The following is a 96,905-nucleotide window of genomic DNA, read 5'->3' as shown; positions in this document are numbered from 1 at the left end:
TCTTCGCATGCGAATACGGCTCGACATACTTGCGTCCAATCCGAAGCGACAGCTTTGCCACTTCCAACAACACATTCGTTCGTGGGGAATCACTCATCACCAGATTTTAGCGCATTCTCATCTCAGATTCCAGAGATGTTTTCAACAATGCAACTTTTCAACAGCTCTGGTTCCGGTTGACTTTTCTTCATCGATGGTCGAATTGATGGCAAACACGGAATACGCGATCCTGCTGACCAGCACAACAGGAACGTCTCCGGACTGGTATCTCTGGACATCAGGGGCAGGGACTGCATATTCAGATGGAACCGGGTTTAGGGGTAATACATCATTCGTGGCGGACTCGGGTTCCGATTCCGGTTTCCGCGTCAACGGGGCCGCAGTCGTCCCGGAGCCAGCTTCGGCTTTTCTGATGCTGTCAGGCGTGTGTGGTGTAGGACTGCTTCGTCGACGCTCACGATCTCGTTGAAGTGGACCGAGGACTTGAAAGCAAAGTCCCGCATTCCGGTGAGCAGTTTCGTGAATCATTGACTCCAGTTGGCGATTGTCTTCCGCCTGCTGGAGTTTTTCGTTTCCTGATGCCTGGACTGCTGCCGTCTTTGGCAGCTGCTATGAGAGAATCTCTTCAATCGCTTCATAAATCTCGATCGCTCCGGCGGCGCGTTTTACGTCGTTGAATTCTCCGTAGTCGCGCTGGCCGTGGCGAATCGCGAACACTTTTTCCTCTTCCTCCATCAACGTGATCATCACGAAGTAGTTCAACGCTCCCATCGCGGATTGACCCGGTGTTCCGGTTTGAACTTCTTCAAGTTCCAGAGACTTAATCGCCCCTGCAGGAATGGTCCATCGCTGCTTCTTCCCTTCGAAAAGAAGTTCTTTGGACTCGCTGTCCACCTGGAAATATCCCATTTCGTGAATCACTTGAATTGTCTTCGCGATCTGGTCAGGTTCCAGAATCTCAACGGGAATTAAGTCATCAGAATCGAGGTCAAGGCGAACGCCTGTTCGTTTCCGTATCTGCTCAAGTGCCATGTGCATGAGATCGAAGGAAGCTGCCGCAGTTGCGATGCGATCGGTGTAGGTGCCAGCGACGTAAAGCCCTCCGATCGACGTCATGATCAGCAAAGCGAATCGCACGACACCGAGGTTGTTCCAGTTCTGGTAACCGTAGTACCCAAGATACCCGGTGAAAATCAGCCATAAGCCCAATGCCCAGCATTGATGAAAAATCGCTTTGAGCATTCCGCCGGCATTCATCAGTCCCGGTGTTCCGTCCGGGAGCTGTTCGAATGTCGCCCGGCTTGAAGAGTCGGAGGATTCACTGTTCCACTGAAAGGCTTTCTTGAACTCTTGATCCTGATCCGGTTCCCAGCCGTCGAGACGAATCGGTTTGCCGCTGTCGTGAATCGCTTGCGCGACGCGGGTGAGTCCAGCTTTGGAGTCGATCCCGATGGCCTGCTCTTCTCCGTCGTAGTGAAAGAAGAGAGCTGGTTCTGGCCATTTGGACTCTTCTGGAAGAACGATCGCAAAACCGGAAACCTCAGACAATTTGTATGTCGTGGGGTGGGAGTATTTTCCCATGTCGCCACCCACGACGAGTGAATCTTCGAACAATACAGCCTGTCGACGAGTTTCCACACCATCGAGCAACCACCAGATGGCAGCTGCAAAACCAATACTCATCCCAATAATTTCAAACCAGTTCTTAGGCTGACCAGCCGGGGCTGCGAAAAAGAACACGAGTCCTACGACTGCGGCAGCTGCACCCAGAATGAGCGCGAGATTAATCCAGGAACTGGTCGCGCGAATCCGTTGCTGAAAAAACCAGGGTTCATTCCAGACGAAACGCTTTCGCTCAAAAAGTGCCATGTCGCTAGCCTGCCGGAGTGTTGACGAATTCAGGTTGAATCTCTGTCCAACGGAGCAGTCAAACTACCGGGGCAAAAGCACACTCGCAACCCATGAGCCGCAGTTGATGTATTGTGATGCGTCAGCTGGAGAGGATGATTAAGAATCCCTGAACGGAATCTTCATCTTTCAATAGACTTCGGCTGGGCTACCTGAGCAGCGTTCTCACTGACGTTCTGACTTTCGCTCGATGGCGTATGGGAAGTCGCTTTCAGACCAATGATCGCAGCGACGAGCAGAAGCAGAAAGAAGAGTCTCGCTGGTGAAGTCGATTCATTGAGAACGACCATGCCGAAGAGGGCTGAGCCAACCGCCCCAATCCCGACCCATACTGGATAGGCAGTTCCGATTGGAAGATCACGAACTGCGACCGACAACAGAACCATGCTCGCAACGAGGGCGATAATGGTCCAGATTGAAGCCCAGAAATGAGTAAAACCGTCGGTGTATTTCAGTCCGACAGCCCAACCGGTTTCAAGAAGACCAGCGACGAAGAGAATGATCCAGGATTTCATGACAACGCTCCTACGGTTTTGAGTCCATAAGTGCGTCGTCTTGTCATAACCGGGTACGGCGCGTCTCGTCCGGGGCCGGAATACTATTCAAGGACTCCCGGAGTTCCAATGCCGAATCTTCTCGAGGCCGATTCCGAAGTGATGGAACAACGAAAGTGGCTGCTCGCTTGGAACGGCCGATGGCATCTTCTAACCTATGGCTCCACTCCAATTGCAGCTGAGCGTCCCGCAGTTGGAAACGTCGTCTATTCAAACAACTGGAGCACTGACAGTGTCAGAACTTGGACTCGCCAATTTTCGCAAGGAGACCGACTTTCTGATCGGAATCGATTCAGATGGCTGCGCTTTTGACTCGATGGAAATTAAGCATAAAGAGTGCTTTATTCCGAATTTTATCAACTACTTCGGGTTGCAGCCCATTTCGAAGTACGCTCGCGAAGCTGCCGAGTTTACGAATCTCTATTCGAAAACACGTGGAGCGAACCGCTTTCCCGCTTATCTTCTCGCACTGGATTTGCTGGAAGAGCGAGATGAGGTCAAACGCCGGAACGTCACACTTCCCAAACTCCAGGGAGTGCGCGACTGGGTGGAGCGCGAGACCAAACTCGGCACAAAAACGATCGGTCCTGAATCGGAAAAGACTGGCGATCCGGATCTGAAACAAGCATACGCCTGGTCGAAAGCGGTCGACGAAACCGTCAAAGAGATCGTTCACGGTGTTCCTCCGTTTCCGGGGGTTCGTGAAGCGCTTCAGAAAATGAAGGAACAGGCCGACCTGATTGTCTGTTCGGCGACTCCGAATGAAGCTTTGCAAAACGAATGGACTGAACACGAGATCGATCAGTTCGTCAAATCGATTTGCGGGCAGGAAGCCGGGAGTAAGAAAGAGTCACTCTCCGCGTGCCAGCAGATGGGATACGAACCTGAGAAAATGCTCATGATTGGGGATGCTCCCGGTGATAAGAACGCCGCATTGGCTGTCGGTGCGTTGTTCTATCCGATCAATCCGGGACACGAAGAAGAGAGCTGGGCACGCTTCCTCGACGAAGCTTGCGACCGATTCTTCGCAGGAACATACGCCGGTGACTATCAGAAGAAGGTCATTGCAGAATTCGACAAGTATCTTCCAGAACAGCCTCCCTGGAAGTAAGCCGAAGAATTGAGCGGACGTTGAGCCACTGGGAGATTTCCTCAGTGGCTCTTTCGTTTTTCGAAGGGAATGAGACGAATGAAAGAGTATCGCGTCGCGATTCCTCAGGAAGACTTGTATCTGATCGACTTTTCTCAAGAAGGTCAGCCGGGAGTCGGTGTCGTCAATGCGGCACTCCACCAGTTCGAACCGAAGGTCGTTTTTAGCTGGCATTTGTCGGTGATGATCGAATTCGCCGATTTGATCGACAACGGAATGCCCTCCAAGTCAGAGCGCGAACTCGTCGATCCATTCTGCGATCGTGTTGATTCCTTGATCAAAGGGACTGATGGAAAGCGCCCAAACGCACTGTTCCTTGCTCGACTGACATGGAATGAAACCCGAGAACTCATCTGGCGGGTTCATGATCCGGAAGCGGCGGACGGGATTCTTCAAGGAATCATTGAAGAACATCAATTCCCGCGACCGTTCAATTACGAGATGGAACACGATCCCGAATGGGAAAAAACAAAGTGGCATCTTAAGGATGCCGAATCAAATCGCTGAACCCATGTGAAGCAGCCGACACCAGTGCCACAACACGCTTGAATCCGGTCGTCGTGCTTCACGTTACACTTGCCATTACTGGACGCATCGACGCGTGGTTGTTATCAAATGCGATTGCAGAACGATCGTCGTTGAATTTGAAATTTTTTAGGAGAAATCTCTCAATGTCATTTCATGTTGGTGAAGCCCTCGTCGGCGAAGGTAACGAAGTCGCTCATATCGACCTGATCGTTGGAGACAAAAGCGGTCCTGCTGGAATCGCTTTTGCAAATGCACTGTCAACTCAATCCGCCGGACACAGCAACCTGCTGGCCGTGCTCGAGCCAAATCTTGCAGTCAAACCAGCAACTGTCATGATCACGAAAGTGACCATCAAGGGTGCTAAGCAAGCCGTTCAGATGTTCGGCCCAGCACAGCGAGCAGTTGCCGATGCCGTCGCAAATTGTGTCGCTGAAGGCACGATTCCCAAAGACCAGGCAGAAAACTTGTGCATCGTCTGTGGCGTCTTCATCCACTGGGAAGCGGAAGACGATCAGAAGATCTACCAATACAATTACGAAGCAACCAAGCTTTCGATTGAACGCGCCATGAAGAACGAGCCATCGGCTGAAGAGATGGTTGCGAAGAAAGATTCTTCATCGCACCCATTCTTCACCAAGAGCTAGTTTCTCTTCGTTTTTGGTTTGCACCGATTCTCTTGAGTCACTCACTCTGAAGTCGCGTCGAGCCAGGCTGGGGATTACAATTTTGAGCACCCCCGACCGTTTGATCAGGGGTGCTCTTTCGATAATTCTGGTCATGAAGCCTCGCTCAACGATTGTGGTGACTTCATTGAATCACCCTGTGCATTCCAGGTTCTTGAGAAAGAGACTGCTTGAGAGTGCATCAATCTCTGGCTTACGGTCATTCGCACAAGTCGTCAGGACGAATGTCATCGCCCGCCGTTCCAGCGAATCGACGGTCGAGAGACACCTGCACTCGTCGAAATGATTTCGTGGCGAACAGTTAGAATCACAACTTGTCGCGAGTGCCTCACTCGCTGCCGACACCGGACTTGGTATGAAAAAAATCCTCATCCAGCTCGACACCGATGCCCTGCCCTCCTCCTTCGACCGCGTTGTCGCCATCGATGCAGGTGTTGACGAAATTCTCAGCTACGGCAACGTGACACCAGAGAATGTGGTCAGCCTTGTCCACGGGGCAATCTTTACTCGAAAACCCGACGACCTCAGCCAGACGGCCCTGTTCATCGGCGGGAGTCATGTCGAGTCCTGCCAGCGGCTCCATCAGAAAATCCTCGAAACGTTTCTCGGCCCGATGCGGGTCTCATTGATGATGGATCCAAACGGATCGAACACAACAGCGGCGGCAGCGGTTCGATGTGCAGCCCGTCATCTCGATCTGAAGCAGTCGGAAGTCCTGATCCTTGGCGGAACCGGACCGGTCGGTCGTGGCTGTGCAGAAATCCTGGCCACCCTTGGAGCAAACGTGCGGGTTGCTTCCCGAAGCCTGGAACGGGCTCAATCTGTTTGTGCAGAAGTCCGACATTCCGCCCCGGAGAGCAAACTCAGCCCGGCAGAGTTTTCAGACGAAGGAATCGCTGCAGCCGTCGATGGCGTCAACCTGATCATTGCCGCTGGAGCAGCTGGCGTTCGTTTTCTGACAGCTGAAGAGCTGGAGGGAATCGACACTCTGAAAGTTGCAATCGACGTGAATGCTGTTCCACCAACCGGACTGGAAGGCATCGATCCCTCAGCAGAAGCCACCGATCTCAACGGGGTGACATGCTACGGGGCATTGACGGTGGGAGCTCTGAAAATGAAAACTCACCGATCCGCCATTCAAACCCTCTTTACATCGAACGATCAGGATCTTGACTCGAAAGGAATCTACGCACTTTCCGGAGACGTCTCCTGATCCGTCAGGACGTCGCTGGGGAACGGATCGCTCGTTAATCCGGAATCGTCTGAATCTCGCTAAGAGAACACGCGAAAGTTCGAATTCGCTGTGTTTGTGGTCGCGCCTGTACTTGTCCCTTCGAGAGAGGTTTGTTTGCAAGTGCGATTCGCGACAGCCTCAAGCGTTGATCCCTCAGCTGACACCCGTGTTCGTCTGAAGACCAATCAGCAACGGGGCGGATTTCAAATTCCTCACGCCGAATCTCCGTCCACTGTTGACGATGTCCTCCGTCAGAACTTAGTCTTTCGATTGTAAGACTCACTAGTCAAGCAATGAATGTGGACGAGTTATGTGGACTGAAGTTTGCTTGGCAGATCGAAATGACGAAATCAACCAATGGCTGGAAGAGAATCCCCTGGTCCTCGGAGGGGGCGCGATTGTCCTCGGTCTCGTGCTGATCGGTTCGGGCGTCTATGAACTGAAGTCCGGCGTGACACGGGACAAAAAAGGCCGAGTCGTCGAAGGCCAAATGGGCAAGCCTCTCTCGATCTTTCGAATCGTAATCGGAGCCGCCGTCAGCGCGTTCGGCGTCTACAAGTTGATCACTTAGGCCAACTGAATTTCGGGAGGGCGGTCATCCCGATGCGTTTAGTCGAATGAGCGCTCGTTCACAGTGTCCATTCCCGCTCGGTTTTGATGTCACAAAAAAGTCCGAGATAAGTTTGCCTCATCTCGGACTCGACAGCTTGTGATCGATTCAGTCATTAACTAAGCGATGATCGGGTGAATCGGTTGGACTTGTTCGACTCCGACGAGTTTCTGGTCGAGGCCGCTGAAGAAGTAGCTGAGGCGGTTGGGGTCGAGTCCCATTTGGTGCAGGATTGTGGCGTGCATGTGCTTCACGTGCAGTCGATCTTCGACAGCTGCGCTTCCGAGTTCGTCTGTTGCTCCGTAGCTGACGCCGCCCTTGATTCCGCCTCCGGCCATCCAGGTTGTGAAGCCGTAAGAGTTGTGGTCTCTTCCGGTGCCTTTGGCGTATTCGGCGGTTGGTTGACGTCCGAATTCGCCTCCCCAGACGATGAGAGTTTTGCCGAGAAGTCCACGTTGTTTCAGGTCTGCGAGCAGACCGGCGATGGGCTTGTCTGTTTCAGCAGCGTGCAGATTGTGGTTCTTTTCCATATCAGTATGGGCGTCCCAGTTCGCGTCGTTGTGGTGGCCTCCAGAATAGATCTGAATGAAACGAACGCCACGTTCAACGAGCCGACGGGCAAGCAAGCATTGTCGGCCGAAGTGAGACGAGACGGGATTGTCGAGCCCGTACATCTTCTGAGTTGATTCGGTCTCGTCCGAGATGTCGACTGCTTCCGGAGCATGAGCTTGCATCTTGTATGCGAGTTCATAGCTTGCGATGCGGGCGGAAAGGTTGGTGTTGTCGAACCGTGATTCGAGGTGCTCCTCGTTGTACTGCCGGAGCGTATCGAGCATCTTACGTTGGGCAGAAACCGAAAGGTCTTGAGGCGGTTTCAAGTCGAGAATTGGTTCTCCGTTTGATCGCATGACAGTGGCCTGGTACGAAGCGGGCATGTATCCCGAATTCCAGTTTTTGGGTCCGGAGATGGGGCCGCCTCGTGGATCAAGCATGACCACGAATCCGGGAAGGTTGCTGTTCTCGGTGCCGAGCCCGTAGTTAAGCCATGATCCGAGGCACGGACTTCCACTCAAGATCTTCCCGGAGTTCATCATCAGCATCGCTGAACCATGAATCGGGCTGTCAGCGGTCATGGAATGAAGAAATGCGATGTCGTCGACGTGTTGGCCAACATTCGGAAACAGGTCGCTGACGGGTTTTCCGCATTCGCCGTATTGTTGGAACTTCCAGCGAGGCTCGATCAGACGTCCCTGGTTGCGGTGCCCTCCCCGCCCGAACGTTTTGACTTCGATGGTCTGATTGTCTCGCCCGTACATTTCGGGCTTGTAGTCGAACGTGTCCATATGGCTTGGTCCGCCATACATGAACAGGAAGATACAGGCCGTTGCATCGGGGTCGTGATGCGGTTCTTTCGGAGCGAGTGGATTCTTGAACTCAGAAACGCCATCGGCGGCGACCGTTTGCGAAGCAAAAAATTCCGGGTCAAGCATTCCGGCCATTGCAGCACCGGTAAATCCTGCACCAGTCTGCCAGAGGAACTCTCGACGGGTACGTCCGCAGAAGTTTTGAGGTTGTGACATAGGATTGCTCTTCAGAATGTCATTCTTCGACACGCGGGATCATCTCATTCAATGAGGAGTTCAAAATCCAGCGAATCGCGGAATGTTTTCAATGAGGCGGGGGAAGGTGAAGGAACTGGTCTCTGACAAGTACAATGCCGTCAGAGGGGTTGTTCACCATTCCAATCAATCGAGGATCTTCGATAGATTATCTGCGACAGACGATTTGCTGTCCAGTTGCGATCGTCAAATCAGCGAATTACAACCTTTGTTTGCAGGGTTTTCTCAGCAGATTTTCACCTGCTTGTCAGTCATTCCTCCTTCGATCAGAAGTCTTTTGCTCATGCCTTTGACGTTTCGGCTGCACACGGAATCACAGATCCCTCTGGAAGTCGATTCTCTGAAACTGGAAACGATGAAGGAACAGAGCCGCTCGGAGATTGAAAAGACAGAAATTTTTCGGGGAAATCAGCAAGTCCCAGCTGCGGAGTTTTTTCAGGTTTCGGGATCGGCAAAAGAGGACCGAACCGTTGTTTGGGAAGGCGACCTCTCCAACGTCAAACTGATTGGGGCGAAGCTGTCGGAGGGAATTGTTCGTGTTGAAGGAAAGGCCGGCATGCACCTTGGTGCTCAAATGACCGGCGGGGAAATTCGTGTCTCCGGCGATGCGGCTGATTGGGTCGGGGCGGAAATGTCGGGGGGGCGAATTCACATTCAGGGAAATGCTGGAAACCTGGTCGGCGCCGTTTATCGTGGCGGGCGGAAAGGGATGAGCGGCGGGGAGATTCTGGTCGAAGGAAATGTCGGAAACGAAGTTGGCCACACCATGCGGCGCGGTTTGATTGCCATCGGTGGGAAATGCGGAGACGCTGCCGGAGTCGGAATGATTGCGGGAACGATTTTTATCTTCGGCGAGCCAGGCATTCGCAACGGAGCGGGAATGAAACGGGGAACGATCGGGCTGTTTGGAGGCGGTCACTCCCCGGAGATTCTTCCGACCTTTCGCAAAGCCAATGTCTACTCACCATCGTTCCTTCAGCTTTATTTTCGGTTCCTGACGGAATGTCAGTTCCCGGTTCCCGAGAGTGTCGTGAGTGGTCTCTTTCAACGGTACTGCGGAGATCTGTTGGAAATGGGGAAAGGAGAAATCCTGACGCTTGCCGAGTGAGGGTTGTTCTTCGGTTCTCAAGTTCGCTCGGTCGATTGTTTTCATCTCCGAGCTGTGCTGAGGAAGCCAAAGCATCACGCGATGCCGCGATGATTCGGACAACCGAGAGAAATTTTGCTAACCTGAATCATCGTCACATTTGGAATGCAGCGATTCGCACGAGCCTCCGCTGTCTCCATCGAAAGAAGCGAGTTCATGAGAGTGCAGAGAAACCAAGAAACTGGTTGAGCACTGGAACTTTTGATCGCAGTTTTTCGAACACGAACAGAGAATGGAATCACGCATGTATTCACTTCGGCCCGCCCGCAATTCCGAACGTGATGTCGTTGCTCAGCTGATTTATGACTCGACGAATCATTGGTATGAGTCTCATGGTTTCGGGAAGATTTTCCAGGGGGACGCGGAAGACTGTCGAGTCTTCTTTGACGTTTACGAACATCTTGATCCGGGGTGTTGCTTGATCGCTGAGGACGATGACACCGGTGAGATTATTGGTTCGTGCTTCTATCGAGAACGTCCGACACACTTCTCGCTGGGGATTATGAATTCGTCACCAAAAGCAGCGGGACGGAAAGTCGCGAAGACACTTCTGCAGAAGATTGTGTCCCTCTCCCGATCTGCGGGAAAGCCGTTGCGGTTGTTCTCCAGCGCGATGAATCTCGATTCGTACTCTCTCTACAACCGTCAGGGATTCGTCCCTTACGCGGTTTATCAGGACGTCCTGTTTACGGTTCCAAAAAGCGGTTTGGCGTCGGAGAGTTTGCATTCCGAGAGTGCGGATAATTCGGAAATTCGAACAGCCACTGAAGATGACTTGGGACGTATCGTCGAGTTCGAACAGCAAGTGTGGGGGATTTCACGAGAGAAAGACTGGCGGTACTTTCTCACAGACGACTCGGGAATCTGGCAAGTGCTGGTCTGTGTGCGAGGAGAAGAACTCGTCGGGGTGATGGCTTCTGTTCGTTCGGCCGGATGTCAAATGGTCGGTCCCGGTGTTTCAACCGATTCCATGGCAGCAGCGCGACTGATTTCCCGTTCGCTGGATCGATATCGTGGAAGCTCGGTCGTTGTTTTGATTCCGTCAAACGATCCGTCGCTCATTCAATCGATGTATCAACTCGGCGGAAAGAATTGCGAATTGCACTTCGGTCAATCTCTGGGTGATGCTCCGACAATTAACGGAGTCGTCGTGCCGTCGTTTCTTCCGGAATCGGGTTGATCGCAATGTCGAAATGCGGACTCAATTGTGCTTCCTTCACAACTCGATCGAACTGCTCTTGAAAGATGAGATCAATGCGAATTTCTTCGTGCTTCCTGGTGGCTTGTCTTTTGTTCTCAGCACTGAATTGTGCGACCGGCCAGTCAGCGGACCGCCCGAATATTCTGTGGATTGTCGGAGAGAACCTCGATCATGATCTGGGCTGCTATGGACAGGAGAACGTCCAAACGCCCAATTTAGACGGGCTTGCTGAACGCGGGGTGATGTTCACCAACGTCATTGCGACTTCGCCCGTTTGTGCCCCGAGTCGTTCTGCATTGATGACCGGGATGTATCAAACAACGACTGACATGCACAACATGCGGTCACATCGCGAAGATGATTTCCGACTGCCTGCTGGTGTGCGGCCGCTCACACATCGGCTGAACGATGCAGGATATGTGACGGCCAATATCACCACGATGGGTGGGAAGACTGTCGGGACAGGAAAGCTCGATCTCAATTTCGTCAACGAAGGTCCTGTTTATGGCACGGATGATTGGGACTCACTGGCGAGTCAACAGCCGTTCTTCGCACAGATCAACATGCCAGAAATCGAATACGATATCTACGACCGAAAGTCGGCAGAGAAAGAACGTGTCGTCTGGGTCGGTGAGGAATGGCATCCGCAAATTGCAACGGCCGACAATGTTCATCCACCCTCATACTATCCCGATCATCCGGTCGTACGCGAAGAGTGGGCTCGCTATCTGAACTCTGTTTCCGGAATGGATGTGCGCATCGGATGGATTCTCGAACAACTCGAGCGAGATGGGTTGAGTGACAATACCGTCATTCTGTTCTTCGGAGACAACGGACGACTCGAAGCCCGCGGGATTCACTGGTGTTTCGATTCCGGGCTGCGTGTTCCACTGATTGTCTACTGGCCTGAGAAAATGAACCCACCTGAGGATGTCGTCCCCGGCACCGTTCAATCACAGCCGATCAGCTTGCTTGATGTCACTGCAACGACATTGGCCATCGCTGGTGTTGAGCGTCCGTGGGGAATGCAGAGCCGCGTGTTTCTCGGACCGCAGGCGGATTCTCCAAGGCAGTATGTCTTCGCAGCCCGGGATCGCATCGACGAAACAGTGATCACTCAGCGTTCCGTTCATGATGGGCGCTTCCATTACATCCGCAATTTTACACCGGGTGCGGGTTTCGCCACTCTCAATCGTTACAAGGAAAAGTGCTTTCTGGTCAAACCGCTGATGCGGGAGCTCCAGCGTGACGGCCAACTGACAGGTCCGCCAGCTGACTTGATGGAGCCCTTCCCTGCCGAAATGCTCTTCGACCTGGAAAACGATCCGGAGGAACTTCAGAACCTCGCCGCAGATCCAGAGTACCGAGAGCCGCTCATCAGAATGCGAGCCGCTTTGGAGACCTGGATTGTGGAAACGAATGATCGAGGAATGCAGCTCGAACCACACACGGTTGTTGAACCGTTTGTCAAAGAAATGCACGACTGGTTTGGAACACCGAATCACTTGGAATCGATTCATCAGTCGCCTGCTTTCGATGTCCCGGAAAACGAATAACCCCGCCATATTCGACAGTGCAATTTGCTCTCTTTATTGACTGACTTGCGTTGACGACACCCAGGAAAGGCAACCCATGAAGACGATCAATATTCTTCTCTACCTGATTCTGATCCTCATCGGGAAAGGAGTCGTCGCTGAAGAAGCTGACGACAAGCTGCGGATTATCTGCTTCGGGGCCCATCCTGATGATGCCGAATACAAAAGCGGCGGCTCGGCGGCTTTGTGGGCTCAACTCGGACATCACGTGAAGTTGGTGTCGGTGACAAACGGAGATATCGGACACTGGCAGATGGCAGGCGGACCGCTTGCAAAGCGACGAGCCAAGGAATCGGCGCTCGTGGCGGAACGTTTGGGAGTGGAGTCAGAAGTTTTAGATATCCACGATGGAGAGCTTCTTCCAACACTCGAAAACCGAAAGAAAATCGTCCGTCTGATTCGGGAATGGAATGCAGATATCGTGATCGCGCATCGTCCATGGGACTATCATCCCGATCATCGGTACACAGGTGTTCTTGTTCAAGATGCAGCGTTCATGGTCACTGTTCCGTTCTTCTGTCCTGACGTTCCGCATCTGAAAAAGAATCCCGTCTTCTTGTATTCGAGCGATCGATTTCAACGTCCCTACCCATTTCGAGCGGACATCGCTGTGTCGATTGATGATGTGTTCGAACAGAAGGTCGACGCATTAATGGCCCTCGAATCACAGACGTTTGAAGGGGGAGCATTGGGGAACGCCGAATTCGTTGAGAGTGTTCCACCGTCATCTCAACCCGAACTTCGACGGGCCTGGCTGAGAGAAAAATGGGACCGTCGGGCAAGCGGTGAAGCCAACCGATTCCGCGATGCCTTGATCAGCTGGTATGGGCAGGAAGCGGGAGAAAACGTGCGATATGCGGAAGCTTTCGAGATTTGTGAATATGGGCGGCAACCGAACCATCGCGAAATCCTCCAGTTGTTTCCATTCCTTCCGCAACCTGAGTAAAACGCCCATTGAACGGATGATTGGGAAACCTGGGAAACGAGTCGTTGGCCGAGACATACCGTGAACGAAGAGTCAGTCTCCTGCAAATTCAATTCACATTTGAATGCTCGATTGCATTTCAAATTGGTGAAGAGGACCGCAGGTGTTGATTGTGGTTCGGTTGTGCCTTCCGTAGCATGTACGCACGATCGATTATTCAATCTGTTCCTCAAGATCGGACATCGCGAAAGACTTTAGATTTCAGAGTCAATCAGTTCATTACAGGTGCACGAAGTCAAACAACGGGCTCCCGCACACCCTTCACGTCAAGCATTCTCGCATAAAGCTTAAGAACGATGAGATTTCGAAAGAGCGAGGGAAAGGCGACCGATATTTCGGGGAACCTTTCTCAACAATATTGGTTCCCACACTGTCTGTGGATGCTTTTCCTGCTCGTGGTTGGCTGCGGAGGGAGCGGGCCATCAAACGAGTACAAAGCACCTCCACCTCCGGAAGTTCACTATGTGACGCCCGTACGAAAAACAGTCACGCTGTACATCGAAGAAAACGGTGAGACTGAGGCTGTGGAGAGAGCAAATGTCCGTGCGAGGGTGAAAGGCTTTCTTGAAGAAATGCATTTCACTCCCGGGAAAGAAGTGAAAAAAGGCGACATCCTGTATGTGATTGAGAAACAGGAATACGCTGCCGCTGTCGCGTCTGCTCAAGCGGCTGTTGACGCAGCCAAAGCGTCTGTTGAAGTCGCGATCGCACAAGTGGGCGTCGCTCAAGTTGAGGTCTCACGAACCGATCAGGACTTCAAGCGAACCCAGGCACTGTTTGATCGTCAGGCGTCCAATCAGCAGGAACTGGACAACGCGATTGCGAATCGTGACGCAGCTATCGCTTCTGAAAAAATGGCCGCGGCAACGGTCGAAAGTCTGAAAGCGGAGCTTCAAAAAGCTGAGGCGAATCTGACTCAGGCTCAACTTGACCTCGACTACACAGAAGTGAAAGCACCGATCGACGGCCATATCACCAAGACCGATGTGAAGATTGGAAACTTGGTGGAAAGCGGTACTGTGCTGGCCACCGTCGTTTCTCGGTCACCACTTTACGCGAATTTCAACATCAGCGATCGTCAGGCACTACGTCTTCAGAAAGCCCGGCTTGAAGAGCAGCCACTCAAAGAAGGCCAGACAGGCTTCGATTATCGAGCGGTTCCCGTTTTTCTCCAACGAGAGATTGACACAGGCTTTCCGTTCGAAGGTCACATCGACTACATCAGCGAAGAGGGAGTCGATCAAGCGACGGGAACTCTCGCGCTCCGTTCGATCTTTGAAAACAAATCCGGAGAGATTTTCCCCGGGCTGTTTGTTCGAGTCAAAGTGCCGGTGACCAAAAAAGAAAACACTTTGCTCGTGCCTCAGTTGACAGTGATGCGAGATAGACGCGGTGCTTATCTCTTGGTCATCGACGGAGAAGATGTCGTTCAACGCCAACCGGCCAATGTCGGAGAGACATTCGATGGTCTGGTTGAGATCCTCAGTGAGTTGAACGATGACGCCAGAATCATCATCGATGGCAGCCAGCGGGGCCGCCCGGGAGTGAAAGTGAGGCCAGAAAAATGGCAAGGGACGGTCGTGGCAACATCCGATGATATGTCCGTCGAGGTGGCGGAGGAATCGGACAACGCGGAAGAGAATGACGACGCTGAGGGATCTCCCGAAACGGAAAGTTCCGACGAGTGAGAGTCCGCGCTGAAGTGGGACCAGTTGCGATGCGAGTTTCGATTGTGGAACCCCTTTCGAAACAGACGCTCTTCACGACTGAAAGCACACTTCATGAGAAGTCGATAAGTTCCGTCTCCGGTCGATTCCATCCTCTTTCAAAATCTTGAGAGCAGTTCGCATGTCGCGATTCTTCATTTTCCGTCCCATCTTCGCGTCGGTCATTTCGATCGTCATCATCATCGCCGGGATTGTTTCATTTGGAGCATTGCCGGTCGCGAAATTTCCGGAAGTCTCTCCGCCCACGGTTCAGGTGAAAGCGACCTATCCCGGAGCGAACGCCGCCACGATCGCAGAAACGGTTGCGACTCCAATTGAACAAGAGGTGAACGGCGTTGAGGGGATGATTTATATGTCCTCGACGAGCGCCAGCGACGGGTCTTACACGCTGACGGTCACCTTCGAATTGGGGACCGACATGGATATTGCTGCGGTTCTGGTACAGAACAGAGTCGCCATTGCCGAACCCAAACTTCCAGAAGATGTTCGAAGACAAGGGATCACCACGAAAAAGCAATCGACCCAGATTCTACAGTTTATTGCCCTCTCCTCACCCGATCAGACATACGACGCCCTGTTCCTCAGTAACTATGGGCTCACGATCAAAGATGAGTTGAGTCGAGTCGCAGGTGTCGGAGATGTGATGGTCTTCGGTGTCGGGGACTACGGGATGCGAGTCTGGCTGAATCCGCATCTTCTCAAACAACGAGGGTTAACGACAGAAGACATCGTCCAGGCGATTCGAGAACAGAATGTTCAGGTTGCTGCCGGTCAGATTGGGGCAGCACCAACCCCGCCGGGTGCGGAAATTGAGTACACGGTCAATACACAGGGACGATTAGTCACCGTTGATCAGTTCAAAGAGATCATCGTTCGGACCGGAGAAGACGGACAGGTCCTCCGCGTGGGAGATGTCGCCCGCGTCGAGTTGGGGGCGAAGTCATACACGTTCGATTCCACATTCAACGGGCAGCCATCTGCATCGATGGCGATCTATCAGTTGCCCGGGGCGAATGCTCTCGACACAGCGAAGGCTGTCGAGACCCGAATGGCAGATCTCGCAGCGGACAGAAACTGGCCGGAAGGGATGGAGTATTCGATCCCGTTTGATACGACGCTCTTCGTGACCGCCTCGATCAACGAGGTCTATGAAACGCTCTTCGTTGCCGCTTTGCTTGTGGTGATTGTGATTTATCTCTTTCTCCAGGACTGGAGAGCCACCATTGTTCCGGTCGTCGCGATTCCCGTTTCGTTGATCGGAACGTTCGCCATCATCGCCGGGCTTGGGTTTTCCATCAACATGCTTTCGCTGTTCGGAGTGGTTCTGGCGATCGGAATTGTGGTGGACGATGCCATTGTGGTGGTCGAGAACTCAACTCGCCACGTCGACAACGGAATGGCTCCCAAACAGGCTGCGGTGAAGGCAATGGAAGAAATCACCGGGCCGGTGATCGCGACGACGCTGGTTCTCCTGGCGGTGTTTGTCCCGACCGCATTCATGGGGGGAATCACTGGACAACTCAACCGACAGTTTGCACTCACAATTTCGGCAGCTGTGTTGATCAGTACGCTCAACGCTCTGACTCTCAGCCCTGCCCTGTGCGGACTGATTCTTCGCCCCGCCAAAGAAAAGAAGAACTTCTTTTTCCGCGGATTCAACAACGTTTTCGATTGGGGAACTCGTGGCTACAAGTCCGTGATCGGCCGTCTGGTGAAAGTCGTCACGCTGGTCATGGTCATCTATTTCGGACTCGTGGGACTGACGGGATATAGCTTCGAACAGTTGCCAACAGGTTTCGTTCCAGTTGAAGATCAAGGCTACATGTTCACCAACATTCAATTGCCTGATGGAGCGACACTGGAACGAACTCGCGACGTGCTCACCGATCTGGAGTCCATTTATGAAGAGACACCAGGAATCGCCAATTACATCAACATCTCAGGGTATTCGCTTCTGAGCGGAAATGCCGGTTCCAATATGGGGTTCTCGGTCTTGATGTTTGAGCCCTGGGATGATCGGAAAACACCGGAGTTGAGCCAGGGTTCGATTCTGGCGAGTCTGCAGCAGAAGTTTTACGGAGTGACCGAAGCAATTGTCTTCGGTTTCATTCCTCCCCCGATTGATGGACTCGGAAACGCTGGCGGTTTTCAGATGGAGATTCAGGATCGAGGGAATGCGGGGTACGCCGAGCTGCAAAACGTTGCCGAATCCGTTGTGCTTGCTGGCACTGACCAATCCGGTCTGGCAGCTTTGAACACGACATTCCGCGCGAACGTTCCTCAATTGTTTGTTGAGATCGACCGGACAAAAGCCAAAACAATGGGTGTCCCGCTCAGCTCCATTTTCGGGACGCTTCAAGCTTATCTTGGTTCGGCATATGTCAATGACTTCACCTACCTCAATCGTTCGTATCAAGTGCGTGTTCAGGCAGAAGCGGAGTATCGTGCCTTTCCTTCTGATATCTCATCGTTGAATGTCCGCGATCTAACAGGGCAAATGGTTCCTCTGGATTCACTGGTGAATGTCGAGGATGATTTCGGACCGACGACCGTCCGGCGATACAATTTGTATCCGAGTGCCTCGGTGAACGGATCAGCCGCTGCGGGATTCAGTTCCGGTCAGGGATTGCAGCTGATGGAACAGCTTGCCGGTAAGGAACTCCCGGATTCCTTCGGTTATGAATGGACTGGGATGTCCTATCAGGAGAAACTTGCTTCGGGCGGGCAACTTGCGATTTTCGGTCTGGCGGTCATCTTCGTCTTTCTCGTTCTCGCTGCTCAGTACGAAAGTTGGACAAGTCCTGCTGCTGTGATCGCGGTGGTTCCGTTAGCGGCGCTCGGTGTGGTTCTGGCTCTGATTGTGAGAGGAGCAGACAACAACACATACACGCAAATCGGAATCGTTCTTCTCGTCGCATTGGCAAGTAAGAATGCGATTCTGATTGTTGAGTTTGCGAGCGAACAGCGACGCTTGGGGCTGTCGATTCAGGAGGCTGCGGTCAAAGCTGCGGAACTACGATTTCGAGCGATCTTGATGACGGCTTTCTCGTCGATTCTCGGATTCCTTCCGCTTCTGGTCGCTTCCGGAGCTGGTGCGGCGAGTCGGCAGGCGGTCGGAAATGCGATCGTCGGGGGGATGTTGGCAGCGACGATCTTTTCGTTCCTCTTCGTTCCAACATTCTTCGTCCTCTTCCGTGGACTCGCTGAGTGGAGAACGCCGAAGAACGATTCAGCCTCTGTCGAAACTGATGGAAACGCAAGCCCCGACTCGGCTTCGCCGCAAAGCTCATAGACAGAGTCAATCGGTTTTTGAAACCGTCGTCGCAAATTCGACCGAGCAGACTGAACGAATCACAGGTCAAACAGCCAGAACGAGTGCACGGCCAAGACCAATTTGCTCAGAAATCAGGGGCTCCGAAATGTTTTTGATTTGTGTTGTCTCCGCGACGCTCGTTTTGACATGCGTCGCGATCCACTACAACACCTTCACTTTTCTCGCCACTCCCAGGGATCAAGTTCATCAGAGGAAACGATGGTGGATCAACGTGACGATTCTCGGTGTCCTGATGGCTCACATCCTTGAGATGTTGCTGTTCTCATTCGTCTACGAAATACTTAGCCACTTTCCCGGAAATGGCTGGATTCAAGATGGAGACGGCGTGCGCTCCGAGGACTACTGGTACTTCTCGTTTCAGGTCTATACGTCATTGGGCTTCGGCGATTTAATCCCCGTCGGAAACCTGCGAATGATGACGGTTCTTGAAACACTGATCGGGCTCGTTCTCATCGCCTGGACGGCATCGTTCCTTTTCGTTGAAATGCAATCGTGGGCTGTGGTTCACCCCCGTCTCGGGGCGATTTCACGAGCAGGTGATCGACGATCGCATGCTCACGAAGCTGATGAAGAGTCCTCAGACACGTGAAACTGGAATCTGCGATCGCAATTCAAACTCGTTGACTTCTCGAACGAAATCAAACAGTTCCGGAATTTGACTCATGACCCTCGGAATTTGAAACAACGACTAGCTGTTCGGGCCAGCGTCCGGCCATCATCTCCGCGATTCCCTGAGTCTGTTCGAATTCATTCAGAGCAATTCGAATTCCCGAGGTGATCGGAACCGCCAGGAACATTCCCACGACTCCCCACAGCATTCCCCAGAACATCAGAGCCACAAGCACGACGATTGGATGCAGGTCGGAAGACTTTCCCATCAAGCGGGGCTCAATGACATTCCCGCTGACGAACTGGATTGTGCTTGTGAGTGCGACGACGAGTACGATCCATAGAATGCCCGCTCCTGGTTGGAGAATAATCAGTGGCAATGGAAGCAGACTGGCAATGATCGGGCCGATGTTGGGAATGAAATTCAGAAAGCACGCCATTACACCAAACGCCAGTGCCATCGGAATTCCGAAAAACCAAAGGGTCAATCCGAAAACGCATCCGGTCAGAACAGAGATCACCGATTTCAGCGACAAATACGAACGAATCTGTCGGTCGATCTCATTCAGAACTTGCGGACGGGCGGACGGATTCGGAACACCCAGCATGAGAAAGAAGACGTAAATCAGCACGATCACGCTGGAGGAGATCATCTGGAGAAAGAGCTGGGACATGTCGAAGAACCCAGCCCGGACTGTGTTCGTCAGCAATCGGCTGAAGGTGTCGTTGTCGCTGGGGACAGTCTTCGGGCGAACTTCCGGCGCAAGGACTTTGGTTTGCGAATCGACCGGAGTAATTCGGTGCAGTGGTCTGGCCACCAGTTCGCCGGTTTCGGCAGATTCTTCACTCGCACCGGAGGACTCCACAGTTGATTCCGAACTGGGATCAGGCGGATTGGTCTCTGAAGAATTGGGATTCTCTTGCTCCGCATTTTCTCCTTCGTCCTGCTCACGTGGCGCGGAATTGTCTTCGCTCTGGCCGACGTTTTCAGAATTGGAATCATCTGTCGGACTGGAACCGTCCGTTGGATCTCCCTCGGGTTGTTCCGGAGGAGAACCGCCATCGCCGCTCTTTTCGTCCGGAGGAGCTTCAACAGGAAGTTCTTCTGCAGTCGAGATGTCGGACGTTCCAGAATCTTCCTTGTCTGATGACTCGGAATCCGCGGTATCGTCGATGTCTGGAGAAGACTGAGAAATGAGCGGAGGATCTCTTTCGCCTAGGCGTTTTTCTCTCGGCTCCTCCGGCACATCAGGTTCCAAAGGCATCGGGAGAACCGTGCGGAGATTCCGCATCATCAGTTGCAATTGAGCCTCATAGGTCGCCCAGTTCTTCGAAAGGTCCACGACTGATGCCCAGAGCGATGCCATCAACATGACCATCACCAGTGAACCGACAAGGAACGCAATCACAGCTGCGGTAAATCGAGACGAAGCGATCGACTTCTCGAGAAACTCCAGAATCGGTGTGACTCCATTCACGATGAAGACAGCCAACACCAGTGGAACAAGAACGGGACGCAGCCAGTAAGCGGCAAACGTCGCCAGGACCGTTGTGATGAATAGAAGACAAACGGTTTGGAGTCGACCCTCGGAAACTTTAATCATCTGCTGATGTACTTCCTATGGGAATGAATTGCTGCCGCTTCAAGATTGGGGACGGGCGCGTCGATTGATGTCAACGGCGGAAGTGCAACGTTTCTCAACGCGATTCGAATCGTTGAGAATCATATTCTTTTCTAATTCGTTGTTCGATTCCAGGACCAGACTCGAACGGGTTGTTGAAGACACGTTTCCACTGAGGGAGCCAAAACTGTTGCACGATTACAGCGTCTTACGCCGTCACAACTGCGTCTTCACAACACGATCGAAGTGATCAGGGGGAACCGCCTCTCAATGTAAAGACCTGATGTCATGAATGCGAGTGGAGGAATTGAGAGCGCCTTCTTCAGGCCGTTCCCCAGCACGATTGCGACGAGTGTACCATCGTCTCAAACTTGCTTCGTTCGAATTTGCTGAACAAGTGCTGGAGAGAGTGCAAAGACGAAGAGTCCGCCCAGATAAACGGCCCGCGTCGTGCGATCGGCATTGAGGAAGTATTCGCTGGGGCGATAACCGCTCACACCGATATCAAGAAGCAGCCCGGAGACGATGAGTAGCCCGGTTGCAAATGCGCCCGCGATGAGCAGTGATCGGGAGGTGAGTTGAGATCCAATGAGCCGCACGAGAACAGCGGCAGTGATGAAGATCAACACAAGCATGATCGGAGCTTCGACCAACCCCGCCGCGCGTCGTCCGACCTGGGGTAGAATCGGGAGCTGACGGATCTGCTGCACAAGAAAGTGCAGCGTGACTGTGATCAAAAAGTAGAGTCCACCAAATTGCATGATTCTCATGCCCTACCCTTGTTCTTGTTGTTGGCCCATCAACAAACGTACATGGGTTATTGTTCTATTACCCTCTTCGAAATGTAAACCTTGAATGAAGCAGACGAAGGCGAAAAGAACAATTTTTTCGAATTTTGGCCGAATGTCTTAGAAACACGAACGGTGAGGAGATTGAGAGAATTTTGGGCGACTTTCGGATTCCGAAAATGGTGTTTCAGGAAACTTGCGAAGTGTGAAGTTTCATTCGGGAAACACCTTGTTGCTGAGAAGCGACGCGAGTTTCCGGGCGATAGGACCTGTCGAGTCACTGAAGAGAATTTTTGGAAATTGTGACAGACGGCCACGACGAAGATGAACAGACCATTTCACGGATTCCAAGCACTTTCCTGAACTCGTTAACTTTCCGTGAAAGGATGGTTTGCTCGCGAATCGCTGCAATTCAAAGATGGAGATGCCATAGAATGTGTCGACAGACCAGAAGTGTTTGTCGCTGATCTCCCACCTCGCAATTGGTTTTGTTGAAAGACAGGCATTGCCCGGAGATCACGTTTCATTCTGGTGAGTTCGAATTCCATTCAGATAAGGAGGACTGTGCTGTGGAACCGGATTTTTCTTCACAAGAACGAGGGCAGCAGTCCCTGTTTCGTCGAGATCCCTTTCAAGCTCTCCAACAAGAGTTTGACAACATGCTGAACCGTTTCACCCGTCAATGGGAAGGAACAGAGCCCTCCTCCAAAGACGTCCGTGTCCCCGAGGTCGATCTCGTTGAGACGCCGATGGAGGTGCGAGTCGTCATGGAACTTCCCGGAGTTGATTCCAACGAAATCAACCTGGAAGTTGTCGGCTTACGTTTGCATGTTCGGGCTGAGCACATTGAAGAAGCGAAAGAAGTCGAAGGGACACAACACCGCCAGGAACGTCGCAAACCCCGCTTCTCTCGAGCAGTGGAGCTGCCATGCCTCGTCCGAGAAGACGCAGCGAGTGCCGTTTTCCAGAACGGAGTGCTAACGGTCACGCTTCCCAAACGGGAAGAAGAAAAGCGTCACACGATTGTTGTTCAAGTGACGGATGAGTGCGCGACAGATGAGTGAGCAGTGAGCAAAGTGTGAACCTCGGAAACGCGTGACATTCTGCCCCTGCGCTTCCGAGGTTGATGACTGTGCATTCTTCAGGAATCAAGCTGAAGAACGTTAACGACGCCCTTTCTTCGACCAACTGTCTTTGAGAGAAACAGTGCGGTTGAAGACGAGGTGACCGGCAGCGGAATCGCGAGCGTCCTGAATGAAATAGCCTTTCCGCTCAAACTGGACCGGCATCGCCCCGTCGTTATCGGCGAGACTCGGTTCCAGACGGCATCCCTTAAGAACACTCAATGAATTCTCATTGAGTGCCTCTTTCCAGTCTTGCCCTTCTGGCATGTCGGCGGGGTTTTCGACTTTCAGAAGGTGATCGTAGAGTCGAACTTCTGCTTCAACAGAGTGTTCGGCACTTACCCAGTGAATGGTCCCTTTCACTTTTCTTCCATCGGGAGCATTGCCCCCTTTTGTCTCCGGGTCGTATGTGCATCTCAATTCGACGATGTTCCCGTCTTCGTCTTTGATCGCTTCCTGACAGGTCAGAAAATACGCCCAGCGAAGGCGAACTTCTCGACCAGGACCGAGGCGGAAGAATTTCTTCGGCGGATCTTCCATGAAGTCATCGCGCTCGATGAAGATTTCGCGACCGAAAGGAATCTTCCGCGTGCCAGCGGACTCATCTTCCGGATTGTTGACAGCGTCGAGTTCTTCAGATTCCCCTTCCGGGTAATTCGTGATGACAACTCGCAGCGGATCAAGCACTGCCATCCGCCGTTCGGCTCGCTTGTTCAAATCGGCGCGAAGCGCATTTTCGAGAACGACCAAATCAGTAAGGCCGTTGTATTTGGTGACTCCAATTTCGGAGCAGAAGTTGCGGATTGCTTCCGGAGTGTATCCCCTTCTCCGCATCCCGCTGAGCGTTGGCATGCGCGGGTCATCCCAGCCGTCGACATAATTTCCATCGACAAGATCAATGAACTTGCGCTTGCTCATCACTGTGTAGGTGAGATTCAAGCGGGCAAATTCGTACTGATGCGACGGAAAGATCCCGAGCTTTTCGATAAACCAGTCGTAAAGCGGTCGATGCGTATCGAATTCGAGTGTGCAGATCGAGTGAGTGATCTCTTCGATCGCATCACTTTGTCCATGGGCATAGTCGTACATCGGGTAGATGCACCACTGATTGCCGGTTCGATGATGTTCGGCATGCCGAATTCGATACATCAACGGATCGCGGAGAATGAGATGCTTGGACGCCATATCGATCCGCGCCCGCAGCACGTGCTCTCCGTCTGCGAATTCTCCGCTTCTCATTCGGGAGAACAGATCGAGGTTCTCGTCGACCGAGCGGTTCCGATACCGGCTCTCCTGACCCGGTTCCGTGGCTGTCCCGCGCTGTTGCCGGATTTCCTCGAGTGTCTGGCTGTCGACATAGGCGAGTTCTTTGCGAATCAGTTCGCAGGACCATTCGTAAAGTTGTTCGAAGTAGTCTGATGCAAAGTGCAGTTCATCCCACTCGAATCCCAGCCATCGAATGTCTTCCTGAATCGATTCGACATACTCCACGTCTTCTTTGGTGGGGTTGGTGTCGTCGAATCGAAGATTGCACTTGCCACCGAACTCTTGAGCGATCCCGAAATTCAGGCAGATCGATTTCGCGTGGCCGATGTGGAGGTATCCATTCGGCTCTGGAGGGAAGCGAGTATGAACTCGTCCCTGATGTGTGTTGGCCTGGACGTCGCGGGCGACAATTTCCCGAATGAAGTCAAGTTTGGCCGATTCCGAGTCGTCGGACTGTGGTGCGGGTGACATGTGGGTCCTTCCAAAGAATTGAACAGTGACTGGGATTCTAAAGAACTCTGAGGTTCTTAAAAACGCTGACTTGTGAGTCACTTGCTGATTCTGGATGATTTCGATTGACGTTGATGCGTTTTACTGACGCAGCGTCTGTCATTCAATTCCCTGAACGGTTTTCGCCTCATGCCCAAAATTCCTGCCCTCCTCCGTCGATTCCTTTCCATTGCTGCGGTCTTGCTTCCTGCCTTGTCTCTTGATGCGGCGGATCGCGCCGACTCGGAGCGACCGAATATCATCTTGATCATGTCTGACGACATGGGCTTTTCTGATATTCAACCCTATGGGGGAGAAATTCAGACGCCGAATCTGCAACAACTCGCTGATGGCGGGCTTCGGTTTACTCAGTTTTACAACACAGCCCGATGTTGTCCGACTCGTGCTTCGCTCCTGACCGGGCTTTATCCTCATCAGGCGGGGATCGGTCACATGATGTCGGATCGGAAAATCGCTGGCTATCGCGGGAACCTCAACCGTCAGTGCGTGACAATCGCCGAAGCCCTGAAACCTGCCGGATATTCAACATATATGTCAGGAAAGTGGCATGTGACTCCACACGTTAAACCGGATGGAGACAAGTCCAACTGGCCGCTGCAGCGGGGATTTGACCGCTTCTACGGCACGATTCATGGAGCGGGAAGTTTCTTCGATCCAAATTCGTTGACCCGCGACAATACTCAGATTTCTCCATACGCTGATTCGGAATATCAGCCCGAGACGTATTACTACACAGATGCAATCAGCGACCATGCGGTCCGCTTCATCGACGAGCATTTCGAAAAACCGGAGTCGAAACCGATTCAACCGTTCTTCATGTACGTTGCGTACACGGCGGCACACTGGCCGATGCACGCTCTTCCCGAAGATATTGCCAAGTATGACGGAGTCTACGATGAAGGATACCGGGCAATCCGTCAGGCCCGCCTCGATCGACTGAAAGAACTTGGGCTCGTTCGTCCCGACACAGAGTTGCCTGCTGACGCGGAAAACTGGAACGAAGTCGAGCATCGGGAATGGGAAATTGCGTGCATGCAAGTTTATGCAGCGATGGTCGACAACATGGATCAAGGAATCGGTCGGATTGTCGAGAAACTCGAAGAACTGGGAGCACTCGACGACACTCTCATCTTCTTTCTGCAGGACAACGGAGGATGTGCGGAAGGACTGGGCCGCAGACCGAGCGGAAATTTGCGCGAGCGCCCCGAAAGTCCCGGTGAAGCAATGGACGTCGCGGAATTGCAGACGGACATGATTCCGAACAAGGCGCGAGATGGATATCCCGTCGTTCAGGGTCCCGGAGTGATGCCCGGCCCTGCCGACACGTACATCGCCTACGGACGAGGCTGGGCGAATGTTTCGAACACTCCGTTTCGCGAATACAAGCACTGGGTGCACGAAGGCGGAATCTCAAGCCCTTTGATCTGCCACTGGCCGAACGGGATTTTCCGAAAAGGCGAACTGGAGTCTCAGCCCGGACACCTCATCGACATCATGGCGACGTGTCTTGATGTTGCCGGAGCGGAGTATCCAAAACGGATCGGCGACAACGAAATCAAACCGTTCGAAGGCAAAAGTCTTCAGCCTGCGTTCTCGGGGCAAGAGATTGAACGAGACGCATTGTTTTGGGAGCACGAAGGAAATCGGGCTGTCCGAGTTGGCGACTGGAAACTCGTGGCCAAGGAAAACAAGCCGTGGGAGCTGTACGATCTTTCCGTCGATCGCATCGAAGCGAACGATCTCTCTGCCGAATATCCGGCTCGAGTTCGTGAACTCGAACAGATCTGGGATGAATGGGCTGCTCGCGCTGATGTCCTTCCACTCGGAGCCTGGAGAGGGTCCCAAAACCACGACCACTCAAAGCAAACAGAGTTTGATCTCAAAGCTGGAGCGGATTTGTCGAAGTCGGAGTCTCCGAATCTCGTTGGAACAGCGTTTACGATTCGCGCTCAATTGGAGTCATTCGCTCCAGACGGAGTGATTGTGGCTCAAGGAGGCGTGACGCATGGAATTTCGTTGTTCGTGCAAGATGGAGTGCTTCGCTTCGCGGTTCGAAGCGGCGGACATCTGGAAGTTGTCAGTTCGGATTCCGTCATTGAGAACGCCCATCAGATTGAAGTCATCGCTCGGAAAAAGGGAAAAGTCGTTCTCAAGGTCGACGGAATGAAAGTGGGAAGCGGGACGATCGAAAAGCTTCTCGAAAAAGTCCCCGCCGAAGGTCTGCAAGTTGGCCTCGATGATGGCGATCCCGTGGCGAAATATCCTCGTCGATTCGCCTATGACGGAGAAATCGAAGCGGTGAACATCGAAATTGGTCCCGCAAAGAAGTGATTGAAATCGTAACAGGAACCGGGTGATGCCTCCCCCGTCTCTCTGGGAGCCGACTCATTTGATGTGGTGAGCGAGTGACATCCTTCTCGCTGAAGCATACGATGAGAGTTGGACGGAGGTCTCACCGGCAGTCGTTGATCTGATTCGAACGGAATGGACAGTGAACGTTTTCTCTGATCGTCAACGACCGCTATTCTTTTGTCATCTGAACCCGATTCATTGGCATCTTTTTCACTGACACATTCAATACCCCGGATGACCTTATGGCAATTTCCTTTAAGTGCTCCTGCGGCCGCGGTTTCAAAGTTCCGGACGAAGCAGCCGGAAAGAAAATGAAATGCAAAGAATGCGGAGAAGTGGTTCAGGTTCCTTCGCCCAAGGTCAAGCAAAAAGTCGCGGCTCCACCTGCCTGTGAAGATGACTACGGGATGAACTTCGGTCTCAAGGAAGATCCGATTCTGCAGGAACTTCCTCCGCGAAAAAGACGAGCGGACGACGAACCCAAACGCAAAAAGGGTTCGAAGTCGAAGAAGCAAAACTCCAACACCGGCATCAAAGTTGCCGTCGGAGTAGGAGCACTCCTCATTGCCGGGATCGGGGGATTCTTCGCCGTTCAGAACATGGGAGGCGGCAGCAGCGGCCCGAAGCAGCCTGAAGTGGTCAATTACTCCACGTTTGAGCACGATCTCGGCCAATTCAACATCAAGTATCCCAGCGACTGGGAAGTCGAAAGTGGGGGTGGTCAGGGAGGTCGGCCTCCATTCGCCACCTTTGAAGACGGAACAGCACGTATTTCCGTCCGTCACAGCCGCTCAGGAGCTCCAATTGCCGACATGGCTTCGCTTCCCGCGGGAGGTCCGATCATCCCCGGCGAAGCTCCTGTTGATGAACTCCCACCTGCTGCGAAGGTGCACGAGTTTCTCACCCAGAAACAGTTCGAACTGGACTACAGTGACTACGAAGAGACCCCGGGTGAAGAATTCGACGTCCCGTATGGCACAGGTTGGCTCGTTGAATTTACCGGCAGTGAAGGCTTCGGGGGAAAGATGCGAGCCTATCGACTGACGCTCGTGGGGTCGCAGTGGCAGTACAACGTCGTTGCGAAATGCCCCAATAACCGTTGGGACAAGTACGAACCGATTTTCAAAGAAGTGATCAGCAGCATTGCCCGATAGTCGCCGATCGCGATTTCCTCTCATTGTCCACGCAATTGAGTCACCGGCGATAGATCGTAACTTGCTTTCATCAAAAGGATTATGTTGATCTGTTTTCCGTCGAGTGCGTTCGTCAAATGCGAGTTCGTGCGTAATTCGATTTTCCCGGTAAGACTTTGAAGCAACATGGCGTCGTAATCCGGGAATCGGATCACTCCAATCCCTCGTCAAAAGCCTTGGTCACGCGCATGTTATGAGAGCATCAGCATTTCTGGCTTACGACGCATTGGCAAAGAGACCGAATTTTCTGCGGAACGAGCAATTCCAGGCGAAGTCGAGATGACCCATTCGCAGAACGCAGCCACGACGAGAACTTCGACTTCTAATAACTGAGTGTCGCATGGACGAAAAACTTTGGTTCCTCAAAGAGTGCCCGTTGTTCGAACGGTTGACCGAAGATCAAATTGAGCGTTTGGAAGCTGCTTCACAGAGTCGCTCTTTCGGCAAAGGGGAGATGATCTATCTTCCGTCAGATGCGAGCGAATCGGTTTTGCTGCTCACCAAGGGGCGCGTCAAGCTGTTCCATGTCACCTCCGATGGAAAACAGGCACTTCTGGCACTGATCGAACCCGGAGAAGTTTTTGGCGAGTTGGCTGTCTTTGATGGGGGGCAACGTGAAGAGTTCGCAGAAGCAATGATGCCCAGCACGTTGATTCGCATTCCGAAGGTGATCATTCAGGACTTAATGGAATCAGAAGCCAACGTGGCGATTGGTATCACAAAGTTGATAGGGTTTCGTCGGCGTCGTGTGGAGCGGCGGTTGAAGTCCCTGCTCTTCCGGTCTAACCGCGAGCGACTGATCCATCTTCTGATTGAACTGGCGGACCAATACGGGGTGAGAACTCCTGACGGCGTTCGGCTGAAAATCAAGCTCTCGCATCAGGAACTGGCCAGCATCATCGGCAGCACTCGTGAGACAGTGACCGTTGTTCTGGGGGATTTGCAGTCCGAGGGCAAACTCAAGATCGAACGACGGCATCTCATCCTGAACGATATCGACCGGTTGGCAGCGACGATCGGAGTCACTTCTCCGGAAGTCCCGGTCGACAGCCCATTCCTTCACAGAACAGCACGTCCCGCACGCTACGGAACGTGACATTTATCAATGAGTAGGACGTGTGAGGCTGAGCGTTCTCCTCGAAATTACGGACGGATTGTTTTCAGTTGTTATCTCGTTGATCGCGAAAGTTGCCGGATTGCATTCTGTTTGTGGGCTGCTTTACAGTCTTGAACGCGTCAGACATCGATAATCTTGAGTGTCGTGGCAGTCTTGTTGTGAAAACGATCAGCGAAAGAATCGTTGCTTTGAAGATCTTTGGTTGAATACATCAACTGTTGAGTGGGGAGGGGCGGCTTGGAAAGCGCATTTCAGGCCGTTCACGCAGGCGGAGAAATCTGATGTCAGAAAATTCGGAGAATCCAGGCAGCAACGAAGGTTGGGGTGACTGCCCCGCTGGCGTGATTCGATCGATGCTGGATCGACAAAGAACGTGTCGTCGGCAAGAGAAACTCAAGCGATTGACCGCAATTGGGGGATCGCTGGCAGTTTTCCTTTTCATCGGATTTCTGGTCCTGCAAACTCAACGACAGGTGGTCGCTGGGCACATGACTTGTGCTGAAGTCATTAATCAGGCAGAGGACTACGTTGCTGGAAAACTGACAGAGGTTGTCGCTGGGAAATTTGAGAACCATCTGGATCGTTGCCCCAAGTGCCGCCACCACATCGAGTCAGTTCGGACCGGGAGCGGAGAGAAATTGAATCCGAAGCAAGACTCCGGAGACAAGTCGCCTCAACAAGGCTGCACAGGTGAGAACGGGCAACAACTCGTCGCAGGTTCCCCCGCGATGAATGATCTCATCGCAGCTCACTGATTTCGAAGCACTCTCCGAACGATCTTTGACGCCTCCGAATTAGCCAACCCACTCTATCTTTGTGGACGTGCGAAATGGATTCCCGAGGCGACTGCTGAAACAGCATCAACTCGATTTAGAGCCACTCGGATTCGTCCACTCGGTCTTCCGTCTCTCGTCGAGGTGCGGTCGAAGCTGACGGCTGCGAAATTGTTTCGGGACTGGCGGTTTCCTGCGGCTTTTTGAATGTATGCGGGGCGGGAATCGGAAGAGTTTCTGCACGGTCGACGCGGAAATTGGATTTCTCTTCGATAATGGATGTTGCATCGAAGCGGCGACCAAAATACTTCTCCTGGGCTTCCTTGTTGTTCAGCACCGTCTCAACATCTCCACTGACAACAACGCGACCATCGCAAATGATATTACTGCGATCGGTGATGGTCAGAGTTTCACGCTCCCGGTGGTCGGTGAGCAGAATGGAGATCCCGGAGTCTCTCAGTTCTCCGATAATGTCTTGAATGTCATTGATCGTGGTCGGATCAATTCCGGTGAAGGGTTCGTCGAGAAGGATGATTTTCGGCTTGCTCGACAAACAGCGTGCGATCTCGAGTCGTCGACGTTCTCCTCCCGAGAGAGTCGATGAGATCTGTTTTCGCTTATCATCGAGACCGAACTGTCCCAGCAGCCGGTCGAGTCGTTCTTTCCGTTCTTTCCTCGAAAGTGGCAGGAACTCCAGAATTGCGATGAGATTCTGTTCAACCGATAGCTTGGTGAAGATGCTCTGGTCTTGTGGCAGGTAGCCCATTCCGTGCCGAGCCCGCTTGTACATCGGCCACCGGCTGACATCGACTCCGTTGAGAAAGACTTTGCCTTTGGTGGGTGATGTGAGGCCACAAGTCATCCGGAATGTGGTCGACTTTCCGGCACCATTCGGGCCCAACAGCCCGACAATCTCACCCGGTTCGACATCAAAAGAAACACCGTCGACAGCCCGTTTTCCGCCGGGATAAACTTTGACCAGATCTTCACATTGCAGGATCGACATCGCTTTCCTTAGACCATTTGCATGGTGTCTCTGCACTCCCCTGAACTCGTCTCTCTCGATGCATGGTGTCTACGCTTTTGAGATTCGCAGCGAGTCACAAGTCGGGATGCATTCAGTGTGATCCCGAAACATTTCATCGAGTCGTTTTCTGAAACATTCATTGAGTCAGAAACAGTGATGCGACGTGTTTTGGCGGAGTTTGGATTCCGTTCTCAGTTTGACGCCAGGGTCAACGGTCGAAGAATACCCGAACTCGCGGAAACATCACAAGATGACACCGCTGCTTCGAGGTTCAGGAAATTTCGCAATTCGAAAGTTTGCGGGCGAAGGGCTTGGAATTCCAACTTCTCAGCAAACTGCCATTTCGGCCGCTTTACAGAGTGGCGGCGACCTGTAAATATTGCAGGTTTTCCCGGTCACACTCTCTCAGGAAGATTTACGTGAGTCAGTCACGGTCAGATGCCTTTGCTATTGCCGTTTCGGTGTTGGTCGTCGATGACGACGAGCCGCACGCGCAGGCGGTTGCTGAAAGTCTCGAACGCATCAACTGTGAGTGTACGATTGCGAATTCGGGTCCGCGTGGAGCGGAATTGATTGAGAGCCAGAACTTCGACGTCATCATCACTGACCTTAAGATGGACGATGTCGATGGACTGGAGATTCTCCGAAAAGCCAAGGAAGAACTCCCCGACTCGGAAGTGATTGTCCTGACGGCACATAGTTCGGTGCCGACGGTAGTCACAGCGATGCAAAGCGGGGCCTACACCTATCTTACGAAACCTCTTGATATTCAGGAGTTACGTCAAGCTGTCGAGAAGGCGTCGAGTCGTATTCGCCTTCTGAGACGGAATGTTGCGCTGTCGCGCGGACTCGACGAGAAGTTCGGGTTCGAAGGAGTCATCGGCAACAGCCCGTCGATGCATCGCGTCATCGAACAGCTCAAAAACCTCGCTCCAACAGACACGACAGTCCTGATTCTCGGGGAAAGTGGAACCGGGAAAGAACTTGTCGCACGTGCTCTTCATCAAAATAGCCCCCGCAAGAGCAAGCCTTTCGTACCTCTGAATATCTCCGCTCTGCCGGAAAGTATTCTCGAGAGCGAATTGTTCGGACATGAACAGGGAGCCTTCACCGGAGCTGCTTCGAAGCGAATTGGAAAATTTGAATACGCCAACGGCGGAACACTGTTCCTCGATGAAGTTGGCGAAATGCCGACAGATACACAGATCAAGCTTCTGAGAGTCTTGGAAGATCGGCGGATCACAAGAATCGGTTCCAACGAAGAGAAATCGATCAATGTGCGGCTCGTCGCTGCAACAAATGCCGACCTGAAACAGGCGATGGAAGAAGGCACATTTCGCAGTGATTTGTACTACCGTTTGAGTGTCGTCACGATTTATCTTCCGCCGCTACGTGATCGCCGGGAGGACATTCCCCTGCTCATCGACCACTTCCTGAAGGAGTTCTGTAAGCGTCAGGGACGCGAAGTGGAGGGAATCAGCCGGGCAGCGAGACAGGCCCTCATGACATTTGACTGGCCGGGAAACATTCGCCAGCTTCGCAATACAATCGAAGGGATGCTCGCGCTCGATGTCGATGGCCTGCTGGATGTTGACGATTTGCCGAGTGAACTTGCTGAACTTTGTGGTCAGTCCAGTGACGGAACGGCCGGAGGAGCCGGAGCCGACGTCCTCATCGGTCGCCCTCTTGAAGAGGTCGAACGATATTACATCGCTCGAACGCTCGAATTGACCGGTGGAAAACGGGAAGAGACAGCCTCCATGCTGGGCATCGGCGAGAGAACACTGTATCGCAAAATCAAAGAATACGACCTCAAGTAGGAACTTTTACCGGTCTCGGAATTTCGCCGATTTTCGTAGTGACTGACCCGTTTCGGGAACGTGTTTGGCCCAGTGATTTTTGTGTCGGGCTGTTGCTGTCGCTGGAAAACAGAAGCTGGGAACTCTCGATACGTTGTCTCAATCGGCACAAAATTATCAACCAGTCGGGCGGCGGAATCGATCGCGACTGGATGAGCACATACACTGAATTTCACTGATTTTTTGAACACTTCAACGTGATGATCGGAGTCACAGATGCAGGGGAGTCAACGCGTCATTGACGCTCTCAACGCGGGACTGACAATCGAATTGACAGCGATTAACCAGTATTTCGTTCAGGCCAAAATGTGCACAAACTGGGGCTTGAACAAGCTGGGAGCTCACCACTATCAGGAATCGATCGAAGAGATGCAGCATGCAGAACTTCTGGTCGACCGGATTCTTTTCTTCGATGGAGTTCCCGAAATCGCTCGCTATGACGTGATTCGCGTCGGTGACAACATCAAAGAACAGCTGGAAAACGATCTCGCCCTCGAACTGAACGCCAGCAAGACATACAACGAAGGCGTTCAGATCTGTCTTGAAGAAAAAGACGCCGCGAGCCGCGAAATCATGGAAAAGATCATCCGTGAAACTGAAGAAAGCGTCGACTGGCTGGAAGCACAGCTGGATCTGATCGACAAGCTCGGCATGGAAAACTACATGCTCTCTCAAATGGGTGAGTCAAAAGACTGATCTCGGATTCCGAACTCAACTTTCAAAGCTGCGATCCGAGCGAATGTTTCGCACTCTAAAAGTTGCAGTTTGAGCAAAGCTGATTGCAGGTTGAAAACAGATTCAGGGCAGGCATTCGAAAGAGTGTCTGCCCTGCTCTGTTTTTGGGCTGATGCTCTTCGGCGGTCCAGCGAGCCTGAAATCGAGATGATCAGGCGTCCGTCACAATTGCTGGCGGGGCGTCTCCAGAAGCTCGATGAAGCCGTTAGCGACGTGCTTCAGAGCGGTTGCTTTGATGCTGGGCAATGAGTTGCTTGATTCTTGAACGACAGCTCATGCAGCCACCGCCAGCGCCACAGAGCCCACGCACTTCCTGATGGCTTTCTGCTCCGTACAGATTCACGCAATCAGAAATGGTGGAGTGCGTGACATTCAGGCATCGACAAACGACGGTGTCTGAAGCAGTTTTGGAATCAGATTCAAAGATTTGACTCATTTCCACTCCTGTGTTATTGAGACTGAGTCTCATGAGCAGGAAATGGTATTTCTGTTTTCAACGCCGGTCAATCCAAAAACGCTCCGTTCACAAAAGTTTCCAAGAAGTGGTGATCCCGGCGAACTCCTCAATATTTCAGAGAAACGATGTGTCCAACAGCAAGTTTGCCAAGCTGATCCGTTGGCTGGAACCACTCGTGGGTGTCAACTATTGTGATAACGCATCAAGATGTTCAAACCGTTTGTCTGCCGCCTGTGAGGAGATTTCTTTGTCGCTGACCGTGAAATGCTGTGCTCTCAATTCTGACGAAGGTCCCCATTTTTCGTTGCTGTCTGAAAAAGGGTTTGAAGTCTTGCCGGGAAACCGAGACAAGAGTTTTTGGGAGGCAACCAATCTCATTGAGGAATTGTCCGGTTGTTGTGCGGTGATCGCCGGTTCCGAACCCTACACGGAGGAGGTCATCAAAAATTGTCCGGATCTCAAAGTCATTGCGCGGACCGGAGTCGGTTTCGATGCTGTCGATCTCGAAGCTTGTGATCGTCAGGGAATCGTGGTGACGACCACTCCAGGAGTGAATCATCATTCGGTGGCTGAGCAGACCATCGCCCTGCTGATGGGAGTCTCTCGCGGGTTTCCGGAGAACGATCAACGTGTTCGCTCCGGGGCCTGGAAACGCGTCGCTCATCCCCGCGTCATGGGGCAGACGCTCGGGCTGGTCGGCCTTGGCCGAATTGGACAGGCTGTTGCAACACGAGCGATCGGTCTGGGCCTGCGTGTCGTCGCTCACGAGCCGTTTCCGAACAAGGAGTTTGTCGAGAAATGGGGGATCGAAACCCTCGAACTCGATGACCTTCTGAGCCAGTCAGATTACGTGTCACTCCACAATCCGATGACTCCGCAGACTTTGAAGATGATGAATCGCGACACATTCGCGAAAATGAAGAAAGGGTCCGTCTTCATCAACACCGCGAGAGGGGCGCTCGTCGACGAATCCGCTTTGATCGAGGCTTTGCAATCCGGGCATCTCCGCGCAGCTGGGTTGGATGTCTTCGATGTGGAACCTCTGCCGACCAGCAGCCCGCTGGTTTCCATGAATAACGTGTTGCTGTCCGGCCATGTTGCCGGGCTGGACATTGAATCACAATTCGACACCCTGACGATGGCAGCCGAAACAATCATCTCTCTGAAAAACGGAGGATGGCCGACGGACTGTATTCAGAATCTGAAGGGAGTGAGCGACTGGAAATGGGATCGCTGATTCGAATGAGTCACAGCGGTCGCAGTTGAGGAGTCACCCGGTTCAACACACGTTCTGGTCCCTCGTGGATTGATTGATCGCTGAGAGAAATTGCTGGAGTCGCAAGATTTCCCAAGCCTCGGCAGCGTATCGATCAGAAGGCAGTTATGCGACAATTTGGACGTTGAACAATCTGCTTGCAGTCGTCCTTCGATTGGAGATGAGTGAATGGTCCGCAGTTTCGTGTTCCGAATTCTTCTGATGTGCAGCTTGCTGAATGCAGTTGTGATCGGCGCTTTCGCTGGTGATCAAGATGTGGCCTTGATGGCTGAAAGAGTCCTGTTTCTCGGCGATTCGATCACGCATTCGGGGTATTACATCTCTTTGATTGAACTGGAATTGCTTCGCCAGTCTCCGGACTCGATTCCAGAAATCATCAATCTTGGCCTGCCGAGCGAAACAGCTTCCGGGTTGTCGGAGCCGGGACATCCTTTTCCTCGCCCGAACGTCCATGAACGGCTGGAACGGGCGCTCGAAAAATTGAAGCCAGATGTTGTCGTCGCCTGCTACGGTATGAATGACGGAGTCTATCATCCCTTCGATGAGGAACGGTTTCAGATTTTTCAAGCTGGGATCAACTCGCTGATTGAGAAAGTGCATCAATCTGGAGCCAAGCTGATCCTGCTCACTCCTCCCCCTTTCGATCCGCTGCCGTTGAAGATGAAAGGCAAGCTGGTTCCCGCAGACGCCGATGAGTTTGCTTATTACTCGATCTACGACAACTACGATGACGTCATCAAACGCTACGCCGACTGGATTCTGGCCCAAAAGGATCGAGTCGAAATGGTCATCGATCTGCACTCACCAGTGACGAATTTTGTGTCGCAGAAAAGAGAAAGCGATCCGGAATTCGTCCTGTCAGGTGATGGCGTGCATTTGAATCATGAAGGGCACCGCATTCTGGCGGAAGCGATCTTAAATGCCTGGGGAGTGACGCCTTCCGGTGAGAACGATCCGTCACTTGAGAAGCTTGTTCATCAACGGCAGATGCTCTGGCACGCAGCTTACCTCTCCGATGTTGGACATGTCCGTCCCGGAATGAATGCCGGTCCGCCGCTGGATGAGGCTGAAGTCAAAGCCAATGCGTTGACTGAGCAAATTGAAGATCAATTGGATTGAATTCAAACCAATGCGAGTCAATGGTCTCTGTAACACTGTTCCCTTGCAGAGTGTCTCAAAGAAAAAGTGAATCGATGAGCGATTGATCCGCTCATCGATTCACAATCAGTTCGGCCACTGCAACATCGCTTGCAAGACTCGTCCCAACGACTTGCCTCGCACGCAGTCGCGTTTGTGCAGCTGAATTCTTTCCCCGCGATCCAACGCACTCGTCTTCGAATGATTCGAATTCAGGCGAGTGCAGTAAACTGATCGGGATGATTTAGAACTGGCGAGGGCGTGCTTTCCCCTGGACTCGCAATGGGACTCCCAGGATTCTGAGGAATCCTTCGGCGTCGTTCTGGTTGTAGTCCGCTTCATCGGCTGCTTCCATGGAAGCGATGGCTTCATCGTAGAGAGAGTTCGGCGATGTGCGTCCAACGACTCGAACGTTGCCCTTGTACAGGCCGAGGGTTACTTCCCCGGTGACAGGCTGTTGAAGTTGTTGGATGAATGCCATCAGGGCATCCATCTTCGCACAGTACCAGAAGCCGTTGTAAACCATCTCGGCGACTTCAGGGCTCAGGCGATCACGGAGATGGATCGCGTCGCGGTCGACGGTCAATTGCTCAAGTGCCTGATGGGCTGCGTACAGACAAGTCATTCCGGGAGCTTCATAGACTCCCCTGCTCTTCATTCCGACAAATCTGTTTTCGACGATGTCGATGCGTCCGACGCCGTTGGCCCCTCCGAGTTTGTTTAGTGCGTCGACAACTTCGAAGGCGTTTTTCTTCTCTCCGTTGATGCTGACAGGGACTCCGGACTCGAAACCGATTTTGACGGTCGTTTCCTGATCGGGAGCATCCTGAGCCGAGACGGTCATTCCGAAGTCGATAATTGGAAATCCGTCGACATTCGGATCTTCGAGATCGCCCGCTTCGTAGCTGATGTGCAAGCAGTTTTCATCCGATGAATACGGCTTCGATGCGGTTGCCTTCACCGGGATGTTCTTTTCCTCGCAGTACTCGAGCATCTCTTTTCGACCGGGGAACAGTGATCGAAACTCGTCCATTCTCCATGGAGCGATGATTTTGACTTTCGGGTCGAGTGCTTCCGCAGCCAGTTGGAACCGGCATTGATCATTGCCTTTTCCGGTTGCCCCGTGCACGTAAGCGACAGCACCGACTTCGCGAGCTCGTTGCAAGGCAATCTTTGAGATCAGAGGGCGTGCGATGGACGTTCCGAGCAGATAGATGTTCTCGTACTTCGCCTGCCACTGCAAAACCGGGAATGCAAAGTCGCAGCACAATTCTTCCTGAACATCAACAGCGATGGATGATTTGGCCCCGATATCAAGAGCTTTCTTGAGGATGGCTTCAATGTCTTCGCATGGCTGGCCCAGATCAACGTACAAACAGTGAACATCGTATCCCCGGTCCATGAGCCAACCGACCAGAACGGAAGTGTCCAATCCGCCGCTGTACGCCAATACCACCGAATCTGCCATGCCGTCCTCAATCTTTCTCAGTCAGTGCCGTTAATGTGATGTTCGTTCAGGTTTTACGCTGATCACCGATGGTTCCGACGCTGCGGCTGCTGATCCCCTCAATATTGAGACGGAAAAACAACCGAGGTTCGTTGAATTCTATTGAATTGCCCGCATCGTCTCATTCCGGAATGAGAACATCAACAGACCGCCCAGACTCCGGACAGATTTTTCGTCACTGAGAACCGTTCCGGCTTTCGATTCCAAGCAAATGTCAGCCCAAATTGGAATCTGTCGATGGTTCAGCGTCCACCGAACCACAAACCGGGCAGTCGGAACGCCTCTCGATGGGGAGCTTTCGATTGTCCATCTCGCGGAGATTCATCCACAACATTTGACCCGTCAACGGAGTCCCGACTCCTGTGACGAGTTTGATGACCTCGACCGCAGCCAGAGAAGCGACCGTCCCCGAAACAGCTCCAAACACAGGGAACTCGCGCTTCCAATTCGCGGGATCATCGGGATAAATACAAGATAAACAGGGAGTGCGGCCGGGAATGATTGTCGTCAGTTGTGCGGAAAAATCGTACATCGCCGATTCGACCAAAGGTTTCCTGGATCGAACACATGCTTCATTCATGGCATATCGTTCGGAAAAGAGCGGAGCAGCATCGACGACCAGATCGACTTGAGAGACCAGACGGTCTGCGTTCTCGCTGGAAATGTTCTCAGCAACCGGGACGATTTCCGTATGGGGATTCAATTCTTTTAATCGGCGGGTAGCGGATTCGATTCGCGGGTTTCCGAGCCAGTTGGTTGTCATCAAGAGCTGACGGTTCAAGTCACTTGGTTTGACGTTTCCCGCATGCGCGAGAACAAGTTTTCCAACCCCGGCGGCAGCGAGATAATACGCCACGGTTCCACCGACTCCTCCTAAACGAGACACCAGAACACTGGCTGCTTTGAGACGACGTTGCCCTTCTTCGCCGATGTCAGGAGTCCACATCTGCCAGGCGTATCGACTTCGTTCCTCATCGCTCAATTCCGGCAGTTCAGACATCAGGGACAACCTTTCCATCACATGAATTCAGGAGACGGGATTTCAGGCAATTGTTCTGCCGATCAACTTACCTGAAAATGCGAACCAGCATTGAACATGGCTGCTTATGCACATTCGAGTGAACCGGTTCAAGAGAGTGTTATCCGCCAGAGATCGGCGGATAGAGAGTCACGACGTCGTCACTGTTCAGTTGGCGGGTTTCGAAATCACTCGCGGTGACGGAAGCATCGTTGACGAAGACGAGCAGGCTGCGCCGTGGCTGTTGTTGGTCGTCGAGGATGCGTCGGCAGAAATCTTGTCCGAATTGTTGTCCCAGAGCGACGAACAGGTCGCGCAGAGAAATAGAATCGGCCTCGACGGTTGTTTCTCGCACTCCCGAACATTCGCGGAGTTGTGCTTCGAATTGAACGCGAATACTCATGATTCGATGGGGAGTCCCTGAAGGTTGAGTTCGGTGAGATTTCCATGTTTGAGGAGAAAGCGACGATCTGCCAGAGCTAGAGCTTCTTCCTCGCTGTGTGTGACGTGGAGCGTGGTGATTCCGAAGTCTCTCGTCAACCTTCTGACGAGAGTGTGCATTTCTGACCGTGTTTCCTGATCGAGTGCACTGAATGGTTCGTCGAGCAATAGCGCTCGAGGTCGAAAAACGAGAGCTCTTCCCAAAGCGACTCGCTGCGACTCTCCTCCGCTCAGTCGTTTGATGGTCCTGTCGATGAGGTGTTCGATCCCCAGAAGTTTGCTGAGTTCATCGACTCGCTGACGAATTTCCCGGCGTGGGACCTTCCTCAATTTGAGTGCGAAAGCAAGATGCTCTGACACATTAAGGTGTGGAAACAGAGCCAGATCCTGCGGGACATATCCGAGTCCGCGATCTCCCGGAAGCCAGGTGGTCACATCAACTCCATCCAGAAGAATCTTTCCTGAGTGGACCTGTCGAAGACCGCAAATTGATTCGAGCAGCGTTGTCTTTCCCCCGCCAGTTGTTCCCATCAGGATCGCGTACTCGCCTGCTTCGATAGTGAAGCTGACATCGCGGACCGAAAACTGGCCTTGCCTGACGTTGAGGTTGCGGACTTCGATCATCCTCTGACTCCCAACCCGACGAGTCGCAGGATCATGAGAATGACCATGGCCATAGCCACCATCAACAATGAAACGGCAACCGCTGCTTCGAGGTTCCCGATACTCAGCTCGAGAAAGACGGTTGTCGAGAGAACTTCCGTTCGAAAACGTGTTGCCCCCGCGAAGACCAGAATGGGCCCAAACTCTCCAAGGGCCCGTGCCCATGCGATCGTAAACGCTGCCGTTTCGCCGCGAATTGCTTGCGGAAGTGCGATCTGCAGAAAGGCCTGAAGCCGGGTGCACCCCAGCGTCCGGGCGACATCTTCGGGACGTCGATCGATTTGATCGAAGGTCACGCGCATGGTCCGTATCGCGAAAGCACAGGCCACTGCAAACTGCGAGAGCACGACAGCTGGCCAACGATAAGTCACCGGAAAACCAAGATCGTCCCGAAACCAGTTTTCCAGTTCCCATCCATTGATCGGAAGATGGAACAGGATCAGCAAACTCAATCCGAGAACTAGCGGCGGAAGCACAATGGGAATGTCGACGATCGTGTCGATCAGCCAGTCCCCGCGAAAACGATGTCTCGCCAACAGATAAGCGAGTGGAGTCCCGATCCAGATTGAGAGAAACGCTGAGACGGTGCAGGTTTTCAACGTGAGCCAGAAGGCATGTTGAATCTCGGGTTTTTGAAGTGCCAGACGAAAGTCCTGCAGAGTTGTGTAGCGGATGTCAGCGATGACCAGAAAAGCGATGAGAAGCACATAGACCGACGAAATCAGCCCGAGGATGAGAAAGAAATCAATGTCAGACCGTTTCCGCATTTGACGAATTGGTCCTGTGGGAGGGGTACGATTGAGTCTGATCACGAACGGTGCCATCGTGCCGAGGGTTCACAATAATCAATCCCGGGCATTCTCAGAGCGTAGCACTTTTTGCAAACTTATCGTAAAGACCGGAACAAGTTGTTCACATCTGTGCAGTCGAACGGAGGGATTCGAGCTTGTTGCGTTTCCGACTCCAGCTTCGTCAGTCTGAATTCGAAGAAGTTTTACTCTGCTTGCCAGACAAATCCATTGGCCCGAAACCGCTCCCGGGAATCCGTGGACTGGATCTCTTTCAGCAGTCGTCCAGCGAGGTGACTGTACGGCGTTGATTGGGAGATTGCAATCGGTTGAGTTGCCTGTGAGCACTCCAGCCCGGTGATTCGAATGGCAGTCAGCACATCTCCTGAACCGGCAGCATTGCTCAAGTATGCGACGGCGGCGTCGAGTGAACCGGTCTTGAGCTGATTGACGAGCATGTCTCCGGTTGGTGTTTGGACGGTGACGTTTTCCATCACTTCGATTTTGATTCCACTTTCGGTGAGTGTCTGCTGAGTCAGCCATCCCATTGCACATTGCTTCTCGTGCCCGATTCCCACACGCAAGCTAGGTCGAGTGAGATCGCGAAGCGATTTGATTCCGTGAGGATTTCCTTTTTCGACAAGGATCACCAATTCATTCCGCGAGACCGGCAGCGGCGCGCCAAACTGGTCGCTGACCTGATTCATGAATTCCGTATCGCATGCAAAGTAAGCGTCGGGATGTTGACCTGCTTTCATCTGGGCCACAAGAATTCCGCATCCGTTGTAAACGCGTGAGATGGAAACCCCTTCCCGCTTTTCAAAGTCGATGAGCGTTTGTTCGATCGCCGGCTGCAACATCGAACCTGCAAACACGCTTAGCTCGGGGACATCTGCCCATTGATCCCCATTCACTGGTTTGAAACCGAGTTCATCGTAATAGCGTTGCCCACGATCTCTTGCACCGAGATAGCGGGCGAAATGCAATGCACGAGATGAGTCGTTTGACGCACTGGTGACCCCGACGGCGATTTTTGCGATGGCGGAATCGAACACAGGAAGCTTCACAGCAGTGAGATCTGGATACGTGGCCAGCACTGCGTCGTAAACGATTCCCGCATCCGCTGCTCCGACGATCAAGTCGTTGGCGACATCAGTCACGGTTGTTCGATAACCGACGGTCGCAGCGTCGAGCTGATTCCACTGCCCTGTCTTTTCGAGCACTTCTTTCGTCTGTTTGCCGACAGCTGCTGCATCAGGATTGGCCTGAACGAGGCGGATGTCTTCACTAAGTAAGTCATCGAATGTGCGAATCCGGGACTCTTCTCCTTTGCGAACAGCGATTACAACCTGCATTTCAGCAAGTGGAATGGCTTCCTCAACGAGTCCGCGTTCGCGGCCAATGTCGAGGTAGCTTTCATCCGCCGGGAGATAGAGATCTCCTGTGCGACTGACTTCGAGTGATGAGAGAAGAGACTGCGACGGCCCGTACTGAATCTCGACGCGGCGACCAGTTTCGTCTTCGTAGTCTGCACGAATCTTCTCGACAACGGCACGGTTGCTGGCGGCGCAATACATTAAAATTGCAGCATCAGAATTTGGCTGCGAAGCGGAATCATTTGCCTCGGTGCCTGTCGCTGGCTGACGAAGTTTGCGCGAAGGGCTTTCGGATGCCAATGAGTAGAGGAGCAGCCCCATGACGATCAGCGAACCGAGCAACGCCAAAGTCATTCGATTCATGAATTGCGTCCTCGGTGAGTCAGTTGAATTCGGCGATTGGGGAGGAACAAAGGAGTGACATCGTGAGACGGGAGCATTTGCGTCTCTTACCGATCTTGCGGAAGTCCGGGCGGAATTTCAATGAACTCGGGTTCTGAGTCCGGAGCTGCCCGCTGAAGTCCGTCGTCAAGAAACTCCGGGGCTTCTTCTCCAAAAAGTTCACTGTGCCAGTCCGTCGAAATGAGAAGATCAAATCCCGGATTGAGATCCTTCACTTGGCACGAACACGCTCCACAAAGAAACACGCAGAGTTGGTCGATCAGACTCGGATTCAAAGCTCTCGCTGGAATCACTTCCAGTGCGCGCCCGCGTCCGAACACCGGCACGATCAAAGGATCTCCCGCAGCGTAATCATCAGGATGAAATTTCGTGAGCCACTCTTTCAAGAAGGCTTCTTTCGGGTCGTTTGGATCGACTTCGAGAACTGTAAATCTCATGTCGAGAGGAATCGCTGCGTAAAGCTCAGACCCAGGAAGCCCGATCCCTTCGGGGAACGGAATTTGTCGAGCGATTTGCGGGAGCGAATCTCTCAGTTGAGTCACAACCTGCGCTGATTTTTTGTCGTCGGCCGATTTCAGAACGAGCCAAACGATCGAGTCTCCGCTCAACAGTCGCTTGCTCAATTCGTTGCGAACAGGAGAGGTGATCATTTCACTGACCGCGAGTTCTTTAACCGGGCCTGTCCAGATAGTGATCGACTTTCCCCGCCCTGCCCTCGATCGAATGACCGCCGTCGGACCGGTGAATGACTTCAGTTCAGCGGATTCGATGTCCAGTTTCTTCAAAGACCCTTCGAGAGTGCCATGACTGACATCGCGGAGAATGACTTTGATATTTGAATGCTCGGAAGCTGAATCGAGTTCGGAAAGCACTCGTTGTTCGGATTCCGAAAACGGAGCATCGTGTAAGACGATGACTTCCATGGCGTCGGGAGTCCATCGTTCCAAAGCAAACCGAAACACTGGAATGTTACAGGCGCATGCGGGGATGGACACAGAAAAGAAGGTGCTCAAAGCGACAAACGTTAACAGGAAACGCATGGAATCACTCTTCCTCACCGACGAAACAGATCACGTCTCCATCGAGTGTCGATAGAAACAGCTTCTCCTGAGCTGCCGCCAGACCATCCCAGGCTGGCAACGTCTTCAGGTCGACGGTTCCGTCGATCTCTCCGGTGTCGGCATTGACGGCCAGTAACTGACAGCCTTCTTTTCCAGCGAGGATTTCATCTTGTCGAGCGAGCAGTGCAACGACTGATTGATCCTGTTCAGTAATCTGTTTGAAGGTCTCTTCTTCGTCGATGATATCGGCGGGGCCGACGATAAAAAGTGTCCGTTCGGCGAGACACATTCCCCGAACATAGATCGGAATATCAGCGGTCCACTTCGGTTGGAGTTGCGATGCCATCGCGTTGCGATTTCCGCCAGATCGGCGAGCTTTCGCCACGAACATCATTGCGTTTCCAAACTTTCCGGGCACGGGCTTGCCGCTCTTGAGGGTCCCTGGATTGCTGTATTCCGATTCGTCTTTTGAGTTCTCGTTGTCGAACGAAACGGAAAGAACAGGATCGTCGGCGAGTTCAACTCCATCCATGTAACGTTCGCGGATTTTTTCTGCGGAAGTCGCTGAGAAGTAGAGCCTCACTTCATCAATGGATCCCGTAAATCCGTTCTGCCCTTTGTAGTCTCCTGCCGCAGTCCCTTCATCGGAACCGATTTCCAACGCTTGTTTCGGGTTGGTGGCGAGAAGCCCTTTCGCTGTCCCTTGAGCGACTTCTTCTCCGTCCACATACAACGTCATTTGTGCATCGTCATTCAGGACACCCACAGCATGGTGCCATCCTCCGATGACGCGTTTACTGTCGGAGATGGAAGCGTGTTCGAAATCGCTTCGAACGTGAAATCCCAAGCGTCCGTTTTTCAATGCGAGCGCGAATCCATCGGTCGGTCCACCCCGCGCGACAATCACGCCATTCGGTTTTGTGGCATTGAACCAGGCTTCGACGGTGATCGGTTTCCCGGTCGGATCGAGATGAGCCGTCGGTTTGAATTGAGCAAACGAACCGTTGTTGTTGTTGGTCGTGGCTTTCGTGATTTTGACTTCCGGAGGCTCCGGAGGAGACGCGAACAGCTGATGTTCAAGAACAGTCGTCCATTTATAGTACTGCGGTTTTCGACCGTACCCGTACACATACCCGCCTCCATTGACGAGAATACGACCTGCCGGAGCGAACTTGCCTGCCTGATAATATCCCGCGTGTCCGCCGGCAAAGCTTCTTCCATTGACCCAGTAAGCGCGATGGAACCAGGTGTCGTCGAGGAATCCCATCGGCGCGAAGAGATGGACGCCCTCCCCCCTCTGAGCGGAGCCTTGTTCCACGAAATCTCCCGAGACAGGGCCAATCTCAAGTCGATTCCCATCCTGGTCGAACTTCTGCGATCGCATGTAAATTCTCTCACCATCACTTGAGAGAATATCCGGAAGCCCGACCGGCATCTGAAGAACTTTGACCAGTTCTTGCAGGTTGTTCCCCGTCGCGGGATTGGTTTCGTCCATGAGCGTTTCAGTGAGTTTCTTGCCGGACTTCAAATCGAGTCGAACCAGTCGAAGTCCTCCGTCGAGGAAGTTCGATCGACCTGCGACAGCGTAGATGCTGTCATTTTCGAACAGAACCGAACCATGAACCGGCCAGAGTGATTCCAATTGCTCAAACGCTATCGTTCGTCGATCGAGCGGAGCGGCACGATATCGCCAGCAGAGCGATCCATCGTCTGAAGCTAAGCAATAGACCCATCCATCATTCCCGCCGAACACGACGCGTCCCCGTTGAACAGTCGGAGGAGAATCGATTCGGGCACCAATCGTGTATTGCCATGCGGTTTCACCTGTCGCGACATCAAGGGCGAATAGCGTATGTGTATCTTTCTGGGCGACGTAAACATGATCTTCCGCAATGACGGGCGGAGTGAGTTCTCCACCGAGAGTGATTTTCCAGCTTTCAGTCAATTCCGACGGAACGCGGGTCGTCAAGAAACCGGATCGTGCGGAATCGCTTCTGTAAGTGGGCCAGTCAACTCCGAAGGAAGCTTCGTCAATCGGGCTGAGCGGCCGATCAAATGACGGTCCGATTTCGAGTCGCCCCTCTTCTGGAACATCGAGTGGGCGAGGACGAGTTGGAGCGGCAGGAGCCAATGCGTTAAATCCGAACAGCTTGGCTTCGGGATAACAGGCGCAATTATGAGCGGGGGCATAAGTCAATCCGTTACATGGCATCACCCCGTAAAGACATCCTCCTCGAACCCAGTGGTGAATGTCCCAGTGCTCATTTTCGTAGTCGACGAATTCGATCCCTGTTCGGGAAGGCATCAAGTAATTGTCAGTGGCTTTGGAGATGTAACAGCGATGGTGAAACCAATATGTGTCGACATCCGGCTCAAATGACTTTTTAACTTCGCCGGTTCGAGGATCGCGGCCGGTGAAGATTCCGGTGTCTTTTCCGGACGTCGTTGGAGCGACCCAAACGAGACCATCGACGACCATCAAATCCTGCGGGGATTGATATCCAGAGTTCGGATGTTCGGAGGTCCAGAGTTCCTTTCCGTCGCTGGCTTCAAGGGCCACCATTTTGTTGTCACCCCCCGCGTAAAGGACAACGCCTTCGTGAATGAGGAGCCTCGGCCCAAAGTTGAACGTGTATTCCTTTCGCCGCGTGACCGAAGATGTTTGCCAGTCGACTTCCCCGGACTTTCCGTCAATCGCAACGATCTGGCTTCCGTCGTGGAGGTAAACTTTCTCCTGATCCGCAGCCATCGTAAGCGGAGAAATGCGAGTCGTCTTTGCCCACAGTTGTTCTCCCGATTCTGCGTCGTAGGCCATCACAACGCGAGGTTCTTCGTTCCAGAAGAAATTCTCCCGCACATGCGCCTGATCTCCGACTCCACCGTTGAGGGGAATGTAAGCGTCGCGAGCGGAGCCCTCTTTGTTGACGACGAGATAGATCGTCCCGTTCGAGACGATGATTTCTTCCGTCCCGTCCGAGTCTTTGAGAGTTCGAAGCGTTTCCCCAGTGGCAGCATCAACGACTGAGACGGGAGCATCGATTCCGAGCGTGACATAGACCTCGTCCTCAGTCGAAACGAGTCGGCGCGACAACTGTGTCGGACCACTCTTGAGCGGCCAGAGATGATCCTGCCACGATTCAATATCCCGCTTCCAGAGAACGGTTCCATTAAATGCATCTCGCCCGATTAACTTCCACTTTGGCGGAAGCTGAATTGAGATCCGGCTTCCTTCATCCTGAATGTAAAACAATCGCCCGCCTGAGGAGACGAGAGCACTCATGCTGGCCATTCGATCATGATGCCGCGACCAGCGCGGGCTACCGACCCATTGCAAGTGCCGAGGCGGACCGACCACATCGTCGTGAGCGACTGCATTTCCCGATGCGTCATGAAAGAAATGAGACCACTCATCGATATCGTCGGGACGAGGTTTGACTGTCGCGGTCCAATTGCCGTCTTCGCCTTTCAGGAAAGCGGTTCCATTCGGAACGAGGACGCGCATCACCTCAGACATCGGAACATCGCCGAGATCCTCAGCGACGAGGAGATTGACCAGGTTGTCGATATACGGCAGCTCAGTCGATGAGCGTTGGTCGACGGAAACAGCACCATAGACGCCCGATTTGTGAAGCTCGTTTCGAATCTTCCGGACAGTTTCGGGATCTCGATCGAGACCGTGAACCTGAAATGCGTCGCTTGCTTTCAGGTCGGATGTCAGGCTTCCGTCGCCCAGTCCAAGCTGAACGATAAAGCCACCACGCACACCGGTTTTTGAGAGGATCTCCTCAGCATCAATCGCATTCGCTTTGGAACCGTTCAGCACCAAGATGCAACATGCCACGAGGCAGGCGGCAAGATGAATGGAGCGAGCGGAATTGAGAAGTGGGGAGAAGAGTGAGGGTATACGCATTCGTGAAGCTCCAGGGGGTGGAGACGCGCAGAGAACGATCAGGAGTCGCAACGACCCCACTCGCTCAGTCTAGCAAATCAGTCAGGGTTGATGTATTCGGTAAGCGGAGTTTTCTCAGCGATTTGAATCAACAGGCTGAACCAAATCCGTCGAAGCCTGCTGGCACGTGCGGAAGCCTTCTCTCGAGACCGAGATGTTGCTTGGCTACTGTCCAGTTTTCTTTCGATAGAGATCGATGTGCTTATCGCGAAGTTCTGTTTCACCCAGTGAATCGTAAACCTGAACCAGCCACTGATGCAGTTGCGCAGCTGAGGGATTCAGTTGGAGTGCCTGTTCCGCAGCTTCTGCTGATTCGGACATCTCACCTTCCTGGGCGAGAATGTGTGAGAGCCGGCCGAAGTATTCGTAGTCGTACGGATTGATCTCGACCAGCTGCCGACCGTATTTCAAGGCGAGATCAAGTTGTCCGGAATCGTGATACAGGACAAAGAGACGACGCAGCAGATACTCGTTGTCGGGATTCGATTCGAGTGCCTTTTCCCACGTTCGGGCGGCCATGCGATTATCTTCGAGAAGCCAATAGGCAACGCCGAGCGACAGTTGAGCTTTGAGATCATCCGGAGCGACTTTCAACCACTCTTCAAGAATCTCAATCCCGTCCCCAGCCAGGACATCATTCCCGGTTTGCTCAGCTGAGCGAATGATGGAAATCGCGGACGCCCGCTCGAGATCAGCTTCGGAGAGAACACCATCCTCCTGTCCGAACACGTAATAGACGTTGTCTTTCTTCTTTGAAGGCACCGTTTTCTGAGGACGGCGAAGGATGCGGTGGTCGGTTTGCGAAGTGTGAGGGACATCATTCGCGGCGAGCGAAGGCATATGACACTCGATGCAGGAATCTTCTTCGGTGACCTTTAATCGTTCGGCGACAGGTTCTGTACACTCGACGTCATCGGGACCGTGACACGCGATGCACTTCGACCGATAGAACTCGATGCGCTCAGCAGGCTTCGGGATTCGGTGAGGGTCGTGGCACGAAGTGCAGCTCATCTGTCCGTCACTTTTCTGATAACAGACACTGCTCAACATCTGCTCTGCCTGATTGACAGCAGCGGTCGATTGATCTGACTCGACTCCGGTTCCCTTGAGGATGATCGCCCAGATTTCGTCGACAGTATTCCCCGGTCGGAAATCGAATTCGCTTCGACCGTACAGCGTCACACGGCTTTCCCCAATGAGATGACACTGAAAGCAAATGTGATCGCGGGCACGGGGAGAGAGTGTGGACAAGTCGAGCATCGGATCAGATTCCGATTCCAGTTTTCCCTCGTGGAAAGCGACATGCTCTTCGCCGGGACCATGGCAACGCTCGCAGCCGATCGATTCTTCCAGAAACGGTTCCGGCTTGTACTGATCGGGAGCTGATTCGATTTCGGCAACGCGTCCAGCGTGACAACTCAGGCAACCATCGACAATGCGACGATCGAAGTGCAGATTCCGGCCTTCGTAGCCCGGCGAGAGGTCCCATCGTTCTCCTCCCGAATACCACGTGACGGGAGACATAAACAGAAATCCGCCGCGATCAATCAGGTACGAACGCCCTCGTTTTCCGGACCCGACAGCGAAGGCGACCGGCACCGGGAGATCATAGATGACCTCGCCGTTCTCATCCGTCAAGATTTCGTGGTGATAGACCCCGTCAGGAGTCTTTTCGATTTCGTAAGAGAGCGTCACCGTCGATCGGGGCGCGCGAGGTGTCTCAAACTTGATATTTTCCTCGTAGTCTTCGAGAGGAGTCGCGAGCATGACATCCGCAAGAGACTGACCCATGGGGTGCTGATGGAAATGGTCCGAGATTTCAGCATGGCACTCACGACAAGCTGCGCTTCCGGCGAACCCTTCTGACGGTTTGGACGGAACCGTCGGCGCGGAAAATCGAGATTCGACTTCCGTATCGGTCACATCGGAATCATCTTCCTCAGGCGATTCCGGGCGATTTTGGCATCCGGCGATCACCATCGAACAAGCCAGCAAAGCGATCGTGAATAAGGGCCAGAAATTTGGCCGGTCAAGCTGTCTCATCTGAATTCGTTATTCTTCCTGTGTGTCTGAATCGGCTTCGATGACAGTCAATAACTGATCCACTGCGACGTCGGACACGACTTGTCGAATGCCGCTCGGCCACTTGATCTCGATCTCACAGCTGTTTTTGTTCTTCCCGAGGCCGAAGAGGATAATCGGCTGATGACTTGCGCAATAGCTTGTCCCTCCGGGAAGTTGGGAAGTCAATTTTAAATCTCCCTGTCGGAGTATGACCTCTGAACCAATCCCTTGTCGATTGCTCGTCGTTCCGATGAGTTCAATCTGCAGCCAGTGCCCACTTTCCGAGTCATTTCGCAGCAGCGCGACAGGGGCTGCCTGTTGGGAAACCGCCAGATCAAGGTCTCCATCTCGATCGTAGTCGGCGGAGGCGACCGCTCGTCCGAGGTACTCGCCTTGAAAATATGGTCCAGCTGTTTCAGTACACTCGATCCACTGAGACCCATTGAAGCGGAACATCTGAGGCGGCATATACCACGCATCCCCGGTTGTTGCTCTCCAGTCGTCGATATGGCCATTCGCGACGAACAGGTCCTGCCAGCCGTCTTGATTGAAATCGGCCATCACCGTTCCAAACGCGAGGAACGGTAACGTCGGGAGATGCAATCCGGTTTCGCGAGTTGCGTCCGTGAATCCGGATTCCCCCAGATTGCGGTACAGCGTGTTCGAATCGGTCGTGAAGTGGGCTGCGTAAAGATCTTGCCACCCATTGCGGTCGAAATCACCAAACGCAAGACCCATGCTTGCCTGAAATTGTCCGAGTCCGCTCATCGAACATCCAAGGGCCAGCCCCTGCTCTTCGAATTTCCCACCGCCCTGATTCACGAAGAGATGATTGGCTGTGGTGTCGTTGGCGACATAGATATCCTGAGTCCCATCACGATTGAAATCGGCGATGACGACGCCCAGGCTTTTGCTTCCGTCCGCTTCAAGGCCGCGCTCCGTTAATTCTTCGGAGAATGTCCCGTCACCCTGATTGATGAAGCAAACGTTACGGATGGGATCAACGTCTTTTGGATGGCAGATCCACGGTTCGCCTTCTTCGCCAACACACGAAGTCGGATGGAATGGATCGTAGTCGACGTAGTTGCAAACGTAGAGGTCGAGGTTTCCGTCCTGATTGAGGTCACCCCACCCGGCACTGGTCGCCCAGAGTGGATTCGACATGCCGCTCGCAGCTGCGACTTCTTCGAAAGTCCCATCGCCGTTGTTGAAGTAAAAGGCGTCCTCTCCAACGTTGGAAACGTACAGGTCGTCGAAACCATCGTTGTTGAAATCGCCAGCGACGACGCCGTGTCCGTATCCGATATCCTCGAGCATCGCCGCTTCTGTGACAGATAGAAACGTGCCGTCCTGCATGTTTCGGAACAGTTCGTCAATCGGCTCCCCTTCTCGTGTCGGAGCAGCTGGGTAGCCACCTTGCACGCAATAGAGATCCGGCCATCCATCGCGGTCATAGTCAATCCAGCCAATCCCTCCGGAAGTTGACTGCGGCATCAGCTTTTCGGGTGAGTCTCCATTGTCGAATTCGAAGTCGATTCCCGCTTCTTCGTGCGTGTCGGTGAAGAAGATGGGGAAATCAAGTTCCTGCGGAGCGGAGTCTTCCTCAAGGATCTCGTCGAGATCGTCAAACAGACTCGATTTCTTTTCCGGCGCAGAATCTTGCGGTGTCTGGCTGAGGTTGGCGTTTGTTTCTTCAGCTGGCTCGACAGCTTGCGTGCCATCTGGACCATCAGCAGGTTCGGGAGACGAAGATTGAGGGCACCCGGCAAGCAACATGCAGATCGCTGAAACGACGATCCGCGATGCCATTGGTGGTTGGATCCGATCGAGAAAGAAGCGCGGTCCGATCCCACGCTGAAATTGCCACATAAGATGTCTCAACCCGGCTGATCGTTTGATGCACACGCTCATTCTGTGAGGCGTGCCAACACGATCGCGCGGAGTGGTCGTTCGTGGTTGCAAGTTCAAAGCTCTCTACCAAAAAACCGGCCCGAGCGAGAAGGTTCTCGTCCCGAGCCGGTGTGGAATTCAATCAACAAAATAGAATTCTATCGTCAAGCTTGTTTGTGTTGACGAGTCTTAGAATTCGCCGACGAGGTCGCCTGCACTTGCTGTTGAAAGAGCGAGCTGAACACCTTCGCGGTAGGTTGTTCCATCGTGACCAGCAACACCGATGTCGATGTTTTCGCTCAGGAAGCGAACAGCTCCGTCAGCCATCAATGCGTGAGCACCACCTGGGTGAGTACTTGACATTGAAGCTCCGCGGTTGTCGTTGTCGCCACGGAAGTTGTAAACGTTGTCGGAGTTGATCTTCTTGTTCAGGGTGTCGAGCACGTTCACTGGAGAAATCCAGCTTGCGTTACGAGCAAATCGTGAAGGACGATCTTTCGAAATTCGCCAGTGATGGTTTTCGAAGACAGCAACTGTGTTCGAAGTTCCGTCGGTGATCTGAGCGATACGAGCTGCTCCACGGTGCCAGAAGCATCCACGGTAGTCGGTGTAGTCGTCCCAGTCTTCGTCGTAAGTTGTCACCCACTCAGGGCTGACCCAGCGAGCTCCGTTTCGAGCATCGTGTGAAGCACCGGTTCCGACGTCACGCCATCCACTGTGAACGAATCCCATGTTTCCGACGTAATCACATCGTCCACCTGGGTAGCGTGTTCCACCACCGCCACCACCATCAGCGTATCCGCCGTTGTTGAGGTAGCAGAACGATGTTTCGTTCGATTCGGTTGTTTTCGACTGTGGGTTACTTGGGCACTGCAATGCAGGAATGATGGTCAGAGCCAGTTCCTGAACGCGAGGATTCCCGTATCCGTTTCCGCTCGCCCAGGTTGCTGGGGCAGAAGTGAATGCTCCGAGTGAATCCATTTCCTGATAGAGCGGAGCCTGATCAAGGTATGGAAGTGAGGCTGTGACCCAAGAGATCGCAGACTGGTTTCGACCGATTTGCTGGTCTTCCTGCCCGGTTACCTTGTTGTAGATCGGCAAGGTTCCGTCGTAGTTGAGGGAGAACTGACCGTAGGTGTCGTGGTAGTTGTGCAGAGCCAACCCGATTTGCTTCAGGTTGTTCTTACACTGTGTTCTCCGGGCAGCTTCACGGGCTTGCTGCACAGCCGGGAGCAGGAGTGCGATCAGGATTGCGATAATCGCAATCACGACCAGGAGTTCGATCAGCGTAAACGCTGAGCGACGTCGTCTTCGCGTGTTCATGAGTCCATCCTCGATAAACAATGAAAAAAAGAAAGAGCGACGATGGTGAAATCACCGACGCGAGATCATAACTGAAACCATCGCAGAATCATTGCAAATGGGTTTCGTTACTTGTTGCCAGCCTTGCCACCACCTGGACCGCGACGACCAGCGCTGTTGTACTGATCATAGTCATCAGTTCCAGCTTCCGGGGTCGGTGGGAGATCCTCTGGGATATCCCCATCGCCACATCCGGAAACCACACAGGAAAGCAAGGCGATCAAAAGAAAATGGCAGGCTTTCAGACGCATTGAAATACTTTTCGGCAAAATTAATGAAATGAAAATAAGGGATCCTCGAATAAGAAACCCTACTACCAATTTGAAAGTTTAGATCAAAGATCTCAACCTGACAACAGAATCGTAACTATTTATTAGTCGGTTGTAACGAAATTTTTGTTGAATCGATGTCGACTTGACTGCAAAAAGTACCCTGTCAACACGAACAGTTCAGGGGGAAAGACACCATCGAAGTTGTGCGATTTCACGAGTTGGCGAGCGTTTTGCTGGATTCAAGTTGTCTTAGGTTCTGTTTAATGAACCGCAGGTTTGATTCGTTGATCCAGAATATTCTCTCAGACACTGATTTGTTCAAATGCTCACTGTGGGCGACTGTTTGAACTCATCCTCGCTCGCTACCAACGAATTGGTGAACCGAGATCAAATTTCGAAGCGTGCTCAATTTGATAGGAGAAAAATCATACCGAACCGTGATCTGACGCACTCATCGTGCTGATTTCAACGAGGCTTCACGACGGTGAGGCAAGTGACTCACGCATCGGGATATGGGGTTAACTCCCGAGTGGAGCGGAAGTTTCGGATTTTTTGAAAACTTCACTTTGACCAGCGGAGGAAACTCGAAAAAGTCTGCTCATCGGGCACGTCGACAGGGTGCAAGAAAGAGTGTTGAGAAGTGTGGAGAGACGGCCGCGAAATCATTCCAATCCGATTTTTCAGTTCATCCAAAAAATTTTTGAGAGAAATTTTGGCGTGACAAAATATCTTATTCGTCTTGAGGTTTGGCGGATGGGTTTCGTAGCTTACGGAACTGTCAGATTCTCTTTTCGATCGCATCCCGAGGAATCGATGGCCCAATTGAATGCAGGTAATCATAAATCTGCTGCATCAATTCGGGAGTGAGATCACGGGCGTTGGGGCGTTCGAAGAGCTGCGTTTGCAGGTCTTTTCCCTGTGCAGCGATCTTGGCGTGCTTGGAAGCAAGTTCGCTCTTTCCCAGCTTTCGATAGATATCAGCAAGAAGCCAACGTGATTGCCACTCGAACGGGTTGATTTCGAGTGCTCGCTCTAACGATTTGGCCGATTCTTCGTCTCGGCCGCGTTCCTGGAATAACCAACCACGATATCGCCAGAATCGACTGTCTGATTCAGCTTCGGCACCTGCTTGAGCCAGCAATTTTGCGACGGTCTTCGGGTCTCCGCCAAACATGGCAAACTCAATTTGCAGCGATAGAGCTTCGAGATTGCCCGGATACTTTTGAATGCAGCGATCAAGCAGCGTTTTGTCTCCCGGTGTGATCGTTTGAATTCCGAAAGTCGCCATTCCACTGTCTTCGGTCCGTTTGGCTGCATAAATGGACTGAGCCACTTCGAGGATTTCGTCGTCTCGGTTCGACTGCCGCCAGCGGCTGACTTTCTTCAGGCCATCCGAAAAGTTGAGAACATTGGCCAGGAGTAAATACGGATAGGCTTCCGGAGGTTCGCATCCAAGCTCCATTGCCTGCTCAATTTGATCACGCATCGCCTGACGCTGGAGAGTCATGGCGTAGAAGTAGATCAACCTTTGATGGGCGACATCGGCGAGAGGGTCGATCTCCAGCATCCGCTTCCAGGTTGCTTCTGCCTGATAGGGTTGGTTGAGATCAGTAAACTGAAGTTCTGCGCAGACAGCCAACGCTTGAAGCGCACCGTGGTAATCATCACTCACTTTCGAAAGTGAGTCCGCAGCTTCTTCGGGATCATCAAGCTGCACAGCTGCTTCGGCCAGAAAGACGAGTGCATCGTTGCTGCCAGGAGTCATCTTGAGCCACGCGCGGGCTGTTGATCGCGCGCCCGACCAGTCTTCTGCGTCAATCAGCGCTTTGCATTCCGATTTGAAGCGGGCGGCCCGGTAGCTCTGGACAGCATTGACGACCGGGTTCTTCAGCCCGAGAACGACGATCACGAGAATCGCGAACAGAATTGCGCGGCGAAGGATTGTTTGACGCGAAACGCTCTTGGATTGCGTCGATCCACTCGAAGGGGATTCCTTCTCTGGATTATTCGTGTCAGGTTGTTGCGATTCTGTGGAACTCAACATGGGGTAACTTTTTGCCCGGGATTGCGGAGTATCCGATTCCGGGAAGTTCGATGGATGTCTCAGGTCGGAACTATGGTATGCGATTCAGCATCTCGGATCGATTCCAGGTGGTCGTCTTCGACTTTGGGAAACCGGAGGCGACAGCCCGGCAAATTATTCGCTCGGACTCTGTATGGCCAAACCAACGAATTCACTCCTCAACGAACATGGTAGCAGTGCGTTTCCGGCTGAACAGTCGCGAACCAATGAGTGTGTGTTCCCTCTTTGTTGCGGGGACGCGTTTTCGAAGTCGTTGAAGTGACGAAACGAAATTCCATCTGGCAAGCGGCAACTCAAATTCGATCCCTATTTTCGATCGGAATTGTTCGTGGACTTTCTGCTGCGGATCGAGTTCTAATTCCGCTTGTGATTCCTTTACGTCTGATGCAGAAGAAACTACACTTCGTCGCTGCAAAATGCTTCATCGCCGAATTCAGTTTGCCCTCTTTGGGGGACGACAGTTTTGAAGATTGTGCAGATGCCCCTGTAGCTCAATTGGCAGAGCAACTGACTCTTAATCAGTAGGTTCAAGGTTCGATTCCTTGTGGGGGCACTGAGTTACGTCAACTGAGGTCTCAATGGTTACTAACATGGTTACTCATGTTTCCAGAGTTCCTCGGCTGTTGCTTCGGCGTTGGAGCCAACATAGAACTGCATCGTGGTTGAGATATCTTCGTGTCTCATGATTTCCTTGAGAACCGCTGGCATCACTCTCCGAGACCACCGGAAACCGAAACTCCTCCTGAGATCGTGAGCCGAGGCAAATTTCCCAGGAGCAACCTGAATTCCTGAGGCCTCTCCAATCTTGCTCAGAATCTTCCCCGCATTCTCCAGGGAGGCCCGGCCCCGTCGCTTGCCGATCGGCTCGAAAATCAATCCTGATCGGCCTTCAATCTGAGAGGCAAACTCAGGAGCCATCGGCAAGAGTCGAGACTTTCCGCCCTTATCGGCCTCAGCAAGAATCCGGATCATCGGCCTCGAAAGGCTATAGTCTGTCCACACCGGAGGATCGTAAGAACTCAGGAGGAGAGCCTCCGAGAGCCGGAGCCCGGAATTAGAGAGCCCGAGAATCAAATCAGACCAACCCTGAGCCAATTGCTCGCCAATAATTTTTGAGGAGGCCTGAGCAAATTGCTCAATCTCCTGATCGGAGAGAGGCCGGCCTTTCATCTTTCGGCCTGATTTTCGAGGTATCGCAATATGGGGAACCTCAGAAAGAAAATCGTGTTTCAAGCCCCAGTTGAGCAGGGCCTTCAGGTGAGAGGAGTTGCTCTCGATGCTCGATTCTGAGAGCTTGTCTCTCCTCATTCGGCTCTGCCACTTGGCAACATCCCGAGAGGAGATCTCCGAGAGCTTTCCGGGCCTGATAACATTCTCGAAACTCCGAGCAACCTCCAGGGCCCGAGCCCGAGTTTTCTCTTTCAGGCTGGAGAGATGCTCGACCTCATACTCTGAGAGAAGATCTTTCCAGGTTGAGAGTTTTTTCGGCTTGTGAAGGCCCTCCAGGAGTTCGGCCTCCCACCGAGCCGCCAACCGCTCGGCCTCGGCTCGGCTCCGGGCCTGAGTCGATTGAGTCTCAATCACTCTCCGGCCTCTCTGATATCTCAGATAGAACCGTTTCCGATCCCCTCGGTAGACAACCGAGACTCTAGGCGATGGCCTCGAAACCTCCCTCCCCATTGCTCAAACCTCTCTTAATCTCTCCGAGTTTCTCCCCGGTCCTGATTGAATTCCAAACCCTGGAGAAGGAAGGCCAGCGTTTAATCGTGCGATAACCGACCCCGAGCTTCTCAGCCAATTCCTTTTTGGTTCCCTTCCAACCCCGAACCACAACCAGAATTGCAACCTCCTCCGGGCTCATATCTTCAAGGAGGTCAATTGGCCTCCTTGGTTGTTCGGGTTTCGATGCAACAATCGTTTCAATTAGTTTTTTGTTCGTTTCCGGAATCTCACTGATCACGTCAACCAGGGTTGACAGGATCTCAGTGATTGTTGTTGATTTACGTACCGATACCATCTACACTGCTCCGTGTACCTACTGCGCCATTGTGGGACACATCGCCTCAAGAGGGCTGCAACCCTCTTGAGGTTTTTTCGTGTCATGAAGACATACAAAAAGCCGTTTCCAGAGTCCCCATTCTCCAGAAACGGCAAAGCCCAAGCGTCACCGCTCGGTTTGATCGAATTGTGCATCGCTGGGGGACGATGAACAGGAAAGGTACTGTTTCGGTAATGTGTCGTCAATAAGTACTGTTTCTGTAATCATTCAAAAAAATGACTCAACTCCTTAACGTTTCAGGAACGTAAGTGAATGGCTGAGACTAAGATGGATGACCAGAAACGAATTGACTGCTGGAAATCAGAAAAAGCAATCTGGGAGAAAGCCGCAAAACTCCAGGACCGCTCAGTAGCAAACTGGATGAGACTTGTTTGCAATGAGGCTGCGGAAAAACAATTAGCGGAGGCGTCGAAACGCAAAGAGGGCCGCTAAGAACTCGCGAAGAAAGGCGAGTGAGAAGCAATATCGAGGATGTGAATCAAGATTTTTGTAAGCAATCATTTGCTCTGCCTTGTGAACAAACGTACTCTATTTGAGTTTGATACCGCTTGCAAGAGTCCAAAATCAAAAAAGGGTTACTATGAGAGTCTTTTTGTTTCTGACGGTTTTTCTACTGCTGTCATCAACCACTCGGGCCGACGTCACTTATCCGATTATCAACTACGCTCCTTGGCTCGATGGTTGGGAGTTCTCAGGATTCATCACCGTTGGACCTGGAGGAGGGGAGCTTGATTTTGACGTTGATCTGATTGATATGGAGTTGATTGTCTCCAAGGGCCTGGACTCCTACACGTTCACTGAGGATCATTTTGTCAGCCAGTTTAGATCTGATGTAAGCTCTGGTTTTGTAGGAATATCCACCTCGACAGCCCCTTTCACCGAGGCTTATTTGCGGTTCGCTGATCCAATCCAGGGAATCACCCTGGAGTATTGGAACGAAGGTTTCGAGGCAAATAACTTTCCGTACCTGTCCGCAGGAATCAACTTTGGTTCACCCTCTGGAGGTGCTGTTTATCGAGAGGAGTTCTACGTTGATTTCAATGGTGATTTCGTCGGAGAGATTCGAGGCTTTCTCGAAAATCCTCTAATTGCTGCCGTTCCGGAGCCCTCCTCGATGGCTCTTGTTCTTCTCGGAATCATTCCACTCTGGAGGGCTCGAAAATGGTAACCCGTCTCTCTTGGCTTATCGCGTTGATTCTCTCCTCGGCCCTGGTTCTCCTGAACCTCTCCCGAGGGAATACCGGAGAGCCCACTCTTAATGTATTGATCCTCCTAGTGTTTATTCTCGGATCGGCCCGAGCCGTTGAGGGCCTTTCTCAAACGTCATCCTCTCGGCCTGAGAAGTAATCCCGGAGAGCCTGGGAGAGTTTCGGTTTTTTGTAAATCGTCCAAGCTCCATTTTCTCTAAGGAGGTCCAGAGTCGGATTGAATTCAAATCGATGGAGGATCTCCATTCGAGAGTCGTATTGCCGCTTCGACTTATCTCCGTGGTATAAGTGCGAAACATGAGCCTCGATGAATCCAGCCGACTGAATCAAAGAGGCTCGGGCCTTCTCAACCCATTCTCGGCAACTCTCAGCCAGGGCCGGAGGATTCTTGTCGATATAGCCTGAGTCACGATGAGTCCAGGCATCGCAAGCAACTTGATCTCCTCCCCCGACGATATCAACCTCATGAAGGCCCCCGAGGTTCATTAGGTAATCAATCCGACCGGCCCAGGCTCCTCCTGGAGAGTGAGGCTCTCCGTCAATTCTGTGTCCTGCCAGGTAGGCAACCGTCCCCGATCTTCGCGAGAGTTCCCGCTTCTGATTGTCGAGATAGCTGAGAGTCGAGAATAGCTGGCAAACCTGCCCACCCTCAGAGAGGTATTGAGTCACCTTGGAGATCCAATCGGGAGAATCAAAAATCAAATCGTGATCAATCCAGGCAACATATTTCACGTTGCTCCATTTTTTATCACGCGAGAAAAAGGCCCGGACAATCCCCAGATTGAGGAGTTTCTCCTTTTGCCAGAGAATCGATTTCTCCGAGCCCTCAATCTGGAGAGCGTCCGGGATGCAATGCTCCCTTCTCGGAGCCAGTTCCACCGTAATGAGCCGATCCTCCAGGGCCGGGCCGAGAGAGTTTCTCCATTCCCAGTAGTTCCGCCTCAGGAGGTTGGAGTTGACCGGGTTGAAATGACAAGTGATGAGAGCCCACTCTGAGAGATCAGGCTCAGGAGCAGGCCTCTCAGCTTGTCTCTCATCGCAAGTTTCGCAAACTGAAACTCCTTGGACGTTCTCCCGATCGGCGTTTGTCAAAACGCATCCACCAACCTGAGAGCAACTGAAAACGGATCGCTCTGAACCGTTCGGGCAATTGCAATCAATGATCCGGAGGGCCGGGCCTCGATGAATACACTGAGGCCAGATCTCCTCCGGCTCCTGAGGTTCTGCCAGCCGGCAACCTTGGCACAATGAAGGGCCAACCAGCTTAGGCCGATTCGGAGCCCGGCAAAATCGAGACTCGGGGGAAATCACTCGGCCTGCATAAGAGCAAGGATTGAACATTGTGAGCCTATCGAGTGTAGGGAACGATATTGATTTGATTCGGCCAACCTTCAGGAACGTTGTCGAAAACCCCAAAGATTGCCGATTCGTGAGTGAGTGTTACCCCGTTGCAATCCGGAGCAATTGGAGTTCCGTTAGAGGCCGTCTCGGAAATCCAGATATACCGTTGCTCATTGCCTCCAATAGAGACAACCCCTGTGAGTTGCCCTCTCACTCGGCTGTCAGGATCGTATCGAGGGGAGTAGTAGAGATGGAAACCGTCAATCCCCTGAGGATCAAAAGGAGGCCAGTAGCATTGAGGATCGAAAATATCGTGAGGCCCGCCGCCCGGCTGAGCCGCTCCGGAAATAAACGGAACAATTCCGACCGTTGTCTCAAAGAATGGCGAGCAATTGAAATCAAGCCCGCAAACCCGAGCATATGGAACCAACTGCAGGCAACCCGGAAAGATATCTCTCCGGATTTGTGGGGAGCCGTTTGACTGAGAGAGAACCCTCCAGAATTGAGCCTTGGCGAGACAATCGAAAGGCTCCCGAGTCCAGTATGTGATTTTGATTGGATCTCCGTAAGAATCGGAGACTGCCTCCTTGAGTTCCAACTTTGCCGACGGCCAGTCATTGGAACCCCCGTAAACCGTGAGAGTCCATGAGAACCGATCTCCGGCCCCCCAAAAATCAGAGAACCACTGACAAGCCCCTCCGTGAGCCAGAGAGATCGATTCCGAAGTGATCTCAGGGAGCCCCAACTCCTCTTTGAGAGCCTCGGAGAAGAACTCGGTTGAGATCCCGAACCCCTCCGGAGTATCGTCTCCACAAGTCACACAACCATCGCTGAGACCGGCTGGAATCGCTGCCCTCACACAAGGCTGGAAATAACCCCCCTGAATAATCGTCTCTTGGAAGTTGACGGGATATTGCTCCCGCTCCGAAATCCTCCAATCACCCGCTGAAGTCTTCTCAACTTGGCAATGAGTTCCGGCTCGGATCGGCTCAATTGACCCGGAGTTTGCCGAAACTCCGATTCTCTCACCTGAATCGATCAAGTTGTTATTGGAGACTGAAACCCGATCCGTGGGAGTATCAAGATAATCTCCCCGCCTGGTTGAGGCTCCTCGGAAAACGACTTTATACCGCTGAGTCAGGCCTCCAAATTCCACCCGGTCAACATCCGCTCGGATTGGTGATCTCAGCAACTCATTGATGAAAGTTCTGGTATCCGCTGGTCGGATTCTTTCCGAGGTCCAGTTTCCTCCAACCGTAAACTGAAAAGAGGTTGCGGGCCGATCAGGGAGAAAAATATCCTGAACCAACCTCTCAGTTTCTTTGAGCCGGGCTGCAAGGGCCGAGCCTCTTGTGCTGAGATCCTCAAGGAGAATCACCTCGGCCCGTTCTCGGCTGGCCCAGGGAGAGGATTTCTCCTCCTTGGGTGAAAATCCGTTGGTCCGTTCCCGAGAGATCAATCGACGATAGGCCGGCCAATCTTTCTCAGTGATCGCATAACCTTTTTTTGCCATTAGAGAGCCATTCTGATTGAGCCTGAGTTGACATCCATTGATTGGAACCGGATTGAATCGGTGTAATCCACAACCGAACCAATTCGAACATTCCCACACCGCACTGAGCCACCCGAGGAGGCCAGAGAGGAGAGTTGAACCTCAGGCTCAGAAGGGCCGAGACCGAGGCCGAGAGTCCCTCCCCGGTTGTCGATCTTCCCGGAGGAGAGGCTCTGAATTCTCAAACTGATTGCCGGCTCCTCTTGCCCGGCCTGGGAATTCAGAACGAGAGCATCGAGGGGAGAATCCTGGAAATCAAAGTTGAGCCGATCCGGCCCCGTTCCTTCTCCGAGCCCGAGCGTTAAGTTGGGGGAAGAATCTCCCAGGAGCCCAACCTTCAGGAACCTTGGAGCCTCAATCCACTCATCGGAAACTCGCTGAGGGAGTCCCACTCCGGAGCCCGTAAACGTTCCGTGAGAGTCGATCGAATCGAGATAGACTCCGATTCGATGGGTTCCGGAGCCGGCTGAAGTGAACTCGATAGCCTCCCCGTTTTCGGTTTCTGCAATCTGGAGAACTTGCCGGCCCTCGGAATCAACATCCACTCCAACAATGAAATAATCAGCCGAGGTTGAGAGTGTAACCGAGCCGTCTGAGTCTTCAGCCGTTGGGAGGGCTCCGGTTGTTCGGAGTCGAACCTTGCAACCGTCCACCAGGTCACCAGGCCCATTGAGAGTCACTGAATGGATTGAGTACGTGCACTCTCCAACCTGATTGAGACCATGGAGAATCGGTTGATTCCCTGAGTAGAGAGAGACTCTCTCCCCTGAGCAAGGAACATGGCCGAGTGTCCAGTTTTCTGAGTTTGTCCAGTGATTCGGGCCGGTTGCCAGAGTCTCGGTTTTCAGGCTCATTGTATTATTGTCGGAAACGTTGAGCCCGTCCTGGTCGATCTTGATAAGATCCTGAGGTTTCAGGCCTTTCGAGCCAGTGAACTCAATCAGGAGATCAGTCTCCGATCCTGAAACCGTTCCGTTTCCGGCACCAACCGTTGAGAGAGCCTCGAAATCGGCCTCAACGTCTGTCGGATCCTCATCATGATCCTGGTCAACGGTCCACAATCCACCGAACCCGAGCCGATACGATCCCGAGGAGGCTGTTGGATCAATGTGAACGGCCTGAATCTCGTTTTGACCGAGAACCCCCGTTTTCGAACCCGTTGGGTAAATCCCGGCTCCTCCCGTCAAACTTGTTGAGCTTGTCGAGATCTTGGCCATATCTGTTTGAGCGTTGGCTCCGATGAACTCAACTCTCCAGGAGTTCCCACTCTTGGAGACGGAACAACCCCCTACTCCAATCGAGGCCAGGCCCTCCAGGGCTGTTTGCATATCTCCGGCTGAAACATTGTAGGCCAGACCCGCCGTCGGACCGTTCCCGGAGTGAGAGAGGGGAAACGTTCCTCCGTCTGCAATGATTGTGATTTCCTGAATCTCATTCAGGAGAGGCCCACCGTTCGCAATCAGGGCCGGAGGCTGGCCTACCGAGCACGCCATCAAATCTGGGTTGGTATTGGCCAGAGATCCCGTCAAGTGAACCACAACCGGCCAATCGGAGCCTTCTCCCTGGAATGGAGAGTAAACCTCGATATCTCCAGGATCGACCGAGGGGAGAGCCTCCAGGACTGTATCGAGTTGCGAGTTGCTTGTGATTGAGGTTGTTGTTTCACCGGAGAGAGTGTAAGTCCTGGAGGCCTCAACTGAGTGAACGAAAAGGAATTCGTCTGGCCCCTCAATCTGAAATCCCTGGAGGTTGACCGAGCCGGCTCTGAGAGCCTGTTGCGAGCCGGAATAGTCTGGAATCACTTCAATGACAGCATTCGAGAACGTTGAGAAAGAGACCAGGCCTTTTCGGGTTCCGGCGTCGATGTATTCCTCGAATTCCAGATTCTCAACTCCCTCGGGAATCCTGGAATTCCAGAATGTCTCCTCCCCCATTGCCGGACCGGAAACCGATTCTGAGGATCCATTGATTGTGAGTTGAACGTTCCGGAAGTCTCCAGAGTAGGCGTAATGAACGGCCCAAACTGAGGGAGCGTTTTGACCAGGGTTTTGAACCGTCTCAACGTGGGCCGTTGCATTCCCTGAGAGATTTGCTCCCGAGGCCTTGAATCGGAGATTCTTTCCGGCGTAATTCCCCTTCACCTTGATCCGATAGGACCGAGGAGAAACCGAGGAGAGGGTTGTCTCAAAGTCACCGCTTGAGGCCGAGGAGAGAGCCTCCATTGCCGTTGTGACCGAGGCCGGAGTTGCTGAGCCGGAAATGTTCCCGGTTGTCTCATAGATATCCTGGTTCTCTGAATCGAATCCAACCGAGAGAGTCCAGTTCCCCCCGGTTGTCGTTCCTGGAAGCGTAACAATCACTTCCTGGAGAACCGGCTCTTTTCCTGGTTGGATTTGCTCAACATAGGAGGCCGCTGGCTCCTCGATAGAAACCCCGCTCGCGATAGGCTGGCCCGGCTCCTGAGACTCAATGAGAATATCCTCTCCATCGGCTCCGGTTTGTGAGACAATCAGACTCTCGAATTCTCCGAGTTCTGAGACCAACCGGGCCGCAATTGTGTCGATCCGGTCCGAGGAGATTCCTCGGGTTTCAACCGAGCCGAGCCCCTGGAGGTTGATTTTGTAAATCCCTCCGACCAGAACTTTGAGGATAGAAGCTCTCACTGTGTGAGTTGTTTCCTGGGCTCTCCCGATCCATTCATTGACTGCAACCATTTTTACACCTTTTCTTAACTGAGAGGGAGAACTCCGAGGTACTTCCTCGGCGTTTTTGTTGTGAATTCGAGAGTCAGAATATCTCTCGGCTGGAGTTGCTGTTTCAACTGAGCATCAATTGAGCCGTGAGACCGGAGAGCGTTGAGCCTCCGAGCCAGGGAGACGTTTCGACCGAGGGAATCCACCCGGATTGCTTGGCCGTCTTCATCGAGAAACATAGGAGTTTCAACAATCCCTCCGAGATGGTCTCGAATTGGCCCCGGCCTTTTCACCCATGTTGTCCGGCCTCGGGAGTTCGTCTCCTTGACCAGGTTAATCTCGACCGTTCCCCGGTTGAGCAATTTCTTCACCCATGTATCGGGATTGTGGGCAATCTCCAGAGTTGCCACTCGATAGGCAATTCGATTGAGGTACTGAATTCCGGAAACATTGAGCCGAGCAAGTTGGAGAGTTTTGGGAGCCAGAGGCTCTCCGGAGAAGTTCACCGGCTCTTGATTGATCGCCCGCCCGTAGGTCAGCATCCAGTTTCGAAACTGAATAGGAATATTCTTTGTGACCGAGAAAATCGTGAGGGGAACTTGATCAGTCACCCCCTGGATAAGTTGCCCGGCTTTTGTCGCAATCGGCTTTCCGAGGTAGTCTCTCTCAAACGTCTTCTCCTCATCAACTGAAGAGAGTTCCACCGAGGCCGGAACCGAGAGAGGGTTTTCAATCGGCTCGATAACCAGAGAGGAATAGGTTACTCCGACTGAGAAGTGCCAGCCGTCTAGATGATCTTGGCCCTTGGAAACCAACCGGGTTGAGAATCGCTCAACTCGGAGAGAGGAGTTCACTGGATGGGCCCGAGCATACTGGAGCCGAGGGTTGTACTGATAAAGAGCATCCTCGGCCCCTGAGAGGTCTGTTACTGTTGCGTAATAGTATTCCGTTCGCCTTGATGTATTGGCAACCTCTCCATCTTGTTCGGTATCCCGATCAAAACTCAAAACCCTTGGAAGTGCTGGCATTATGTATCCTGGAAAAGGAGGTTGATTTTGTTTGCTGCAAAGAGATCCTCAACCCGCTTGGCAATCGTTCCAAGGGCCTCGGTTGCATCGGCTCCCCTGGTCAACTCATCGAGTTGTTTCTTTTCCTCGGTCGCTCTTGGAGAAAGAGCCTGAGCAATAATCCGCTGAGCCTCGGAGGTTCCGGCCTCGGTTGCGTGGGCTCCCTGAATTCGTTTCGTGATCGATTCCACTTGAGCCGGAGCCGCACCCCCCGCCGTGGCAAATCGCTGAATGGCTCGGGCTGCATCCATTCCCATCCCGAGAGCCGGAAAGGCCATTCCGAGCCCCTGGAGGCCTCCCTCAATTGAGAGAGCCCGGATTTGCTTGTCTTGCTCCTCTTTGATCTTCTGAGCCGCCTCGGAAATCACCGGAGACCAGGCTCCGAGAAAGGCCTTGGCGAGTCCGTTCTCTGATTGGGCCTGAGCTTGTGGGCCTGGCCCGGCCTGAATTTGTGGAATCTCGAATTGTGGGCCTTGGGGAGCTTCCGGCCCGTCAATCATTGCTTTGAGTTGTCGTCTCCGGTCTTTGTACGATTCGAGCCGGGTTGCGGCTGAGACCCGCTCCCCTCGGAGTCGGGTTGTCTCAGAGTTCCACCCGACCATATCAACACCTGCCCTCAGGTTGCTTTCGAGTTCCTTGGAGAGTTGCTCGTCAACATCCCTGAGGTTTCTTCCAGTTCCATCAATCGAGGCCTCGGTTTTCGCAAGTTCATCCTGGAGGAACCTGGTTCTCTCATCCCCCTCCAGTTTGTTGGCCTCCTCCAGAATCTTTCCCGTTCGCCGAGACTGGATCTCCTGGAGATCTCTATCCAGGCCGGAACTCTTGGCGAGTTCGGCGTTGAGCCTCTTGACTTGCTCTGAAGAATCATAGGCCGCTTTACCAATCATGGTCAGGCCTCCAATGAGAACCCCGAACCGGAGAGCCGCCGCTACCTTACTGGTATCAATCAAGATGAACCGGAGGGCCTTGAATGAGGCCGCTGCATTGCTGGCCACTAATCCAATTGCAATCAACGATGAGCCGGCAACCCCTGCCACTCCTGCCAGCTTAACCAGAGTCTCAATTGTCTCCCCGTTGTTCTCGGCCCACTCTCCTGAGGCCTTGACGATCTCTCGAATATCACCGACCAGAGGAGTAAGGATCGGGAGCAACTCGGCTCCGATTGTGGCATACAGGTTTTCAATCTCTGCCTGGAGAGCTTTTGTTTGGTTAGCCCATGAGCCCGCACTCCGGGCCGCATCACCATGAGCCGCTGAGGTTCCTCTCAAGATGATCGCGAGACGGGCCTGAACCTTCTGTTGTTCGGTTGCGTTTTTTGGGTCAAGGCCCTGGTTGAATATCTCCTGCTTGACCGCTGCCTCAGAAACAATCACTCCATATTTCTTCATGACTTCCCCGGAGCCCGTCAAGGCCGCGTGAAGGTCTCGGAGAACATCCTCATCCGCTTTGTTGTTGAATGATGCGAGATCGATTGTCAATCGTGTCAGGTCTTTTGAGAGCCTCTCGGCCTCCTTGGAATCGAAACCGAGAGGCACGAACAAGTCTTGAGTTCCTGCCAGAAACTCCACAACTTGCCGCTCGCTTCGACCGATAGCCTCCCCGAATTCCTTGGCCCATTCCCGAACCGCTTCAGAGGACTCCCCGAAAACAACGTTGAATTTGTTGACTTGCTCCTCCAGGTTGGAGGCCGCTGAGACCGCTGGAGCAATTGCCGCCGCCGCCGCAATGAATGAGCCGGAGAGGATTGTTCCGGTTTTCAACATCGTGCGAGAAAAGGCCCGGAGTCGGTTCTCTCCTTTTGTCAACCCAGCGTGAAGTTCCCCATCTTTCGTGAAGATCCTCACATATGCCGAGCCGGCTTCGATGTCTTTAGGATTTGCCAATCTTCACCCCTCTTTCCAGAATCTCTCGGCCAACCTTCAGAGCTTCCCGAGAATGGCTCCGGAGTCTCTTTTTCGCATTCGTTAAACTGGCCCGAAGTTGGGCCGTATCATGGATGATCATTTATTTTCGCTCCCATTGCTGAGGCAAGATCTCTAAGAGAGCCGCCTTTTCGCTGGCCTTTGTCCTGGAGTTCGGGGAACTTCCCCTCAGCCATCCACAAGAGTTTCCGGAGAGTCAGGCCTCCACAATCTCCAACTCCGAGGGCTCCGGCAATTCGATAGACTTGTTGGGAAATTCCTCCTGGGCAATCCGGATAGCCTCCTCGTTGAGTTCCTCGGCTCGCTCGTTCGTCTCCCTGATGATCCGACTGAGCCGAGAGGGGTAAAAAAGGCAAAGAGCCTCGATAAAGGCTTTGACGAGAGTATCTCTTGCGTCTCCCTGGTGAACGTCCCACCAATCGCAAAACGGCTCATTCGGAGCCTGGACGCAATGAGCCAGTTTCATGAAAGAATTCATGTTGTCGGTTGCTCGGCCAACCTGCTCAAACTGATAGAGATCGATTCCGAGGCGATCCTTGACCCGCTCAACAACGTTGAACGTGATTGAGAGATTTCTCTCTCGGCCCGTTGAATCCTGGTAAACTGGCATTGCTTTCCCTGGAGCTTGAAAACGAAAAAAGAGCCGGCCTCAACCGGCCCTCAAGAGTTCACGATTAGGAGCCGGAGGTTACTCCGAAAATCGGAGGCTCATCATCAGGAGAGTCAGCCGGGCTCAATTGAACGGCGATATTCACCAGGCCTTGTGAAGGGCTCGATTTTGTAAATGTGACCGTCCACCAGGCTTTGAGGTACTCAACACCGGAGGTTGTCACATCACCATTGTTCAATTGAAGATGGACCGGCGTTTTTGTCATTACTGCATCACGCAACTTTACATAATAGGCCCGAGACGTGAGGTAATCCTCAGGAAGGGCCGTTACGTTGAACGATGCTCCGATGATCGTTCCTGTTGGAACATCGCGTTGAATCCCTCGGTGTCGCTTCAACATCAACGTTGAGTTCAACGGGGAAATCGACCACTCTCCATCTTCGCAGTCTGGAATCTCTACCAGAGTCGGCGTTGCGTATGAGTCGGCTGTATCGATGTAGACTTTTTCGAAATAGCCCCGTTGGGGCGTTGTGGGAATCGTCATTGAGTAAGTCTCCTAGAGAGCGTTTTGAAATAGTTGAGGGAGCTTGGGCCGAGCCTTTTCTTCAGCCGGCCGCATGAATGGATTCCCCTTGAAATCCATAGTGAAAATCTTGCCCCGGAAACCTGGGAGTTGAGCCGTCCCCCCATGCTCCAGAAGGTGAACGGTTCCCGTTTTCGATTTGAGAGGGCCGACAACAACCCATTCCTCGATTTTGTCATAACCGTAGAGAATGAACTTTTTCAGGAATCCCGTTGCACTCCGAGGAGGCTCTCCAGGATCGGCGTGCTTATAGGGGAGTTTCGGCCTCGGGAACCCTTCTCTCTTGGCTCTCCTAATCCGCCTCTCATGCCTCTCTATCTGATTGTTTGTCAATTCCCCGATACGGACTCTCCGAGGTTTCCTGATCGATCTCCGGGCAATTGTCATGATGAGAGCCCCGGCCCGTTTGAGGGCCGTTTCCTTCATCTTGTCAACCCGGTTTTCAATCTTGAGTCGATCGAAAAAGAAATTCTCTTTGTAGCCTTTGAGATCGACGGTCAAGAGATCCCCTCGAAGTTTGCTTCAATGACTGAGATAAATTGGCCTTGTTCGATTTTGTCAGGATCGTAGGTTGGATTTGTATTCACTTCTCCAACCAGTTGAAACGATCCTTGAGGGCCGGAAATCACTACCCCTCGGCCTGTGTCAGGGAGGAGCCAGGTTTCCAACTCCTCAACAAAGTTGAGCAACTCCTCCAGCCTGGTGAGATCGGATTTCTCTGAATCGGAGAACCCGGCTCCGTGAGGGAGGAGGGAAAGGATTCCAACAAAAACCGTTGCCGCTCGAATGGTGTGATTCTTGCCAATCGGCCTCTTGGCCCGCCCCCCTGGAGCCACCACAACCAGAGGCTCAAAGGAGAGTTCTTTTGGCGAGAACTCAGGCCGATGAGCCCGAATTACCGTGAAATCTTCCGAGAGATCCAGGCCGGCAAGTTGTGTCTCCAGGAGGTTGACTGCTGTGAGATCATGAGCCGCCATCGGTTGGAACCTCCGAAACGAGTGTTGAGTGAATGCGAATATAAGAGCCGGAGGAATCCCGATCTCTCCAGCAACCCTCGGAGCCGATTCGGCAAACTCGATACGTCTTATCGAGCCCACCCTCTGTTAGGTAGATCTCTCCTCCCTCCACTGGAGGAACGAAAGAACCGGCAACCCCGAAATGAGATTTTCTCACCAACCAATCGATAACCTCGGTTTCCATTTCAATGAGGGCCACTGGATCAAGAACCCTCGGCTTTGTGCTCTTGACCGCTCCAGGGAGAGCAACCGGAGAACTTGCCGGAGTCGCCTGATAACTGACTCCGGTTTCTTCTCCGGTCAGTTGATGGTGAACATCGAGAACCGATCCGATCAGGGAGTTAATAAACGACATCAAGAGCCCTCAAAAAAGACTCGGGAGCCGGAGCCCCCGAGCCGTTGCACCGGAGAACAAAAACAATCAACCAGGACTCACCTGGAAACTACGTGAGGAGGGCCTCAGTGTTTCCAATCGAGTCAGTCACGACGATCGGAACGTTGTGAGATTCGGTTGGGAAAGGAGCCGGAGCCCCGGTTGCGTTTGTTGCCGTTCGGCTCTGCTGAAGTTGCAACAATGACCGGCGAGACATTGCCAGGAGATTTGGCTTGCGAGTCGCTGGGAACTTGCTCAACAGTTCTGCAATCAGGTCATCGGTCAACCCCTTGCCGGCATCGGCTGTGAGGTTGGCAATTCGACCGACCGAGTAGGCCGAGCCGATCTGAAGGCCCATCCAGGCTGAAATTGGAGTGAAGTAGGCCGGATAGAATCCCGTTGATCCAGCCGCCCGAATCACTTCCGTTTCACCCCATTCGATGTTGAAACCGGAGTTCCCTCGGCCTCCTCCAATGGCCATCAAATCAGAACCGGAATCGTTCGTGCGAATGGCCCAGACCGAGGAGCCTGTATCCGCTGTGGTTCCGGTTGCGTTCACAACCATCGCATCGGAAAGGCCGTTGAGACCGGCGTTGTCTGCCAGGGCCGCAAATCCGGCTGAGTCGGCACCAACTCCATAGAAGAACTGAGCTTCTGCCCCTGCCATTGCGGCTTTCAAGTGTCGCCGTCCTTCCCGAGCCAGAATATACTCAGGGCCTTTGTTGTGAATGTCGGCAACCGCTTTATCGACCGTAAAAGATGCGTCCAGGATCTTCAGGGCAATCGTCACCAGTGTATCGGCTGAGGCCTTGTTTTCCCGTCCATCATTGGCCGCTCGGAAACCGACAACCGGAGCCCCTGTTTCTTTTGTGTATTTGTGGGATTCCCCGTTCGAGGATTCATCCGCTCCGAGCACCTTGAGGACCGGAGCATCATCGAGAAGGTCTGTCACCTCGATATCCGCCAGATTTTTATCGTTGATTTTGGCGATATCCGCCAGAGTCATGTAAACGTTGGCCATTCAGTTGAATCCTTATATTGAATTGTTTTTGAGAGAAGATTGAGCGTCGCCAAATCAGCATCAGGACCGGCATTTCCCTAGTGGTCGTTTTGACTCAGATGGATTTGAAGGCTTTTTTTCAGTGCCGTGCTCAATGAGAAACGAAAAGAGACTCAGAGAACGTTAGCCGATCTTCACAAGATCTTTGAGAGTTTTCGGCCCGTCGATCTTCGGAGGGCCTTGGGTTGAGACTCCCTCGGCTGCCCCCAACTGGAGAGCCTGAGCCGTTGCCTCCATTTCGTCGATTTTCGCCTGAAGTTCTTTCACCGTTTTCCGGAGTTCTTCTGACTCGGCCTGAGCTTGTTTGACTGACTCGGCTTGAGCTTCAATCCATTTGGATTGACACTCGGCCTCAGTCAAACCGATCCAGGCAACAGCATTCTCGGCCCCGTAAACCTCGGCTCGGGCTTTGAGGATTTCTGAGGTTGGTTCCGGAGTGTTGGTTTCCGCTTGCACTGTCAAAGTGTCATCCTTTTCGTTGGCTCCTGAAACCTGTTTCAGGTTTTCCGGAACGTTTTTGAAGTTGTCGAGACTGGCCACCGGAGCCAAAACCTCGGTTTGAGTCGTGTGAGTCGCGAAACCCCAGTGAAAGGCCTGAACTCCGTTCATCCAGGTTTCTTTGTCCATCATTTGGGAGATCTCCTCTCGACCGAGCCGAGACCGGCTGGAGTAGATGTCGAGTAGATCGGAATCCCACTTATCAAGATCGTCGGCGTGTTTTCGGAGGGCCTGGGCTCCTCCAGAAACCTGAGGGAAACTCGGCTTGTGAATCATCATTTGAGCCGAGGCTGGCATCGTGATCGTGCGGCCTGCCATCGCAATGACCGAGGCCATCGAGGCCGCAACCCCATCAATGAAAACATCAACCGGAATCCGGTTTCCGAATTCCTTGAGAGTGTTGTAAATGGCCAAACCCTCGGGAATCGAGCCGCCAGCCGAATGAATTCTTACCCGAATCTCAGAGACTTCACCGAGGCTTTCGAGTTGCTCTCGAAAGGCCTTGGCCGAGATTTGATCAGGCCCGGAGCCGAGCCGATCATAAATCAGAACCTCAGCCGCCTGGGCCTCGGGAATCGAGTTGAGTTGAATGTCAAACATCAAGCAAGGCCTCCGCAACTTGGGTAGAAATCGAGTCTGAAATCAGCTTGTCAATGTTCCCTGATTTTCCGGAGCCATACTCCAGCCGGAGCCCTCTCGACTTGGCGTATTCAATCGCCTTGGCCGTGTCTCTCACATTCCGTTTGAAATCGGTCCCGATCGATCGGCAAACAAGTTGAGGAGACGTGAATCCGTTTCCAATGGCCTCAGAACTGGAGGAGACTTCCTCGGAGGGTTTCCACCAGGGCATACCGACCGGAATGAACTTAAACCAGGGCCGTTGAAGGCTGTAACCTTTTGAGAGAACAGAACGGGGAATGACGAGTTGTCTCCGCGAAACCGCAACCTGAATTCTGAATTTGAGCCACCAGTTTAGGAACTGAGCAACCGTTGCCCGCTTGTCGCTGCATGCTCTTTCATAGTGCATCCATGCCGTTTTTTGGCCGAAGAAATTCGTATACGATTCGTCAAAGAATGAGAACGGAATATCCAACGATCGGAGGGCAATCATAATCACCAGGAGAATAAACTCTCTGGAGTTTGAGCCTGGGTTGTCTCCCTGGATAAACTTCACATCATCCCCAGGGTCAGCATCGATCAGAACCGGCCCGGAGCCGAAATCCACCTGATATCCGGCTCGATTGACTTCCTCCTCATCCCCTTCAACTTCTGAATCTGGATCTTCAACCGCTGAGGATGCGTCAAGTTGGCCAGGCCCATCGAGAGCATCACGATGAAACACCAGGGCGATGAGTTGCTCGGCCTTCATCTTGGCCATCGAGAGAGTTTTGCCCTCATAGACATCCTGAAAGTCATTTGAGGCCGAGAGGAGAGGGGAGACTCCTCTCAACTGGTCGAACCGATGCAAATACGCATGAAGATGAAAAAACTCGGCTGGATACTCCCGGGCCGGTTGATAACCTTGACCGCCTCGGCCTCGGTCTGAGATTGAATAGGCCTGAGGCTTATTGTACCGATCGGCCTTAACCCCATTCACCCACTCATCAGAGGAGGAATCCGGGTTTCGGATCAAATCGGATTCAACCGCCTGGATCATTCCAGACTGAAGCCGGAGTGAGCCGCAATCCCCGTCAATCACTGCCAGGCATTCGAGGAGACGAGTGTATTTTTGCCGGCTGAACCGGCAAGAGGCCTCGAAGTTTTCGGGCTGAGACCACTCCTCTACAACCGCCTCAAATTCTTCGTCAAAAACATCGTCTCCCGAGTCCGATTTCAATGAGAATTGCGTATTGTAGTTGAGGTGCATCCGAACAGCGTTTGCAACAATACTCAGGTTTCGGTAGAGATCCTGAGTTCCAGAGGAGGCATAGGTTCTTTTGGCTCCGGTCAATACCGAATCCTCAGATCGAACCCGGCCCGAGTTGCGTTTGCGTTTCGGGCTGGCCTTAACTGCATCATACTCAGCAACCGGAGCCGGTTGAGGGCTCCAAGCTGCCGAGACAACCTCGGAGGAGCAAACCGAATTGAGGAGAGAGTTGCTCAAGTTGTCAGGCTCCAGAGAGGTTGATTGTCGAAATAAATGGTCGTCGTCGATTTGCTGTCGGGTCGCCTTTTCGGATCTGCTTGTTGATCTCCGAGAGGCTCTGAAACTCGGTTTCAGTTCCGTCCGTCTTCAACTTCTTGATCCCCGTTTCAGCAATTTTTTTTAGATCATCTGTGGTCATTTCATTATCACTTCCCTTTCTCAATTCGTGGTCACGTTGTCGAGATCATCAGGAATCACATGAGACCAACCTCCAGGTGAGAGACTTCCAAGCCTTGGAGAATAAAAAGAGTCTTTACCCTTAGGGACAATCCCCCCACCTAGACTGAAAGTTGAGAGATTTTCCGCCGTCTCTTGATTCGTTTTTTCTGTCGAGTTCGGGGAGCCGCAACTCCTGAGAGCTTCAATCCTGTCAGGCTTGCCGCAACTGCCGCTCCGGCCAAACAATCGAAAAAGTGATTGTCTGAATCCCCTGGAGGTAGACTCCAGATATCAACCTCAGACTCCTTGATTTTGTGTCGATAATGATTTTCGGCTGAAACCTGATCAGAAAACATTTTGTGAGATGTTGGATGAGCCTGAAAGATGGTCAGGGCTGAAGGATCTTCCACCGGAACTAACAACCGATTCGAGATGAATGTTTTCCAATAGTTCGAATCATAGAGAACCTCTCGGCCTGAGTCTTTTGGGACAACCTTGCACCGTAGGCCCCGAATCTCTCCGGGTTTTGGCTTCCCCCTTGGATTGATCAGCGTATCATCGGGAGAAGTTACTCCCCGGCCTCGGCTCGGGAGAAAGTTCTTCCGAGCCCGGCAAAATGCGTGAGTGATTGCCGTTGATTGATTCCAGTTACAATCAATGAGGGTTTGAGCCACTCTGAATTGATGGCCATTCTCATTCAAGTAGATTGGCTCGATATGCCTCTGAGTCACCTGTTTCAATCCCCAGGAGAGGGATGCCTCCAGACCGAGGCCGGGTTGCTTCAGGGCCTTGGCTCCCTCAGTCTTGAGAGTCTTCTTTGCCGTTCGGAGTGTAAAATAGTGCTTTCCCTGCTCTGGAAAGGCTCCATAATCAATCACTGAGCCTCGGAATCCATCCCCCCAACCAAGAATCGCCCACCAGAGAACATTTTCCGAAATGTCGATGAAGGCTGTAATTGTATGGCAACTCAGAGGGAGAATCTTTCTCTCGACCGAGGAGAGCCTCTCTGAGATCAGGATTGGATTGAGTTGCTCAACTTCAGTTTGTGTTGATTGTAGAGGAGCGTTTTGATACTCGGCCTCAAAGGCTTCAGGGCCAGCATAGAGGAGGTTCATTGCGTGCTGGATCGCTGAGGTTTCCCCCTTCTTGGGAAAGAACCTCTCAGGCCAGGAAACCTCTGAGCCCAGGTCCATAGTTTCCTGATTCTGTGAGTAGAACTCATTCGCCTCTCGGCCTTTGTTGCCGCTCCTGAGGCTCTCCTCTCGAATCCTCCGGTATTCCTCCCATTTCTGATCGACTTGCTTCCTCTGAGCCTCAGGGAGCCCCTCACCTGGGAACTTTTCAACCAGTCTGGAGGTTTCCCCCTGCCATTCTGGATTTCTTCTCCGATCCAGGAGCCTATCGGCCAGATCGTTTTCGTAGATCTTCGTGCAAGGAACAACAACCCCCGTAGGTTGATCAGGGCCAGCTAGGTAGAGAACATCAGCCTTGAGGATTTGCTCTCTCTCATCGCACTGGCTCGGGGAGGCCGCTGATTCTCTATCTTGCGGATCGTCGGCAATGACCAGAGTAGGCCGGAGAATTGTTCCGTCCTGCCTCTCGAATTGCCGGCCTCGGATTTCCCCCTCGATTCCACAAACATCCATCACCGAGGCCGAACAAGCCCCGTACCAATCCCCGATCCTCTTTTGAGCATCTTTGAGCCAGGGCTCCGGATAGGAGGCCAGAACGATCATTTCCGTTGCCCACTCAATCGCTGTAGGCTCTCCCTGGAATTTCTGGCCTGCCGCTCTCCGAGTCTCTCCTTTCAGGTGCCGAATCGGAGCCACCAAATCGGGAAAGTCTTCAAAGAGAGGCTCAGTGAATCTGAGGGAGGTTTTGATTGACTTGAGCAACCGTCCCGCACTCTTGCCAGTCTTTCCGATCAGTACCGAATAGGGGGAATGTCCGTAGGCGATGGCCCAGAGAACGGCCCATCGGCTAAGTGAGGTTTTCCCCGATCCCCGAGGCATCGCAAACGCGAAGCATTCACCACATAGGGCCGCTGCCTGGAGGAGTTCCGCCGCTCTGAGATGAGACCGAGACCAGGGGAGAAAAAACGTTTTTTTCGAGCCGTAGAGATCGCAAAAACGCAAAAGATCGTACCGGCAAGATTCCCGCCTTTCCGGGTTGATTGGCCCTCGGTCAAGAGCCTCCTTGAACTGAATATAAACGTCCTGCCCCTCGGCCCGCTTGCTCTGTTTCCAGGCATTGGCCCGAGAGTCTTCTTTTTCCGTATAGGAGACCATTGAGGGCCTTAGGCTGGAGGTTGGACCGAGGGTTTCAGGACTCCGGCAAGGAGGAGCCCAGGTTTCAAGTTTCCATTGGAATCGACAATAGAGGCTTTGAGATCCTCCGGGCCGGCTGGATCTCCTCCAGAATAGGAGGTTGTCACCAGAGAGGCTCGGAGATCTCCTGAGGACGTGAGGAAACTTCTCCTCAGATTCTCAGGAATGAAGAGAACCCAGGTTCCATCGATAGTTTCGGCTGAAGGAATCGGAGCCGATCCAATGGCCTCGGAGCCATCTGAGGAGAACTCCGTGCCATCAGGCCAGAGGCTCCACTCTGTGAAACCCGCCAGGGTTTTCGAGCCCAGGGTTGAGCCAATCTGAGGCCGTCCCTCAGCATCAAGAGACCACTCGGCAACCGATTCCGATTGAGTCAGGCCCCAACCTGAACCACTCCAATCATTATCAACCTGAGTCGAGTTCCGGAGGTACAACTCCCCGTCAAAATCCTCCTCCCAGTTGTCGAGATACTGAAAGGCCGAGTTATCAATGACGAAATTCGTAGGAATGAACTCATTCGAGCCCGTCCGATCGGTCCTGAGACTCACTCCCTGAGTTCCGGCCCAGGTACAGTGAGAGATTCTCCAGTTCTCAAAGGTTCCGGATAGCTGAGAGACGTTTGAGGAGGCTGCGTTGACGATCGAAATAAAATAGGCCCCGCCGTCTCTCGTTCCGTTTGATGAGGACATGATCAACCCTTGAACATCGGATTGATTCTCCCCGAGGGTTGCCGCCAAATCAGCCGGGTTTTGATCGTGTCGGCAATCAAAAAAAAATCGTGGAACTGGATTCGCCCCTGTGTCAAAAGACTGAATGAAATCGGCGTGATTGTCCGACCAGACTTTGAGAGTCACCGGAACCGAAACCCCTGTGAAGGCTCCGGGGCTGGCCCCGTTGTTCAAATAGGTTCCGTCAAGCTGCCGAGTTGACTCATCGAGAGCCAGGTAATCGGCGTGGACCGTTGCACTCCAACCGGGCTGAGCGTTGATCAGGGCTGCAACCTGAGCCATTGTGTGAGCATCACTATCCCCGATTCCGTCTGGATCAGGTGCCTCGCTGTCACCTGGATCAGTGTCGACTACATTGGCTAGAGAATCTCTGAGCTTGATTTGAAAAACCGGAGTTCCGTTCTCCTCCAGAATGAGCCGCCCGTTATTCGATGCGTTCACCTGGGTTTTCGAAACCGTTGGCGTTGCTCCTCCCGAATAGCTGATTGAGAGAGCGTTGACTTGCTCCCTCAATAAACCGTAGTCGATCCTCCGGCCTCGGAGATTGACGATATAGGGAGAGGTTGAAATGTCTCGATTGAGCAACTCGCAAGAATCGGAAATCGAGTAGTAACCCTGAGTTCCCTGGAACGTATCCCGAAACTCATTCTCTTGAGTTGCTTCTCTTGTAAATTCACGAGTGTGAGAGGAGCCTACTGATTTTGTGTTCTGATGATTCCCTAGGAGGGTCAACCGGCCCTCAGGGTTGTTGATGAGGTTGTTTTTCCAGGTCGTGAAAACTGCGTTAGCCTCATTGCCATCGTTGTTGATCCAACTCACCTGGTTTGTCGGCAAGTAGAGCCCCTGAACAATGAGCCGATGAACCCTGAGCCGGATATGAGTTGAGGCCGTTCCTGTGAAAATATAGTTGACGTTTTCCCGATCTTCCCCGGAGGCCATTTCAAAAGACCAAACCCCTGAATTGACTTTCGTTGCCGGTCCATAGGGAATCTCAACATTCCCCTCATGAAAAATCACCCTGCCTCCATTTGTCAGGCTGAGAGCGTTTCTTGCATCGTCGAGAGAGAGGAACGGGGAGGCCTCGGTTCCGAGCCCGGCCTCCATATCGGGGCGGCCTACGTGAACAACATCGGAGGAGCCATCAAGAAAAGTCACATACAACGGAAACGGAACAACCTTCTCCTGTGCGTATGGATCGGCTGCAAGAATTGTTGCATAGATTTGCTCATTCCCTGAAACGGCTCCAGGGACGATCTTTGCCCAGAACCCGAGGAGGCCGTTTCGGACCGTGAGCGTATTGACGACAACCGTGTTACCGTTCCACCAATACCGAATTCCCCGGATTCCTCCCTCCTGGGCTGCAATGATTCCGAAAAAGAACTCCTCTCCAACCTCGGCAACCTGAGCAAAAGGACTCAGGAGCCAGGAGCCCTCCGGATAGTAGGAAGTTCTTTCTCCCTCGGCTGGAGGAGTCCCTCCGGCCCCTTTCGTAAGAGTCGGCTCGGCAACCGGAGAAACGGCGTCAACCGTCCATTCCAGATTGAGAACTGAGTTGGCGTTGTCGTCGTCATCGCTGGCCACTGTGACCGAGCCAGATTTCTCACCAACCGACGAGGCCCCGAGTCTCACTCGGATTTTCCTCGATTCTCCATTGAGGAGGCTGAACGGGGAGAAGGAATCCGAGTAGTCAAAAACAAGATCCCCCGAGACCGAGAACCCCGAGACGTTGAGAGTCACTGAGCCAGTGTTGACAATCTCGATAGGAACCGAGACGACTGAACCAACTGGAACATTTCCCGAGTCTTCAGTTTCCCCGTGAGAGAACTCGGTTTCATGAACCGCGAAACCGAGATGAGGAACCTCGGTAGCTGTGTAGGCTGCAACCGAGGAAGGAATTGTGGCATCTGTTTTGTAAGTCAAATCGGTTGCCGTGAGTTCGGCTCCTCCGAGAACGTCAACCGGCCCGGTTGAATCATCGAAGAGAATCAAGTGCTCCAGGCCCGGAAATGTTTCGAGATTGACGATATCCCCGGAGTTCCATACGTCGGCGTGATCCGTGAACGTGTTGTTTGTCGCGAAACCAACAGCACAAACATCCCCGGCGAAAAAGTTGTCCACTGAGCCCACAATGTTATCAAGGCCGATCTCAATACCACCGTTTGAGAGCGTTGTTTGATAGTTGGAGCCGTTGTGATAAGTGTTGCCGTTTACTCCGATCCAGATTTTTGTTGAACTCGGGAGCATTGCATGCCATCGGCTCGCAAGATTCCAGGAGCCGGCTGAGACGGTTCCGACTGAGTTTGAGAACTCGGAAACCGACGTGAAACCGTGGTTCCCGTCGATCGTGTTATCGTCCATTCGGAGAACGGCTCTCCGAATCCCTGAGGCCGGAGCCGAGAGTTCCGATACCAACCCCTGAAGGCCGGCAACCCCCGTAGGCTTGAACACAATGAAGATGAAAGGAGCCGTTCCGAGTTCCGCAATCTGATCAAGATAACTCTTGCCAGGGTGAAACGTGAGTTTTGAGCTTGAACCGTTGAACGTTGCTGAACCCCAGGCCATCGGGAAACCTTTCAGAAGAGAGAGAAGAGAAAAGAGAAGTGAGGAGCCGATTAGAGAGCCATTGGCTCCCAAGTTGCATAGCTTCCGTCAATGACGATTCCGCAACCAATCAGAGGTTTCTTGCCAAACTTCCGCCCGTATTTCATCGCGAGAACTCGCCAATCAACCCCGCAACCGACCGAGAGGCCAAAGAGTCTCCGGGCCTTGTTCGCAACCCAAGAGACTCCGGCATTTCCGTGAAGATGGCCAATCGCAACCGAGGCCGTTTCCGCCTTGGCCTGATTGATTGCTGCGTACAATCCCTGAGAGCCGATCTCTCCGTGAGAGTATAGAACCCCGTCAATCTCGATATATCCGAACCGTTCGACCAGGCTCCAATCATGAACCTCCCAGTATTCGACAGGGTTCACGATTGCATCGCTTGGCAATCCTATGGCATCGGCTCTACGGGCCGGCAAGTCATCATGGTTGCCGATGATCCAGGTTGCCTCTGGAAACCTCTGGTAGAGGTTCTGAACCTGCCTCCGAGCCTTCCTTACCTCATCTTTGACGCCTGGAGCATCGGCGTGCTTTCCATGAAAGTTGATCGCGTGCCAGTCAACCAGGTCTCCGATATGAACAATGGTATCAACTCCCCACCGTTCGAAAGTTCGGCTCAAAAAGGCCGGATACCGCCTCAGCATTGCCGGGCAATGCGTATCTCCTATGATTCCAACCCGAGCCAAATCAAACCGCCTTTCTGAAACCGAGCCTCCAGAGGAGCACTCTCAAAGATCTTGAGGATTCGTCAACCGCTTCCTCTTTGAGATCAGGGAAGAGACCATGCAAGGCCTCATGAATGACCGTCTCCAGGAACTCCGGAGAATCCTCCTTGAGGCTCCTCTCAATCCGGATCTCCTTTCCCGGAGTCCTGGGGTCATCACATTCGCCCCAGTGTCTCTGAGATCGGAATTTCCGGAATTCGTACCGCTTCCCTCGGAGGTCAACTCTCATTTTTCGCCTGGGAAATCCGCTGGCCAGAGTGACCAGCCATCAAACTCCGGCTCTTGTTTCTTCCAGGGCCGATCATCGAGAGACTCAGGGAGATTGCCGGCCTCGATAGCATCGAGAGTATACTTGATTCCCTGGGCATTGAATCCGATCGCTCCGAGATGATCCTCCGAGGTATCACCCTCAGAGAGTTGCCATGTATGCCTCAGGAGGGAATCGAGATATCGAGAGATCGGAATCCCTTTCCGATAGTTCCCCCGCTCATACTTCTCGGCTCCGTCCTCGAGTCTCTGAGCCATGAGCCGAAGGAATGGAGGATAGAGTTCCGAGGGGAGTCCCTTGCCTCTCGATGCGTCTCTCTGGGCTCCTGTCTCAAACTGAGACCGTTCTCCGCTGTCAGGTAGTCGGCTCAAGATTATTCCTCCTCATCGGTCTCGGAATCGGTTTCAACTTCCTCACCGGCCTCGGATTCAATCGCTTTGAGGTTGGCCTCGACTTCGTGAAAACCCGCATCTGGGTGATACTCGAATAGACTGGCTGTCACCCCGTACTCAATCACGTTCTCGGCAAAATCCGAGGCCAGAACGATTGAGGGAACCCGTTCGAATTCTTCGAGGACCGTTTCAGGATCGAAACCGAGAGCCTCGAAAACTGCTCCGCATTCAAACCGGATACCCCGCTGAGGTCCTCCGGCTCGCATGTGGTCAAGGGCCAACCGGAGGAGCTTCGTGAGTTGTTGTGTCTGTCGCTGGAGTTCGGGCATCTTTGAGGAGGTTCCATACATCAGGAGAACAGTGAGAGAGAGCGTAGGAGTCCCATTCCGCCTGGGTCCGCTCCGGTTGTTTGCCGTAGTTCTGAGCCAGGAAGGCCAGAACCTTGATTGCTGTTGGGCCTGCAATCTTGGCCGTCGCCATCGGCATGAATCGAGCCAGGGCCAGGGTTACGAGATCGCCAACCACAAAAGAGCCCAGAGCCGCTACAATTGTTGAAATCATGCAAGGCCTCCCGAGTTGAGATATCGACGTTTGACAATTCCGACCAGGCCGGCCCATAGGCCCCAATACCAAGGAACTTGCTCCTCGGTTTCCTGGTCAACCTGAGCCAATCCCTCTCTCAGGGAGGAAACATCTTTGAGGATCGGCTCAACCTTCTCTTTGAGTTCCGAGACTCCGGCCTTCAATTCGAGCAAGTTCTTCACCTTGCCAATGAGCCCGGCCTCCTTGAACTCCTCAATATCTTTCCGAATTGGCCCGAGAGCCTCTCGAACCTCCTTGAGATCCTCAAGGATTGAATCAAACTCAGGTCCATCCCTCACATAAGGCTGAGAAACCGGACCCTCCTTGGGAGGGTTGGCCTCAACGGTCGCGAGCCAGGCCTTCAATTCAGCCGGGCCGGAGTATCCGTATCGGATGTGGCCCCTGTATGTGATCTTCGGAACCTTGGAGCCGAGAGGAGCATCGCTGAAACCGAAGCGATAACCAGGAAAGAGACCGTCTCCGGCATCCCTTTTAAGGGCAATACAAGGAGGGCAAAACAGACCCGTCTCAACCTGGATCATCTTTGAATCTTGCCCGTCCTGATTTGCGACATCGAGTGATTGCCTCCACTGGTTGATAAGGCCTGAGGCTGAAGTTCCGTAGAATTCCGAGAGCTTCTCACTCGGAGGCCTCCGGTCAGCTTGAAAGGCCAGCATTCTCTCAGGTCCGTGAGAGTCGATCAGATAGGAAACAATCGAGTAACCAACCGAGTACATCCTCAGGATTTCCTGAGAGTCAGGATACTCCATTGAGTCAATCCATCGGATCGGATGTTGAGCCGTCTCTCTTGCGTGCTGATCGGCCCGAGCTTTTGATTGCTGGCTCTCTGCCACTTGAGCCGAGCCTTCATCAACCCATCGAGCAATAGGCCGGCGAACCCATGACAATCTAACTGCGTGGTCAACTTCGTGCGGGAGAACATCCCGGAGAACCTCCTCCCGAGGTCCAATCAACTCGATTCGAAAATCGTAAACCTCCCCCTCTCCAACCATGAAAGTTGTTGCCCCGGAGGCTTGGCCGTTCGGATTCCATGAGATTTGAGCCGGCTTGAACCAATTCCCAGGGAGTTCCACTCCGGCCCAGTAAACCGACCGCTCGGCCCGGAGCTTCTCGGCCAATTGGACAATTTCAGAGTCAGGCCCTCGGAAGTTTTTCGTCTCGGCTGAGTTAGCCTGAGCCCAGAGGCCGAGCCAAAAAAAGAGGACCGCCAAAACGATCCAGACTCCTGTTAGGTCAACTCTCCAGAATGGAGTGCCGTAAATCCGGCCCGCAAGTTCTGCTTTATTCAAAAGTCTTCTCCTCTGTCGAGATTTCTTCATAAACCCCAGTTGAGACCAACTCACGCAAGAGCCGGCCAGGGTTGTATCGCGTTGGATTCGCTCGATTCATCCGGCAAAGAGATTGCAAAGCGTAGGCGATGAATTCAGAGCAAAAGAGAGTTTGAGCCGAGGGAGTTGGAAACAACCGAGTTAACTGGAGGAGCCGAGTTCCAGAGAGGCCGGCTCCGGTCCAGTCATACCCAACCCCTCGATAAATTGCCGCCCGGCAAATTCCCCGGAGGTAGTCCACTTCAACTTCATCCAGTTCATTTCCCCAAGTCAAACGAAAGGCCCGCCAAGATCCTCCGGAGGTCTCATAATCTCGGACTCTCTCAGATAGGCCTTGGGCCTGTAGGCCTTTCGTAAGACGATTCGTCAACCGGCAAGGATGTTTAGAGAAGTTTGTTGACTCGATGAGCATTCGAGCCGAGGAGGAGTTTTGGCCGGCTGTCATTGCGAGCCCTACATGAGAGGGAGCCCAGGACAATGACCAGGGAGGGAGAATCGAGGAAGTCATCAGGCTGATTGCTCGGCCTGGGAGATCCCCTCCCCAAAAAGCGATAATGTCACCGGCCTTGAATTCCACCCTCAACCCTCCAACTCAGATAAGCGGTCATCGTGAGCCAAAACCATTTCGGAAAGTGCATCAACTCTTTTGACGAGAGTCTCAACAACGTTCTGAATCGAGGTTTTGATTGAGCCGAGATCGAATGCAACTTTGACTCCCCAACCCGCAAGGGCCAGGGATGAAGTCAACCAGACTGCAACTATCTCAGGGCTCATACCCTTAGGGACAATCCCCCCACCTAGTAGAAAAAACAAGTGGGTCAGATTGACTACGCAACATATAGAGCTAGAAGGAATAAGAGGAGCACAACCAATTGTGCCTATTGCGTGTCAATACCCCCCATAGTGGCACCTCCGCCTGACTCAGGGCTGTTTAGTGTCGTCAGAAGGACCCGGAAAACGTAGTCAATGTGATCTCACTTGGCTCGGATCAACCCTTTTTAGACTTCGTGGAACCTTTTTCTCAGGGCCCTTTTCCACAAACTCGGGAGCCGATCTCTTGGGCCTGCATTGATTTAGGGAGATCAGAGAGCCTTATTGGCTTATTCCCGCTCCAGAAGCGAAGTAGGGAAAACCTAGTAAAAGAGGAGAAGGTCTCTCAGGTAGGGAGAATAAGTATAAAAAGAGTATATTATATTTATAATATATTGACTCTCTTAGACTTACGTCGCTGGCTTTTTGGTAAATCGCACCGTAAATATGGTGGCAAGAATGGCAAGAACCCCCCGAAAAAGCTCAGAATTACAACCGTAAGACGATCAGACAAAAGAGAAGGCCCGGAGTTGTTCCGGGCCTTCAGGGTTCTCTATTCGGCTGGAGGAGTGTAGTACCAATTCCGGAGGGAGGTTGTCAGGAGGTAGGTCTCCGGCCTCCCCTGATCATCGGGGATGATCTCGGCTCGCTTCGGAGGCCCGGTTTCGAGATCTCCGCAGAGGAGAACTTTGACGTATAGCCTCCGTTCGGCTCCCTTCATGTCGAGGATCTCAACAATAGGCTGGAGCATCGAGTTCCATCGATGAGTATCGGCATCGATCAGACAACCGAGGAGCCTTCCTCCGGGTTGCATCCCGTACCGCTGAGCAATTGCAACCGGGCTCGATTGCTTGGCCCAGGTTTCGATAAACTTCCCCGTTGGGGTGAGAACATTACTAGGAACCTCAGGAGCCTCCTCCTCTTGGCCGAGTTCCTCAATCTCCTCCTCCTCTGAGGCCTCACTCACTCGCTTTGCCAACTCAGGCAAATAGTCGAGGTAGGTTGAGACGATCCAAGAGCCTCGGTTCTTCCGATGGCAAACAATCGGAACATCCTCAATCGTTGCATCGTCTGCCGATTGCTTCAAGGCCTTTTCGAGGTTGAGTTTCTCAACTCGCTTGCACTCAACGTGAACCCCAGGCCATCCAACAACATCCTCCCCCTCAATTCCGTTGTATTGCTGGCCCCGTCTCATCGAGAGGCACGGCAAGATCCGATTGAGTTCCTTGGAGAGTTCCCGCTCTCCCCGTTTTCCTTTTTCGCAACTGTTCGTCAAATCAGAGCCTTTCAAGTAAGTGCTTGTTTGAGAGATAAACGGCCTTTGCAAACCCTCTCGGAGTCTTACTCCCGAGGGTTGCTCGATTCGCTGACGGGCTCAACTTGTGCATTTTCGAGCCGAGTATCGGCTCAACTGGTTTCAACTCTGGAGGAACAAACCCGTTCCCGTGCCAGAGGCAAGTTTTTTTTCGTGTAGGCCTCCTCGGAAGGATCTTCCAAGAGGCCGGCAAAACCTGAAGGATGAAAGTAGAACTCAGCCGGAGCATAGAGGCCCGAGATGCGACCAACCGGATTCTCCAGCATGTAAGGAACACCGGCCCATTGAGCCGCGAAAATCGCCTGATAGAAAAGGTCCATACCATCCCGGAGCATCGGCCAAGATTTCTGGTTGAAATCTCGGGCTCCGGAAACCGCCAAATGAGTACAGGGAGTGAACGCAAAAAGGATTTTCGGAGGTCTGATCGGAGACCAGGACCGGAGATCCCCCCAGACGTAATCTATGTTCCCTTCTCTTCTCACCCTTCTGATTGAGTGTTGAATGTCGATACACGCACAAAAATATCCGGCCTCGGCCCAGGGTTTGACCATTTCTCCGGACTCATCAGCCAGGGAGATGACGTCATAAACTCGGGCTGGAAGTTCTTTTTTACAGTTACTCACTTTCAACGTTCTCCACTGAACCAAAACGCCAAACCCTAGTAATCCTGACAGAGGGCCTCGATCATCCTCTCTCGGAAATCCAGTTTCCATTTCTCTCCACTAGTCTTTAGGATGGCAAAAACGGTCATTTGACATAGCGTCAATCATCTTGAGTCGGTACTCGTTGTACCAACCTTCGGTAACTTGGATAATTGCTTCATTCAACTGGTCCCTGAGCCTTCTAACCTCCGAGGTTGGAAGGGCTCCGAAACTCTGCATAATTATTTTCAAGTAGCCGTCTCTTTCGGTGAATCTCAATGATTGAAACTCTTCAAGAGACTCGGCAATCCGCCCAACACTATTCATCTTCATCAATCTCCAATCCAAGAATAAACAACCCGAGGCCGGCCTCCGGAACCTTCGGAGCCGGCCTGAACTAGATCCCTCTCGATGAGTTCCGAGAGGATTGCTTTTCGTTCGCGAGTCTGGAGCCATCGAGTTTTTCGATAGAACTCCGTGGACGTGATCAGGGCCTTACTTTTGAGGATCTCCTCAACCCGTTTACTGTCCCGCTCTGAGACCGTCTCAAAAACCTTCTCGCTTGCCGCTCTGACGATCCAGGACGTGAGATAGGATGAGAGCCGTATTGCCCATTCCGCAGCATCAGAGCCGATCTCAGGAGTTATCGGGCTCTCTGAGCATGCATGAATGAGAGCCAGCTTATGAGCCTTCTCGGAGGCCCGGCTCCAGAGAGCCCGCTCAACCTCATTCGAGCCGGAATTGTGAGCCTGTAGGGTGAAGTCCCACATTAAGGCCCGAGCCTCTGGAGTTGACGGAATCTCTTTTGCATTAGCCCAAACTCCTCCGGCCTGGTCAGGGCTCCACTGGTGCCAGGATTTGACCATTGCCACAACCTGGGGATCGAGAACGGTCGAGGAGTCTACTCTCTGAGGCTGAGCCTCCTCGGAGCCGACGAACACCATGAGCCGGCTCAGAAATCCATCAGTCAGGCCCTCGACTGAGAGAGCCTGAAAGAATGAATCGGGAACCGTTGTTCCGAGAACGTTGCAATTCGGGGAATCAATGACGAGAGGAGCCTTATTGCTCTTTTCGGCATAGGCTGAGCCCATGAACATCGAGCCCGAGGAGGTGAAAAGTTTCATCAGGTTGGAGACGATCTCCGATTGATGCGAACCGGCCCGAGGGTTGTTGAGTTCCCGGAGCATCCGGCCCACTTCATCGAGTTGGAACAACTGAGAGGGATTCTCGGAAACCGTTCTCAGGAGCCCGGCTCCCGAGGCAAACATTTCCTCTCCGATGAGATCCTCGGCAAGAGCCTCAGAGGCCGCGAATTTGTTTACCTTTCTCGCATGCTCCTTGCCTCGGCCTGAGCCGGCAAGATTGATGATATAAACATTCGCCCGGCTCCCCTGCCAGTCTGTCACCTTTCGACCGATCAGGGCTCCCATGAATGCAATTGCTCCGGAGAGAGCTAGAACCGGCTGAGGGACAAAGGCCGTTGAGAGGTTGTAATCAATCAGGCCTCTAATGATTCCAGGGCACGAAAACAACTCCTGAGGAAACTCGGCCTCAGGCTCTTGAATTCGGGTTTTTCGCTCCTCGAATCTCTGGACGATTGAGGAAATATCAATTGAGGGGAGTTCCTCTCGAAATCCCTTCTCGGCAAGATCTCGGGCCGCTGCCTCGAAATCGCCCGAATGGTTCAAGTGAGTGAACATCGAGAACTTGTTATAGCCTCGATTCGGCTCAACTCCGCAATTTGGGGAGAAGGCATAGAACAGGCCTGAATCTCCGAATCCTGTTGAAGCACTCCACTTGTTCGATGAGCCGGCTCTCCTCCAATAGCTGACTCCAGAGCCATCGGTTGAGACCAGGCTCAGGCCGTGAGGCTCAAGGATCTCGGCCCAGGTTGCCCGAGCCGCGAAGATCTCACCCGGAGAGGTTCCCGGAGCCGTTCTGGAAACCCGTTCCTGAACCTCCGGCTCTGGAGGCTTCCGGCAAAATGACCGAGCTGCCTGAAGGAGGTTTTCTCTCTCCTTGGCCGTAATCACCTGGAGTTCCGTCAACGGAGGCCCGAAGGCTTGCCTATAAAGATCTCCCCCGAGTGGATGGCAATGAGCCGGAGAGCCAGGGCAAAGAGCGTAGCCGCCCTCTCCCCTGGTCTCAATCACTGTTTTCCAACCGCCCCCCCGTTTCGAAAACGTTGCTAGTTTTTGATTTCCACCGACGTTTTCGAAACATCGATAGGTCACATGGAAACCGGGCCGAGGAGTCTGAATCGTTGTGAGCCGATCCAGGAGCCCCGGTTGCCGGCCCTCGATGATCTCGCCCCACCGTGTGAGGAGTTCTGAAGAACTCGGGCAATCGAGAGCCTCAGAATCAACGTCAAAGTCAATGACTTCCAGGTTTCCCGAGATTGCTCCACAAACCCGGCCAATTCCCTGAGGAGTCGAGAACCATGAGGAAACCTCCTCCTCGGTTGGGAGCCGGTTGCAGAACTCTTTCCAGGGAATCGCGGGAACCTTATTTTTGCCAATCGGAATCACCGAGATCCCGGCCCTCAGAAGGGCTCGGGCTGTTTCCGCTTGCTGAGTCAATTCTTTCTCCTGTTTGAGAGATGATCGTGAGCCGTAATTGCTACGGCAATTCCAACCGGGCCGGCAACTACGAAAGCAACCAGGGTGAGAGGCTCTCCAGAGGCCGAGGCCTGGACGATTGCCGGAGTGAGGTAGATTCCGCACAACCCGAGGAGAATCGAGGTTCCCATTGCTCCGAGAACCTGGGAATCTCTAACGTTCCGGCTCTGAACTCCCAAGAGGAGGATATAAACCGACTGAAGGAATAAAACTGAGAGAGCTTGTGTCAATTGTTTCCTCCAAACAGAGAACCCTGATAGAGGCCCCCCTGAACTTCAACCCGCTCTCCAATTCTCTTGGAGATCCGTTTCACCGAGGCTTTGAAAAACTCAGGAGAGATCTCGCAACCTACAAAATTGATCCCGAGTGAATGAGCCGCGATTGCTGTTGTCCCGGAGCCGGAATAGGGGTCGAAAACCGTCATCCCCGGCTGGAGTTTGAGCTTCTCGAGACACCACCTCATCAGGCCGATTGGCTTTTGAGTTGGGTGAACTCGATCTTTAACATTCGGGTGATGCATCGAAGTGTCGCGAAAGCAATAAACCCCATGTCCCTCCGACATCCATGCGAGTTCCGCATCTGACAGGAAGCATCCAAATTGAGAATCTGTTTTCTTGATCCAGACAAGAGTCGTTCCGACCGGGAGTCGCTGAGAAAAATGATTCGAACCCCAGAGAATGACCTTTTCACACTCGAGCCAGGGCTCTGGGTTGAATGGCTCAGAGTCTCCCTCAATCTTACTCCAAACTCTACCCTCTTTCTTGTTTCCTCCTCTCGTGTAACGGCTACCGTCTGTATTCCAGTTCATCCCATAAGGAGGATCGGAGACCACTGCATCGGCCAGGCTCAATAGCTCAGGGAGTTCCCGGCAATCGCGGTTCCAGAGTTGGATGGTCCCGCATTCACTCGACCAATCGGCATCTATCAAAACGGCACCTCCTCTCCCTGTGGAGCCGGAGAACTCGGCTTCCCGGCTCGCTTGTTGCAATCGGCACATAAAAGAGTCAGGAGGCCGTTGTCAAACTCCTCCTCATATTGGCGTTGCCGAGACCACCGAGACGTTTTTGACGCCACCCATTCCCGTTGATAGAGATGATGGAATTCAAGTTCCTCGGTTGATTCGCATTGAGAGCATTTGCCTCCCATTGCCTGAGTGAGAATCCGTCTCCGGATTTTGTATCCTTCAACTTTGCGTTCATGACTGCTCAAAACGGAACATCCTCCTCATCGATTCCCCAGGAGAACAAATCCGGCTGAGCATTCACTCCAACCGGCTCCTGAGTCTCTGGTTGTTGTTGAATATCGGGAAACCCTTCAGAGAGCCCGACAACCTTAGGCCCGAGATCGTATCCAATGATTTCCGGATACTTTTTGCCCGATTGCTTGCAAACCGTGATTGAGTAAGGAGCCGCCAACCCGTTCCGGTTTCCTACCTTGGCCGCTGCCTCGGCATCATTCACGAAAGGATGATCAGTTCTTTGTTTCCACCAGTCTTGAGCTTTGCCTCCGGCCCACCCGGAGTGTTCAACACAAATCCAATCAGAGTAGGAATCCCAGTTTCCAGGCCCCCACATGTATTCAACTCTCAGGGTTTTTGGATGATCTCCTCCGGCTCCTTTCTTCAGGTGAGCCGAATAGACAACGTCAATGACTTCCTCCTCCCAAATCTCCGGCTCGGCAATCGAGGCCACTGGAGCCGCCTCGGAGCTTGTCTCCTCATGCTTCGGCCCGCTCGGAGGCCAGATATACCCGCATTCAGGGCATTCCACCCGAGAGGCCGCAACAACCTCCTTGCAATTCGGGCAAGTCTTCCCCGGAGCCTCTCCGGCCTCTTTCTTCTCACTCTTGCGAGATCCTGGAGGCTCAATTGCATCAATCGGGCCGTGTCGCTCGATATTGCCTCCGAAATCGAGAACAAGACAATCTTTTTTGCCTGGAAAGAGCCGGAGGCCTCGGCCCATGATTTGAACGAATAGAGAGAGAGAATTCGTTACTCTCAGGATGGCCAGACAATCGACATTGCAAGCATCAAAGCCCGTTGTCAGAACTCCGTAATTCACCAGGTATTTCAGAGAGCCGGCCTTAAATCTCCGGATTGCATCGGCCCTTTCTTCATCTGTTGAATCACCTGTGATCAATTCACAATCTTGGCCCATTGCGTAAAGGAGATTACAAACGTCCACTCCATTCGGAACCGAGGCTGAGAAGATGAGAACTGAGTTCCGATCCTGTGTGAGCCTGACAATCTCAGAAACCGCTTGCCCGGTCTTCGATTTCCAGAGTTCCTCAACCTCGGCTGTGATAAACTCCCCACCCTGGAGATGAAGGCTTGAAAAATCGAGATCAAGGCCCCTCTTGCTCCGGAGGGGAGAGAGGAACCCCTGAGAGATGAGTTCCGCAACTGAGATCTCATAGGCAACATCCTCAAAGATCATCCCTGGACCGTAGATCAGGCCGCTATCGGATCGGTAGGGTGTCGCTGTGAGGCCCATCAATCGAGTTTGAGGCCGGACAATCCGCGACTCTTTGATGAATTGCCGATACATCCCCTCACCCTCAATCGGAATGAGATGGGCCTCATCGACAATCACCAGGTTGACCGGACCGAGTTCGTGGGCTCGATGGTAGATCGATTGGATTCCGGCGATTGTCACCCTCTTATCGAGTTCCCTCCTCCCGAGGCCGGCTGAATAGACTCCAACCGGCTCGGAGGGGAGAAACCTTGAGATTGTCTCCTCGGCTTGTTCCAAGAGTTCCTTGACGTGCGAGATGATCGCAACCCGGCCTCCCCACCGCTCAACAACATCCTTGGCAATCGTCCCAATGATCGGAGTTTTTCCCCCTCCGGTTGGAATCACGTTGAGGAAATTGCCGGAGTGAGTTTGAGCGTATTCGTACGAGGCCGCTACACAATCGGCCTGATAGTATCGCAACTGCATCAATGAACCTCAGGAACAAAACTCAGGAGAGATCGAAACTAGAACGTGCTCGATTCTGGAGGCCCTTGCTGGTACTGCTGAGCCGGAGGAGCCTGATATTGTTGAGGAGGCTGTTGCTGAGGGGGAGGAGCCTGCTGAGGAGGGGCCTGAGGAGGAGCCGTGAAACCAGAGCCGTTAGCGTAGGGATTCTTTGAGGGAGAATAGTCCCGGATTACGTTTTCGAGTTCCCCCTCCTTGTTTCGCTTCTGTCCAACCTTCACCACTCCCCGGCCTCCGATGAGTTCCTGAGTGTTGGCAATCCGGCTCTTTCCGATCGCGTGAACAATCGCCCGGAGTATTTTTCCTGCAAGATCTCGGGCCGCTGGGTTGTCGTGACCGAGGTTGAGAAACTCAAAGAGCTTTCGACCGGCGTATTTCGACCCCTCAATTGTGAATTCGAATTTGACTCCGTAGGGCCGGCCCTGATTGTTGTTTTTGTCTTCAACTCCCGAGATGAGAAACGGATAATCCCCGACTGGCAACGGGTCAAAACCAATTGAGCCCTCGGGGAGTGAATCATAATCGATTTGCATACTTCGAAACCTTTTTGAAACGTGAGTAAGTGAACGTGAAAAAGAGATCTGGCCTAGTTCCCCGGCTTGGTATGTCGCCTCAGAGCCTCATCGAAAGCCCGGACTACATCGGCCCGAGCCTTCAAGAGTTCCGGGCTCGGAACATCTGGCTCAGGTCGATCATTCAGAATTCCACCGTCCCCAGGATCTCCCTGAGAGGCTTGATGGAGAGCCAGGAAGCTGAGAGCCATACAATCGAACCGATCCCCGTAAAGGAAAACTGGCTCGTGAGACTTGCCTTCAATGTCGAGCCGGCCCGCAACAACCAGGGCTGAGAATCGGCTTTGAAGTTCCCGAAGAAGTAGAAGGCTGGAAACGTTGCTGAGATCAATCATTTCGAATTCCGTAAAAGGACGTGATTGACCGCTCCACAATGGAGAGATCGTTTTCGATGGTTGATTCCTGGAACATCCCCCAGGGAGTTTTGACCGGATCAAAACCGTTGCTCTGAGTCGCGAAACGGTAGGCCCGGTTTTCAGGATCGATAAAAGACCGGAGGACGATTGAAAACATCCCCTCAATCGTCACCTTCTCATCGAGCATCTTTCCAATAGTCTTGGCCTTGAGCTTTCCCTCCTGAGAGGTCTCAACGTGCCAGAGGAAATAAACTCGGATCGGCTCAGGGAGATTGATTGCAGTCTGGATCGTATCCCAGGCTTTCCGGCCAATTTCCGTGAACTTATCGAAACCCTTCTCTGAGGATCTCCGCATAAATTCATTGGCCATCAGGTATTGAAAATCGTCCACAATGACGATATCCCGCCCGAGCCGGGCCGCTGACTCGATACCCTTCTGAATCGTCTCCGGATTATCCGTCTGGAAAATTGAGCCGGATGAGTTCTGAAACTTCTCCCAACCCTGAGACGGAAACGGGAGAGGTTTCGGGAGAACCTGGAGGAGGAGGCATTGAATCGGATCAAGATTCCTCAGAGAGGAACTCTTGCCGGCCCCGGATTCTCCGAGGATGAGAACGGGATAGCTCATTCTGAGGCCTCCCATCGGCCCGAGGAGGGAGGAGTTTTTGCTCCCGATCGAAACCCCCGAGGGAGCCCTCCACTGGAAAGGAGAAAAGAGTTCCACTCATCGGGAAAAGCATGTTTCGGAGTCATGTCGAAAACTTCTGCGTTTTGAAGAACCATTTTTCCGTCAATCCCCTCGATGTAGTGGGGAACCTTAGGTTGACGGACAGCCAGACCGCCTCGGAATGTTGTGCGATGGAAGAAACAACTCATTGAAAAACCTTATGTATGGATTGCCAGATACTCGACAATCAGGAGAATGAGAATTTGAGTCATGAGGACCGGAACACCGATCCAGACCGCAAAGAGAATGAGATATTCAGTCAACTCATTCATGCCAGCCGGCCTCCTCGATTTCCGAGCCGAACCGGAGCCAGAACTCATCCGGCTCAAGTTCGATTTCCTCGGCTTGCCGGATAACATCCAGGACAAAAAGAACCATTGCACCGAACACCGTGAGGACGAGAGTCAGGACGAAAACGACAACCGGAACCGCAATAAATTCGAACATGAGCCACCATGATTTTTTAGAAAGGAAGGAACCTTCTCAGGAGCCGAGAGGCCTCTTGATCGGCTTTCTTGTTTACCTCTGAGAATGCAACCCAAAGGAAGGGAAAGAGAATAGAGACCAAACCGAGAAAGACTCCGATTGTTAGACCAGCAAAGAACATCATTCTTCCCCGAAAAGAGACCAGAAAAGAGCCGCGAAAAAGAGGCCGGAAAGAAAGGCTAAAAGAGCCTGGAGAGTCCTGAGAGAATCAAGGAAATCAATCATCGAGGATTCCCTCCGATTCGAGCCACTCCTCAACCCCTTGGAGTTCCTCCTCCGTTGGTTCCCGGTTGAGGTCCAGAGTCGAGGAAACGCACTCATGAATCGCCTGAGAGTTGCTGGTGATTTGATGATCTCTCACCCCGAGAGCCTTCTCGATTGTTGAGACTGGAACCCCGAGGGAAACGAGAACCCAACAACAAAAGGCTTTCTCTTTGTTGATTTGAGGATTGAGCCCAGGCCAACCGGCCCGCCGCATTGCTGGCCAGATTTCAGAGAACCCGGAGACCGTCTCGCAACTTGATGCCATACTCCGAGCATTCAGGCCCGAAGCTTTCAGGGCCCGTTCCCCCCGGCCCGCAATCGCTTCCCTGGTTGTAATTCTCTCGGCCCCGTTTTTTGAAAAGCAACTCATGTTTTATTCTCTCCTCTTTTGAAAGTTGTTGACGCTACAACAATTCAGACGAGGGCCTTAAAAAGGGCCTGAGGAATTCGAGAGAAACAACCCAATAGCATTGAATCTCAGTGATTGTTTTCGGAAATCTTTTCAACCGGGCCGAGAGAGGGCCGGAGGACTTTTTTCTGGTTGCTCATTTGGTTACCCAAAAAGAAAAGACCAAACCCCTATTCTCTGAGGGCTGGTCTTTTCGATGGCCTCTTTTGCTTGTGAGATTCCTTTTCCGTCGCTAATTACTGACTCTTAATCAGTAGGTTCAAGGTTCGATTCCTTGTGGGGGCACTTTTGTTGGGCACCTCTTTGCGGATGCTGGTCCGCTGTCATGCGAATGTCTGGGAAGTGCAGGCATCGCGGGCGTTTTCGCTTCTGGTGGCGAGAGCATTCTCTGATTAGCTCTCCCCTTTCTTTTCGGGACTGTTTTCGGCTGAAAATATCAAGATTTCCTGTTTTAAAGCGTTCTTTTCCGAACTTCGAAAATCTTCAGCAGCGCGATTGCATTGTCTTGTTCGAGTTTGTTAAACCATATTCATTTGAGACTGAGTCTCAGTAGCATTCTGCTTCCTGCGAGTGATTAGCCAGCGCGATATCGCCAGCCAAAGCGAGTCAGGTGGACTCGAAGCAACGAATGAGCGGTCGTTGAACCGTGCATTCGACGAGTCTGTTCACTGTCCTCCAAAAGGCGATTCGTATGATCTATCGCAACTCTTCCAAGCGCCGTCCGGGCTTTACGCTCATCGAATTACTGGTGGTGATCGCTATCATCGCCATTCTGATTGCATTGTTGCTCCCGGCTGTCCAGCAGGCTCGCGAGGCTGCTCGAAGGACACAGTGCAAAAACAACATGAAGCAAATCGGATTGGCTTTGCACAATTACCACGATACGTACAACAGTCTGGCTCCGGGCTGGGTGGACTGGGACGGTTTGTGGGCCGATCCACTTCGCACTGCCCATGTCAATGTGGCGATTCTTCCCTACCTCGACGCGGGAAATACCGCAAATCTCTACGACTTCAACGTTCGCTGGGATCATGAGAACAACGAAGATCTCGCGCAGCTGATGCCGGTTGCCTACCAGTGTCCGTCGACTCCAGGAGCGGGAATTCCTGAACCCAACAGTGGATTTCAGACGTCGGACTACACCTGCCTTCGGAGTGATACCGGATGGCTGACTGACGACAGTCCCGGCAAGTCGATGTTTGATCAGAACACATTTCGAAGGTTTCGCGATGTGACCGACGGACTGACCAACACGATCATGATTTACGAATCCGCCGGTCGATCTTCGCTTTATGTCGGGATGCAAAACACGACAGCTCCTGACGGCTGGGATGGTGAGTATCGAAGTTGGACGGGCTACTTTAATTCGGGATGGCTGTACAACTTTCGGGTGACACCCGATTCAGGCGGTGGCCCACCGAGTGTCAGGTACTACGTGGGCAATGAAATCATCAACGTCAGTAACCTCTACAGCGCTGCGTTCTCGTTCCACGTCGGTGGAGTTCAAATCTGCCTCGCAGATGGGTCAGGTCGTTTTCTGAGCGAGAACATCGACATGAATTTGCTCAGCGCGTTGACTTCGATCAATGGCAACGAAATTGTCGGGGAATTCTAAGGTATGTTCCCGCAACAATTGAACTTCATAAACAAACGATCGTCCGTCTCTCTCTTGGCGGTGACTCTCACACTTGTTGTTGGATGTGGGAAAGCCGACTGGCAGGCCGATACCTACCCTGCACGGGGAACTCTCACCATTAATGGAGAGAATCCTGTGGGCGCGCTGGTGGAACTGCACCCGACAGGCGAAGCGACAGACGTTCGCAATTCGCTCCCGTGGGGGCTCGTCGAAGAAGATGGAACCTTCACGCTTTCGACTTACGAAATGGGGGACGGGGCTCCTCCCGGTCAGTATTCGGTCACAATCAAGTGGTCACCGGATGTGAACTCTCCGACGCTGGCGGATCGGTTGAACGGTGCTTATCGAGATCCGCGGAAATCGCAGTGGACAGTGACGATCGCGGAGGAGGACAACGAGATTCCTCTCATTGAAATCACCGATGCAAAAGTCAGCACCAGCGAGCAGGCAGGCAAGAGACGAAAAAGAGTTCCCGGACCGGATTTAGCGAGATAGCATCCTGTGAATGAAATAACTCAAACAGAATCTGCGCCTCGGTCCGAAAGCTCCCGATTGCGGTTCCGTAGATTGTGGTTGAAAGTCCATCGATGGCTAGGGCTGACGGTGGGCCTCTTCTTTGTGCTCCTTGGGCTGACCGGGAGCATTTTAGTATTCGATCATGCCATCGATGAGTGGTTGAACCCAGATATTCTTCTCACACAGGGGCAAGGGGAAAAGCAACCGATTCAGAGCATCATTGATGCTGCCGAGTCCGCTTATCCCGGTGATCGGAAGGCGACGTCCGCGACGGTTCCACGGGTTGAGAATGGAGTCTGGACCGTCTGGTTCACTGGTGGAACACGAGAACATCGCACTTTCACTGCTGTGCATGTTGATCCTTATACGGCGGAGGTGACAGGCCAGCGTGTTTGGGGCGAAGATCTGATGACCTGGATCTATCGACTTCACTTCCGGTTGTTGGGTGGATCGGTTGGTGGGATCATCGTTGGTGTGCTCGGCCTGTTGATTCTGATCTCTCTGCTTTCCGGGATTTATTTGTGGTGGCCACTCTTAAAGAGTGGAATCCGAGCCGCAATCGCGATTCGAAGCGGTCCCCGATTTAACTACGACTTGCATAAATCGGTTGGGGCGTTCACGGCAGTCTTTCTCCTCGTGATCACGTTCACAGGTGTTTATATGGAGTTTCCGACCGTTTTCCGGGATGTCATTTCTAAGTTCGCTGCAACGACGGAAGGTCCCCGGAGATTGAAATCCGCCCCATCGGAAAACGGAGAAGGAATCACTCTCGATGAAGCGATCGAGATTGCTTCGCAGCGTTTTCCGAATGCCAGGCTGGATCATCTTCATCCACCTCGACGGGAAGATGGCGTCTACGAAGTTGCCTTTCGACAGTCGGACGAAGTTCAGCGTTCGTACGGGCGGACGCAAGTGTTCCTCGACCGCTACAGTGGGGAAATTGTCGCTGTGCGGAATCCGGAAGAGGAAACCGCCGCCGACATCTTCTTCGCCTGGCAGTTTCCACTGCACAACGGGGAAGCCTTCGGTCTTTTTGGTCGGTGGGTCGTGTTTGTCCTCGGGCTGACCCCCGCAATCCTGTACGTCACCGGCGTTGTCATCTGGTGGCGGAAACGCACGTCACGAACAAGGCATCAACAGCGACGGACGGTTGTTGAAACTGAAGTTCGTGAGCCGGTTGCGGTTGGTTGAAGGTTCTAGCAGCCCGTTGAAAAACTCGCATTGATGGGGGAGATGAATTATCTTTCAGCAGTTGGAGTTGATCAAGGAGGAAACGATGGCGTTGGGGCGACGGAAATCGGAAGTTCAGGGTGAGTTGTGGG

The 96,905-nt window shown here is 52.8% G+C and carries 81 protein-coding genes, 2 tRNA genes, 1 pseudogene and 1 riboswitch; of the genes and pseudogenes, 29 read left to right on the top strand and 55 right to left on the bottom strand.

What is annotated here, in order from left to right; translation table 11 throughout:
• Positions 1-205 precede the first annotated feature (205 nt).
• On the top strand, positions 206-469 hold the full coding sequence (locus tag KOR42_RS26725; protein WP_197441247.1) for a PEP-CTERM sorting domain-containing protein: 264 nt from the start codon (positions 206-208) through the stop codon (positions 467-469).
• A gap of 140 nt (positions 470-609) precedes the next feature.
• Here the strand turns inward: KOR42_RS26725 and KOR42_RS15895 are convergent, their stop codons facing one another.
• A complete protein-coding gene (locus tag KOR42_RS15895) occupies positions 610-1,869 on the bottom strand; it encodes a hypothetical protein (RefSeq protein ID WP_146510829.1) in 1,260 nt (419 codons plus the stop codon).
• 239 nt (positions 1,870-2,108) lie between these two features.
• Positions 2,109-2,423 (bottom strand): annotated as a pseudogene (locus tag KOR42_RS15890) (DMT family transporter); the annotation flags it as partial.
• A 29-nt stretch (positions 2,424-2,452) separates the two neighbouring features.
• Positions 2,453-2,507, bottom strand: a riboswitch (guanidine-III (ykkC-III) riboswitch).
• 181 nt (positions 2,508-2,688) lie between these two features.
• On the opposite strand from KOR42_RS15890, the gene KOR42_RS15885 reads away from it, so the two are divergent.
• The 5 genes from KOR42_RS15885 (at position 2,689) to KOR42_RS15865 (ending at position 6,628) form a co-directional block, all read left to right on the top strand.
• On the top strand, positions 2,689-3,573 hold the full coding sequence (locus tag KOR42_RS15885; RefSeq protein ID WP_390620890.1) for an HAD family hydrolase: 885 nt from the start codon (positions 2,689-2,691) through the stop codon (positions 3,571-3,573).
• A gap of 78 nt (positions 3,574-3,651) precedes the next feature.
• Entirely contained in the window at positions 3,652-4,119 is a 468-nt protein-coding gene (locus tag KOR42_RS15880; RefSeq protein ID WP_197441246.1) for a DUF695 domain-containing protein, read from the top strand.
• A gap of 164 nt (positions 4,120-4,283) precedes the next feature.
• Entirely contained in the window at positions 4,284-4,784 is a 501-nt protein-coding gene (gene fae, locus KOR42_RS15875; protein ID WP_146510825.1) for a formaldehyde-activating enzyme, read from the top strand.
• Positions 4,785-5,178: 394 nt separating this feature from the next.
• Positions 5,179-6,036 (top strand): NADP-dependent methylenetetrahydromethanopterin/methylenetetrahydrofolate dehydrogenase, encoded by an 858-nt coding sequence (locus KOR42_RS15870; protein ID WP_146510824.1) that lies wholly within the window; start codon positions 5,179-5,181, stop codon positions 6,034-6,036.
• 349 nt (positions 6,037-6,385) lie between these two features.
• Positions 6,386-6,628, top strand: a complete 243-nt coding sequence (locus KOR42_RS15865) for a hypothetical protein (RefSeq protein ID WP_146510823.1) — start codon at positions 6,386-6,388, stop codon at positions 6,626-6,628.
• Between the two features lie 158 nt (positions 6,629-6,786).
• Here KOR42_RS15865 and KOR42_RS15860 read toward each other — a convergent pair whose 3' ends face one another.
• Positions 6,787-8,247 carry a DUF1501 domain-containing protein gene (locus tag KOR42_RS15860; protein ID WP_146510822.1) on the bottom strand — a complete coding sequence of 487 codons (1,461 nt, stop codon included), beginning with the start codon at positions 8,245-8,247 and terminating at the stop codon, positions 6,787-6,789.
• Between the two features lie 322 nt (positions 8,248-8,569).
• Between KOR42_RS15860 and KOR42_RS15855 the strand changes: the two genes are divergently transcribed.
• The 7 genes from KOR42_RS15855 (at position 8,570) to KOR42_RS15825 (ending at position 18,864) form a co-directional block, all read left to right on the top strand.
• Complete coding sequence (locus KOR42_RS15855; protein ID WP_197441244.1) at positions 8,570-9,394, top strand: formylmethanofuran dehydrogenase subunit C; 825 nt, start codon at positions 8,570-8,572, stop codon at positions 9,392-9,394.
• A gap of 283 nt (positions 9,395-9,677) precedes the next feature.
• Positions 9,678-10,613, top strand: coding sequence for a GNAT family N-acetyltransferase (locus KOR42_RS15850; RefSeq protein ID WP_197441243.1), 936 nt, complete (start codon positions 9,678-9,680; stop codon positions 10,611-10,613).
• 74 nt (positions 10,614-10,687) lie between these two features.
• Positions 10,688-12,190 (top strand): sulfatase family protein, encoded by a 1,503-nt coding sequence (locus KOR42_RS15845; protein ID WP_197441242.1) that lies wholly within the window; start codon positions 10,688-10,690, stop codon positions 12,188-12,190.
• Between the two features lie 76 nt (positions 12,191-12,266).
• Positions 12,267-13,175, top strand: coding sequence for a PIG-L deacetylase family protein (locus tag KOR42_RS15840; RefSeq protein WP_146510818.1), 909 nt, complete (start codon positions 12,267-12,269; stop codon positions 13,173-13,175).
• Between the two features lie 335 nt (positions 13,176-13,510).
• Complete coding sequence (locus KOR42_RS15835) at positions 13,511-14,902, top strand: efflux RND transporter periplasmic adaptor subunit (protein WP_146510817.1); 1,392 nt, start codon at positions 13,511-13,513, stop codon at positions 14,900-14,902.
• 160 nt (positions 14,903-15,062) lie between these two features.
• Positions 15,063-18,233 (top strand): efflux RND transporter permease subunit, encoded by a 3,171-nt coding sequence (locus KOR42_RS15830; protein ID WP_146510816.1) that lies wholly within the window; start codon positions 15,063-15,065, stop codon positions 18,231-18,233.
• Positions 18,234-18,360: 127 nt separating this feature from the next.
• A complete protein-coding gene (locus KOR42_RS15825) occupies positions 18,361-18,864 on the top strand; it encodes a potassium channel family protein (protein WP_197441241.1) in 504 nt (167 codons plus the stop codon).
• 49 nt (positions 18,865-18,913) lie between these two features.
• On the opposite strand, the gene KOR42_RS26720 is transcribed toward KOR42_RS15825, so the two are convergent.
• Positions 18,914-20,488, bottom strand: coding sequence for an AI-2E family transporter (locus KOR42_RS26720; protein ID WP_197441240.1), 1,575 nt, complete (start codon positions 20,486-20,488; stop codon positions 18,914-18,916).
• 383 nt (positions 20,489-20,871) lie between these two features.
• Positions 20,872-21,276, bottom strand: coding sequence for a hypothetical protein (locus KOR42_RS15815; protein ID WP_146510814.1), 405 nt, complete (start codon positions 21,274-21,276; stop codon positions 20,872-20,874).
• Between the two features lie 677 nt (positions 21,277-21,953).
• Between KOR42_RS15815 and KOR42_RS15810 the strand changes: the two genes are divergently transcribed.
• Entirely contained in the window at positions 21,954-22,358 is a 405-nt protein-coding gene (locus KOR42_RS15810; protein WP_231740953.1) for an Hsp20/alpha crystallin family protein, read from the top strand.
• Between the two features lie 99 nt (positions 22,359-22,457).
• On the opposite strand, the gene KOR42_RS15805 is transcribed toward KOR42_RS15810, so the two are convergent.
• Positions 22,458-24,155 carry a glutamine--tRNA ligase/YqeY domain fusion protein gene (locus KOR42_RS15805; protein ID WP_146510812.1) on the bottom strand — a complete coding sequence of 566 codons (1,698 nt, stop codon included), beginning with the start codon at positions 24,153-24,155 and terminating at the stop codon, positions 22,458-22,460.
• 168 nt (positions 24,156-24,323) lie between these two features.
• Here KOR42_RS15805 and KOR42_RS15800 point away from each other — a divergent pair, with 168 nt between their 5' ends.
• From KOR42_RS15800 to KOR42_RS15785, 4 genes are all read left to right on the top strand, one after another.
• Positions 24,324-26,525, top strand: coding sequence for an arylsulfatase (locus KOR42_RS15800; RefSeq protein ID WP_146510811.1), 2,202 nt, complete (start codon positions 24,324-24,326; stop codon positions 26,523-26,525).
• Between the two features lie 332 nt (positions 26,526-26,857).
• Complete coding sequence (locus KOR42_RS15795) at positions 26,858-27,700, top strand: hypothetical protein (protein ID WP_231740952.1); 843 nt, start codon at positions 26,858-26,860, stop codon at positions 27,698-27,700.
• A gap of 379 nt (positions 27,701-28,079) precedes the next feature.
• Positions 28,080-28,835, top strand: a complete 756-nt coding sequence (locus KOR42_RS15790; protein WP_146510809.1) for a Crp/Fnr family transcriptional regulator — start codon at positions 28,080-28,082, stop codon at positions 28,833-28,835.
• A 302-nt stretch (positions 28,836-29,137) separates the two neighbouring features.
• Positions 29,138-29,611, top strand: a complete 474-nt coding sequence (locus KOR42_RS15785; RefSeq protein WP_146510808.1) for a zf-HC2 domain-containing protein — start codon at positions 29,138-29,140, stop codon at positions 29,609-29,611.
• 115 nt (positions 29,612-29,726) lie between these two features.
• On the opposite strand, the gene lptB is transcribed toward KOR42_RS15785, so the two are convergent.
• Positions 29,727-30,635 (bottom strand): LPS export ABC transporter ATP-binding protein, encoded by a 909-nt coding sequence (gene lptB / locus KOR42_RS15780; protein WP_146510807.1) that lies wholly within the window; start codon positions 30,633-30,635, stop codon positions 29,727-29,729.
• A gap of 440 nt (positions 30,636-31,075) precedes the next feature.
• Between lptB and KOR42_RS15775 the strand changes: the two genes are divergently transcribed.
• Positions 31,076-32,476: a sigma-54-dependent transcriptional regulator gene (locus tag KOR42_RS15775; RefSeq protein ID WP_231740951.1), complete on the top strand. Its 1,401-nt coding sequence runs from the start codon at positions 31,076-31,078 to the stop codon at positions 32,474-32,476.
• Positions 32,477-32,731: 255 nt separating this feature from the next.
• The gene (bfr, locus tag KOR42_RS15770; RefSeq protein ID WP_146510806.1) at positions 32,732-33,211 is read left to right on the top strand and encodes a bacterioferritin; all 480 of its coding nucleotides are present in this window, start codon (positions 32,732-32,734) and stop codon (positions 33,209-33,211) included.
• Between the two features lie 244 nt (positions 33,212-33,455).
• Here bfr and KOR42_RS15765 read toward each other — a convergent pair whose 3' ends face one another.
• Positions 33,456-33,686 carry a (2Fe-2S)-binding protein gene (locus tag KOR42_RS15765; protein WP_197441239.1) on the bottom strand — a complete coding sequence of 77 codons (231 nt, stop codon included), beginning with the start codon at positions 33,684-33,686 and terminating at the stop codon, positions 33,456-33,458.
• 268 nt (positions 33,687-33,954) lie between these two features.
• Here KOR42_RS15765 and KOR42_RS15760 point away from each other — a divergent pair, with 268 nt between their 5' ends.
• Positions 33,955-34,944 carry a phosphoglycerate dehydrogenase gene (locus KOR42_RS15760; protein WP_231740950.1) on the top strand — a complete coding sequence of 330 codons (990 nt, stop codon included), beginning with the start codon at positions 33,955-33,957 and terminating at the stop codon, positions 34,942-34,944.
• A 207-nt stretch (positions 34,945-35,151) separates the two neighbouring features.
• Entirely contained in the window at positions 35,152-36,102 is a 951-nt protein-coding gene (locus KOR42_RS15755) for an SGNH/GDSL hydrolase family protein (RefSeq protein ID WP_146510803.1), read from the top strand.
• A 262-nt stretch (positions 36,103-36,364) separates the two neighbouring features.
• Here the strand turns inward: KOR42_RS15755 and KOR42_RS15750 are convergent, their stop codons facing one another.
• From KOR42_RS15750 to KOR42_RS15690, 13 genes are all read right to left on the bottom strand, one after another.
• Positions 36,365-37,588 carry an argininosuccinate synthase gene (locus KOR42_RS15750; protein ID WP_146510802.1) on the bottom strand — a complete coding sequence of 408 codons (1,224 nt, stop codon included), beginning with the start codon at positions 37,586-37,588 and terminating at the stop codon, positions 36,365-36,367.
• A 253-nt stretch (positions 37,589-37,841) separates the two neighbouring features.
• Positions 37,842-38,627: a HesA/MoeB/ThiF family protein gene (locus KOR42_RS15745; protein WP_146510801.1), complete on the bottom strand. Its 786-nt coding sequence runs from the start codon at positions 38,625-38,627 to the stop codon at positions 37,842-37,844.
• Between the two features lie 139 nt (positions 38,628-38,766).
• Positions 38,767-39,048 carry a MoaD/ThiS family protein gene (locus KOR42_RS15740; protein ID WP_146510800.1) on the bottom strand — a complete coding sequence of 94 codons (282 nt, stop codon included), beginning with the start codon at positions 39,046-39,048 and terminating at the stop codon, positions 38,767-38,769.
• Complete coding sequence (locus KOR42_RS15735) at positions 39,045-39,710, bottom strand: ABC transporter ATP-binding protein (protein WP_146510799.1); 666 nt, start codon at positions 39,708-39,710, stop codon at positions 39,045-39,047. Before KOR42_RS15735 ends, KOR42_RS15740 begins: the two co-directional genes overlap by 4 nt.
• Complete coding sequence (locus tag KOR42_RS15730) at positions 39,707-40,516, bottom strand: ABC transporter permease (RefSeq protein WP_146510798.1); 810 nt, start codon at positions 40,514-40,516, stop codon at positions 39,707-39,709. Before KOR42_RS15730 ends, KOR42_RS15735 begins: the two co-directional genes overlap by 4 nt.
• 227 nt (positions 40,517-40,743) lie before the next feature.
• Complete coding sequence (modA, locus tag KOR42_RS15725; RefSeq protein WP_146510797.1) at positions 40,744-42,276, bottom strand: molybdate ABC transporter substrate-binding protein; 1,533 nt, start codon at positions 42,274-42,276, stop codon at positions 40,744-40,746.
• Between the two features lie 86 nt (positions 42,277-42,362).
• Positions 42,363-43,355: a hypothetical protein gene (locus KOR42_RS15720; protein ID WP_146510796.1), complete on the bottom strand. Its 993-nt coding sequence runs from the start codon at positions 43,353-43,355 to the stop codon at positions 42,363-42,365.
• Between the two features lie 4 nt (positions 43,356-43,359).
• A complete protein-coding gene (locus tag KOR42_RS15715) occupies positions 43,360-47,286 on the bottom strand; it encodes an outer membrane protein assembly factor BamB family protein (RefSeq protein WP_146510795.1) in 3,927 nt (1,308 codons plus the stop codon).
• Between the two features lie 204 nt (positions 47,287-47,490).
• A complete protein-coding gene (locus KOR42_RS15710) occupies positions 47,491-49,368 on the bottom strand; it encodes a tetratricopeptide repeat protein (RefSeq protein WP_146510794.1) in 1,878 nt (625 codons plus the stop codon).
• Positions 49,369-49,377: 9 nt separating this feature from the next.
• A complete protein-coding gene (locus KOR42_RS15705; protein ID WP_197441237.1) occupies positions 49,378-51,198 on the bottom strand; it encodes a CRTAC1 family protein in 1,821 nt (606 codons plus the stop codon).
• Between the two features lie 270 nt (positions 51,199-51,468).
• Positions 51,469-52,602 (bottom strand): DUF1559 domain-containing protein, encoded by a 1,134-nt coding sequence (locus tag KOR42_RS26715; protein WP_197441236.1) that lies wholly within the window; start codon positions 52,600-52,602, stop codon positions 51,469-51,471.
• A gap of 107 nt (positions 52,603-52,709) precedes the next feature.
• The gene (locus tag KOR42_RS15695) at positions 52,710-52,892 is read right to left on the bottom strand and encodes a hypothetical protein (RefSeq protein ID WP_146510792.1); all 183 of its coding nucleotides are present in this window, start codon (positions 52,890-52,892) and stop codon (positions 52,710-52,712) included.
• Between the two features lie 799 nt (positions 52,893-53,691).
• Positions 53,692-54,957 carry a tetratricopeptide repeat protein gene (locus tag KOR42_RS15690; protein WP_146510791.1) on the bottom strand — a complete coding sequence of 422 codons (1,266 nt, stop codon included), beginning with the start codon at positions 54,955-54,957 and terminating at the stop codon, positions 53,692-53,694.
• 519 nt (positions 54,958-55,476) lie between these two features.
• Here KOR42_RS15690 and KOR42_RS15685 point away from each other — a divergent pair.
• A tRNA-Lys gene (locus tag KOR42_RS15685) sits at positions 55,477-55,549 on the top strand.
• 41 nt (positions 55,550-55,590) lie between these two features.
• Here KOR42_RS15685 and KOR42_RS15680 read toward each other — a convergent pair.
• Both KOR42_RS15680 and KOR42_RS15675 read right to left on the bottom strand, forming a co-directional pair.
• Positions 55,591-56,580 carry a tyrosine-type recombinase/integrase gene (locus KOR42_RS15680; protein WP_197441235.1) on the bottom strand — a complete coding sequence of 330 codons (990 nt, stop codon included), beginning with the start codon at positions 56,578-56,580 and terminating at the stop codon, positions 55,591-55,593.
• Between the two features lie 64 nt (positions 56,581-56,644).
• On the bottom strand, positions 56,645-56,956 hold the full coding sequence (locus KOR42_RS15675) for an ECF-type sigma factor family protein (protein ID WP_146510789.1): 312 nt from the start codon (positions 56,954-56,956) through the stop codon (positions 56,645-56,647).
• Between the two features lie 351 nt (positions 56,957-57,307).
• Here KOR42_RS15675 and KOR42_RS15670 point away from each other — a divergent pair, with 351 nt between their 5' ends.
• Both KOR42_RS15670 and KOR42_RS15665 read left to right on the top strand, forming a co-directional pair.
• Complete coding sequence (locus KOR42_RS15670) at positions 57,308-57,487, top strand: hypothetical protein (RefSeq protein ID WP_146510788.1); 180 nt, start codon at positions 57,308-57,310, stop codon at positions 57,485-57,487.
• Between the two features lie 148 nt (positions 57,488-57,635).
• Positions 57,636-58,223, top strand: coding sequence for a PEP-CTERM sorting domain-containing protein (locus KOR42_RS15665; protein ID WP_146510787.1), 588 nt, complete (start codon positions 57,636-57,638; stop codon positions 58,221-58,223).
• 148 nt (positions 58,224-58,371) lie between these two features.
• On the opposite strand, the gene KOR42_RS15660 is transcribed toward KOR42_RS15665, so the two are convergent.
• From KOR42_RS15660 to KOR42_RS15510, 32 genes are all read right to left on the bottom strand, one after another.
• Positions 58,372-58,995 (bottom strand): hypothetical protein, encoded by a 624-nt coding sequence (locus KOR42_RS15660; protein WP_146510786.1) that lies wholly within the window; start codon positions 58,993-58,995, stop codon positions 58,372-58,374.
• Between the two features lie 616 nt (positions 58,996-59,611).
• Entirely contained in the window at positions 59,612-61,117 is a 1,506-nt protein-coding gene (locus KOR42_RS15655) for a hypothetical protein (protein WP_146510785.1), read from the bottom strand.
• Positions 61,117-63,819 (bottom strand): hypothetical protein, encoded by a 2,703-nt coding sequence (locus KOR42_RS15650; protein WP_231740949.1) that lies wholly within the window; start codon positions 63,817-63,819, stop codon positions 61,117-61,119. Before KOR42_RS15650 ends, KOR42_RS15655 begins: the two co-directional genes overlap by 1 nt.
• Before the next feature lie 65 nt (positions 63,820-63,884).
• The gene (locus tag KOR42_RS15645) at positions 63,885-64,877 is read right to left on the bottom strand and encodes a hypothetical protein (protein ID WP_146510783.1); all 993 of its coding nucleotides are present in this window, start codon (positions 64,875-64,877) and stop codon (positions 63,885-63,887) included.
• Positions 64,877-66,799, bottom strand: a complete 1,923-nt coding sequence (locus KOR42_RS15640; RefSeq protein WP_146510782.1) for a hypothetical protein — start codon at positions 66,797-66,799, stop codon at positions 64,877-64,879. Before KOR42_RS15640 ends, KOR42_RS15645 begins: the two co-directional genes overlap by 1 nt.
• A gap of 235 nt (positions 66,800-67,034) precedes the next feature.
• Positions 67,035-67,448 (bottom strand): hypothetical protein, encoded by a 414-nt coding sequence (locus KOR42_RS15635; protein WP_146510781.1) that lies wholly within the window; start codon positions 67,446-67,448, stop codon positions 67,035-67,037.
• A 64-nt stretch (positions 67,449-67,512) separates the two neighbouring features.
• Complete coding sequence (locus tag KOR42_RS15630; RefSeq protein WP_146510780.1) at positions 67,513-67,992, bottom strand: hypothetical protein; 480 nt, start codon at positions 67,990-67,992, stop codon at positions 67,513-67,515.
• 12 nt (positions 67,993-68,004) lie between these two features.
• A complete protein-coding gene (locus tag KOR42_RS15625) occupies positions 68,005-68,457 on the bottom strand; it encodes a hypothetical protein (protein ID WP_146510779.1) in 453 nt (150 codons plus the stop codon).
• Positions 68,458-68,528: 71 nt separating this feature from the next.
• Complete coding sequence (locus KOR42_RS15620; RefSeq protein WP_146510778.1) at positions 68,529-69,008, bottom strand: hypothetical protein; 480 nt, start codon at positions 69,006-69,008, stop codon at positions 68,529-68,531.
• On the bottom strand, positions 68,995-69,402 hold the full coding sequence (locus tag KOR42_RS15615) for a hypothetical protein (protein WP_146510777.1): 408 nt from the start codon (positions 69,400-69,402) through the stop codon (positions 68,995-68,997). The genes KOR42_RS15620 and KOR42_RS15615 overlap by 14 nt, the downstream gene beginning before the upstream one ends.
• 88 nt (positions 69,403-69,490) lie before the next feature.
• On the bottom strand, positions 69,491-70,441 hold the full coding sequence (locus KOR42_RS15610; RefSeq protein WP_146510776.1) for a major capsid protein: 951 nt from the start codon (positions 70,439-70,441) through the stop codon (positions 69,491-69,493).
• A 162-nt stretch (positions 70,442-70,603) separates the two neighbouring features.
• Positions 70,604-71,578, bottom strand: coding sequence for a head maturation protease, ClpP-related (locus tag KOR42_RS15605; RefSeq protein ID WP_146510775.1), 975 nt, complete (start codon positions 71,576-71,578; stop codon positions 70,604-70,606).
• Positions 71,571-73,082: a phage portal protein gene (locus tag KOR42_RS15600; protein ID WP_197441234.1), complete on the bottom strand. Its 1,512-nt coding sequence runs from the start codon at positions 73,080-73,082 to the stop codon at positions 71,571-71,573. The genes KOR42_RS15605 and KOR42_RS15600 overlap by 8 nt, the downstream gene beginning before the upstream one ends.
• Before the next feature lie 4 nt (positions 73,083-73,086).
• Positions 73,087-73,263, bottom strand: coding sequence for a hypothetical protein (locus tag KOR42_RS26710; protein ID WP_197441233.1), 177 nt, complete (start codon positions 73,261-73,263; stop codon positions 73,087-73,089).
• A 139-nt stretch (positions 73,264-73,402) separates the two neighbouring features.
• A complete protein-coding gene (locus KOR42_RS15595) occupies positions 73,403-75,571 on the bottom strand; it encodes a terminase gpA endonuclease subunit (protein ID WP_146510773.1) in 2,169 nt (722 codons plus the stop codon).
• An 8-nt stretch (positions 75,572-75,579) separates the two neighbouring features.
• Entirely contained in the window at positions 75,580-78,900 is a 3,321-nt protein-coding gene (locus KOR42_RS15590) for a choice-of-anchor D domain-containing protein (RefSeq protein WP_146510772.1), read from the bottom strand.
• 50 nt (positions 78,901-78,950) lie between these two features.
• On the bottom strand, positions 78,951-79,625 hold the full coding sequence (locus tag KOR42_RS15585; RefSeq protein ID WP_261342056.1) for a metallophosphoesterase: 675 nt from the start codon (positions 79,623-79,625) through the stop codon (positions 78,951-78,953).
• 264 nt (positions 79,626-79,889) lie between these two features.
• Positions 79,890-80,303, bottom strand: a complete 414-nt coding sequence (locus KOR42_RS15580; protein ID WP_146510770.1) for a dATP/dGTP diphosphohydrolase domain-containing protein — start codon at positions 80,301-80,303, stop codon at positions 79,890-79,892.
• A 2-nt stretch (positions 80,304-80,305) separates the two neighbouring features.
• Positions 80,306-80,653, bottom strand: coding sequence for a hypothetical protein (locus KOR42_RS15575; RefSeq protein WP_146510769.1), 348 nt, complete (start codon positions 80,651-80,653; stop codon positions 80,306-80,308).
• The gene (locus tag KOR42_RS15570) at positions 80,595-80,885 is read right to left on the bottom strand and encodes a hypothetical protein (protein WP_146510768.1); all 291 of its coding nucleotides are present in this window, start codon (positions 80,883-80,885) and stop codon (positions 80,595-80,597) included. Before KOR42_RS15570 ends, KOR42_RS15575 begins: the two co-directional genes overlap by 59 nt.
• On the bottom strand, positions 80,882-82,216 hold the full coding sequence (locus tag KOR42_RS15565; RefSeq protein WP_146510767.1) for a gluzincin family metallopeptidase: 1,335 nt from the start codon (positions 82,214-82,216) through the stop codon (positions 80,882-80,884). The genes KOR42_RS15570 and KOR42_RS15565 overlap by 4 nt, the downstream gene beginning before the upstream one ends.
• A 1,402-nt stretch (positions 82,217-83,618) precedes the next feature.
• Entirely contained in the window at positions 83,619-84,356 is a 738-nt protein-coding gene (locus tag KOR42_RS26705; RefSeq protein ID WP_231740947.1) for a hypothetical protein, read from the bottom strand.
• A 116-nt stretch (positions 84,357-84,472) separates the two neighbouring features.
• Entirely contained in the window at positions 84,473-85,003 is a 531-nt protein-coding gene (locus KOR42_RS15555; RefSeq protein ID WP_146510766.1) for a hypothetical protein, read from the bottom strand.
• Between the two features lie 350 nt (positions 85,004-85,353).
• Positions 85,354-87,600: a bifunctional DNA primase/polymerase gene (locus KOR42_RS15550; RefSeq protein WP_197441231.1), complete on the bottom strand. Its 2,247-nt coding sequence runs from the start codon at positions 87,598-87,600 to the stop codon at positions 85,354-85,356.
• A 265-nt stretch (positions 87,601-87,865) separates the two neighbouring features.
• Positions 87,866-88,567, bottom strand: a complete 702-nt coding sequence (locus KOR42_RS15545) for a DNA methyltransferase (protein ID WP_197441230.1) — start codon at positions 88,565-88,567, stop codon at positions 87,866-87,868.
• Between the two features lie 277 nt (positions 88,568-88,844).
• Complete coding sequence (locus KOR42_RS15540; RefSeq protein WP_146510763.1) at positions 88,845-90,578, bottom strand: DEAD/DEAH box helicase; 1,734 nt, start codon at positions 90,576-90,578, stop codon at positions 88,845-88,847.
• Between the two features lie 38 nt (positions 90,579-90,616).
• Positions 90,617-91,150 carry a DUF669 domain-containing protein gene (locus tag KOR42_RS15535; protein ID WP_146510762.1) on the bottom strand — a complete coding sequence of 178 codons (534 nt, stop codon included), beginning with the start codon at positions 91,148-91,150 and terminating at the stop codon, positions 90,617-90,619.
• Positions 91,151-91,203: 53 nt separating this feature from the next.
• Positions 91,204-91,524, bottom strand: a complete 321-nt coding sequence (locus KOR42_RS15530; protein WP_146510761.1) for a hypothetical protein — start codon at positions 91,522-91,524, stop codon at positions 91,204-91,206.
• Positions 91,517-92,173 (bottom strand): DEAD/DEAH box helicase family protein, encoded by a 657-nt coding sequence (locus KOR42_RS15525; protein WP_146510760.1) that lies wholly within the window; start codon positions 92,171-92,173, stop codon positions 91,517-91,519. Before KOR42_RS15525 ends, KOR42_RS15530 begins: the two co-directional genes overlap by 8 nt.
• The gene (locus KOR42_RS15520) at positions 92,170-92,421 is read right to left on the bottom strand and encodes a hypothetical protein (RefSeq protein ID WP_146510759.1); all 252 of its coding nucleotides are present in this window, start codon (positions 92,419-92,421) and stop codon (positions 92,170-92,172) included. The genes KOR42_RS15525 and KOR42_RS15520 overlap by 4 nt, the downstream gene beginning before the upstream one ends.
• Positions 92,422-92,536: 115 nt before the next feature.
• A complete protein-coding gene (locus KOR42_RS15515) occupies positions 92,537-92,719 on the bottom strand; it encodes a hypothetical protein (RefSeq protein WP_146510758.1) in 183 nt (60 codons plus the stop codon).
• Positions 92,720-92,975: 256 nt separating this feature from the next.
• Positions 92,976-93,392: a hypothetical protein gene (locus tag KOR42_RS15510; protein WP_146510757.1), complete on the bottom strand. Its 417-nt coding sequence runs from the start codon at positions 93,390-93,392 to the stop codon at positions 92,976-92,978.
• Between the two features lie 206 nt (positions 93,393-93,598).
• Between KOR42_RS15510 and KOR42_RS26700 the strand changes: the two genes are divergently transcribed.
• From KOR42_RS26700 to KOR42_RS15495, 4 genes are all read left to right on the top strand, one after another.
• Positions 93,599-93,716: transfer RNA gene (locus KOR42_RS26700), tRNA-OTHER, on the top strand.
• Positions 93,717-94,122: 406 nt separating this feature from the next.
• Complete coding sequence (locus KOR42_RS15505; protein WP_197441229.1) at positions 94,123-95,046, top strand: DUF1559 domain-containing protein; 924 nt, start codon at positions 94,123-94,125, stop codon at positions 95,044-95,046.
• Between the two features lie 3 nt (positions 95,047-95,049).
• Positions 95,050-95,562, top strand: a complete 513-nt coding sequence (locus KOR42_RS15500) for a hypothetical protein (protein ID WP_146510755.1) — start codon at positions 95,050-95,052, stop codon at positions 95,560-95,562.
• 78 nt (positions 95,563-95,640) lie between these two features.
• Entirely contained in the window at positions 95,641-96,774 is a 1,134-nt protein-coding gene (locus KOR42_RS15495; RefSeq protein WP_231740946.1) for a PepSY-associated TM helix domain-containing protein, read from the top strand.
• Positions 96,775-96,905 lie beyond the last annotated feature (131 nt).

The organism is Thalassoglobus neptunius (assembly GCF_007859735.1).
Classification (GTDB): domain Bacteria; phylum Planctomycetota; class Planctomycetia; order Planctomycetales; family Planctomycetaceae; genus Thalassoglobus; species Thalassoglobus neptunius.
Note: the sequence above shows the minus strand (reverse complement) of the source record. Positions and strands in the feature narration are given on the sequence as shown.

What these genes read in the sequence shown, in the direction of transcription:
- KOR42_RS15895 (WP_146510829.1), bottom strand. Translation starts at nt 1,869, where the DNA reads ATGGCACTTTTTGAGCGAAAGCGTTTCGTCTGGAATGAACCCTGGTTT.
- KOR42_RS15870 (WP_146510824.1), top strand. Translation starts at nt 5,179, where the DNA reads ATGAAAAAAATCCTCATCCAGCTCGACACCGATGCCCTGCCCTCCTCC.
- KOR42_RS15695 (WP_146510792.1), bottom strand. Translation starts at nt 52,892, where the DNA reads ATGCGTCTGAAAGCCTGCCATTTTCTTTTGATCGCCTTGCTTTCCTGT.
- KOR42_RS15800 (WP_146510811.1), top strand. Translation starts at nt 24,324, where the DNA reads ATGCCCAAAATTCCTGCCCTCCTCCGTCGATTCCTTTCCATTGCTGCG.
- KOR42_RS15815 (WP_146510814.1), bottom strand. Translation starts at nt 21,276, where the DNA reads ATGAGAATCATGCAATTTGGTGGACTCTACTTTTTGATCACAGTCACG.
- KOR42_RS15590 (WP_146510772.1), bottom strand. Translation starts at nt 78,900, where the DNA reads ATGGCCTGGGGTTCAGCAACGTTCAACGGTTCAAGCTCAAAACTCACG.
- KOR42_RS15610 (WP_146510776.1), bottom strand. Translation starts at nt 70,441, where the DNA reads ATGGCCAACGTTTACATGACTCTGGCGGATATCGCCAAAATCAACGAT.
- KOR42_RS15620 (WP_146510778.1), bottom strand. Translation starts at nt 69,008, where the DNA reads ATGGCGGCTCATGATCTCACAGCAGTCAACCTCCTGGAGACACAACTT.
- KOR42_RS15520 (WP_146510759.1), bottom strand. Translation starts at nt 92,421, where the DNA reads ATGAGTTGTTTCTTCCATCGCACAACATTCCGAGGCGGTCTGGCTGTC.
- KOR42_RS15850 (WP_197441243.1), top strand. Translation starts at nt 9,678, where the DNA reads ATGTATTCACTTCGGCCCGCCCGCAATTCCGAACGTGATGTCGTTGCT.
- KOR42_RS15630 (WP_146510780.1), bottom strand. Translation starts at nt 67,992, where the DNA reads ATGACGATTCCCACAACGCCCCAACGGGGCTATTTCGAAAAAGTCTAC.
- KOR42_RS15825 (WP_197441241.1), top strand. Translation starts at nt 18,361, where the DNA reads ATGTTTTTGATTTGTGTTGTCTCCGCGACGCTCGTTTTGACATGCGTC.
- KOR42_RS15705 (WP_197441237.1), bottom strand. Translation starts at nt 51,198, where the DNA reads ATGGCATCGCGGATCGTCGTTTCAGCGATCTGCATGTTGCTTGCCGGG.
- KOR42_RS15690 (WP_146510791.1), bottom strand. Translation starts at nt 54,957, where the DNA reads ATGTTGAGTTCCACAGAATCGCAACAACCTGACACGAATAATCCAGAG.
- KOR42_RS15755 (WP_146510803.1), top strand. Translation starts at nt 35,152, where the DNA reads ATGGTCCGCAGTTTCGTGTTCCGAATTCTTCTGATGTGCAGCTTGCTG.
- KOR42_RS15830 (WP_146510816.1), top strand. Translation starts at nt 15,063, where the DNA reads ATGTCGCGATTCTTCATTTTCCGTCCCATCTTCGCGTCGGTCATTTCG.
- KOR42_RS15735 (WP_146510799.1), bottom strand. Translation starts at nt 39,710, where the DNA reads ATGATCGAAGTCCGCAACCTCAACGTCAGGCAAGGCCAGTTTTCGGTC.
- KOR42_RS15500 (WP_146510755.1), top strand. Translation starts at nt 95,050, where the DNA reads ATGTTCCCGCAACAATTGAACTTCATAAACAAACGATCGTCCGTCTCT.
- KOR42_RS26710 (WP_197441233.1), bottom strand. Translation starts at nt 73,263, where the DNA reads ATGACCACAGATGATCTAAAAAAAATTGCTGAAACGGGGATCAAGAAG.
- KOR42_RS15655 (WP_146510785.1), bottom strand. Translation starts at nt 61,117, where the DNA reads ATGGCAAAAAAAGGTTATGCGATCACTGAGAAAGATTGGCCGGCCTAT.
- KOR42_RS15525 (WP_146510760.1), bottom strand. Translation starts at nt 92,173, where the DNA reads ATGAGCTATCCCGTTCTCATCCTCGGAGAATCCGGGGCCGGCAAGAGT.
- KOR42_RS15860 (WP_146510822.1), bottom strand. Translation starts at nt 8,247, where the DNA reads ATGTCACAACCTCAAAACTTCTGCGGACGTACCCGTCGAGAGTTCCTC.
- KOR42_RS15570 (WP_146510768.1), bottom strand. Translation starts at nt 80,885, where the DNA reads ATGATTTCAACAATTGTAGCGGCTCTGGGCTCTTTTGTGGTTGGCGAT.
- KOR42_RS15595 (WP_146510773.1), bottom strand. Translation starts at nt 75,571, where the DNA reads ATGGTCTCCTATACGGAAAAAGAAGACTCTCGGGCCAATGCCTGGAAA.
- KOR42_RS26720 (WP_197441240.1), bottom strand. Translation starts at nt 20,488, where the DNA reads ATGATTAAAGTTTCCGAGGGTCGACTCCAAACCGTTTGTCTTCTATTC.
- KOR42_RS15515 (WP_146510758.1), bottom strand. Translation starts at nt 92,719, where the DNA reads ATGTTCGAATTTATTGCGGTTCCGGTTGTCGTTTTCGTCCTGACTCTC.
- KOR42_RS15750 (WP_146510802.1), bottom strand. Translation starts at nt 37,588, where the DNA reads ATGGCAGATTCGGTGGTATTGGCGTACAGCGGCGGATTGGACACTTCC.
- KOR42_RS15845 (WP_197441242.1), top strand. Translation starts at nt 10,688, where the DNA reads ATGCGAATTTCTTCGTGCTTCCTGGTGGCTTGTCTTTTGTTCTCAGCA.
- KOR42_RS15710 (WP_146510794.1), bottom strand. Translation starts at nt 49,368, where the DNA reads ATGAGACAGCTTGACCGGCCAAATTTCTGGCCCTTATTCACGATCGCT.
- modA (WP_146510797.1), bottom strand. Translation starts at nt 42,276, where the DNA reads ATGAATCGAATGACTTTGGCGTTGCTCGGTTCGCTGATCGTCATGGGG.
- KOR42_RS15670 (WP_146510788.1), top strand. Translation starts at nt 57,308, where the DNA reads ATGGCTGAGACTAAGATGGATGACCAGAAACGAATTGACTGCTGGAAA.
- KOR42_RS15810 (WP_231740953.1), top strand. Translation starts at nt 21,954, where the DNA reads ATGCTGAACCGTTTCACCCGTCAATGGGAAGGAACAGAGCCCTCCTCC.
- lptB (WP_146510807.1), bottom strand. Translation starts at nt 30,635, where the DNA reads ATGTCGATCCTGCAATGTGAAGATCTGGTCAAAGTTTATCCCGGCGGA.
- KOR42_RS15855 (WP_197441244.1), top strand. Translation starts at nt 8,570, where the DNA reads ATGCCTTTGACGTTTCGGCTGCACACGGAATCACAGATCCCTCTGGAA.
- KOR42_RS15720 (WP_146510796.1), bottom strand. Translation starts at nt 43,355, where the DNA reads ATGCGTTTCCTGTTAACGTTTGTCGCTTTGAGCACCTTCTTTTCTGTG.
- KOR42_RS15715 (WP_146510795.1), bottom strand. Translation starts at nt 47,286, where the DNA reads ATGCGTATACCCTCACTCTTCTCCCCACTTCTCAATTCCGCTCGCTCC.
- KOR42_RS15605 (WP_146510775.1), bottom strand. Translation starts at nt 71,578, where the DNA reads ATGTTTGACATTCAACTCAACTCGATTCCCGAGGCCCAGGCGGCTGAG.
- KOR42_RS15625 (WP_146510779.1), bottom strand. Translation starts at nt 68,457, where the DNA reads ATGAAGGAAACGGCCCTCAAACGGGCCGGGGCTCTCATCATGACAATT.
- KOR42_RS15785 (WP_146510808.1), top strand. Translation starts at nt 29,138, where the DNA reads ATGTCAGAAAATTCGGAGAATCCAGGCAGCAACGAAGGTTGGGGTGAC.
- KOR42_RS26715 (WP_197441236.1), bottom strand. Translation starts at nt 52,602, where the DNA reads ATGAACACGCGAAGACGACGTCGCTCAGCGTTTACGCTGATCGAACTC.
- bfr (WP_146510806.1), top strand. Translation starts at nt 32,732, where the DNA reads ATGCAGGGGAGTCAACGCGTCATTGACGCTCTCAACGCGGGACTGACA.
- KOR42_RS15535 (WP_146510762.1), bottom strand. Translation starts at nt 91,150, where the DNA reads ATGCAAATCGATTATGATTCACTCCCCGAGGGCTCAATTGGTTTTGAC.
- KOR42_RS15795 (WP_231740952.1), top strand. Translation starts at nt 26,858, where the DNA reads ATGAAATGCAAAGAATGCGGAGAAGTGGTTCAGGTTCCTTCGCCCAAG.
- KOR42_RS15745 (WP_146510801.1), bottom strand. Translation starts at nt 38,627, where the DNA reads ATGTCTGAACTGCCGGAATTGAGCGATGAGGAACGAAGTCGATACGCC.
- KOR42_RS26725 (WP_197441247.1), top strand. Translation starts at nt 206, where the DNA reads ATGGCAAACACGGAATACGCGATCCTGCTGACCAGCACAACAGGAACG.
- fae (WP_146510825.1), top strand. Translation starts at nt 4,284, where the DNA reads ATGTCATTTCATGTTGGTGAAGCCCTCGTCGGCGAAGGTAACGAAGTC.
- KOR42_RS15880 (WP_197441246.1), top strand. Translation starts at nt 3,652, where the DNA reads ATGAAAGAGTATCGCGTCGCGATTCCTCAGGAAGACTTGTATCTGATC.
- KOR42_RS15505 (WP_197441229.1), top strand. Translation starts at nt 94,123, where the DNA reads ATGATCTATCGCAACTCTTCCAAGCGCCGTCCGGGCTTTACGCTCATC.
- KOR42_RS15665 (WP_146510787.1), top strand. Translation starts at nt 57,636, where the DNA reads ATGAGAGTCTTTTTGTTTCTGACGGTTTTTCTACTGCTGTCATCAACC.
- KOR42_RS15790 (WP_146510809.1), top strand. Translation starts at nt 28,080, where the DNA reads ATGGACGAAAAACTTTGGTTCCTCAAAGAGTGCCCGTTGTTCGAACGG.
- KOR42_RS15740 (WP_146510800.1), bottom strand. Translation starts at nt 39,048, where the DNA reads ATGAGTATTCGCGTTCAATTCGAAGCACAACTCCGCGAATGTTCGGGA.
- KOR42_RS15615 (WP_146510777.1), bottom strand. Translation starts at nt 69,402, where the DNA reads ATGTCGTTTATTAACTCCCTGATCGGATCGGTTCTCGATGTTCACCAT.
- KOR42_RS15575 (WP_146510769.1), bottom strand. Translation starts at nt 80,653, where the DNA reads ATGCCCGAACTCCAGCGACAGACACAACAACTCACGAAGCTCCTCCGG.
- KOR42_RS15730 (WP_146510798.1), bottom strand. Translation starts at nt 40,516, where the DNA reads ATGCGGAAACGGTCTGACATTGATTTCTTTCTCATCCTCGGGCTGATT.
- KOR42_RS15635 (WP_146510781.1), bottom strand. Translation starts at nt 67,448, where the DNA reads ATGCCAGTTTACCAGGATTCAACGGGCCGAGAGAGAAATCTCTCAATC.
- KOR42_RS15840 (WP_146510818.1), top strand. Translation starts at nt 12,267, where the DNA reads ATGAAGACGATCAATATTCTTCTCTACCTGATTCTGATCCTCATCGGG.
- KOR42_RS15805 (WP_146510812.1), bottom strand. Translation starts at nt 24,155, where the DNA reads ATGTCACCCGCACCACAGTCCGACGACTCGGAATCGGCCAAACTTGAC.
- KOR42_RS15510 (WP_146510757.1), bottom strand. Translation starts at nt 93,392, where the DNA reads ATGAGTTGCTTTTCAAAAAACGGGGCCGAGAGAATTACAACCAGGGAA.
- KOR42_RS15540 (WP_146510763.1), bottom strand. Translation starts at nt 90,578, where the DNA reads ATGCAGTTGCGATACTATCAGGCCGATTGTGTAGCGGCCTCGTACGAA.
- KOR42_RS15645 (WP_146510783.1), bottom strand. Translation starts at nt 64,877, where the DNA reads ATGCCAGCACTTCCAAGGGTTTTGAGTTTTGATCGGGATACCGAACAA.
- KOR42_RS15765 (WP_197441239.1), bottom strand. Translation starts at nt 33,686, where the DNA reads ATGAGTCAAATCTTTGAATCTGATTCCAAAACTGCTTCAGACACCGTC.
- KOR42_RS15530 (WP_146510761.1), bottom strand. Translation starts at nt 91,524, where the DNA reads ATGATTGATCTCAGCAACGTTTCCAGCCTTCTACTTCTTCGGGAACTT.
- KOR42_RS15835 (WP_146510817.1), top strand. Translation starts at nt 13,511, where the DNA reads ATGAGATTTCGAAAGAGCGAGGGAAAGGCGACCGATATTTCGGGGAAC.